Consider the following 105,505-nt stretch of genomic DNA (forward strand, 5'->3'; position numbering starts at 1 on the left):
ATCTTCCGGTTCACCTTCTCTCTAACCACCTTCAAATGAAGACTCCCCTCACCGAGGCCGTCGCTGCCGCTGATTCCCAGGGCCGCTTCCTCTCCAACACCGAGCTCAACGCCGCCTTCGGCCGCTTCGAGCGCGCCAAGAACGCCCTGGAAGCTGCCAAGGCCCTCACCGCCAACGCCGACTCCCTGGTGAACGGCGCCGCCCAGGCCGTCTACAACAAGTTCCCCTACACCACCCAGATGCAGGGGAGCAACTACGCCTCCGACGCCCGCGGCAAGGCCAAGTGTGCCCGTGACATCGGCTACTACCTCCGCATGGTCACCTACTGCCTGGTCGCCGGTGGCACCGGCCCCATGGATGAGTACCTCGTGGCCGGTCTCGACGAGATCAACCGCACCTTCGAGCTCTCCCCCTCCTGGTACGTCGAAGCCCTGACCTACATCAAGGCCAACCACGGCGTCTCCGGCGATGCCGGCGTCATCGCCAACAACTACATCGATTACGCCATCAGCGCTCTCGTCTGAGCTCTCGCGGCCATCGTTGTTCCGGGTCCCCTTCGGGGGACCTTTTTTTCTGGCCGGAGTCCCGCCGGCCCCGGGGATGGCAGCATTCCCCGAGTCCCTCGCACCTGCGCAGAACCATGGCCGGTGACGGCGAACCGATCAGCGAAGCCGAGGCGCTTGAGCAGCTTCGCCAGACCGACGACCAGTCCCGTCAGTACTACGCGGCCTGGTGGCTGGGGCGCATGCGCAGCCGGCACCCGGAGGCCGTGCCCCTGCTGCTGGCTGCCCTCACCCAGCGACAGCCGCGGGATCCGGGTGCCGGCGTCGAGCACAACGCCGTGGCCCGCAACGCGGCCCGGGCCCTGGGCAAGATCGCCGATGCGCGGGCCATCCCTGAGCTGCTGGCCGTGCTCGACGACGCCGACGACGGCCTGCGGGAGGCCGCGGCCCGCTCCCTCGGCGAGCTTCGGGCGACGGCAGCGGTGCCCCTGCTGACCCGCCGGCTGGCCAGCGGCCCCGCCGTCGCCGGGGCCTGCCGCGACGACAGCCCCCGGCTGCAGGAACCCTGCGAAGCGATGCTGGAGGCCCTGGGGGCGATTGGGGAGGCCCGGGAGGAGGTGCTGGCGGTGATCCGCCCCTTCACCGCCCACGAGCGGCCCCTGGTCCGCAGCGCCGCCTGCCGCGCCCTGCTGCAACTCACCGGCGAAACGGTCTGGGCCGACGAGCTGCTCGGCCTGCTGCAGCATCCCCAGCTGCAGGTGCGCCGCGCGGCCCTGATGGATCTGGGGGCGGTGGGATGGCGACCCGCCCTGGAGCCGATCCGACGCACCTTCGCCGAAAACAGCCTCAAGCTGATCGCCCTGCGGGGGCTGGTGGAACAGGGCCGCAGCAGTGCCAGCGGCGGCGAGGCGGACAGCGATGATGAGGCCCTCCTGATGGCGATGGACGCGCTGCTGTGATGACGGCCGGAAGCGGACATTCCCAGCGCGCCGCCGATCGGATCCGGGCTTTCGAGCAGGCCGGCAGCGCCGAGGCGCTGGTGGCGGCCACCCGGCGGCTGACCGACTGCGACGACCCCCTGGCCACCGTGCCCCAGCTGGTGCAGGTGCTGGGGTTCAACAATCCCGGTGCCGCCGTCGCCGCCGTGGACGGCCTGATCGCGATCGGCCCGGCGGCTGTCGGGCCCCTGCTGGCCAATCTGGATGCCCACAACTACGGCGCCAGGGCCTGGGCCGTCCGGGCCCTGGCGGGCATCGGCGACCCTCGCGGCCTCGAGGTGCTCGAGGACGCCCTGGGCACGGACGTCGGCCCCAGCGTGCGCCGGGCCGCCGCCAGGGGCCTGGGGGCCCTGCGGCTGGAGAGCCTCGCCGAGCAGGAGCGGGAAGGGATCCGACTGCGCTGCCTGGAGGCCCTCGAAGCGGGCCGCAGCGACGGCGAATGGGTCGTGCGCTATGCCGTAGCGGTGGGCTTCGAGGGCCTGGCGCTGCCGCTTGCGCCGCCCCATCCCCACCGCCAACGGGCCGTGGCGGGCCTCAGCCAGCTCCTGCAGCCGGAGCAGGAGGAGACTCTGGTGGTGCGCCTGCGGGCCGGTGTGGCTCTGAAGCGACTGGACTGCCGATGACCTCCCCTGATCCGACCGCCATCCTGTTCGTCTGCCTCGGCAACATCTGCCGCTCCCCGGCCGCCGAGGGGGTCTTCCTGCACCTGATCGCCCGCCAGGGGCTGGAGCAGGCCTTCACGGTGGACTCCGCCGGCACCGGTGACTGGCACGTGGGCCGCCCCGCCGACGCCCGCATGCGCAGCGCCGCGGCCCGCCGGGGCATCGTCCTGCCCAGCCGGGCCCGCCAGATCACGGCCGACGACCTGAACCGCTTCGACCACGTGCTGACGATGGACCGGCAGAACCTGGAGGCGGTGCGCGGCCTCGCCGGGTCTGGGGAGGCCGCGGCCCGCATCGGCCCGCTCACCCGCTACTGCCGCCGTTATAGCGTCGAGGAGGTGCCCGACCCCTACTACGGCGGCCAGGAGGGCTTCGACCGGGTGCTGGACCTGCTGGAGGACGCCTGCGGGGGCCTGCTGGAGGCCCTCTTGGCCGACCAGGGCCCCGGCCGGAGCCGCCGCTAGGGGGTCTCGGAATCGTGCAGGGGGGAGGGGCCCCGCCAGGCGTCCTCCGGCACCCGCTCGCGGAACAGGTCGACCAGGCGCTGGATCACGGCGTCGATGGCCAGGCCGTCGGTGACCAGCTCCACGGCATCGTCCGCCTGGCGCAGGGGGGCCTCGGCGCGGCTGGAATCACGGTGATCCCGCTCGGCGATCTGGGCCTCCAGTTCCGCCAGGGCCGGCACGTCGAAGCCGCGCTGGGCCAGATCCGCCGCCCGGCGGCGGGCCCGCTCCGCCACCGTGGCCGTGAGGAACACCTTGCATTCGGCCTCCGGGAAGACGGCGGTGCCGATGTCGCGGCCCTCCGCCACCAGGCCGCCCCGCCGGCCCATGGCCTGCTGCTGGCGGGTGAGGGCCGCCCGCACGCAGGCGTGGGCGGCCACGGTGGAGACCTGGGCGGTGACCTCGGGCCCCCGGATCGCCGCACTGACCTCATGGCCGTTGACCCGCACCCGCTGCTCCCCGGCGGCGTCGGTCTCCAGCCGCAGGTCGAGGTCGTCGAGAAGGGGGGCGATCGCGGTGGGGTCGGCCGGGTCCACGCCCCGGTGCAGCACCCACCAGGTCAGGGCCCGGTACATGGCGCCCGTATCCAGATAAACAAGCCCCAGGCGGCGGGCGAAGGCCCGGGTCACCGTGCTCTTGCCCGCCCCGGCGGGGCCATCGATGGCGACGATCGGCGGACGGTTCATCAGAAAGATGTGGTCGATCAGGCGGGTGCTGCCGCAGCGGGCGGCGGCGGCGAGCAGGGAGATCCCGGTGGCGGCGGGCACCGGAGCCAGGGTAAGGGGATGGACGAGCTGCACATACTCGACACCGAGCCCCGCCGCCTTCAGGGCCCCGCTCACCGCCGCTGTCAGCGCTTCGGCGCTGCCGCTACCGCCGCGCCAGAGCGTCAGCGCCGCCTGCAGGGCGGCCGGCAGGGCCGCCGCCTGGCCACGTTCCGCGGCGCTGAGGTAGCGATGGCGGGAACTGCAGGCGAGTCCATCGGCCTCCCGCACGGTGGCGCACCCCTGGACCGTCACCGGAAGGGCCAGATCGTTGACGACACGGCGCAGGATCGTGAGCTGCTGCCAGTCCTTCTCCCCGAGCAGGAGGCGATCGGGCCGCACCAGGGCCAGCAGGCGGCAGACGACGGTGGCGACCCCCTCGAAATGGCCGGGGCGTCGGGGGCCGCACAGGGAACGGCGCAGGCCGGCCGGGGGGACCACGGCGGTGAGCTCCGCCTCGCCGCCGGGGAACAGTTCCGCCACGGAGGGGGCGAAGAGGGCATCGGCCCCCGCCGCGGCCCCGAGGGCCGCATCGGCGGCCAGATCGCGGGGATAGCGGGCGAAATCCTCGGACGGCCCGAACTGGAGCGGATTGACGAACACGCTGAGCAGCACCGCGGGCCGGCCCGCGGGGACGGCCGCGGACGCCCGCCGCAGCAGCTGCTGATGGCCCTCGTGCAGGCTGCCCATGGTGGGCACGAAGTGGAGCGGCCGCCCGGCCTGGCCGCGGCGCCAGTCGCTCAGGTCGGCCAGGGTCTGCAGCAATCGCACCGGCACAAAGCAAAAGCCCACCCGCCAGATTGGCGGATGGGCCGGACTCAGAGCTGCGGGCTGGCGCCGGCTTGAGGGATCAGGGCAGGACTTCCAGCTTCACGTCAGCGATGCCGCTGGCGGTGAGGCCGAGCTCCTGGGCGGCACCGTGGGCCAGATCGATCACCCGCCGGCCATGGAAGGGGCCGCGATCATTGATGCGCACCACGGCCGAACGGCCGTTCCAGAGGTTGGTGACGCGCACCATGGTGCCGAAGGGGAGGGTGCGGTGGGCGGCGGTGAGGGTGCCGGGGCGAAGCACCTCCCCACTGGCGGTGCGGTTGCCGAAGAAGCCGGGGCCATACCAGCTGGCCTGGCCGGTGGTGACCCGACCGGCGGAAGCGATCAGATTGCTGGCCGTGGGAACGGGGCGGATCTCGTCGACGAAGCGCTCCCAGTCGGAGGGGAAGTCGGCGGGGCGAATGGCAACGGAACTCCCTGGCGCCTGCGTGGCAGTAAGGGAGCCGGCCTGGGCCGGGGCGATGCTGCTGGTGAAGAGGAGGGCGGCGGTGCCCAGGAGTTGAGTGACTCGCATGACAGGCGGAAATCACCGGCGGAGCAGGGAAACGAGGACAGGGACGTCTTCGGAGACTGCATTCGGACGCTGACGACAACCGGAACCAGAAGCGGTGTTGGCTGTGGTGAACGGAACCGAATTGGCCTGGTGAATTCCTTACAGGAAATGACAACCCCGGAAAACTATCCGAAGTCCGCAGGGCCCCAATGGACCCCGGAAGGCCCCCTGGATCGATCAGTTTTCTTCATCTTTGCCACCCTTCCAGGCGTCCACTGGCCTGACTGGCCCATCGGCGCTACCGAAACATCAGCGGATTTGATTGCTCCCATAAGCCCCGGCGATGGGAGCATGGGCCAATCGCGGGATCGTCCACGTCCAGGGCCCCTCCGGCGCCTCCCCAGCCCCCCGCGGCCCCGTGCCGATGCAGGATCGGTGCAGCGCTGACCCTTGCCCCATGGACTATCGCTCTGCCGGCGTGGACGTGGTCGCCGGCCGCGCCTTTGTGGAACGGATCCGGGACAGCGTCGAGACGACCCGACGGCCGGAGGTGCTGGGCGGACTGGGGGGCTTCGGCGGGCTCTGCCGGCTGCCGGCCGGGATGAAGCGTCCGCTGCTGGTGGCGGGAACCGACGGAGTGGGCACCAAGCTCGAACTGGCCCAGGCCCACGGGGCCCACCACGGGGTGGGCATCGATCTGGTGGCGATGTGCGTCAACGACGTGATCACCAGCGGCGCCGAGCCCCTCTTCTTCCTTGATTACATCGCCACCGGCAAGCTCGGCCCCGAAGCCATGGCCGAGGTGGTGGAGGGCATCGCCGATGGCTGCCGCCAGAGCGGCTGTGCCCTGCTGGGGGGCGAGACGGCGGAGATGCCGGGCTTCTACGGCGAAGGCCGCTACGACCTGGCCGGGTTCTGCGTGGCGGTGGTGGAGGAGGAGGACAGGATCGACGGTGCCCGGGTGGGGGCCGGCGACCGGATCGTCGCCGTGGCCAGCAGCGGCGTCCACAGCAATGGCTTCAGCCTGGTGCGGCGCATCCTCGAGGCCGAAGCCGTCGATGCCGGCACGCCGCTGCCGGCCACCGGCCAGGGGCTGATCGACGCCCTGCTCACCCCCACCTTTCTCTATGCCGCCCTGGTGAAGGAGCTGCGTCGCTCCGGGCTGCCTCTGCACGCCATGGCCCACATCACCGGCGGCGGCCTGCCGGAGAACCTGCCCCGCTGCCTGCCGCCGGGGGTCCACGCCGTGGTGGACCCCGGCAGCTGGGAGCGCCCGCCCCTGTTCCGCTGGCTGCAGGAGAAGGGAGAGGTGCCGGAGGCCGACCTCTGGAACACCTTCAATCTCGGGGTCGGCTTCTGTCTGGTGGTGCCACCGGTGGCCCTGCCCGCCGTCCTCGACCTCTGCCGCTCCTCGGGCCACCAGGCCTGGGAGCTGGGTGTCGTCGCCGCGGGCGACCCGGGGGACCCCCCCCTGGCCGGATTGCCGCACTGAGGCGACACCGGCCCGGATGCACCGCTTTCCCTAAGGTCATCAGCGTCTTTGCCGACACGACCAGGCCCCCTTCCGCTCCGACGAGTTCGTTGCCCGATGTTCGATACGTCCAGACGCATCACGCGCCGCCGCAGTTCCGCCGGCCCGATTCCGCCCCAGCGCCCCCAGCAGCCCCGCCCCCGCCTGCGCGATGGCGGGGCGCCGGTGCAGCGGGAAGGCTCGGGCGGCCAGCGCCCCACCTTCCTGACCCTGAGGGACCACGGCAAGGTCTATGTGGCCGACCTGCCGCGCCTGTCCGACGGCCAGCTCACCCATATCCATAAGGAGGCCCAGGACGTCTTCGACAGCCTCAACCGCCGCCTTCAGGAGCTGGAGGACCAGACCTTCCTGAGCGAGTCCGACCAGGACACCCGGATCCGGGCGACCACCAAGCGGGACATCACCCAGCGGTTCCTCAACTCGATCGCCCAGGAACAGGAGCTGCGGCGTTCCAACCCGGCCCTGCGGGCGGCGGCGGGCGAATCCCTGGCCCGCGCCTTCCTTGAGCTGGCCCGCCATCGGCTGCCCGGCTCCACCTTCGACTCCCTGCTGCAGGAGGCCCTCAGCGCCTGCGGTCCCGGTGAGGACGGCGCCCTCAGCGGCGAAACGGCCGATCCCCAGGTGGTGCGGCTCCTTCAGCGGGCCGAGGCCCCCCAGCCGCGGCCGGCGGCCCTGCCGGTGGTGTTGAGTCCCGACCCGGCCGACGCCCTCAGCGCCTGAGGCCTTCAGTCGCTCTGGAAGGGGTTGGCCGGCATGCGCACCTCGCCACGCAGCGCCACCCGGTCCAGATCCTGCCGCTCCTCTTCCGCCAGGCACCAGGCGGCGGCCGCCGCCGCCGCTTCCGCCTGATCGGGGCGGCGCAGCCCCACCAGGGGCAGGGCGCCATGGGCCCGGCACCAGTTGATCGCCACGGCCGCCATCGGGGCGTCGTGGGCGCGGGCGATCCGCTCCATGGTCTGCAGCAGGGGCTGGATGCGGGGCCCCAGCCTTCGGAACAGCAGGCCCCGGGGTCCCGCCGGCCGCGCCGCCCGGGCCTCCCCGGGGGGCTGGGCCAGCAGCCCCAGGGCCAGGGGGCTGTAGGCCAGCAGCTCGATGCCCAGCTCCCGGCAGACGGGCGCCACCCCCTGCGCCCCGAGGGCGTCGGGGGCCAGCAGGGACAGCTGCACCTGCAGGCTGGCCAGACGCAGGCCGCGCCGGGCCAGCTGGTCGTGCACCCGGCGCAGGCGGCGCGGCCCCAGGTTGGAGACCCCCAGGCTGCCCACCCGGCCCCGGGCCACCAGATCCGCCAGTCCCTCCAGCAGCGCGCCCTCCTGCCAGGGGGCATAGCGGGCCGTGCTCCAGTGCAGCTGCACCCGGTCCAGATGGCCCCTCAGCCGCCCCAGGGACGCCTCGAAGGCCGCGTCGAACCCCCGTCGGCCCAGGCGCCAGGGGAACGGGGCCAGCTTGGTGGCCACGGTCAGACGCTGGCGCGGGGCTGGCGGCAGGGCGGCGACGAAGTCGCCCAGAAGCGACTCGCTGCGCCCCCCATAACGGCCGGTGCCATAGGAATCGGCCGTATCGAAGAACGTCAGACCCAGGTCCACCGCACGGCGGAAACAGGCGGCCAGGGTGTCGTCCTGGGAGGGGTCGTAGCCCCAGAGGATCTGGTTGCCCCAGGCCCAGGTGCCGACCCCGACCCCGGGGACGACTGACGGCGGTGGAGCGGGCAGGATGTCGGCCATGGCGATCACGCGCGTCCCGGTCCGTTGCCATGATCGACCCGACTCTCCCACCGGGGACCCGCGATGACCATCCCTCCGGGCGTCGGGCCGGCCTCCGCCCCGATCCAGCCCATCGCCGCGGCGCCTGCCGCCGCGGCTACCCCCCCTGGCCCCGCCGCCGACCCGGTGCTCTGCCACCACTGCGGCCGGACCGCCGGCAACGGGATCAGCTGCCAGGGCATCTGCGTCGCCGATTCGGGCTATTGACGCTCCCGCCGGGCCCGGCGGCCCTGGCGGGGCTGAGCCTGCTGCTGGCCCTGGGCATCCTCTCGGCACCCCTGGGGGCCCAGGGGCTGTCGGGCGACGATTTCGGCCGCTGGGAAAGGCCCCTGCGCCGCTGCAGCGTCATCACCCCCTCCGGCGCGGTCCCGACGCCGACCCCGGCCAGCTGCCGCCTGCTGCGGCTGGACCAGCAGATGGAGGGTCTGCTCAGTGTCCGGTTCCTGGAGCCGGGTGGCGACACCTCCTTTCTCGATCGCCAGCTGGTCTTCGCCGGGGTGCTGGCGGAAGGTTCCGCCGCCATGGCCTGTGAGCGGAGCCGCTGCGAGCCGCGCTGGCCGGTGCGGCTGCGGGTCAGCGCCGTGGGGCAGGCGGGATACGGTGACGGGGAGGCCGCCCTCGGGCTGACCAGGGCCGAGCTGGCCAGCGGCCAGTGCCTGCTCGACGACCGCGCCTTTCGCTGCGAGGCCACCGGCCCGGATGGTCGGCAGTGGCGGGTGGACGCCGCCCCCTGAGCGGGCCGGAGACGGGACGGGATGGCCAGGAGAGAAAGGGGGGAGGCGGAGATGACGATCGGCAACGAAGGCCACAGACAGCACCCCACTCTTCAGATTCTCTTTATGATTGATCCGTTCGGCAGATGGCCATGCCCCCATCCACGTCTCTGCTGGCCCTGGTGGGCGTCGTGGGCTTCGCCATCATCTCGCTGCTCATGGGCGTTCTTCCCTGAGCCGTCACGACGGGACGACCGAACGCCGCCGCTAGGGTGCCGACGATCCGCCCGCCGGCATGTCGACCAAAGACGCCTTCACCCGCATCTACCAACGTGACACCTGGGGCGGTGGCTCGGGACAGGGGTCCAGGCCGGAGTTCAACGGCGAATACATCGCCACCCTGCAGCGCTTTCTGCAGCTCAACGACATCGGCAGCGTCGTTGATTTCGGGTGTGGCGACTGGCAGTTCTCCCGCCTGATCCACTGGGGGGACATCACCTACACGGGGGTCGACATCGTCGATTCGGTGGTGGCCGCCAACCGCGAACGCCACGCCAGCGACACGGTTCACTTCCAGCTGTTCGACGACCTCGCCAGCCTCCCCCCCGCCGATCTGATCCTGGTCAAGGATGTGCTGCAGCACCTTCCCAACCAACTGGTGCGGGATTATCTCGACCATTTCAAGAGCAAGTACCGCTGGCTGATCATCACCAACGACGATCTGCCCCAGTCGAACCTCAATCAGGAAATCGACGCGGGGGCGTGGCGGCCGCTGCGCCTGGATCTTCCGCCCTTCGAGGAACATTGCTCCACCCTGGCCCAGTGGGTGGTGCTCACGGAATCCTCCATGAGTCTGCACAGGAAACGGGCGGAACTGCTGCTCGGGCGGGGACCTCGACGCCCCCCCGGCCGGCCGGACGATCAGACCCGCTGAAGATCCGACGGGTGAATGATCAGTGGTCGGGTCGGAGAACGGTGGGCCGACCACCACGAATCTTTCACCAGTTGCCGACCCGTTTGAGCGCGGTGTAGTACTCGATGATGGCATCCTCCAGAATGGCCCTGGGGGTGGAAGGCAGCTGAATTCTTTCGCGATAGGCCTGGATCTTTTCAATCATCTCCAGACATTCCTCGCTGAGAAGCGCCACGAACGGATCCGGCTCTTCCGGGGAATTGGCTGCCACCGCAGTCCTCATTCGGCATGTCCGGTGCAGTCTGCCACCGATGGGCGGTCACCGTGCCGGAGCCTTCCCTGCGGGGGGAGCGGCCAGGGAACCCCCGGTTGTTGCAGAGGCGGCACCCAGATTCGAACTGGGGATAAAGGATTTGCAATCCTCTGCCTTACCACTTGGCCATGCCGCCTGCCGGGGAGCAAACTCCCCGCAGCGGATCGTATCAGCCATGGCATGTCCTCCCCCCGTCTGCTGGTTCTGAGCAACGGCCATGGGGAGGACCTGATCGCCCTGCGGCTGATCGAGGCCCTCAGGCGGCAGGCCCCCGGGCTGGAGGTCGATGTGCTGCCGCTGGTGGGGGTCGGCCAGGCCTACGCCGGCGCCGAGGCGGCCGGGGAGCTGCGGCGGGTCGGACCGCGGCAGCCGCTGCCCAGCGGCGGCTTCAGCAACCAGAGCCTGCGGGGACTGCTGGGCGATCTGGCCGCCGGGTTGCCGCTGCTGAGCTGGCGCCAGTGGCGGATCGTGCGGCGCTGGGGCCGGCAGGGCCTGCCGATCCTGGGGGTGGGCGACCTGCTGCCCCTGCTGCTGGCCTGGGCCGGCGGCGGCCCCTACGGCTTCCTCGGCACCCCGAAGAGCGACCACACCTGGGCCTCACCGGCTCCGGCCGGCTGGGGCCGCTCCCCCCTGGCCGATGGCTACCACCGGGCCAAGGGCAGCGAATGGGATCCCTGGGAATGGGCCCTGATGGGCCACCGCCGCTGCCGGCTGGTGGCGGTGCGGGATCGCCTCACCGCCCGGGGGCTGCGGCGCCACGGGGTGCCGGCCGTCGCCCCGGGCAATCCGATGATGGATGGCTTCCCCCCCGCCCCGCCGCTGCCCGCCTGGCTGCAGGGGCGGCGCCGGCTGCTGCTGCTGCCCGGCAGTCGCCTGCCCGAGGCCCTCGGCAACCTGCGCGGCCTGCTGGAGGCCCTGCCGCCGGTCGAAGGGTGCCCAGCGATGAGCGTGCTGCTGGCCACCGGCTCCCGTCCCGGCGCCGCCGAGCTGGCCGCCTCCCTGACGGCGGCGGGCTTCATCCCCGGCCCGCCGCCGGAGGGCTCGGGGGCCGCGGCCCTCTGGCGGCGCGGCCCGCTGGAGCTGTTGGTGGGCCCGGGCCGGTTCGGGGCCTGGGCGCCGCTGGCGGAGCTGGGGCTCGCCACCGCCGGCACCGCCACCGAGCAGCTGGTGGGGCTGGGGGTGCCGGCCCTGTCACTGCCGGGGCCAGGGCCCCAGTTCAAGGCCGGCTTCGCCCGCCGCCAGAGCCGGCTCCTGGGGGGAGCGGTGCAGCCCTGCCATGGCCCAGCCGAGCTGCGGGCCCGGCTGCTTGCCCTTCTCGAGGACGACCCGGAGCGGGCCCGGCTGGGCCGCATCGGCCGGCGCCGGATGGGACCGGCCGGCGGCAGCGAGCGGCTGGCGGCGCTGATCCGGGAGCGGCTGCTGCCGGGGTAGGGGGATGATGGGGCCGACTGCCCCCTTGTCTCCCGCACCGATGCCCGGCATCCCCGACCGCAGCTTCAACGCCGCCTGCGGTCATCTGGCCACAACGCTGGGCATCAGCCTGGCGGCGGCCCGCCGGCGGGTGGAGATCCTGGCCGCCAAGGAAGGGCTCCGGGACACGGCCGGCAAGCTGGCCCTGGCGGAGCGGCTGCTGGAGGAAACCAGGGCCAGTGGCCTCGACCGGGGCCAGCTGTTCGACGGCCAGCTGCGCTCGGTGGGGGAGGACGACCTGTTCATGATCGAGGACTGAGCGCCGCGGCAGGCGAGCCCAGCCGGCTCGCCCTGACTCAGTGCTCGAACACCTGGTTGAACCGCTGCCGGTCGAGCGCGGAGAAGACGGGCACGCAGGCGAAGCAGCGGCGGGCCAGCTCCCAGCGCTCCTCGCGACGCAGCATCACCTCCAGCCGGTCCCGGGCGGCCAGCAGCCAGCGCACGTCGCCGGCGGCATAGGCCAGCTGGGTGTCGCTGAGCTCCTCCACCCGGCCCCAGTCGGAACTCTGGGCCTGCTTGTCGAGCTCCACCCCCACCAGCTCGTTGACCACGTCCTTGAGGCCATGGCGCGGGGCGTAGGTGCGGGCCAGGCGGCTGGCCACCTTGGTGCAGAAGACGGGGTCCACGGCGATGCCGAGGTTCTCCGCCAAGGCCGCCACATCGAAGCGGGCGAAGTGGAACACCTTCTCGATGGCCGGGTTCTCGCAGAGGGCCTTCAGCCGCGGCGCCTGCGTCTGGCCCCGAGCGACCCGAATGCAGCAGACGTTGTCGTCGTCGTCGCAGATCTGGACCAGACAGAGGCGGTCACGCCCATGGACCAGCCCCATGGCCTCGGTGTCGATCGCCAGGGCCCGGGCCTGGCCGAACAGCTCGCCCCAGGCGGCGTCGAGGTCGTGGTCAAAGACGGCGAAACGGGCCGGCGGACCGGGGCTGGCACTGCCGCTGGAGGGGGTCTGGGCCATGGGGGAGCAGGGGGGTGGCGGCCATCGTCGCCCACGGCGGCCGCCGACCGGGCCGGTCGGGCCAGAATGCGGGCCCGACCGGCCGCGCCGCCATGCCCACCCTGGGTTCCACCCTCCTGCTCACCCTGCTGATGGCGATCGGCCTGGTGTTCTTTCTGAGGGCCGCCAGCAAGGACCGCACCACGGTGGTGGACGTGCACTCGCCCCAGCCCCCGGTGCAGGTGCTCGAGGGCCTCTCCGACTGGCTCACCGCCCGGGGCTGGCGGACCGAGGCCGGCGATCCCGAGCGCCAGCTGCTGCGCTTCCGCGGCCAGGTGCGCTCCAGCCTGGCCCTGGCCCTGCTGCTCTCGCTGCTGGGCAGCGTCGGGGCCGCCTGCCTGGGCCTGGTTCTGCGCCAGGTGCTGCCCTCCCTCGGCTGGTGGCCCCTGCTGCTGGCCCTGGTGGGGCCGCTGGCCGGGGTGATCTATCGCCGCCGGGCCGCCAGGCCCGAGAGCCTGGAGCTGCGCCTGATCAGCGGCGACAGCGACGGCGGCAGCACCCTGCGCCTGCGCGCCCACCGCGACGAACTGATCGCCATCGAGCGGGAACTGGGCCCCGGGCTCCAGCTGGCCAGCGACGGCTCCCTGCTGTCCTCGCCGATCTGAGCCGATGGGTTCCCTTCTCCCGTCCTGGCTGCTGGGGCCGGCCCTGCTGATCGGCAGCCTCGGCCCCCTGGCGCCCCTGGCCCTCGCCGCCGAAGCGTCCGTGCCGGCCAGCCCGATCCAGGCGCCGGCGCTGGCCGGCTTCGATCCGATCACCGGTCCGCGCAGCCGCCTGGGCCGGGACTGGATCGGCACCCGTCCCGTCGCTCCGGACACCCCGATCCTGGTGCTGGCCGGCCATGCCGATTCCCAGGGGATGAACGGCGCCGGCACCAGCGGCGCCGCGGTGGCCGCCGGGGCGCCGCCGATGTACCCAGGCATCAGCGACGAGCTCTACTGGAACATGGTCGTCGCGGAGGCCGTGGTGACCCTGGGCCAGCAGCGGGGGCTGCGCATCAGCTCCTACCGCCCCCCCTTCCGCACGATCCCGGATGGCAACCACCCCAGCACCAACTGGAGCGTGGGCCGGCAGCACGCCGCCAGCGGCGGCTATGCCCTGGAGATCCACTTCGACGCCTGGGGCCCCGACGGCATCGGATCCGGGTTGATCCCACCCCTGCACCGCCCCTTCAGCTCCCTCGACGAAAGCCTGGCCGCGGCCTTCGGCGGCTTCCCCATGGCCTTCCGCGGCGGCCTCGGGGGACCCAGGCGCGGCATCGCCCTGCTGGAGGTGGGCAAGCTGGAGGGTCCACTGGAGCGCTCGCTGCGCAACCCGGCCACCCGCACCGACACCGTGATGGCCATCGCCGAACGGATCGTGACGGCCCTCGAGGTGGGCCTGGGCCGCAGCCCGACCACCGCCATGCCCCTCAGCCCACCGCCTGGTGGGGTCGGCAGCGCTCCTCCAGGGAAGGGTCTTCAAGCCAGTTCTGCGGACGAGTGAACAGCTCGGTCAGCAGGGCCTCGCGGCTGCCGGCTGCCGCCGTGTAGCCGTACTCCCAGCGCACCAGGGGCGGCAGCGACATCAGGATCGATTCGGTGCGGCCGTTGGTCTGCAGGCCGAAGATGGTGCCCCGGTCGAACACCAGGTTGAACTCCACGTAGCGGCCGCGGCGGTAGAGCTGGAACTGGCGCTCCACCTCGCCCCAGGGGATCTCCTGGCGGCGCTCCACGATCGGCACGTAGCTCGGCAGGAAGGCGTTGCCGCAGGCCGAGGCCAGGGCGAACAGCTGCTCCCAGTTCTGGTGGAGCGGTCCGACGGCCGCGCTGGCCGCCGCCGCCGGCCCCTCGGGGTCGCCCCCCTTGTAGAGCACCCCGCCGGGGTCCTGGTAGTCGTAGAAGATGCCGCCCACGCCCCGGGTCTCGCCCCGGTGCTTCAGAAAGAAGTACTCGTCGCACCAGGGCTTGAACACCGAGTAATAGGCCGGATCCACCCCGTCGCAGGCCCCCTTGAGGGTGCGGTGGAAGTGGCGGGCGTCCTCCAGGAACGGGTAGTAGGGGGTGAGGTCGGCGCCGCCGCCGAACCACCACACCGGCCCCGCCTCGAAATAGCGGTAGTTGAGGTGGACGGTGGGCACGTAGGGGTTACGGGGATGCAGCACCATCGAGGTGCCGGTGGCGAACCAGCGGTGGCCCTCCGCCTCGGGGCGCTGGGAGAGGATCGAGGGGGGCAGCCGCTCGCCCTCCACCTCGGAGAAGTTGACGCCGCCCTGCTCGAAGACGCGGCCGTCCTTCATCACCCGGGAGCGGCCACCGCCGCCCTCCGGCCGCTCCCAGCTCTGCTCCTCGAAGTCGGCCCCGCCATCGAGGCTGGCAAGACCCGCGCAGATCGAATCCTGCAGGCCCATCAGCAGGGCCTTGGCGCGGCTGCGGGAATCGGCAGGTGGCATCTCCATGGAACGGCAGCGCGGCGGACGCGGAACATCCGCACACCTTTTCAGCCCGTCGGGGGGTCCCACAAGGGTTCGAGAGCGTCTGTCACGGGCTGGGGAAGGGGCCGCAGGGCCACCGCAGGAGCCCCCGCCCGGCCCGAAGGGCCGCCCCTAGGATCGCCGTCCACCCCGACTCTGCCGCCGCCGCATGGCCAGCGCCGACAAGCTCCTCGAGGCCCTGCAGCCGCTCCGCGACGCCGGCAGTGGCCGCAGCCTGCTGGAGCTGGGCTGGATCAGCGACCTGCGCCAGCAGGGCAGCCGGGCGGTGTTCCGGCTGGCTCTGCCCGGCTTCGCCAACAGCCAGCGGGAGCGCATCGCCGCCGAGGCCCGCAGTGCCCTGCTGGCGGTGGAGGGGATCAACGACGTTCAGATCGAACTGGCCCAGCCCGCTGCCGCCCCCTCCTCCGGCCCGATCGGTGCCGCCGGCCACGGCCCCGGCGGGCCCCAGCTGCCGGAGCGGCAGGGGATCCCCGGCGTGCGCCAGGTGATCGCCGTCAGCAGCGGCAAGGGGGGCGTGGGCAAGAGCACGGTGGCCGTGAACCTGGCCTGTGCCCTGGCCGCCTCCGGCCTGCGGGTTGGCCTGCTCGACGCCGACATCTACGGACCCAATGCGCCCACCATGCTCGGGGTGGCCGACCGCAGCCCCCAGGTGTCGGGCAGCGGCAACGACCAGGTGCTGGAGCCGATCGAGACCTGCGGCATCGTCATGGTGTCGATGGGTCTGCTGATCCAGGAGAACCAGCCGGTGGTGTGGCGAGGGCCGATGCTCAACGGCATCATCCGCCAGTTCCTCTATCAGGTGAACTGGGGCGAACGGGACGTGCTGGTGGTGGATCTGCCCCCCGGCACCGGTGACGCCCAGCTCACCCTGGCCCAGGCGGTGCCCATGGCGGGCGCGGTGATCGTCACCACCCCCCAGCTGGTGTCGCTGCAGGACGCCCGCCGCGGCCTGGCGATGTTCCTGCAGATGGGCGTGCCGGTGCTCGGGGTGGTGGAGAACATGACCGCCTTCATTCCCCCGGATCTGCCCGATCGCCGCTATCCCCTGTTCGGCAGCGGTGGCGGCCAGCGGCTGGCCGAGGAGGCGGGCGTGCCCCTGCTGGCCCAGCTGCCCATGGAGATGCCCGTGCTGGAGGGCGGGGAGCGGGGCCGGCCGGTGGTGCTCTCAGCACCCGACTCGGCCAGCGGCCGCGCCTTCACCGAGCTGGCCGAGCGGCTGAGCGCCAGCTGCTCGCTCAGCCCGGCGCTCGCCTGAAGCGATGGCGGTTCTCAGCCCCCGGCGCGGTGGGTTCGCCGCCAAGGGGGCCAAGCGGCGCGGCCCCGGCTTCGATCCCCTCCTCTGGGGCATCCCCATCGCCCTGACGCTGCTGGCGGGGATCCTGATCGCCAGCACCCAGCGCCAGCAGGCCACCACCGACTGGTACCAGCACTGGGTCACCGCAGCGGTGGGCCTGGTGGTGGCGCTGCTGCTGGCCCGGGTGCCCCTGGAGCGCATCGCCCGCTTCCAGTGGCCGATCTACATCCTGATGGTGGCGAGCCTGATCGCGGTGCGGGTGATCGGGGTCAGCGCCCTCGGGGCCCAGAGCTGGATCAACATCGGGGGCTTCTATGTGCAGCCCTCGGAGTTCGCCAAGGTGGCGGCGATCCTGCTGCTGGCGGGGGTGCTCTCCAAGTACCCGGTGGAGCGGCCGATCGATCTGCTGCGGCCGGTGGCCATGATCAGCGTGCCGTGGCTGCTGGTCTTCGTGCAGCCGGATCTGGGCACCTCGCTGGTGTTCGGGGCGGTGCTGCTGGTGATGCTGTTCTGGTCGGGCATGCCCGCCACCTGGCTGCTGCTGCTGCTCTCGCCCCTGTTCACGGCGATCATGGCCGGCACCATGCCCTGGCTGCTGCTGGGCTGGATCCCGCTGATGGGCTGGGTGGCGTGGCGGGCCCTGCCCTGGAAAGCGGTGGGGCTTTCCCTGGTGCTGGCCGTCCAGGGGCTGTTCGCCGTGGGAACGCCCTGGCTCTGGGAGCACGGGCTGCGCCCGCACCAGCGGGCCCGGCTCACCCTGTTCCTCGATCCGGCCCAGGATCCCCTCGGGGGCGGCTACCACCTGCTGCAGAGCACCGTCGGCATCGGCTCCGGCCAGCTCTGGGGCACCGGCCTGATGAACGGCTCCCTCACCAAGCTGCGCTTCATCCCTGAGCAGCACACCGATTTCATCTTCAGTGCCCTGGGGGAGGAAACCGGTTTCATCGGCTCGATGCTGGTGGTGGTGGGCTTCGTGGTGCTGATCTGGCGCCTGCTGCAGATCGCCGGCCAGGCGTCCAGCGACTACGAATCCCTCGTGGTTGTGGGAATCGGCGCCATGCTGATGTTTCAGGTGGTGGTGAACATCAACATGACCATCGGCCTGGGACCCATCACCGGCATTCCGCTGCCCTTCCTGAGCTACGGACGCTCGGCCATGCTCGTCAACTGCATCAGCCTCGGGCTCTGCGCCTCCGTGGCCCGGCGCAGCCGCAGCCTGCGGCGATGGTGGTGAGCCTGGGGGACCTGCGCCGCCTGCTGGCGGCCGGTGTCCCGGCCGGGCGGGGGGACGAGGACAGCGTGCGGCGCCAGTGGTGGGCCGCCCTGGCCACGCTGCAGGCGGATCTGCTCGGAGCCGTTCCTCCCCAGCCGGGGGTGTGGCTGGCGGCCCCCCTGCCGGCCCTCTACGAACCCTCCCTGCTGGAGTGGCTCGACGGCTGGGTCTGGACCCCCGCCGAGGTGGGCAACCTCATGCCCCCGGGGCTGCCGCTGCTGCCGGGGATGGCGCCCCTGCCGCCCCCCCACGGCACGCCCCCCCGGGGAACGGCCGGCCGGCCGGGGGGTTTCCAGCGCCTGAGTCTGCGGGAGGAGGACGGCACCGATCCGCTGCTGGTGCTGATCACCCCGGTGCTGCAGGTGGCCCTGGCCCTCGACGGCCCCCCCCAGGAGCGCCGGCTGGTGGCGCGCTTCGACGCCCCGGTCCTGTCGGCGGCCCTGGAGCTGCTCGATCGCCGCCTGGCCCAGGACGATCCGGTCGCGGGCCTGGGGCTGCGCCGCCGCCTGCAGCTGCTGGGCCCGCTCAGCAACGATCCCGATCTGGGCAGCCGCTTCTGGCCCCTGCTGGCCCAGCGCCTGGCCGCCATGGCCCCCAGTGTCACCCTGCAGCCGCTGGTGCATGGGGAAAAACGCAGCGAGGGCAGCGACGCCGGCAGAAGTGACGCCGTGAGCAGCGAACTGGCCCTGCTCGAGGCCCTCACCCATGAGGTGCGCACCCCGCTGGCCACGATCCGCACCCTGATCCGCTCCCTGCTGCGCCGCACCGACCTGCCGGCGGTGGTGCGGCAGCGGCTGGAGCAGATCGACGGGGAATGCAGCGAACAGATCGACCGCTTCGGCCTGATCTTCCTGGCGGCGGAACTGCAGCGCCAGCCCGGCAGCGGCCAGCCCCTGAGCGACAGCGAACTGGCCCGCACCGACCTCAGCCGGCTGCTGGTCCAGCTGGAGGAGCTCTGGCAGCGGCAGCTGGGCCGCCGCGACCTGCGGCTGGTGCTCGAAATTGCTGCCGACCTGCCGCCGGTGATGAGCGATCCCAGCCGGCTCGAGACCATGCTCGGCGGCCTGATGGACCGGTTCAGCCGCAGCCTCCCCAGCGGCAGCGAAGTGCGGCTGCGGCTTCTGCCGGCGGGGTCGCGGCTGAAGCTCCAGCTCAGCAGCGACGACCCCGAAAGCCGCGAGGTTGACGCCCTGGCGGCCGCCGTGCCCACCCCGGTGGGGCCGGTGCTGAGCTGGAACCCGGAGACCGGCAGCCTGCAGCTCAGCCGCCAGGCCACCCAGAGGCTCTTCCACCGCCTGGGGGGGCGGCTCACCGAACGGGGCGGCAGCAACCTGACCGTGTTCTTCCCGACCGCCGAGCGCAGCGGCTGAGGTGGCCGCGGCCGGGTTTGTTGACGGGTGTGAAGAGTCCGCCGGGGGCGCCCGGAAGGCCAAAAACACGGTGCTAGTTTCCGCCTGAAACGGTCTGCGAGCCATGCCTGATACGGCCCTCCACGGTCAACTTCCGAAGTCCATCGGCAGCACCGGTGGCCTGCTGAACTCGGCGGAGACCGAGGAGAAGTACGCCATCACCTGGAGCAGCACCAAGGCCCAGGCGTTCGAGCTCCCCACCGGCGGCGCCGCGGAGATGCACGAAGGCGACAACCTCATGTACTTCGCCCGCAAGGAGCAGTGCCTGGCCCTCGGCACCCAGCTGCGCACCAAGTTCAAGCCCCGGATCGAGGACTACAAGATCTACCGGATCTACCCCGGCGGCGACACCGAATTCCTGCACCCCAAGGACGGCGTCTTCCCCGAGAAGGTCAACGAAGGCCGTCCCATGGTGGGCCACACCCCCCGCAGCATCGGCGCCAACCCCAACCCCGCCAGCCTCAAGTTCAGCGGCAAGGCCACCCACGAAGCCTGAGCCAGGCCGGCCAGCACCTATAACGGCGGGGCCGGGAGCCCCGTTTTTTTTGCCTGCCTGTCGCCGTGATGCCCGGTTCTGATCGCAGCGCCTTCCTCGCCCGCATCGCCGGTGGGGAAGCAGGTGCTGACTTGGCCGTCAATCTCCTGCCCCTCTGGAAGCGCTGGCCCGCCGACCTGGAGACCCCCCTGACCACCTGGCTGAAGGTGGGGGCGGGCGGCAGCCATGGCGTGCTGCTGGAGTCGGTGGAGGGGGGCGAGCAGCTGGGCCGCTGGAGCTTCGTCGTCAGCGACCCGCTCTGGACCCTCACCTGCCGCGGCGACCGGGGCGAGAGGCGCTGGCGCGATGGCCGCTGCGAACAGCTCCAGGGCAACCCCTTCTCCCTGCTGCGGGAGGCGCTCGCCCCCCTGCGCCCCGGACCGGTGGAGGGCCTGCCGACGGTGGCCCAGCTGTTCGGCTTCTGGGGCTACGAACTGATCCGCTGGATCGAGCCCAGCGTGCCGGTCCACGACGCCCCGGACGGGGCCCCGCCGGACGGCTGCTGGATGCTGGCCGACAGCCTGCTGGTGTTCGACCAGGTGAAACGCCAGATCACGGCGGTGGCCTACGTGGATCTCTCGTCGGGGGCCGATCCCGGCGAGGCCTACGACCGGGCGGCGGCCCGCATCGAAGCCCTTGAGGCCCGCATGCACGCCCCGTTGCCGGCGCACGTCAAGCCGCTGGCCTGGCACGAAGCGAGCGGCGCCGAGCTGGCCACCCGCAGCAACCGGGACCAGGCGGAGTTCCAGGGCGCGGTGGCGACTGCGGCCGAGCACATCGCCGCCGGTGACGTGTTCCAGCTGGTGCTGAGCCAGCGGTTCGAAACCAGGGTGACCCACGACCCCTTCGATCTCTACCGCAGCCTGCGGATGGTCAACCCCTCGCCCTACATGGCGTTCTTCAACTTCGGCGACTGGCACCTGATCGGCTCCAGCCCCGAGGTGATGGTGAAGGCGGAGCCCTGTGCCGAAGGGGTGAAGGCCTCCCTGCGGCCCATCGCCGGCACCCGGCCCCGGGGCGCCGATGACGCCCAGGATGCGGCCCTGGCCGAGGAGCTGCTGGCCGATCCGAAGGAGCGGGCGGAGCACGTGATGCTGGTCGACCTGGGCCGCAACGACCTGGGCCGGGTCTGCCGGGCCGGCACGGTGCAGGTCAGCGAGCTGATGGTGATCGAGAAGTACTCCCACGTGATGCACATCGTCAGTGAGGTGGAGGGGCTGCTGACCGAGGATCACGACATCTGGGACCTGCTGATGGCTTCCTTCCCGGCGGGCACCGTGAGCGGCGCCCCCAAGATCCGCGCCATGCAGCTGATCCACGCCCTCGAACCGGAGGCCCGCGGGCCCTACTCGGGCGTCTACGGGGCGGTGGATCTGGCCGGTGCCCTCAACACCGCCATCACGATCCGCACCATGGTGGTGCTGCCCCACCCCGAGGGCGGCTGGCGGGTGCAGGTTCAGGCCGGTGCCGGGATCGTCGCCGACTCCCGGCCGGAGGCGGAGTACCAGGAGACCCGCAACAAGGCGCGCGGCATGCTCAAGGCTCTTGCCTGCCTGGAGCCCGCCACCGCCGACGCGGCCGGCGTGACGCCATGAGCGCCCCCCTGCTGCTGAAGGGCTTCGAAGTGGAGATGTACACCGGCCGGGCCGACGGCACGGTGGTGGGCTGCTCCGCCGAAGCGGCCGCCGCACTGGCGGGGTTCATGACCGAGCCTGACCACCGCAACCTCGAGTACGTCACCCCGCCCGAGGCCTCCTACATCGCCCAGCTGGAGCTGCTGCTGGAACCGCGCCGGCGCCTGCGCCGCTGGCTCCAGCCCCGCCAGCTGACCCTGCTGCCCGGGAGCACCCTGAGCCTGGGGAACAGCCGCCGCTTCGAGCGCTCCGACCCCGAGAACCCCTACCACGGCTACATCGAGGCCACCTATGGCACCTGGGTGGTGACCGCCAGCGTCCACATCAACCTGGGCCTGACGGAGATGGACGCCCTGTTCGCGGGCCTGCGGCTGCTGCGCTGCGAAGCCTCCCTGCTGCTCGCCCTCAGCGCCAGCTCCCCGTTCCTCGACGGGGAGGTCACCGGGGCCCACTCCCAGCGCTGGCTGCAGTTCCCAATCACGCCGCCCCTCGTGCCCCTGTTCCGGGACCACCGCCACTACATCGACTGGATGGAGGAGCAGCTGGCCGCCGGGGCGATGCGCAACGTCCGCCACCTCTGGACGTCGGTGCGGCCCAACGGCGACGACCGCCCCCATGGCCTCAACCGCCTCGAGATCCGCATCTGCGACCTGATCGACGACCCGCTGCTGCTGCTGGCGGTCACCGCCTTCACCGAACTGCGCCTGCAGCAGCTGCTGCAGGATCCCGCGGGCCAGGATCCCCTGGCCGCCGGCCGCTTCGGGGCCGCCGAGCTGGAGGCCATCGCCGATGCCAACGACCGGGCCGCGGCCCGCTCCAGCCTCCAGGCCCGGCTGGTGCACTGGCGCACCGGCGAGACCCTGGAGGCCCGCGCCTGGATCGCCGCCGAACTCGAAGCGATGGCGCCGCTGGCGGCCGAACTGGGGCTGGCCCGGTGGCTGGCGCCCCTCCACGACCTGCTGGCCGGCGGCAACCAGGCGATGCGATGGCTGGCGCGCCATGGGCGCGGCGAAAGCATCGGTGCCATCATCGGCAGCGAAGCCGTGGCTCTCGAACGGCGGGAGAGGGCCCTGGACGCATGGCTGGCGACAGAAGCAGCCCAGGTTCCTGGAGGATCATGAACAGCACCCCCGCGCCCACCGCCCCCATGCGGCTCCACCTGACCGAGCCTTCGGTCGTTCCCGCCGAGGCCTCACCCGGGGTGATCCGACTGCTCACCGAGCGGCTGGAGCTGGTGGAGGACCTCTGGCAAACGGTGCTGCGCAGTGAATGCCCGCCCGAGCAGGTGGAGCGCCTGCTGCGGCTCAAGGAACTGAGCGGTCCGGTGGCGCCGGGCCTGGATCCGGAGGCCCCCTCATCCGTCGACACCGACGGCATCGTGGCCCTGATCAAGGCCATGGACCTGGCCGAGGGCATCGCCGCGGCCCGGGCCTTCTCCCTCTACTTCCAGCTGGTCAACATCCTTGAGCAGCACATCGAGGAGGACAGCTACCTCGAGAGCATCAAGCGGGCCCCCGCCCCCGCCAGCAACGACCCCTTCCTGCCGCCCCTGGCCAGCCAGAGCGATCCGGCCACCTTCCGCCAGCTGTTCGAGCGCCTGCGGGCCCTGAACGTGCCGCCGGGCCAGCTGGAGGGGCTGCTGCGGGAGCTCGACATCCGGCTGGTGTTCACGGCCCACCCCACCGAGATCGTCCGCCACACCGTGCGCCACAAGCAGCGGCGCGTGGCGGCCCTGATCCAGAAGCTGCAGGTGAACGGCCAGGGCAACCCGGACGACAACGACCGGCTGCGCCAGCAGCTCGAGGAGGAGATCCGGCTGTGGTGGCGCACCGACGAGCTGCACCAGTTCAAGCCGTCGGTGATCGATGAGGTCGATTACGCCCTCCACTACTTCCAGCAGGTGCTCTTTGACGCCCTGCCCCAGCTGCGCCAGCGCATCCGCGCCGCCCTGGCCGCCAGCTATCCCGACGTGCAGCCCCCCCGGGACGCCTTCTGCACCTTCGGCTCCTGGGTGGGCTCCGACCGGGACGGCAACCCCTCGGTGACCCCGGACGTGACCTGGCGCACGGCCTGCTTCCAACGCCAGCTGATGCTGGCCCGCTACATCCAGTCGGTGTCGGTCCTGCGCGACCAGCTCAGCATCTCGATGCAGTGGAGCCAGGTGAGCGCGGCCCTGCTGGAATCCCTGGAGATGGACCGGCTGCGCTTCCCGGAGATCTACGAGGAGCGCGCCGCCCGCTACCGGCTCGAGCCCTATCGGCTGAAGCTGAGCTACACCCTGGAGCGGCTGCGCCTCACCCAGCAGCGCAACCAGCAGCTGGCCGAGGCGGGCTGGGAATCCCCCTGCGACGGGTCCTCCGGCTACGAGGCCGGACTCAGCAGCCTGATGGAGCCGGCCCCACCCCAGGAACTGCACTACGCCTCGGTGGAGGAATTCCGCACCGACCTGGAGCTGATCAAGGAGAGCCTCGATGCCACCGGCCTGAGCTGCGAAGCCCTCCAGGACCTGCTCAGCCAGGTGCACATCTTCGCCTTCTCCCTGGCCAGCCTCGACATCCGCCAGGAGAGCACCCGCCACAGCGACGCCATCGACGAGCTCAGCCGCTACCTGCTGCTGCCGGTGCCCTATGGCGAGATGGACGAGGAGCAGCGGGTGGAGTGGCTGCTGAGCGAACTCAAAACCCGCCGGCCCCTGCTGCCGCCGGCGGCCCGCTGGAGCGCCCCCACCGCCGAGACCTTCGCCGTGTTCCGGATGCTGCAGCGGCTGCAGCAGGAGTTCGGCCGGCGCATCTGCCGCACCTATGTGATCTCCATGAGTCACACGGTGTCGGACCTGCTGGAGGTGGTGCTGCTGGCCAAGGAGGCCGGGCTGGTGGATCCGATGGCCCAGAAATCGGCCCTGCTGGTGATCCCCCTGTTCGAAACGGTCGAGGACCTGCAGGGGGCCCCGGCCGTGATGGGGCGGCTGTTCGCCGACCCCTTCTACCGCCAGCTGCTGATCAGCAACAGCGACGGCGAGCAGCCCCTGCAGGAGGTGATGCTGGGCTACTCCGACAGCAACAAGGATTCCGGCTTCCTCTCCAGCAACTGGGAGATCCACCGGGCCCAGATCGCCCTGCAGTCGCTGGCCGATGCCCACGACGTGGCCCTGCGCATCTTCCACGGCCGCGGCGGCTCGGTGGGCCGGGGCGGTGGCCCCGCCTACCAGGCGATCCTGGCCCAGCCCAGCGGCACCCTGAAAGGACGCATCAAGATCACCGAGCAGGGGGAGGTGCTGGCCTCCAAGTACTCCCTGCCGGAGCTGGCCCTCTACAACCTGGAAACGGTCACCACCGCCGTGCTCCAGAACAGCATGGTCAGCACCCCGGTGGACGACACCCCCACCTGGAACGTGCTGATGGAACGGCTCGCGGCCCACTCCCGCGACCACTACCGGGCGCTGGTCCACGACAACCCCGACCTGGTGGCCTTCTTCCAGCAGGTGACCCCGATCGAGGAGATCAGCAAGCTGCAGATCTCCAGCCGACCGGCCCGGCGCAAGAGCGGCGCCAAGGACCTCTCCAGCCTGCGGGCCATCCCCTGGGTGTTCGGCTGGACCCAGAGCCGCTTCCTGCTGCCCAGCTGGTATGGGGTGGGCACGGCCCTGCAGGCCGAGCTCGATGCCGACGGCGAGCAGATGGAGCTGCTGCAGCTGCTCTACCAGCGCTGGCCCTTCTTCCGCATGCTGATCTCCAAGGTGGAGATGACCCTCTCCAAGGTCGACCTGGAGCTGGCGGGCCATTACGTCACCTCCCTGGGACGCCCCCAGAACCGGGAGGTGTTCGCCCAGATCTTCGAGGCGATCGCCCGCGAGTTCGCCCTCACCCACTCCCTGGTGCTGCGCATCAGCAACCACAGCCGGCTCCTTGACGGCGACCCGGCTCTGCAGCTGTCGGTCGACCTGCGCAACCGCACGATCATCCCCCTGGGCTACCTGCAGGTGGCGCTGCTGCGCCGGCTGCGGGAGCAGAAACGGCAGCCGCCCATGAGCGAAGGGCCGGGCGACGGGCCGGGAGGCGGCGGCGACGGCCGCACCTACAGCCGCAGCGAGCTGCTGCGCGGCGCCCTGCTCACCATCAACGGCATCGCCGCCGGCATGCGCAACACGGGCTGATTCCCTGGACTCTCTGTTGATCCCCTTCCGCAGCCAGCCCCCGACTCCACGCCTGCGGGAGGGTTACGCCCTGCTGCTGCAGCACGACCCCGATCCGGCCGGCCTCAACCACCTGCTGGTGGCCTGCGGGGATGGCCCCCGCAGCCCGGAGCGCTGGCAGCGGGTGCTGGAGCGCAGCACCTGGCATCTGGTGGTGCTCAACCCCGCCGGCCGGCTGGTGGGTTTCGTGCGCGCCACCAGTGACCAGGCCCTCAATGCCAACCTCTGGGACCTGATGGCCGATCCGGCCGACCCCTGCCGGGACGAGGTCATCGGCGCCCTGGTGCAGGCCGCCCTGGCCCGTCTGCGGCGGGAGCTGAGCGGCTGCAGCATCTCCCTGTCCGCCCCGCCCGAAGCCGTGACCGCCCTCACCCGGGCCGGGTTCGTGGTCGACCCCGGCGGAATCCGGGCGATGGGCCTCAACCTGAGGAGCAGTGAAGAGGGGTGAGGGTGACTGGGCTGACGAGCATGGAGGGACTCGAACCCCCGACATTCAGAACCGGAATCTGACGCTCTATCCAACTGAGCTACATGCCCTGCCACGGTGGTTCCGGCCCCCTGGGGGACCTTGGCCGCCGATGGGGGTACCTTAGCGGCTGACCGCCCCAGAACCATCCGGCTGCACCGCCTGGACTTCCGGCATTTCCGCAACATCGACGGCCTGCAGCTGACGCTGGAGGCACCCCGGCTGCTCGTCATCGGCAGCAACGGCCAGGGCAAGTCGAACCTGCTGGAGGGGGTGGAGCTGCTCACCAGCCTGCGCTCCCACCGCTGCAGCGTCGACCGGGATCTGATCGGCCACGGGCACCCCTGCAGCCGGCTGGGCGCCCTCACCGATGAGGCCGACAGCCTGCAGCTGGAGCTACGGCGCAGTGGCGGACGCCAGGCGTTCCGCAACGGCAAGCGGCTGGAGCGTCAGCTCGACCTGATCGGTCCCCTGCGCTGCGTCGGCTTCAGCGCCCTCGACCTGGACCTGGTGCGCGGGGAGCCCGCCCTGCGGCGCCAGTGGCTGGACCGGGTGGTGCTGCAGCTGGAGCCGGTCTACGGCGCCCTGCTGAGCCGCTACGGGCGCCTGCTGCGCCAGCGCAGCCAGCTGCTGCGCCGGGGCCTCGGTGCCGAAACGCGCCAGGAGCTGCTGGAGGCCTTCGATCAGCAGATGGCCCTGGTCGGCGCCCGCCTGCACCGCCGCCGCCAGCGGGCCCTGCGACGCCTGGAGCCACTGGCGGTGGCCTGGCAGCAACGCATCGGCGGGGCCGGCGAACCGCTCCAGCTCGACTACGTCAGCGGCACCGAGCTGGCGGAGGCGAGCGACGAGGAGGGCCCCTGGCGCCAGGCCCTGGAGGAGCAGCTGCGCCGGCAACGGCCCCAGGAGGAGCGCCTCGGCCAGTGCCAGGTGGGTCCGCACCGCGACGAGGTGGCCCTGCTGATCGGCGGCCAGGCCGCGCGGCGCTACGGCTCCGCCGGCCAGCAGCGCACCCTGGTGCTGGCCCTGAAGCTGGGGGAACTGGAGCTGGTGGGCCAGGTGGTGGGCCAGCCGCCGCTGCTGCTGCTCGACGACGTGCTGGCCGAACTCGACCCGGGGCGCCAGCAACTGCTGCTGGAGGCGGTGGGGGACGGCCACCAGTGCCTGGTGAGCGCCACCCACCTGGAGGCCTTCAGCACGGGCTGGCGGGCCCGCAGCCAGGTGGTGGAACTGCGCAGCGGAGCGCTGGTGGCCTGAGGGCCGAACTCCCTGCTGCCGCAGGCAGCCTGGCGAACCTCGGTTCCGCGCTCCGGCACGTATGGTGAGGCCTGTTTGACCGGATTCGATGAACCAGACCCTTTCCAGCCTGCATCCCAACCCGGGATGGAAGCCCGCCGCCTCCCCCACCCACCCGATTGCACACCCCGTCTCCGCCCCAGGCGACACCACCGACGCGGTAGGGAAACACTGCATCCTCGAGCTCTACGACTGCGACTGCGCACGGCTCGATGACGAAGCTTTCCTCAGGGACACCATCACGACAGCAGCCAGACGTGCCGGTGCGACCCTGCTCAACCTGATCACCCACCGCTTCGAACCCCAGGGCGTCACGGGGCTCGCCCTGCTGGCGGAATCCCACATCTCCATCCACACCTGGCCCGAATCGGGCTATGCGGCCGTGGACGTGTTCACCTGCGGTGACCACACGATGCCGGAACGGGCCTGCCAGGTGCTGTGGGAGGAGCTGGGGGCCGGCCGCCACAAGCTCACCAGCTTCCGGCGCGAGACGCCCGAAGCCCTGGCCGACAGCCAGAGGGAGCCCCACCTCGCCAGCGCCTGAGCGCCGGTGCATCCACCACCGACTGCCGGGGACACCCTCCCCGGCAGATTTTCTGCGTCCATCACTGGCCAGGTCGCTCCTCAGTCCCGCTCCGGTGTCAGGGCGCGGTTCAGCTTGCCGCTGACCAGCCCCTCGAGGTCGAGGGCCACGGCGCTGAATCCCATCCCCCGGAACGCCGCCACCAGCTCGGGGCGCAGTTCGCCTTCGGCCAGGCGCTCCAGTGCCGCCGGTAATGCGGCTGCGGGGATCTCGATGCGGGCCGTCTCCCCCTGGCTGCGCACCCGCAGTTCGCGAAAGCCGCGCTGGCGCAGCCACTCCTCGGCGGCGGCCACCCGGGTCAGCCGCGTCGCGCTGATCGGTTCGCCGTAGGGGAAGCGGGAGGCGAGGCAGGGCTGGGCCGGCTTGTCCCACCAGGGCAGACCAAGGGCCCGGGAGAGCTGGCGCACCCCCGCCTTGTCGATGCCGGCCTCCGCCAGGGGGGAGCGCACCCCGAACTCCCGGGCGGCACGGATCCCGGGCCGGTGGTCGCCCAGGTCGTCGAGGTTGACGCCATCGAGCACCTGGGCCCCTTCGGCGGCGGCGGCGATGGGGGCCAGCAGGCGGTGCAGCTCCCGTTTGCAGGCGTAGCAGCGATCCTGGGGGTTGCTGGTGTAAGCGGGGTCGGCCAGCTCCGCGGTGGTCAGTTCCCGGTGGCGCAGCCCCAGCCAGCGGGCCTGGTCGCTGGCCTCGCGGCGCAGGTGGGGGGCCAGGGCCGGCGAGACGCCTGTGACCGCCAGGGCCCGCTCCCCCAGCCGGTCGCCGGCCAGGGCGGCCACCAGGGCGCTGTCGACACCGCCGGAGTAGGCCACCACCACCTGGGGAAAGGCGTCGAGCTGGCGGCAGAGCGACTCCAGACCCCTCTCCAGCGGAGCCGGCAGGGCTTCGAGCAGGCTGAGGCGGCGGGTGGCTGGCATGGCCTCGATCCTGGCAAGGCTGGGTAGCATCCGGGTCAGTTCTGCCCGCCGCTGCTCCCCGCCACCCGCCGATGACCCCCGCCGCCCGCAGCACCCAGACCCCGCAGCGCGGCACTGGGCGAGGCATCGGCATCCGCACCGCCGCCGGCAGCGACGAGCGGGCCCACGGCCAGCTGCACGTCTACGACGGGGAGGGCAAGGGCAAGAGCCAGGCGGCCCTGGGGGTGGTGCTGCGCACCATCGGGCTGGGCATCTGCGAGCAGAAGCGCACCCGGGTGCTGCTGCTGCGGTTCCTCAAGGGCCCCGGTCGCGCCTACGACGAGGACAGTGCCATCGAGGCCCTGCAGCAGGGCTTCCCCCACCTGATCGATCAGGTGCGCACCGGCCGCGGCGACCACTTCAGCGCCGAGGAGGCCACCCGCTTCGACCATCAGGAGGCCCAGCGGGGCTGGGACATCGCCAAGGGGGCCATCGCCAGCAACCTCTATTCGGTGGTGGTGCTCGACGAACTCAACCCCGTGCTCGATCTGGGCCTGCTCGACACCGAGGAGGTGGTGCGCACCCTGGCCACCAAGCCGGCGGGGATGGAAATCATCTGTACCGGTCGGGGGGCGCCGCGTCAGCTGGTGCAGCTGGCCGATCTGCACTCGGAGATGCGGGCCCACAGCGGCCCCCAGCAGGGTCTCGAGGGCCTGGAGATCTACACCGGGGAAGGCAAGGGGAAATCCACCAGCGCCCTGGGCAAGGGGCTGCAGGCCATCGGGCGGGGCATCAGCCAGGACAAGAGCCACCGGGTGCTGATTCTGCAGTGGCTCAAGGGCGGGGCGGGCTACACCGAGGACGCGGCCATCGCCGCCCTGCGCGAGAGCTACCCCCACCTGGTGGACCACCTGCGCTCCGGGCGCGACGCCATCGTCTGGCGGGGCCAGCAGCAGCCGATCGACTACGTGGAAGCGGAACGGGCCTGGGAGATCGCCCGAGCCGCCATCGCCAGCGGCCTCTACAAGACCGTGATCCTCGACGAGCTCAATCCCACCGTGGACCTGGAGCTGCTGCCGGTGGAGCCGATCGTCCAGACCCTGCTGCGCAAGCCCACCGAAACGGAGGTGATCATCACGGGCCGCTGCAAGAGCCGGCCGGCCTACTTCGACCTGGCCAGCGTCCACTCGGAGATGGTGTGCCACAAGCACTACGCCGAGCGGGGTGTCGACCTCAAACGCGGCGTCGATTACTGATCCTGGCGGTCAGGGGACTGCCGTTCAGGGGTTCCCGGGTCCATCGGCCCGCTCGAGCTCCAGTTGATCCTCCTCGAGCATCACCACTTCCTCCGAGGCGATGAACCGCCCCAGCAGCAGGCCCACCAGCAGGGCCACGTAGAGGGTGCTGGCGACGCTGAGGAGGATCACGAAGCGCTCCCCCACCGCATTGGACGGCAGCACATCGCCGTAGCCGACGCCGGCGATGGTGACGAAGCTGAAGTAGGTGAGCCGGTCGAGCAGCAGCTGGTGGCTGGCGGCCGCCCCGAGGCTGAAGCTGCCGGGGACGAGCACCTGGGTGGCCGTGGCCAGCACGCCGCCGGTGAGCCCCAGGTGCAGATAGCCCGCCGCGGCCCCGGCCATCACCAGGCCATTGACCCGCGGCACCCGGGCCAACAGGCGCACCAGCCGCAGGGAGGTGGCCAGGAAGAAGAGGCTCAGCAGCACCATCTCCACGGCGCGGAACAGGCCGCCGGGCCAGGTCCCCATGGCCACCGGCACCCAGAGCCCCAGGCCCCCCACCAGCCCGATCCCCCGGAAGATCTCCTGGCGCAGGCGGGCGTAGGTCACCCCGGCGATCACCGGCAGGGTCTGGATTGACTGCAGGATCAGCAGGTTGAAGACCAGGGCCAGGAGCACATTGGCCGGCCAGCCCCGCGTGGCCGTCAGCGGCATCACCAGGATGGGCAGCAGGGCCGTCAGCAGAAGCGGCAGGAAGCGCTTCTCAAGGGCGATCAGGCGGCGGGCTTCCTGGCGGCGGCGCTCCAGCCACCGCTGCCTGGCGGGGGAGGAGGGGTCAGTAGCGCGGAACGTCAGGATCCACCTCCTGGCTCCAGGCGTCGATGCCGCCCTGCACGTTGACCCCCTCGATGCCGTGGCGGGCCAGGGCGATCAGGGCCTTGGCGGACCGTCCCCCCAGCTTGCAGTGGACGTACAGCCGCTTGCCGCTGGCGAGGCGCCGCACCTCCTCGATCGCCTCGCCGCTCTCGATGCGATCGAGGGGCACCAGCACGGCGCCGGGGATCACGGCGATCTCGGCCTCCGGCGGATTGCGCACATCCAGCAGGAGCAGCTCGTCCCGGGGACCGTCGAGCAGGGCCTTGAGTTCGGTGACGGTGATCGTGGCCACGCTGCCCGCCTCCTCCTGGCCGGGGGCCGAGCCACCGACGCCGCAGAACTCCTGGTAATCGATCAGCCTGTCGATCACGGGACGCTCCGGGTTGGGGCGCAGCTTCAGCTCCCGGAAGCTCATCTTGAGGGCATCGAAGAGCAGCAGGCGGCCACTGAGGCTGGTGCCGATGCCGGTGATGAGCTTCACCGCCTCGGTGGCCTGGATCACGCCGATGATCCCGGGAAGCACCCCCACCACACCGCCTTCGGCGCAGGAGGGCACCATGCCCGGCGGCGGCGGCTCGGGGAAGAGGTCGCGGTAGTTGGGCCCACCCTCGAAGTTGAACACCGTGGCCTGGCCCTCGAAGCGGAAGATCGAGCCGTAGACGTTGGGCTTGCCCAGCAGCACGCAGGCGTCGTTGACCAGGTAGCGGGTGGGGAAGTTGTCGGTGCCGTCGCAGACGATGTCGTAGCCGGCGATGATCTCCAGGGCGTTCTCACTGCTGAGGGCCGTTTCGTAGAGATCCACCTGGCAGTGGGGATTGATCTCGTGGATCCGGGCCTTGGCGGATTCGATCTTGGGCTTGCCCACCCAGCTGGTGCCGTGGATCACCTGGCGCTGCAGGTTGCTGTGGTCCACCACGTCAAAATCGACGATGCCCAGGCGGCCGACGCCGGCGGCGGCCAGGTAAAGGAGCAGAGGGGAGCCGAGGCCGCCGGTGCCGACGCACAGCACCGAGGCCGCCTTGAGCCGCTTCTGCCCCTCCATGCCGATCTCCGGCAGGATCAGGTGGCGCGAGAAGCGCACCACCTCATCGGGGCTCAGCTGGACGGCGCTGGTGTCAGGAGGAAGCATGGCAGCGAAGGCCCACGTCGCTCGAATCGTCCATTCTCCACGCCAGCGGCCGGGGAGGGCCGTGCTCCGGCAGCCACCAGCAGGCCAGGGACCACTGGGTGCCCCCGTCGGCCGGCGCCGCGGCAGGGCCATCGGCCTGCCCCAGGATCAGCATCAGCGTGGGGGCAAAGGCGAGCGAGCGGTCCAGGGCCGAGGGCAGCGGCGCCGAGCGCGGGTGGCTGTGGGCCGAGCCCAGGACCGTTAGGCCCCGGGCCCGGGCCCACTTCTGCGCCTGCAGCTGCTCGCGGGGGTCAAGGGCGAAACGGCGACGACGCTCCGGCGGCGGCTCCCAGGCATTGAGACAGGGCCAGACGTGGTCGATCCGCCAGGGGTCGCGGCGACCCAGCAGCAGGGCACAGCCCTCTTCGGGTGCGGCGGCCAGCAGGACGGCCTCCAGCACCGTCAGCGCCTGCCGACCGAGGCACAGCTCCTCTGGCGTCGGTGGGTCCACACCGGTACGTTATGCGTCATTCCGTCAGGAGACCGCTCCTTCCATGATCGACAGCACGACCGAGGTGAAGGAGACCATGCAGGACGACACCACCAGCAGCTCCGCCGCAGAGGCTGATTTCAGCGAGCGCTACAGCGACGTGATCGGCAAGATCAACGAAACCCTCGACAAGGTCGACTGGAGCCAGGTCGGTCGGATCGGCAAGGCCTCCGGCGTACTGCTGGCCGTGATCGTGGCCCAGATCCTGATCAAGGGCGTGCTCGACACCATCAACCTGCTGCCCATCGTCCCCGGGCTGCTGGAGCTGCTCGGCCTGGTGGTGGTCGGCAACTGGAGCTGGAACAACCTCACCACCGGCGAAAAGCGCTCGGCGGTGATGGCGAAGATCCAGACCCTGCGCAAGGAATATCTGAGCTGAGCGCCGCTCCGTCCGCATCAGGGGGGGCGTGAACCCGTCTCACGCCCCGTCCGCCCTCTCGCCGCGCTCCACCAGGGCATCGAGGCAGGCCGCGCTCTGGCCCACATAGCTGCCACCGAACAGGTTGGCATGGTTGAGCAGGTGATAGAGGTTGTAGAGGTCGCGCCGCGCACGGTGCCCTGAAGGCAGGGGCCAGGTGTGCTGGTACCCCTCGAAGAAGGCCTCGGGAAAGCCTCCGAACAGGCGCGCCATGGCCAGGTCCACTTCCCGGTCGGCCCGGTGCACCGCCGGATCGAAGATCACGCCCTGGCCATCGCCGCTGATGGCCGCATTGCCGCTCCAGAGATCCCCGTGCACCAGGCAGGGATCGGGGTGGTGGTCCGCCAGCCACTGTCCGGCGCGCTCCAGCAGCACGGAGGCCTGCCGCAGCGGCTGGCCGCTGCGGGCCAGGTGCTCCAGCTGGGGAGCCAGCCGTCGTTGCACGAAGAAACGGCCCCAGTCCGCCTCCCAGCCGTTGCGCTGCGGGAAGGAGCCGATCACGTTGTCCCGGGGCCAGCCGAAGGCGGCCCCGACCCGATCCTCCGCCACGCAGCGGCGGGTCAGGCTGCGGCGGTGCAGCGCAGCCAGCGCTGCCCCCAGGCGGCGCCACTGCGGCTCATGAGCCGCAGAACGGCCGCGCGCCAGGTCGAGCCAGGGGAGCACCAGGACAGTCGAAGGTCCCGACACCCCGCAGGCCAGGGGGACGGGCACCCGTGGGCCCTCGTCACCCGCCGCCGCCGCGAGGGCCCGCAGGCCATCGGCTTCCGCCTCCAGAAGGGGCAAGGAGGAGGCGCCATTTGTTTTGGCAAACAGCCGGCGGCCATCAGCCAGATCCAGTCGCCAGGCGTTGTGGATGCAGCCACCACCCACCGGTGTCCAGCCGACAGGCTCGACACCGAGCTGCTCGGCCAGCCAGGCGGCGAAGGAATCAGGCAGAGGCATGGGCCAATGCGGTGGTTTACTCCAGCCTGTCCCAGCGGCCCCATCGCGACCGACAGGACGTGCCAAAGAAAGCCCCTGCCTGACGGCAAGGACGGATCGGCGAAGGGTGGGAACGAGCTCAGGCCACCGCGGCTGGCTTCGTGATCCGTGCCCTGAGCTTGCGGCTGAAGCCGAAGGCGGCTGCAGCGCCCACCACGGGGAGAGGTCCAGGGACGGAGTCCGGCGGTACCCACCAAGGGCACCGGCCCCACTGCGGCCCCGCCGGAGAAGGGACCCACGCCCCTGAGCCCCCTCCTGCCAACATCAGCCTGAGGCACAGATGCAGCGTTGAACCCCAGCGGAAGTGGCCAGACGGACGCGGTGGTGGTGGGCGCCGGCATCGCCGGCCTGACGGCGGCGGCCCTGCTGGCGAAGCAGGGCCTGCAGGTGGAGTTGCTCGAGGCCCATCACCAGAGCGGTGGCTGCGCCGGCACCTTCCGGCGTGGTCCCTACGTGTTCGACGTGGGGGCCACCCAGGTGGCGGGGCTGGAGCAGGGGGATGGCACCCCCGCCGGCATCCATGCCCGCCTGTTCCGCCATCTGGGGGTGGCACCACCGGCGGCGGTGCCCCTGGACCCCGGCTGCGTGGTGGATCTGGCCGACGGCCGCGAGCCGGTGTCGATCTGGCGCGACCCGCAGCGCTGGCGGCAGGAGCGGTTGCGACAGTTCCCGGGCAGCGAACGGTTCTGGGACCTCTGCGACGTCCTGCACCGGGCCAACTGGGCCTTCGCCTCGCGGGATCCGGTGCTGCCGCCGCGCTCCTGGTGGGATCTGGGCCAGCTGCTGGGCGCCCTGGGGGCGGGAACTCTGGCCAGCGGCCTGCTCACCACCGCCACCATCGCCGACCTGCTGCGGCTGACCGGCTGCGGCGCCGACCGGCGGCTGCGGCGCTTCCTGGATCTGCAGCTGCGGCTCTATTCCCAGGAACCGGCGGATCGCACCGCCGCCCTTTACGGGGCCACGGTGCTGGCGATGGTGCAGGAACCGCTCGGGCTCTGGCACCTGGAGGGGTCGATGCAGGCGCTCAGCGAAGCCCTGGAGGGCGCCCTCGCCCAGCACGGCGGGCGGCTGCGACGGCGGCACCGGGTGGAGCGGCTGCAGCCGCCGGAGCGGCCCGGGGGCGAGTGGCGGATCGCGGGCCAGCGTGGCGGTGGCCCACCCGGCGCCAGGAACCCAGCGGGGGAGGCGTTCCACCTCAGCGCCCCCGAGGTGGTCGTCAGCCTGCCTCCCCAGACCCTGCCGGCCCTGCTCGGGGATGCGCTCCCCGCCGGCTACCGGCGGCGGCTCGAGGCCCTGAGCGAACCCAGCGGTGCCCTGGTGTTCTACGGAGCCGTCGAGCGGGACCGGCTGCCGCCGGGGTGCCCCAGCCACCTGCAGCTGGAGGCCCCTGACCCCGGCTCCCTGTTCGTGTCGGTCAGCCAGGAGGGGGACGGCCGGGCGCCCGCCGGACGCGCCACGGTGATCGCCAGCGTGTTCACCCCGGCCCGCCCCTGGTTCGGCGGGGACGAGGCCGCCTATCAGGCGCAGAAGCAGCAGGCGATGGCCGCCATCCAGCGGGGCCTGGAGCGGCTGCTGGGGGTGGGGCCCGCCGACTGGCTGCACGGGGAGCTGGCCACCCCCCGGGGCTTTGCCGGCTGGACCGGCAGGCCCTGGGGCTATGTGGGCGGCCTGGGCCAGCACCCCAGCCGCTTCGGGCCCTTCGGCCTGGCCAGCCGCACCCCCCTGACGGGGCTGTGGCTGTGCGGCGATGCCATCCACCCGGGCGAGGGCACGGCCGGGGTGAGCCTCTCGGCCCTGATGGCCTGCCGCCAGCTGCTGGCCGGGCGGGGGGTGGACCTGCGGCCCTGACCCCCCGCCACAGGACCTCAGTTGACGCTGACGCGCACCACCCGGCCGCCGAGACGCTGCACCCGCTGCAGGGCCTCGTTCATGCGGCTGTAGGGCACCCGCATCACATAGGCACCGCTGCGCACCACGGCGTTGTTCACCAGCCCGGTGGCGGTGATGGTGGCCACCCGGCCGCTGGGGGAGCTGGTGCCACGCACCCCGGCCGACACCACCAGGGCCTCCTCGCGGTGGCCGCGGGCGGGATCGGTGCTCTGGCCGCTGCGGGAGATCGGACCATCGACGCTGGCTCCGCCCTGGGCCAGGTTGGCCTGGAAGAAGGATTCACCGCTGAAGCGGGGACGCAGGACCGTCACCGTCACGGCCCGGTCCTGGTGCAGGGCCCGGCCCAGCTTGAAGCGGGTGCCGGCGCTGTCTCCCTTCACCGACGCCGCCGCCCCGCCGGCCAGCTGCATCAGCCAGGAGAACTGCTGCCCCTGGTGGCCGGCGGAGTAGTCCCAGCCGTGCAGATAGGGCACCACGTCGGAGCCGAAGCGCTCCTGGTACTCGGGGCTGTCGATATAGGAATCGATCTCGGCGTCGTATCCCTGCTCCTGCAGGATCGTGAAGTGGTGCAGCATCTCCGCCTTGTTGTGGGGAGCCCGGCCGAGGAGATGCTTGTGGTTGAGTTCGATGAAGCGGTAGGGATTGCAGTTCTCGAAGAAGCGGGAGCGATACAGACCGCTCCTGGCGAGGGTGCGCACGAATTCCTGCACGGTGAGATAACCGTTGCGGAACAGGGATTCGGCACCGGTGAGGCGCTCGCTCTGCATCACATACTGCTGGCCCAGCACCTGCTGATACACCAGGCGGATGATGGCGTCACGATCCTGCTGGGAGGCTTTTGACCAGTTCTCCTTGTTGCGGTCATCGGCGAAACGCTCGATGCCAAGGGACGGGGCTTGGACCAGGGCCATGGGGGAAACAGGGCAAAGGGCAGAGGGAGGAGCATCGCCGGGGGCGGCCCACCTGGCGGATTCAGACAGGAACCGGTGCGGGGGAACAGCGGGACGTGGTTCCCCGGAAGGCCGTGCCCGCCGACGATGTCAAGCTGCGATTCTCAGCGGATTCCCCTGAATTCAGCCAGAATCGTTACAGCGCTCAGTGCCAGGAAAAGGATCCATACATTCCTTCACCACGAAGGATGACGCCTGCACCACGAAAGATTGCGAAAGAAAACGCAGGCGGCAGCGCATGCCCCTCCTCAGGAAGCGATCCGGTCGGCATCGTTGCGGTCGGCATCGTTGCCGCGGCGCTGGACCTGGCGCAGGGGCCGCCGATCCGCGTCACGGCTGAGGCTGGAGCGGGAAAGGACCGGCAGTTGCAGGGACGGGGCGGGGCTCGCCGCGTCCTGGCAGAGGCTGGCCCAGACGGTTTCAAGGGCGGCCAGCTCGTCGGCCGGAGACCAGCCCGTGGCGGACGGGCGTGCTTCCCCCAATGGGCGATTCTGGCGCCTGGGCTGCGGGAGCTCGATGGTCACTTGTCTTCCCACCACCTTTCTGACCCTTGTACAACATCCGGTGGCAGCGTCCAGAGGGGAGGCAACACAAGCTGACGAAAGAAATTCTGAAGACACGACCACGGGGAAAACGCTGAAATCCGCCTGGAACCGCCCCAACCCCCCGGGGCTACTCGTCGCTGGGCAGCAGCACCAGGGTATGGAGCTGGTCGGTGCCGAGACCATGGGTGAGGATCCACACCTGCAGTCCCTGACCGAGATCAAAGACGCTGCGCAGGGATCCCTGCTGCCGGTAGGCGGCGATGGTGTTGTCACGGGCGTCGCGGGCATCCACCACGCCCCAGTCGCCCCGGCGGTGCCGGGACACCAGGCGCTGCAGGGTTTCAGCATCCACCCACTCGCGCACCTCCGGACTCACGTCCACCGGGCCGATGGCGAGGCGGGCAGCCATGACAGTCGCGTCTCTGGTGTTGAACCTAGGCCGGGCCGGGGCGGGGGGTCAGCCCCTCAGCGCAGGTGGTCGAGCTCGCCGCGGCCGTGACGATCGGCCAGGGCGTCGTAGCCGCCGATGGGCTCGCCATCGATGAACACCTGGGGCAAGGAGGCCAGGCCGCTGCGCTTGGCCACCGCCGCCCGCGCCGCCGCATCATCGGCGAGCTGGACCTCATGGGGGATGCCGAGGGTGCGCAGCATGCGCAGGGCCCGTGCCGAGTAGGGGCAGCCGCTGCGGACGGCGATCTCCACCCGGGGATGGGACGGGGCGGCGGGAGCGCTGGGGCGGGCCGCCGCGGCCGCCACGGCCACCGAGGGATCCCGGGGGGCTCCGGCCTCCGGCAGGAACCCCACCAGCAGGTCGGCACCCCTGAGCACCAGGCTGCCGTGCTCGAGGTGGCCGCCCCACACCTGGCAGTCGCCGTCGGAGAGACTCAGGTGCAGATGCACCCCCTGGGGCGCCACGGTGCCCTGCAGGGTGATGATCTCCAGGTGTCCCTGAAGCACGGTGGGTTCCTCCAGGCCCGGACACTGGAAGGCCGCCTGGGAGAGGTCACCCACCACGCCGAGCACGAACCCGGAGGCGTCGGCGTTGATCGCCAGCTGCTCAAGGCTGGCGCGCAGGTCACTGCCCGGGCCGAGATGCAACGGCAGGGGGTGCATGGCGGACCGGGACGGGAGAGGGGGTCAAGGTAAGTCCTGGACGTCCGACGCCAGCGGCACCAGGCGGCAGCGCAGCAGGGCCAGGGCCTCATCCGGCAACCCCAGAAAGCGGTCCAGCCAGCGATCGCCGCTGGGGGCGATGGTGGCCACGCCCACCAGCACCGCCCGACCGTCGCCGTCGAGGGGCTGGCCGCTGGCCCGGTGGCGGCGGCCCTGCACCGGGCCGGTGACGAGCGTGGTGGCGACGATCAGGTCGGGGGCGCGGTAAAGGCTGCCGATGGCGAAGCGGAAGCGGGCGGCGAACTCCAGCGCCATCGCCCCGGTGGCGCCGTCGAGGCGGCCCTCGAGTCGCTCGGGGTGGATCGTGATCGCCAGTCCGGGGGGCAACGGCAGACCCAGGAAGCGGGTGGAGCGCCCGTCGAGCGGCGGGATGCTCAGGCCGGTGGGAGCAAAGCGGAGGGTGCCGGTGCCGGCGGGATCCGGCGCGGCGAGCACCCCCAGCCCGCCGCCGCCGCGGGCGTCGTAGCGGAAGCGGGGATAGGCGCCGATCGCCAGGCCGCAGCCCGCCTGGGTCTGGAGCGTCAGCTCAGGCATCGATCTGGACCTCCGCCTGGGTGGGGTAGGGGATTTCGATCCCCTCGGCGGCGAACAGGGCCAGCAGGGCCCGGTTGAGGCGGGCCACCTCGTCCTTGAACGCCGCGTAGGTCGGCTGGGCAGAGCGGTAGTCGTAGGTGAAGTCGTAGCTGAAGTCGCTGATGGCCATCAGGCGACAGGCCCGGAAGGCCGCCAGGGGCTCGCGCGCGAACAGGGAGGCGATCAGCTCCGGGATGCGCTGGAGCTGTTCGGGGCTGGTGGTGTAGGCCACGCCGATCACCATGCGGGAGCGGATCACCTGATCGAGGATCTGGCGCAGTCGCAGCAGCACCGCCTCCCGCAGGGTGAGGTAGTCGGTCCAGCTGGGGGCGTGGATCTGTCCGCAGCAGCGCAGCAGCAGGTCCCCGTCGTCCGTCGCCTGGTCGAGGAACACCTGGGCGGCGGACAGTCCCGGCAGATCGGTGAGATAGAGACGGCCGAAATGCACCAGGTCGTCCAGCTGATCGGGCGTGAGCTGCGCCGGCAGGGGCAGGTGCAGCTCGAAGACGTGCAGCACCGCATCCTGCGCCTGACCCGAGCGCAGGGAGTAGTTGACGATCGTCTCCTCATCGACGACCGAGTTGGGGATGGTGATGCGGCTCTCGTGGGTCTGCAGTTCCAGGGACCGCAGCCCGATCTTGGTGACATAGCCGAGGTTGCTGCCGATGCGGCAGAACTCCCCCACCCGCAGGGGACGGTCGGTCTGGATCGACAGCCCGGCGAACAGGTTGCCCAGCAGCTTCGAGGCGCCGAGTCCGATGGCCAGGCCGGGCACGGCGGAGAAGGCCAGCACGGTGGAGGCCGGCAGGCCCAGCAGGATCAGCAGCCGGTACATCAGGGAGATGCCGATGACGGCGCCCAGCACCCGGCAGACGGGCATCACCAGGTTGCTGACCCGGCTCAGCTGCAGGGCGTTGCGCCGTCCTCGCAGGATCGTGATCCACTCTGCCAGGCTGCGGCCCAGGGCCTCCATCAGGAAGAAGCTGAACAACCCGGCCCAGGTGAAGTACAGCGTGTAGAGCAGATACATCAGCACCTGCAGCGGCAGGCCGGTGACGTTGACGTCCTGATCGAGCACCAGTTCCACCAGACGGGTGATGGGCAGGGCCACCCCCGCCAGCAGCACCCGGTGCCAGGCGATGTTGTCCAGTCGCCAGATCTCCATGGGGGTGAGGCTCCTCCGGGCGGACCGTTCGGTCATCCGATAGGTGCCCAGCAGGGCCAGCACCAGCCGGAACTGCACCAGGGCGAAAGCCGCCATCACCGCCAGCCCCAGCCCGATCTGGAACACGGTCTGGTCCCAGAGATGGGTCTCCAGCACGTTGCGGCGCAGGCCCTCGGGGAGGCTCAGATACCACTTGGGCGGCAGGATATGGCCGGGTCTGAGGCTGAAGGCGTCGTAGATGGCCGGCGTCAGCAGGCTGGCAGGGCCGTCGGAGGGGGCTCGCTGCGTCCTGATCTCCTCGTAGAGACCGGGGATCTGGGCCACCGTGGACGCCGAAAACCGGTAGCCGCGATCACGGCCCTCTTCCGTCCCCTCGTCCGAGAGGGTGATGGAGGTGCCCGGGATGGTCCAGCTGGCGCCGGGATTCACCCGTTCCCCGTTCAGGGCCTTCATCCCGGCCGCATCAGGGATCTCGAAAGGCTTGCGGCTGTGGGTGAAGACGTAATCGAGGATCACCTTGAGCTTGAGGGCATATTCATCGGCGAAATCCGCCCGGATGCTCTGGGGAATCTCCGACACATCCAGGGCCTTCACCGCCTCCTCGAAGTAGCTGTTGATCAGCGCCAGTTCCCGGCGCACGGCGCTCGACCAGAACAGCCCGGGTGTGGCCGCCGCCCTGGCCTCGATCCGGGCGATGTCGCGGCTCACCTGGGCCATCACCACGTAGAAGTTGAGCAGGGTGGCCCTGGGGCTGTCCCCCACCACCTGGTTGAGGGGGGCATCGGTCCATTGCTGCTTCAGCTCCAGCAGCTGGCCGTGGAACGGCTGGCTGGCCAGGGGCACATAGGTGTTCCGGCCCGCGCCGGCGGCGGGGGCCCCCTGGCCGGCGGAGAGCGCCGCCGGGGACAGGCCCAGCAGCGGCAGCAGGCAGGCGATCAGGAACGCCAGCAGCGGTCGGAGCAGACGGGGCACCCGGAAGCCGCGGCACATGTCCCGCATGATGGCGGCTCAGTCCGCCGGCAGCACCTGGCGGTAACCGTTCGCCTCGCACACCCGCAGGGGGGTGGCGAACAGGGCGCTGAGGGGGGCGTCCTGCAGGAGAGCGTCGCTGGGGCCGTCGCCCACCACCCGGCCCTCCCGCAGCAGCACGCAGCGGCGGATCTCGGGAAGCACCGCCTCGATCTGGTGGGTCACCAGCAGCAGGGTGGTGCCGGCGCGGGCCAGGCCGCGCAGGATCGCCAGCAACTGGTGTTTCGCCTTCAGATCCAGACCATTGGTGGGTTCATCCAGCACCAGCACCTCGGGGCCGTGCACCAGGGCCCGGGCCAGCAGCAGGCGGCGCCGCTGGCCCTCGGAGAGCTGGCCGTAGGGGCGCCCGGCCAGATCGGCCAGCCCCAGCTGCTCCATCAGCTCGGCCACGCGCCGGCGCTGGGCACCGGTGGCCACCTGGCTGCGACCGATGCCCACGGAGCCGAAGAAACCGGAGAGCACCACATCGTCGGCGGGAACCCGGCCGACGTAGGCGGCGTGGAGGTCCTGGGACACCAGGCCGATGCGGCTGCGCAGCTGCCAGAGGTTCACCGTTTCGCTGCCGAAGATCCGCAGGCAGGAGCCGGGCTTCACCACGGGATAGAGCTCGCGGCTGAGCAGCTTCACCAGCGAGCTCTTGCCGGAGCCGTTGGGGCCCAGCACCGCCGTGGACTCGCCGCGGAAGAGGCGCAGGGAGAGATCCGCGAAGACGCGGCGGGGCCCCAGCCAGGCCTCGACGGCCTCCAGCTCCAGGTAGGCCGATGGGGGGGTGCTCATGGGACGGTGCTCATGCGGGGGCCAGGGGCTGGGCCTCTTTGACGCCCTCCGGCCCCGTGGAGCGGCCCCAGCCGAGCTTGCGTTCCAGCTGGCGGATCATCTTGCCGGCCAGATCCAGGCCGGTGGCGGTCTCGATCCCCTCGAGCCCCGGGCTGGAGTTCACCTCCAGCAGCAGGGGACCGCGGTGGGAGCGCAGGATGTCGACACCGGCCACATCCAGCCCCAGGGCCTTGCAGGCCTTGACGGCCATCTGTTTCTCGGGGGCATCGAGCTGCACGGTCCGGGCCGTTCCCCCCTGGTGCAGGTTGGCCCGGAACTCCCCCTCGGCGGCCGTGCGCTCGATGGCGGCCACCACCTTGCCGCCGACCACGAAGCAGCGCAGGTCCGTGCCGCCGGCCTCCTTGATGAACTCCTGGACCAGCAGGTTGGCGTCAAGGCTCTGGAGGGCATTGATGACGCTCTCGGCCGCCTTCTGGGTTTCGGCGAGCACCACGCCCTTGCCCTGGGCCCCCTCCAGCAGCTTCACGATCAGGGGGGCGCCGCCCACCATGCGGATCAGGTCGACGGTGTCGAGGGGGGAATCGGCGAACCCCGTCACGGGGGTGTTGAGTCCGGCGCGCACGAATTCCTGGGAGGCGAACAGCTTGTCGCGGGAGGCCGTGATCGCCTGGGCACTGTTGAGGGACGGCACCCCCATCGACTCGAACTGCCGCGTCACGGCGCAGCCGTAGAAGGTGACGCTGGGGCGGATGCGGGGGATGACCGCATCCACCGTGCCGAGCACGTCGCCGCCGCGGTAGTGGACCTCCGGGTTGCGGGGATCCAGGCGGATGTAGCACTGGCGAATGTTGAGGAACTGCATGTGGTGCCCCCGTTCCTCGCCGGCCTCGATCAAGCGGCGGTTGCTGTAGAGATCGGGGTTGCTGGCCAGCAGCACGATCCGCAGGCCGGCATCGCGCGGGCGGACGTGGGCATAGAGGGCCCGGCTCTCCTCGGCGCTGAGGCTGCGCAGGTGCTGGCTGCCCTCCGGATCCACCAGGATCCGGCCCACCATCGCCTGCCGGCCGAGCAGCATCCGGTAGCCCATGGCATCCCGGTTGGCGAGCGTCAGCTCCACTTCCCAGCTCTGCTCGCCGAGCACCAGCCGCTCCCGGATCACGTAGCGGCTCTCCGGAACGCCGCTGGTGTTGCGCACCTCACGCCGGGCCACCACGGGGGCCTCATGGCGCACCACCACGACCCGATCGCCCTGCAGGGGGTGCACCTCGAAGCTCACCCAGGGCTGGCCGTCCCGCTCGAAGGGAACGATGTTGATGGCGTGGAGGGCGGAGGTGGCCGCACCGGAATCGACCCGGGCCTTGATCGCCGGCAGCCCGGCGTCCGGGAAGCTGCACCACTCCTCGCTGCCCACGATGATCTTGCCGTCGACGCTGTCCATGGCTCCGGGGCGGGGGGCGTGGGACGGGCCCACGAAGACCCATGCTCGCCGGCCGTCCCGGGGTTGTCGACGGTCACCGGGGGCTGGCCGGATCGCTCAGCGTTCGCGGACGGGAGCGGGGGACAGCTGGCGGAGCACCTGATCCAGCTTCTCCCGCCTGTTGAGGGTGGTGCCGTAGTCGCCGAAGAGGATCGACAGCGCCGGCATCGTGCGGGATCCGGTGGCGCAGACATGGCGGTGCTGGAACACGAAGCGCAGCCAGTGCCGGCACACCGGGGCCGTGGCATCCAGCTGGTGCTTCTCCGCCATGTGGGCCACGCTCCTGCGGGCCCAGTCGCTGGACCAGCGCCGCTGGAAGTACGGCAGATCGGAGGGGAGCAGCTGGTCGGGCGATGGCGGGATGTAGCTGACCTGGCTGGCGGGCTCGAAGAACATCGACCCTCCACTGCTGGCAACGGCAATCGAGAAATCCGTCTCCTCGGCCATGCTCAGCAGGGCTTCGTCCAGGGGTCCGTGCCGGGTGAAGAATTCGGTACGCACCAGGACACAGTGGAATTCGTTGAGTCCGGTCGGACCGGCCACCAGGGGCTGGTTCACCTTGGCCAGCGGCAGATGGTTCCAGGGACGCCGTTCGGTCAGCCAGCGGCGCCCGTTGGGCATGGACTTCCAGACCAGCTGCCCGCCGGCGTGGTGGACGACGCTGAAGGCCTCATCTTCGAACGTCAGGGGGCAGACGGCCGTGCAGCCGTGGCGCTCGGCGCAGGCCACCAGAGCCTGCAGCCAGCCGGGCCTGACGATCACGTCGTTGTCGATGAAGACCAGATAGGGCGTCGTGACGTGGGGCAGGGCCAGGTTGCGGGCGGCATTGGGGGAGAGGTGCTGCTCGCTGCGGATCAGGCGGACGTTCCCCTCCGCCGCCCGCCGCTGCAACGCCGCGGCCAGGTCGGGGGGGGAGTTCCCGTCGATGACGATCAGCTCATACGGAGGGTCGGTGTTCCGTTCGATGGAATCCAGCGATCGCAGCGCATAGCTGAACCGTTCACGCGGAACGACCACCACCGTGACGTCGGCATGGCCCAAGGCCCGATCACCATCTGAATCCATTCCTACAGGAGATCCAGCAGGCTGGGGGTTCTGTACGAGCGATGGTCATGGCGGAGGCTCCCTACCTGGTGGCGCTGGCCCTGCTGGAGCAGGAGGGGATCCGGGCCCTGCCCCTGAACGGCAAGTCGCTGGCCGTGGCGGCGGCAGAGGCCCCGGATCCCGGCGACGACGGCCGCACCCTGGTGCTCGAACTGCTGCTGCGCCTCTGGCAGCGCAGCGAGGAGGGACCCCTGCGGCGCGCCGCCGGAGACAGCAGCCTGCTGCTGGTGGAGCTGCCGCTGGAGGCCCTGCAGGAGCAGCTGCCCCGGCTCAAGGCCCGCTGGGTCGGCGGCGGCAGCACCGCCGCGTTCCACACCGAGCTGGGAGCCCTGGCGATCCGGGGCTGGGGGGTGTCGATCGCCCGCTATGAGCCGGTGCGCTTCACCGCCTGGGCCTGAGGCGCGCCGGCCGGAGACGCCGGGGCCGGCGGGACGGCCGGTGGGGGAGCGGCTGAACCGCAGAGCTCGTACACGAGGCGAAAGTAATCGGACGGGTCCCGGCGGGCCATCACCCGGGCCTCGGCCTCCCGCTGCCAGCGCTCCCCTGCGTAGAGCCTGGCCAGATCGCGCTGGTCGCGCCGACTCAGGCCCCGGCGCAGGTCGTCCTCGCCCAGGAACGGGGCGCCCCGCAGACAGCGGGACTGGACCCCGTGCCACCCCTCATGCAGCAGGGTGTCGGCGAGGTTGCCGCGGGGGCAGACCACGATGCGGCGGCTCTCGCGCAGGTAGAGCCCGTACAGGCCCCGCTCGGCGCAGCGGGGATGGCTGCCGAGCACACGGAAGCCGCGCTGCTCGAAGGCCTCGACCAGCCGCTGGTAGGGCCAGCTGTCGGCCCGGGCCGCCGAGGGCACAAGCAGCGCCAGGGCCAGCGGCCAGAGGGTGGCCGGTCCCGGCCTCCGCCGTGTCATCGAAAGGGGAACGGGATGGCGTGGCTCTGGAACGTATCTCGGCGGGCCATCAGGATGGGGTCCGGTGCGACAGTCCGCCACGGCCATGACCTCCCCCCCCGCCCCTGCGGCCGACGAGCGTCTGGCCGCCCTGCAGCAGGAGTTCGAACACGACGCCAGCTTCAGCCAGGTGTTCGTGGTGCTCACCGTGGGCGCCACCCTGATCGCCAGCCTGGGCCTGCTGGCCAACAGCCCCGGGGTGGTAATCGGCGCCATGGTGGTGGCCCCGTGGATCATGCCGCTGCAGGCGATGGCCTTCGAGATCCTGCGGGGGCGCCTGCCGATGTTCCTGCGGGCCCTGCGCACCCTGCTGCTCGGGGTGGTGATGTGCGTGCTGCTGGCGATGGCGGTGGGCCATCTGGTGGCGTTTCCGAGCTTCGGCAGCGAGGTGATGAACCGCACCAGCCCCAACCTGCTGGATCTGGGGGTGGCCCTGGTGGCCGGGGCGGTGGCGATGTACGCCAAGCTGCGCAAGGACGCCATCTCGGCCCTGGCCGGCCTGGCCATCGCCGTGGCCCTGGTGCCCCCCATGTGCGTGGTGGGGATCCTGCTGTCCTCCGCCGACTGGGCGCAGGCCTACGGGGCGCTGCTGCTGTTCGCCACCAACCTGCTCGGGATCATGGTGGGGGCGATGGCGTCCCTCGGAACCCTTGAGAAGGTGTACCGGCGCCGGCTGTTCCACAGCCGCCTGGGCCTCACCAGCGTCGCCCTCACCGCCCTGCTGGTGATCCCCCTGGGCAGCAGCTTCTTCCGGCTGGTGAACCAGACCCGGCAGGAGAACAAGGCCCAGCAGCTGGAGGCCGCCATCGAGCAGCGTCTGCGCAGCAGCACCATCACTCTCGGCGGCGATCCTGCCATCGACATGGTGGGCCTGAACATCGACTGGCAGCGGAACCCTCCGCTGATCCGGGCCCGGGTGCGGGTGACCGATCCGGAGCTGCCCACGCCCAAACAGGTGGCCGCCGTGCAGGAGTTCATCAACCGCACCCAGGCCCCCCTGCGCTTCCGGCTGGTGATGCAGCGCACCGCCGTGGATCTGATCGGCCCCGACACCGCGCCCAACCCACCCGGGCTGGAGGTGCTGCCGCCGCCCCCGCCCCTGCCGCCCCTGCCGCAAGAGGAGGAGGAGCAGGCGACCGACTAGGGATACCCCCGGGCAGCGGAGGTCAGCCTGACGGCCCCGTCGACGCCTGCCGGAAGACGACCGAGCCCCGCCTGGGTGGCGACCATAATGTTTCCATAAAGACATTCCTGAGCGCGTCGCTTAGGAGTGGAGGCTGTCAGGAGGCCTTTCCATGCATCGCCGAATGGTTTCGATCTCCCTGCGCAGCCGGTCTGTGCGCCTTGCCGCACCGGCCTCCATCGCCCTGATTGGCCTGGTGGCCACAGCCTGCGGTGGCGGGGGGGGAGGCGGCAGCAAATCGCTGCCCTCCATCAGTGGGGCGGGAGCCACCTTCCCGGCCGCGGCCTACCAACGCTGGGGCGGCGATTTTGCCTCGGAAACCGGAAACAAGATGAATTATCAGTCGGTGGGTTCCGGCGCCGGTGTGCGCCAGTTCCTGGCCGGGTCTGTTGATTTCGGCGCCACGGATGAGCAGCTCTCCGAGGAGGATTTCAAGAAAGGTGCCGCTGGTGAGCGTGGCGCCGTTCAGATCCCCATGCTCGGCGGCACGGTGACCCCGGCCTACAACAATCCTGACTGTCCCGATCTGAAGCTCACGCAGGCCCAGCTCGCCGACATCTTCCTCGGCAAGATCACCAACTGGAAGCAGCTTGGCTGTCCTGACAGGCCCCTCACGGTGGCCCACCGCTCTGACGGGTCCGGCACCACCTACGTGTTCACCAACTCCCTGTCCTGTTTTTCCAAGGAGTGGGAAGAGAAAGTCGGCAAGGGCAAAGCCGTGCAGTGGCCTGTTGGCGTGGGCGGCAAGGGCAATGAAGGGGTGGCCGGTGTGATCAGCAACACCCCAGGGTCCCTCGGCTACCTGAACCAGGCCTACGTGCAAGGCTTGATCAAACCCGCCAAGCTCCAGAACAAGGCCGGCAACTTTGTGCTCGCCACTGGGGAAAGTGGTGCTGCCGCCCTGAACGGAATCAAGCTTGATGAGCGTCTGGGTGGGGAAGAATGCAATCCCGCCGGTGCCGACAGCTTCCCGATCGCCGCCTTCACCTGGATCCTCGCCTACCAGAGCGGACAGGGGAAAGAAAAGGCGGAGGCCGTGCGCACGTTCCTGACCTGGGCCCTCCAGGAGGGACCCCAGGCCACAGCCGCCGAACTGGGCTATGTGCCGATCAAAGGCGAGGTGCTGGAGCGGGCCAAGGCCGAGATCGCAAAGATCAAGGAATGATCCCCAGCCCCATACCGCAAGGGTGCTGAAGATCAGAAAGGGGGCTGGGCCCCCTTTTTTTCACCCTCGCCAGGGGAACACCGGACGCGGCGGGGCGTGGTTCGTCGCCTCAGGAACCGGCCGCCAGCCGCTTCCAGGCGGCGGGGCACCCGCATCGCCCCCGGATCGCTTGGCGTGGCCCACCGAGGCATGGAGAAAGGCCACCGCCGCCAGGGCGATCAGCAGGGGCATAGGAGGATGGCCCCGATCCCGGGCACCGGGCAGGGACGCTGCGATGAAGTTCAAGGACTACTACGCCAGCCTGGGGGTGGAGCGCGAGGCCAGCGCCGAGGAGATCAAGAAGGCCTACCGAAAACTGGCGCGCCAGTACCACCCCGATGTGGCCAAGGAGGAGGGCGCCGAAGAACGGTTCAAGGAGATCAGCGAGGCCTATCAGACGCTTTCAGATCCGGAGAAACGCCAGGCCTACGACAACCTCGGCCGCCACCGTCCCGGGGAGGACTTCAACCCCTCGCCGGAGTGGGAAACCCGCTTTTCACGCGGCGGCGGCAGCCAGCAGGAGGTGGACCTGGCCGACCTTTTCGAGCGGATGGGCTTCGGTGGTGGCGGCTTCAGTGGTTTCGGCGGTGGCTTCGGTGGCGGCACCGGCGGACCCCGGCGGCCGGGGGCGGACTTCCCGATCCGCGGCCAGGACGTGGAGGTGGCCACCGAGCTGAGCCTGGAGCAGGCCGCCCGGGGGACGGAGGTGTCGTTCTCGCTCAGCGTTCCGGTGCTGGGGGCCGATGGTCGGGTGGAGAAGCAGAGCCGCAGCGGCCGGATCCGGGTGCCCCGGGGCGTGGTGGAGGGGGAGCGGCTGCGGGTGCCGGGCAAGGGGGGCGACGGCATCGCCGGCGGTGCCCCCGGCGATCTCTATCTGGAGGTGCGGCTGGCACCCCATCCCCGCTTCAAGGCCGTGGGCCACGACCTCTACCTGGAGCTGCCGATCGCCCCCTGGGAGGCGGCCCTGGGGGCCGGAATCAACGTGCCCAGCCTGGAGGGCCCGGTGGCGGTGAGCCTCAAGCCGGGGATGCGCAGCGGCCAGAAGTTGCGGCTGGCCGGCAAGGGTCTGCCCCACCGGCGCGACGGGGCGGGCGATCTCTACGGTGTGATTCAGATCGTGCTGCCCGAAAAGATCGGCGAACGGGAGCAGGCGCTGTACCGCGAACTCGCCGAAGCCTCCGCCTTCCACCCCCGCCACCACCTCGAAGGACCCTCCACCGATGGCTGACGATCTGTTGATTCCCGACGACGACGAGGGGTGCACCGTGGCCCTCGAGGAATTGCTGGCCGCCTCGGGCCTGGGCCACGAGGAGGTGATCGAACTGGTGCAGTTCGGGGTGTTCCGCTGCGCCCAGCACGCGCCGGTGTGGACCTTCCACGTCCGCACAGTGCGCCTGGCCCGCCGCGCCGCCCGCCTGCGCGACGACTTCGGCCTCAACGTCTCCGGGATGGCCCTGGCCCTCACCTACCTGGAGCGGATCGAGGCCCTCGAAGGGCGGCTACGGGAGCTGGAATCGCAGTTGCCGCGGTGAGGGTTCAGCTGGCGGAGTCGTCGTCGATCTCGCCACAGCGCTTCAGCACCGTCGTGATCACGGCCGGAGCGATGCGGAAATCACTGTTGTGCAGCGCATCAAACACCGCCCGGGCCGATGGAATCAGGCCCCGCAGACGGGCCATGCAAATCACTGCAGCGGTGCCGGCAACCTTCAGGCCAAGCTCGTGGGCAACGGCCCTGCCGGCCCGTTCATCGATCAACAGCAGCACCGGTCCGGGTCTGGAGAGGGCCAGGCGGATGCTGGCCGCTTCGCCTTCGACGAGGTCGGGCAACGCCGGACCCTGCTGGGGGTCCGGCGTGATCGTCAGCCAACCGGCCTCAACCGCGGCGGTGATCCTGGCTTCCTGATCGGTGAACCTGCCGGTGAGCACCTCATCGGCCACGGTGGCGGGGAGGATCACGGTTCCGAACAGCTCGCGCAACCAGTCGATCCCGTTGACCTGGGCCAGGCCGATCAGGGGGCTGGCGTCGCTGATGACGATTGCTGCCACTGCTCCAGGGTGTCGAGATCTGCGCGGGTTTCGGCTTCCGTCAGACGGATCGCCGCGATGCCGAGGCGCGAGAGATGGGCGATGAAGGTGGCGGTGTCCATGTCGGCCACGCGGGCGGCCCTGGCCAGAGAGAGCTCGCCTTCGCGAAAGAGGGCCGTGGCCAGGGCTGGCCTGACTCCCGGCGCCTGCAGGAGACCTTGCTGGTCGAGGCCCATCAGCAGTGCGTCGGGATGGTCGCGGTTCAGCACCACGACGATGTCCGTCTTGGCCTGGCGCAGGGCCTCAGACGGATTGTTCTTGAGGCCGCTGACGCTCACGGCACGCATGGCCATCGCCGCAGGGAAGAACGGATAGGACGATCCTATGGCCTCTTACCAGGGGCTTGAGTCAGGGGCCGATTGTTGTGCCCAGCTACAACCCCACCTTGCGGCGCCCCCAGGCCATGCCGGCCGCATAGCCGATCGCCGGCAGCAGCAGCCCGAGGTTCAGGGGGATCTGCACCAGCAGAACGATCCCCACCAGCCAGGGGACCAGCAGAAGGCACCCGAAGGCCAGCTGGCTGAAGCGGGAGCGGCGCGCCAGGCGGCCCGAGCCCTGCACCAGCCGGGGGACGCCCTTGCCCAGGCCGTAGCCCAGCAGCCCGGTCAGAACGGTGAGCAGGATCGCGCCCATGGTTGGAAGGCAGGCCCGTGGATTCTGGTGCCTGGGGGGAAAGACTGGACGGCATGACCCTCTGGATCTGACCCTGCGGGATTGGCTGGAGCTGCCGTGAAGAGACAGCCGCGCCACGACCACCCACGGGCGAGCTGTTTACCCTGAAGACGTCGGCTGCCGGCTGGACCCATGGCCACTGGATCGGATCTGGACTGGGCGGATTGTTCAGCCGTGGAACACGATCCACTGCGCGTCAGTGGTGCCTGGGTGTTTCGCGGCTCTCGGATTCCGGTGGCGGCCCTGTTCGAAAATCTGGAAGACGGCGTTTCCCTAGAGGAGTTTGTCGAGCTCTTTCCTGGCGTCAGCGTCGCGCAGGCCCGGCTGGTTCTGGAGCATGTCGCCCGAAGCACCGCGGCGACGGCGGTCTGAATGCGGATCCTGTTCGATCAGGGGACACCGGTTCCCCTGCGCAGGTATCTGGAAGGCCACGTCGTGGCCACGGCCTACGAGCTGGGCTGGTCCACCGTCACCAATGGCGAACTGATCCGGCTGGCGGAGCAGGAGGGTTACGCGCTGCTCATCACGACCGATACCAACCTTCGTTATCAGCAGAACCTCCAGGATCGCAGCATCGCGATCCTTGTCCTGACGAGCACCAGCTGGCCAAGGATTCGCCGGGCCACGGAAGCCATCCGGGCTGCTGTTGCGACCACCATGAGCGGCGATTACAGGGAACTGTTGATTCCCTGAAGCCACCAATCGCCCCTGCCCCGCCGCCAGCAGGTTCGCCCCTATTCGCAGACAGGCACGTAGGGCACCGCAATCGTGGCGATCGCGCTCTTTTCGGCAAACGCACCGAGCACCTGCTGGCCGCCCCGATTCACCGTGACGAATCGCCCGGCGAACGTCTCGTCGTAGACCGAGGTGGCGGACAGGCCGGCGGCGCGGGCGCGCTTGAGCAGATCGTTCACGGTGCCACCGGGAATGGCGACGCCGAACGTCGTCCTCACACCGGCCGAGAAGGCGAAGACCCGCAACGTGCCCCGATCGAACTGGGCCGTGCCGACGATTCCCGCCGGCGCCTTGGGCCCTTTGAGCTTGTAGACGACAGGCAGCGGCGGCCCGCCGAGCTCACAACCGGGGCCCGGATCGGAGAGCCAGCCGGTGGCGACGGCTTCGGCTCGGCCCATGCCGAGACGCAACGGGCCGATCCCGTCGAGGCGGAGCACCGGGCTAGATCCGCGTCCATCGGCCCATGCCGATCCGGCCGCAAGCAGCAGGATGGCCCCCATGGCCCCAGGCCGTGCAGCGCGACGCAGCGTGTGGCCGATCCGGCGTGTCATGGTCTGACTGTATGGGCACCAGTTCCGACCCCCGCCTGATCGACGGCCCCGACGACGCGCCGGCCACCGTGCTGCTGGCCCATGGGGCCGGGGCACCGATGGACAGCCCGTTCATGGCGGCGATCGCCGGCGGACTGGCCGGGGCGGGCTGGCGGGTGGTGCGCTTCGAGTTCGGCTACATGGCCCGGATGCGCGAGACGGGCTGCCGTCAGGGGCCCGAGCGGATGCCGGTGCTGCAGGAGGCGTTCCGCCAACAGGTGCGGCTGGAGACGGGCGAGAGCCCGCAGCGGCCGCTGTTCATCGGCGGCAAGTCGATGGGCGGGCGGGTGGCCAGCCTGCTGGTGGATGACCTGGCCGCCAGCGACGGGGTGCGGGGCTGCCTGTGCCTGGGCTATCCCTTCCATCCGCCCGGCAAGCCGCTGCAGCTGCGCACCGAGCACCTGGCCGCCCTGCACACGCCCACCCTGATCCTGCAGGGGGAGCGGGACACGTTCGGCCGCCGCGAGGAGGTGGAGACCTACAGCCTCTCGCCGGCGGTGCAGCTGGGCTGGATCCCCAGTGGGGACCACAGCTTCAAGCCCACCCGGAGTTCGGGCCTCAGCGAGGCGGAGAACTGGGCGACGGCGGTGGCTTGGAGTGATGGGTTTCTGAGGGGGGTGCTGAAGGGGTGAGCCTTCCGGCCAGGGAGAACGTCCTCGCGTCTCAGTTTGTCCGGCAGATCCTGAGCTGCCGGATCGCTTGCCTTGGTCGTCGTGGTTGAGAACGGGGCTCAGGCTGCGCTGTCATCAGGGCTTGCCTGACAGCAGCGTTTCGATCAAACCAATCAGGCGTTCTTCCAGCTGATCGATACGCCGCAACAGCCGGGCTTCCGTTTGGGCCAGAGCTTCCTCGCTGACGCCGCCACGACCAGCTCCCGCTACCGACAGCGAGCGTGCAGGGGCGGGCCAGGCGCCATTCGCAAACACGGAGCTCAGATGGTCCCAGGTTTTCTTCTTGGTGGGAGCTGGTCCCAGGGCGGCCTCCAGATGGGCATGGGCCGCTGCGGCCGTGCGGAAGCGGGCCTTGAGCGCTGCTGGATGGCATTGGTCCTTCGGCAGCAAGGGCTGGGGGGACTCACTCAAGGCCCCGATGGCCTCTGCCGGTGCCATCTCCTCCACCAGCTGGCGGATCGCGGCGTTCTGTTGGCCCACGGTGCGGAACAGATCGGCATCGCCCTTGGCCATGCGCGCCATCAGCTCGCCGAAGCGATCGCTCAGTTCCCCCATCAGCCCTCTCTTCCTCCGCGCAGCAGGCGGCGCATGCGCTCGATCAGCCGTGTGATGCTGAAGATGCTCCAGTAGCCGGCCTCATCTTTGGCGGCATCTAGCTCTTGCAACAGGCCGTCGAGGGCCTGTTGTTTGTCCTCAAAGGCCTCCAGCTCCCGGTGCATGTCCTGGGCGATGCGGAGGGCCTCCGCCTTTTCCTGGCCCAGGGCCATCAACCGGCCCTCATAGCTGCGAAGGGTCTCCAGAAAACGCTCGCGAGCCACCGTGAGCTCCCTTGAGCGGCGTTGCAACTGGGCCCTCGAGCGGGTGAGGGAGGCGTGGCTGTTGCGCATCGCCTGGTAGTGGTGCTCGATCTGCTCCCGGCTGAGAGCGCTGAGATCGGCGGGGAAATCCTGGGTGGAGCGGATGCCTTTGCACGCCAGTGCGGCCTGAGCGACACCAGGCGCCACCGGTATCGATTCACTTTCCGGCATCAGGAGCCTCAGCTCCCCTTGCTCGCTGTTGGTCATCGGATCAGAGACGCGACCTCCAGCACAGCACCGGAGATAGATAGTTGGGGAGCACAGGCCTTGGGCCGGTCATGAATCGATTCACAGGTCTCCGAGCGCGATGCCGGAATGGACCCGGCGGCCGGCCAGCTCAGCGGCCAGCCGGCGACGGCGGAAGTCCGTGGTCAAGATGATTGGCGTTTATGCCAGGGCCATACTTTCAGCCGAGACATTCATCCCTGTCAGAGCCCCCGGCTGTCGGACCCACGCGCACCTGACCAACGACTGCCCTCCTGGAGGAGCCGCCTGGCGGCCTAGTCCCTGAGCCAGCCCCGGGCGTTCACCAGCCGCAGCGCTTCCTGCACCGCCTCCACACAACGATGGGCCCGGCGCTTCGCGTCGTCCTGGCTTTGCGCACGCATCACGTAGGCCTGCATCGCCTCCGGCGTTTCGATCACGGCCAACAGACCCTGGGTGCGGCCGCCGATGGTGGGATCGGCCAGCAGCCGGGTGATGAGGTTGTGGTCCCAGAGCCGCTGCCCATGGGAACCGGGGGCGAACAGCTGCTCCTGCAGCACCCCCAGGCACCCCTGCCGGAAGGCATCAAGCTGGCCGGGCCGGAAACGGCGGCTGTTGGGCAGGCCCTCCGGCGACGCCGAGGGCACCCCGACGCCGTGCTCCACGCTCCAGCCAAGCCCGGTGCCGGGCAAACCCACGGTGGTGCGTGGGCCACCGGCGCGGGCGACCGGGACGTTGAAAGACGCCCCGCGGCCCCCCAGGGAGATGGAGCTGAGGCCGCTCTTGCCGAAATTGAGCCGCAGGGGGCCAAGGCGGGCGCTGCGGCGGAAGCGGAAGGGCATGGGAGTGGATCAGACCAGAGGGGAAGGAGTAGGGAGATCGTGGCGGCTTTCGATTGACTGTGCTGAGGTGATTCCGCTGTGAAGGCACCCCCACCGCAACCACGGCTCGTTCAAACTGTTCCAAACAGAAAGCCAGGGCCGGTGCATGCCGGCGGCTGCCTTGTCCTTCGCATGAACGGATCTCGATTTCAGGCCATGCTGAAGGCGTATCCCCAGTGGCTGGAGTGGTTGTGAGCACGAACTTCGCTCACCTGCGCGGCTACGACGAGCAACTGTTCCGGCTCGGGGTGCTGGCGGAGCGGTACTTCCCCGAGGACCCGAATACGGCGTTGATCAAGCTGCGGCAGCTGGGGGAGCGGCTGGCCCAGCAGGTGGCCTCGCGTTTTGGGGTGTTCACCAGCATCGAGGAATCGCAGCTGGCCCTGCTCCGGCGCCTGGAGCTGGAAGGCCTGATCGAGCGGGAGGTTGCAGGGCTCTTCCACGACCTTCGCAGGAACGGCAACGCCGCCACCCATGGGCTGCAGGGTGACCACACCAGCGCCCTGAGCACCCTCAAGATCGCCTGGCAGCTGGGGGTGTGGTTCCACCGCAGCTTCGGCGATCAGGAGTTCCGCAGTGGCCCCTTTCGGCCTCCCCAGCCCCCGGTGGATGAAGGGGAAGACCTGAAGCAGGAACTCGTGCGGCTGCAGGCCGCCCTCGATGCCTATCGGGCCAGTGAGGGAGCGATGGCTGAGCAGCTCAGTACCGCTGAGGCCCAGCTGGAGCAGGCCCTTGGCGAGCAGCAGCAATGGGAGCAACTCGCCGAGCAGGTGGAGGCGGATAAGGCTGCTCTGGCGGCCCAGCTCCAGACCCTGCAGAGCACGGCCGCTCAGCAATCCGCGGCGGTGGCCTCTGGCTTACGGCAGGCGGCCCGCACGGCGGCTGGCGCGATCGAGCTGGATGAGGCCGCCACCCGCCAACTGATCGACGCGCAGCTGCGCCAGGCCGGCTGGGAGGCCGACAGCCAAGAGCTCCGCTACAGCAAAGGCGCCCGCCCGCAGAAGAACCGCAGCCTGGCCATCGCCGAGTGGCCCACCAGCAGCGGCCCGGCTGATTACGTGCTGTTCGTGGGTCTCACTCCCCTCGCGGCCGTGGAGGCCAAACGGGCCCACAAGGATGTGGCCGGGGTGCTGCCCCAGGCCCAGCGCTACTGCCGCGATTTCCAGCCCAGCCAGGAATCGGAGTTGAGTAGCGGCGGCTGGGGACCTGACGGCAACTACAGAATTCCCTTCGCCTTCTCGAGCAACGGCCGGCCCTACCTGCGCCAGCTGCGGACCCGAAGCGGCATCTGGTTCCGGGATCTCCGCCGGGCCGAGAATCTCGCCGGCCCACTGGATGGCTGGTATTCACCGGAAGGGCTCCAGGCGCTGGCGCGGCAGAACGTGGCCCAGTCCCACGAGCAACTGCGGCGTGAGGGGTTCAGCTACGGCTTTCCGCTGCGCCCCTACCAGCGGCGGGCGATCGAGGCCACCGAAGCGGCGATCGGCGAGGGGCAGCGGGAGATTCTGCTGGCCATGGCCACCGGTACCGGCAAGACCAAAACCTGCGTAGCCCTGATCTATCGCCTGCTCAAGACAGGACGTTTCCGCCGGGTGCTGTTTCTGGTGGACCGCTCGGAACTGGGCACCCAGGCCGCCGATGCCTTCAAGGAAACGCGGATGGAGAGCCTGCAAAGCTTCGCCGACATCTACGGCATCAAGGAGCTGGGGGAGCGGGAGACCGAATCCGACACCCGGGTGCAGATCGCCACGGTGCAGGCCATGGTGCAGCGCCTGCTGCTCGGAGCAGAGGAAGACAAACCCACGGTCGACACCTACGACCTGATCGTGGTGGATGAATGCCACCGGGGTTATCTACTGGATCGGGAACTGAGCGATCGGGAGCTGGGGTTCCGGGATTTCAACGACTACGTGTCGAAGTACCGGCGGGTGCTGGAGACGTTTGATGCCGTGAAGATCGGCCTCACGGCCACCCCGGCGTTGCACACCGTAGAGATCTTCGGCCAGCCGGTGTTCGTGTACAGCTACCGCGAGGCAGTGGTGGATGGTTATCTGGTGGACCATGAACCACCCGTGCTGATCTCCACCGAACTCTCCAGCGAAGGCATCCGCTGGGGGGCCGGAGAGGAGGTGAAAACCTACGATCCACGCTCGGCCCAGATCGAGCTGTTCACCACCCCCGATGAGCTGCGCTTCGAGGTGGAGTCCTTCAACCGGCAGGTGATCACTGAGCCCTTCAACAGGGTGGTGTGTGAGGTACTGGCGAATGAGCTGGATCCCCTGTCGCCACAGAAAACGCTGATCTTCTGTGCCACCGATGCCCATGCCGATCTGGTGGTGCTGCTGCTGAAGGAAGCCTTCCGGGAGCGCTACGACGGTGTGGAGGATGACGCCGTGGTCAAGGTCACCGGGGCCAGCGACAAACCCAGGGAACTGATTCGCCGATACAAGAATGAGGCCTTTCCCAATGTGGCCGTCACGGTGGATCTGCTCAGCACCGGTGTGGACGTGCCGGCGATCTGCAACATCGTGTTTCTGCGGCGCATGAACAGCCGCATCCTCTACGACCAGATGATCGGCCGTGCCACACGCCTGTGTGAGGCCATCGGCAAGGACAGCTTCCGCATCTTCGATGCGGTGGGCATCTACGACGCCCTGCAGGCGTTCACCCAGATGCAGCCGGTGGTGGTGAACCCCAAGGTGAGCTTCAGCCAGCTGATCAACGAACTGGACACCACCGAGGGGGAAGACAGCGAACTGGTGCGGCAGCAGCTGATTGCCAAACTGCGCCGCAAGCAGCGGCACCTCAGCGAAGGCGCCCAGGCCGAGTTCCGGCGGCTCACTGGTGAAGAACCCGCTGATTTCATCACGCGGCTGCAACAGCTGCCGCTGGCGGAAGCCCGCCGCTGGCTGGGCACGATCTCAGGTCTGGGGGACCTGCTGGATGCGAAGTGGGAAGGTCCAGGCCAGCCCCAGTTCCTCTCGGAGCATGAGGACGCGCTGCGCTCGATCGAGCGGGGCTATGGGGCCGCCACCCGTCCGGAGGACTATCTGGAGGGGTTCACGGCCTTCGTGCGCGATCCCGGCAACGACCTGCCGGCCCTCACCACGGTGCTGCAGCGTCCCTGGGAACTCACCCGGGCGGATCTGCGGGAGCTGAGGCTGGCCCTCAACCAGCGGGGCTACAACGAGGCCAGCCTGGCCACGGCCTGGCGCGAATCCACCAACCAGGACATGGCCGCGTCGATCATGGGCTACATCCGCCAGGCGGCCCTGGGGGATCCGCTGGTGCCCTACGAGCAGCGGGTGGAGAAGGCCCTGCAGCGGATCCTGGCCTCCCGCAGCTGGACCTCCCCCCAACGCCAGTGGCTGCAACGGATCGCCAACCAGACCAAGGCGATCACGATCGTGGACCGCGAAGCACTCGATGACGACGCCCTGCTGTTCCGGCGGGAAGGCGGCGGCTGGCCGCGGTTGAACAAGCTGTTCGGAGGGGAGCTGGAGGAGGTGCTGCACCGATTCCAGGAAGCCGTATGGGAGGCGGCATGAGGCCAGAGGCTCGGTCTAGACTTGGTATCCATCACGCAAGGTCGATGCGCGCCAAGCTGTTCCGCAACGGGCGCAGCCAGGCCGTGCGCCTGCCGGCTGAGTTCCGCTTCGAGGGAACGGAGGTGGAGGTGCATCGCGATCCCGAGAGCGGCGCGGTGGTGCTCACACCGGTGCGGCCATCAGCCAGTGCCTTGCTGGAGCAAAGGGATGCGCTGCTGCAGGAGTCTGGCATCCGGGACGAGCTGGATGCCTTTTTCGAGGGGTTGCACGACAGCCGCCCTGCCGAACCGGTGGACTTCCCCTGATGGCAGCGGCAAAGGGGAGGCTGATGCTCGACACCAACGCCGTGAGCGCCTTTCTGAAGGGACTCTCACCCCGCCTGGATGCCTGGGTGCGTGAGCAACGCTGTTGCCTGTCGGCGATCGTGGTGGCGGAGATCCGCTACGGGCTGGAGAAGCTGCCGCCAACGTCGCGGTTGCAGGCGCTGGCGGAGAACACCATCAAGACCCTGGAGATCCTGCCCTGGTCGGAAGCCTGCGCCACGGTGTTTGGCCGGCTGCGGGCCGATCTCGAACGCAACGGGAAGCCTCTGGCGGCCATGGATCTGCTCATCGCCAGCCATGCCCTGAGCGAAGGCTGCGCCCTGGTGACGGCCGATCGGGCCTTCGCCAACGTGGGCGGGCTCACCCTGGAGGCCTGGTGATGGCAGGAACCACCACCCACGACATCGTTGCCAAGCTCTGGAACCTCTGCAATGTGCTGAAGGACGACGGGGTGACGTACCACCAATACGTGAGTGAACTCACCTATCTGTTGTTCCTGAAGATGGCCAAGGAGACGGGCCGGGAGAAGGGAATCCCCGAGGAATGGCGTTGGGACGAGCTGGAGAAGCTGAAGGGCCTCAAGCAGCTGGAGCACTACAAGCTGCTGCTGCTGGAGCTGGGCAGCAGTGAGAGCGGCAGCTCGGTGCTGGTGCAGGAGATCTTCGCCAATGCCAGCTCGTTCATCCGCAAGCCGGTCACGCTCAACAAGCTGGTGGCGGAGATCGACAAGCTGGATTGGTACAGCGCCCGTCAGGAGGGGCTGGGCGATCTGTATGAGGGGCTGCTGCAGAAGAACGCCGAGGAGAAGAAATCAGGCGCGGGCCAATACTTCACGCCCCGCCCGCTGATCGATGCGATGGTGGCGGTGATGCAGCCGCGGCTGGGGGATGTGATCCAGGATCCGGCGGCGGGCACCGGCGGCTTCCTGATCGCGGCCCAGCGCTGGATCCGCGAGCACCAGGATCCGAGCCTGCTGGATGAGGCGCAGCAGAAACAGTTCTATGAGCGCACGTTCTACGGCATGGAGCACGTGCAGGACACGCACCGGCTGGCGCTGATGAACCTGATGCTGCACGGGCTCGATTCGCTGCCCGGCCAGGGCGGCATCCGCTATGGCGACACCCTCAGCAGCGATGGCGAGGGGTTGCCGAAAGCAAGTCTGATCCTCACCAACCCTCCGTTCGGCACCAAGAAGGGCGGCGGCCTGCCGAGCCGCACCGATTTCACCTTCCCCACCAGCAACAAGCAGTTCTGTTTCCTGCAGCACATCTACCGGGCGCTGACTCCCGGCGGCCGGGCGGCGGTGGTGCTGCCCGACAACGTCCTGTTCGAAGGCAACGTGGGCAAACAGATCCGGGCAGACCTGATGGACAAGTGCAACCTGCACACGATCCTGCGCCTGCCCACCGGCATCTTCTACGCCCAGGGCGTGAAGACCAACGTGCTGTTTTTCAGCCGCGGCAGCAGCGATCGGGGCAACACCAAGGAGGTGTGGGTGTACGACCTGCGGGCCAACATGCCGGCCTTCGGCAAGCGCACGCCGCTCACCCGGGAGCACTTCGCTGAGTTCGAGGCGGCCTATGGGCCGGATCCGCTGGGGCTGGCGCCGCGAACAGCCACAGGGCCGGAAGGGCGTTGGCAGTGCTTCAGCCGTGAGGAGATTGCTGCCCGTGGCGACAGCCTCGATCTGGCCTGGCTGAAGGACGACTCCGCCGAAGATGGCGCCGACCTGCCGGAGCCGGCGGTACTGGCCCAGGAGGCGATGCTGGAGCTGGAGGGGGCGCTGGAGGATCTGCGGGCGATCCTGGCGGAACTGGGGGAAGAGGTGGAGGAGTTGGTGTGATGGAGGGACGGGAGTTGCCGGCGGGGTGGTCTCAAGCCCAAGTTGGTGAAATGTGCCGCCTCATGAATGGGAGAGCATACAACAAGAGTGAGCTTTTGGAGTCAGGCAAGTACCGCGTCTTAAGAGTGGGGAACCTGTTCACCAATCCTCATTGGTACCACTCTGATCTTGAGCTGGACGAGGATAAATATTGTCAAGCTGGTGATCTTCTCTATGCTTGGTCGGCCTCATTTGGGCCGCATGTCTGGGAAGGCGAAAGAGTGATCTATCATTATCATATCTGGAAAGTCGAGCATGACGAAGATCTCATTCATCGTGACTTTCTCAAAGTCTTTTTCCAGTGGGACACGAATCGCATCAAGCAGCAGCAAGGTTCTGGCTCCACGATGCTGCATGTCACCAAGAAGTCGATGGAAGAACGGGCCATCCCGGTTCCCCCGACCCCTGAACAACTCCGCATTGCCGCCAAGCTCGACACCACCCTCGCCGCTGTCGAGGCCTGTTGCCAGCGGCTTGATGGCGTGGCGGCGATCCTCAAGCGTTTTCGCCAGGCCGTGCTGGCAGCGGCGACGTCGGGGGAGTTGACGCGGGAGTGGAGGGAGGAGAGGAGTTGCGAAAAAGCCTGGCAACAGACAACGATCGATCAAATTGCGAGCGTCGGCACAGGATCGACCCCTCTACGATCAAACCCAGCCTTTTATGACAGCACTGGAATTCCCTGGATTACCAGTGCCGCCACGTCTGCGGAGCTGATCACTTCGTCCAGTGAGTTCGTTACAGAGAAAGGACAAGCGGCAAGCCGGTTGCGTATTTATCCAGAGGGAACTCTTCTTGTTGCTATGTATGGCGAGGGAAAGACCCGGGGGCAGGTGAGTGAACTTGGAATCGCGGCGACCATTAATCAAGCCTGCGCAGCGATCCATGATCCGATCGAGCAATATCTAATGCCATTTATCAAGATTGCCCTGAAAGCTAATTACCTTGAAATGCGTGTTCTTGCCGAAGGCGGCAATCAGCCTAATCTCAATCTTTCAAAGATAAAGCAGTTTCCGATTGCCTTGCCGTCGAAGGATGAGGTTGTCGAAATCTGTGACCGCGTCGAAACCTTCTTCACCCTCGCCGACCAACTTGAAGCCAGGCTCACCGCCGCTCGCAAGATCGTCGATCGCCTCACCCCTGCTCTCCTGGCCAAAGCCTTCCGCGGTGAGCTGGTGCCCCAGGATCCCAACGACGAACCGGCGAGCGTGTTGCTGGAACGGATCCGGGCGGCCCGGCAGGCGGAAGCCGCTGCGGGCAAGCCCTCGCGGCGCGGGCGGCGCAAGGCTGCAGCCAGCCCGGAACAGGCCCCTCCAACTGCCGCCCCCGCGCCTGCCGATCTGCTCGCCCAGCTCCTGCAGGAATGCGGTGCGCTCAGTGAGCGGGCGCTGTTGGCGGCGTCCGAGCTGGATCCCGCTGGCTTTCGGGCTCAGTTGGCGTTGGAGCAGGGAATGGGGGCGATCCGGGAAACGGCGCAGGATGGGCAGGTGCTGCTGGAGGCGGTGGGTTGATGGGCTTGGGGCCCCTATTCGATGTAACGCCCTTCCTCCATCAGGACGAAGGGCAGCACTTCGATCGCAAGTCGTTGTTTCATGGGCCGCCGGGCGAGAAGCAACCCCGCGAGCGACGTGCGATGCGCGATGAAGTGGCTCGCTATGTGGCCGGCTTCGCCAATGCCGAAGGCGGGGTGCTCATCCTTGGGATCGAAGACGACCACACCATCACGGGTCACCGGCTCCCACCCAAGACCCTGGAATCCCTTTTGGCGGTTCCCCAGGCACGGCTACAGCCCCCGCAACCCCAGGGGTTTCTGGTGTCCGTTGATGGACAGGAACTGGTCGTATTCGACGTGCCCAGCGCCGACGTCCCCGTGCAGGTGACTGGCGACGGCTTTCCGCTGCGCATCGGCGATCAGACCATCGAGGCCAGTGAAAGCCAGATCCGGGCGCTCAAGTTCCAGGGCCTGGTGGAGAGCTACGAAAGCCGCCCTTCCCCCCTGGCGCTGGCGGATCTCGATCGTGAACTGCTCGCCCGAGCGCGGCAGGGTGCAGGTCTGGAGGCGCTCAGCGATGCGGAGTATCTGCTGAAGCGGAAGCTGGCTGATCGTCGTGGCAGTGGGCTGGTGCTCAGGCAGGCGGCTGAGTTGCTGTTCGCCCATCAGGGCCCGGAGCATCCCAATGCCGGCGTGCGGGTGTTTCGCGTTGTGGGCACCGAACGACGCCTTGGTGCTGAGCACAACGTGGAGGAACGCCCGCGCATCGAAGGCAACCTGCCCGAGGTGTGGCAGGAAGCTCTCAGCGTGGTGGGCAGCCTGATGCGGCAACCCTCACGGCTGGTGGGCAACCGCTTCCGGCCAGTGAGCGAATACCCTCGCTTCTCCTGGCAAGAAGCCCTGCTCAACGCGATCGCCCATCGCGACTACAGCGTTCAGGGCGCCGGGATCGAAGTGTGGCTGTTCGACGACCGCATGGAAGTGACCAGCCCTGGCGGCCTCCTGCCGGAGCTCAGCATCGAGGAACTGCTCAGCCTCAGGCGCGTCCACTGCAGCCGCAACCCCCGCCTGATGCGAACCCTGGTGGATCTTGGCCTCACCCGGGATCAGGGGGAAGGCATCCCGCGCATGTTTGCCGAAATGGCCGATGCGTTCCTGCCTACGCCTCGCATCGATCCCACCCCCAGGAGTGTGAGCGTGGTGCTGCGCAACACCACCACCCTCAGCGAAGACGACCGTGCCTTCGTGTCACGCATCGGTGGAGAGGAGCTCAGCGACGAGGAGTTCCGGGCACTGCTCCAGGCGCACCGCAACACCCAGGTGGACAACGCCAGCCTGCGCAGCCTGATGGGGCTGGATACCCTCGGCGCCAGTCAGATTCTGCGGCGGCTGCGGGATCGGGGCCTGCTGGAACTGCATCCTGCCGGATCTCAGAGCTACTACACCCTGGCGCCACGGCTGCGCCCTGCCGATACCGCCGATCGGGGGGAGCAGGTGCCGGATCGAGGGGAGCTCCGATCGGATCGGGGGGAGCTCGGAGCCGATCGAGGGGAGCTGCTGGACCCTTCGTTGCTGGAGGCCATCGCAGGGCTTGGCGTTCGCCCCCGGAGGGAGCCCCTGCGGCAGGTCATTGCGCAGCTCTGCATAGGCCCCTGGCGGACTCCGGCATGGTTGGCCGCGCAGCTAAACATGGAAGTAGGCAATCTTTCCGATCGCCATCTCACGCCGATGGTGAGGGTCGGCACGCTGGAGCGGCGATTCCCGCAGACACCCACCCATCCGGAGCAGGCCTATCGCACAATCTCGATCCAGAGCAGCCTTGGGCTGCCTGGATCCGAATGATCAACTCAACACACTCCAGAGTGACCGAATCAGAGCTGTGTGCGAAGTCAGGCCAACTGTTCCGGTTTGCATTCTGGGTTGGCCTGGGGCAGGAAGGCGTCGAACATTTACCCGCTGAAGGCCCTCTGTCCGTGGTCAGGGGAATAGGTCATCCCCCTTGGGAACTAGCCGTTGCGCAGATCACCCACTTTCTGCATCCTTGCCCCCAGCTCATCAGAGCTGACGCCAGAGAGATAGTGGCTTACACGATGAGTGCATTGACTTGCCAGAGCACATTGGATGTGTGATAGAGTTCCCTAGTTATGATTGATGCACTTGACTCATTCATGACAAGCTGAACATCTTTACTGTAAAAACCCATTGCCCATCGATGGAAACAACTAGATTTCGGAGAGAAGACGTGAATAGGGCCGAAGTGTTGCTCCTAATTCGCAATGCCGGCTCCATTTCATTCAAATGCATTCAGAATAAGCTAGGAATTCACGAAAGCCCGTCCGATTTCAGGAATCGGATGCTTGATGATGCGATTTCGTCCCTAATTTCTGCAGGCCTGATTAAGGAAGTTGACCCAAGTGAAGAACGTTCTGAATGGAGCGAAGCTAAGCCTGATTCCACCTTTCAAGTGACGCCACTTCTGCGCAAGCTGCAGTATGCGCTCGACTTGAGCCTTACCAAACTTAGGGCGAGCAATACCCCAAAGGCTGAAGCGGAACAGCTAAGCCTGAAAGAAATGGCACGTAAATTGGCGGCTACCATGCCAGATTATGGTTATAAGAATGATCTTATCGCATCCATCCAAGAACTTTCACGATGCTTGAGTTCATCATGCTTTATTGCCGTAATGGCGCTATCGGGGAAAATTCTTGAGATAGCGATAAAGCACTACTTTGTCGTAAACTCTATTCCCTTTCAGAATGATTTAATGCTCGGCCCCCTTCTCCGCAAGCTGGCCGAGCAAGGCGCATACGTTGATCCAGGCCTGAAGAATGTTGCCAATATCATTAACTTGAGCAGAATTCCGGCAGTTCACTCGAAAGAGAATGTTCCCATTCCATCGAAAGAGCAAGCCTCAATGGTTGTCTTTGCCACCTTAGATGTATTGAACCGGTTTCTTATTAATGCATAGTCTTTAAAGCGAGACAACCTGATGTGCGGCGAAATCCTTGAATAAAGCACAAGGTTTCAGTACATTTCTTCGCCTCAATAGAGACATGCTTGTGCCAAGAATGTATTCATGAAAACAATTGTATCCTTTGGAGGATGGGCCTTCGGCATGACTGCGAGTGGGGGCGACAAAGGCTAACAGCTTAGCCTGATCGTTGTCGAGCTATTTCATTGGCTTGCGGCTACATTCACGTGTCGACACGCCACCAGCTATGCGTCGCGCGTCGCGCTATATCGTTCATGCTGAGTACAGCCACATCGAGCGTATTCCTGTCGAGTTCTGCCACACCACTGATCGATTTAAGTTCACCCGCGCAACCCAAGGGGATCAGATCATTCATGCCTCCCGGCCAGGAGTGGCAAGGCCTTGCTAGATGCCCTTGGGGCGGTGACTGCCAGGAAACATGACGCCCCTAGCCCCGCTTCGGTGCTGCAGCCTGAGCAGACCCAAACATTGCTGACAACCCTTGCTGCCCTCAGACTGCCGCCTGCGGCAGTTCCCCCTCCACTAGGAACAACTCCCGTGGGAAGCGATGCACCGTCCCGTCGTCATGGCTCAGGAAGGACGCGTGATCGACGTTAACCTCGCCGGTAATCTCCACCGGATCAAACGGCGTGGAGACCAGTGCCGCCGGCGTAAACACCCCCATCCGGACCAGCGACTCACGGGTGCGGGCGCCCAGGTACTCGAACGCCTCGATTCCCTCCTCCCGCATCCAGCTCCCCAGCCGCTGGGTGGGTCCGTAGTGCCGTGGGTCCCGCAGGGCGGCTTGAGCAGCAACACCGAGAACAGGGTCTGCCGGCGCCGGATCGGTGCCTTGGGAGGTTCGCTGAATCCTTCCCAGAACAGCAGCGCGTCATACGCCCCCTCCACCAAAGAACCGAGGCGCGAGCAGGAGCCATGCCGCAGGGTGGGAGGCCGATTCGAACGCGATTCAGGAGCGCTCTATCTGGGCTCGATCCCAGGGATGCGTGAGTCGATCCTGGAAGGTCTGGCGACGCCGCTGGAGGATCTCAGTGATCAGCCCGGGCTGGTGAGCTGGAGCGTTCACTTCTCCAAGCAGCCCCAGCAGCGATCTGGTCATTCATCCCTGCCCGACCTCTGCCCAGGTGTGTAGTGCCACCAGCTTGTTCAGCTGACGATGGGGTGTGAAGTCGCCACCCACTGGCCCGTCTGCCGCCGATCAGTCGGGAACGCCTGAGTCGTCGGCATCTCGATGAGGGCGTGCTGCTCAAGACCCTTGCGGCGCAAGCCGGGATCACCTGCGCTGCGCCTATGTGGCTAGCCCGGTACCGTTCGATCGCGGCCTCGCGCTCTGGAGTCGACAGTTGAATCAGCAGGACCGTGGACTGGTGGTTGTCTGGCGATCAGATCAGGGTTTGAGGCGCTGATCAATACAGAGTACGAAGGAAGCGCCGCTGGCGTGCTCCAACCTCGTGGCCACGGTGCGGCAGCGCTGGCCGGTGGCCAGGCTGATGTAGGTGTCGGTGATGTGCTGATGGAGACCCGTATCCATCAGGCTGAAGAAATACTCCTTGTTGGCATGGTCGGTGCCCCGCGTGGCGGGCGTGAACAGGCGGTTCCTCGACAGGGGGAGACCCTGGCCCAGGTGCGTGTTGCTGATCTGCAGTCCGTCGCCATCGAGCACGTAGGCCGCTTCGATCATGGTGTTGGTGCCTACCCAGTTGGCCAGGGCGCCGTCGAACATTTGGGCAGGGATGTGACGTAGGCCTTCACACCCTGCGCGGGCCAGATTGATCAGATCGAGGCCCTCCATCTGGCGGGCCTGGATGGCGGCCACGGCTTTGACCCGTTGCCGGCGGGCGGCTTCCATCAGCACTGGGTGCAGGGCCGCCAGGTGCAGGTTGGCCGCTGGCTTGGGGCGCGCCAAGTGATAGCCCTGGAAGAACTCTGCTCCAAAGGCGGCGCATGTGTCCAGTTCTGCCTGGGTTTCCACCCCTTCTGCCAGCACCAGAGTGCCGATGGTCTTTCCAAGTAAGATCAGCGACTTCATCATTTCCTGCTTGACAAAGTCGCGGTCGACGCCGGCGATGAGACTGCGGTCGAGCTTGATGATGTGGGGCCGCAATTCGGCGATGCGTGGCAGGTTGCTGTGGCCGGATCCCAAGTCGTCAATGGCGATCAGGAAACCCAATTCGCGATGGCGCTCCACGAAGCGCTTCAGGGTCATCGTGTCCTGAACCTTGGTTTCGTTGAGCTCGATCACGATGTCGCTGGGTTCTAGACCCGTGGCCTCGGTGGCCTCGAGCAAGGCTCCCGAGCCTTCCACTCCCTCGTCGATCAATGACGTTTCAAAGTTGAGAAACAGAAAGGGGCGTAGGGACCGGGGCAAGTTGAGATCCCGGTAGGCCTCCATGGCCCGGATGCGGCAGCGGCGATCCAGCTCCAGCAGCTTCCCAGCCTTGCGGGCCTTGGCGAACTTCTGTCCGACACCCATGAGCGCCGGGCGCGCGAGGGCCTCCAGGCCCACCACGGAGGTTTGCTTGAGGGAGACGATGGGTTGAAAGTGAATGGTTAGCTGATTCGATGGGAGGATCGAAGAGGCCTCCCTCGTTGGCTCCATAAGTTCAGCGTGAACCATTGAGCGCGAATGACAGCCGAATACATTTCTAGCGAGCCAGCAGCATTGAACCCTGGGGAACATCTGAAAAGCGTACTAAGATCAACCCAGATCCAACACTGAGGCTGGAACGGAAGGCGGTCCCCCTCCAGCTGGGCTTTTCGGACCACGAGCACATTCACGCCAAAATGAGGACGCGTAGCCAGCGCTTCTTGGATGAGATGGAGGCCGCGGTTCCCCGGGAAGCCTTCCTGGCCTTGATCGAGCCCTGCTGCCGGCCTACTTGCAGATCCATAACGGCCGCAGGTGCCCCATGGCCCTGGGTGGACTCACCCCCCAGCCGCGGCTCGCTCAGCTGCTGGCATGAACAACCTGGTGGGAAAGCACACCTAGGCCGTCGGCACCCAGTTCTCCACCTGCAGGCCGCTCACCTGGGCAAACTCCCGGGTGTTGTTGGTGATCAGCGTGGCCTGCAGGCTCAGGGCATGGGCCGCGATCATTGTGCCCAGTGAGCCAATGGGAGTGCGCCGGCACTCCAGGTCCGCACGCAGTTCGCCATAGGCCCAGGCAGCGCGCTCGTCGAAAGGGAGAAACTTGAGAGGGGCCAGGAACATCTCCAGGGCCTGGCGGTTGCGCACCGAACCGCTCCACTACCGCGGCTGGTTTGGCGTTGATGATGGTCATGCAGATGTTGGTATCGAGCAGAATCATGGGCTGATCGCCTCCCGGATCTGCTCCTCCGGCTGCTCACGCGTGATCACAACGCCCGGCTCGAAGCCCGCCAACCCGGCCTCCAGGGTTTGCCAGGGGTCATCGATCGGCACCAACAGCACCCCATTGCGGAACTGCTTCACCACCACCTCGCTACCGCTGAAGCGGTAAGCCTTCGGCAGCCGCACCGCCTGGCTGCGGCCCGACTGGAACAGACGTGCGGTGTCCGTGGCAGGCCCTGACCTGGCAGTGACCCCTGGTTATTCCCACGGATGGTGAGATACCCCGTCATCACCACCCGCCGCTGTCAGGATTCCCAGCAACGCCAGCACACCGTCATGCCCCTGCCCCAGCTGATGCCGCTGCTGGCGGCCGTGGCGCTCACCCCTTGCCCAGCTCCGGTGAAGGCCCAGCTGGATGGCCTATACCGCTGGCAGGTGGCTCGGCAGGACGTGAGCGGTCCGATCGAGCTCAAGAGCCAGAAAAGCCGCTTCACCGATGGGCTGTTCCAGAAGCTGCTGCGCGCCTATGCGCTCAATCCGAACAGCGGCCGCTTTGTCGACTTCGATCTGTTCAGCGGCACCCAGGTGGGGACCTTCGGTGCCAAGGTGCTGGGCTGCACAGCCGCCCCCGGCGGAGGGCTGGAGGCCCGGGTGGCGGTGCGGGCCGGCCTGCGCAACCGCCCCATTGAGGCGCCGCAGCTGTTGCGCTATCTGCTGGTGCGCGGCCCTGCCGGCAGCTGGAAGATCGCCGACATCGTCTATGCCCATCCGGCCGGGTTCCGCCTTTCCAGCTATCTGGCTGAGCTGCTGGGATCCAAGCCCTGACGGCTGCAGGTGCTGGGGGCAAGCGGATTCAGCGGCTCTCCTGCGATGACGCGTGGCCGCTGCTGGCCGGAGACGACGCGTCAGGACGCCCTTGCTCAAGTCGCTCCGCGAGCCAGACCTTGATGATCGACTGGCGAGTCACGCCGAGGCGTGAGGCCTCACGGTCGAGTTGCTCGACCATCCAGAGGGGGAAATCCACGTTGACCCGCTTCTGTTTCACGGGGGCTCGACGGGCGCCGTTGAGATCGAGCGCCTCCAGCACGGATTGACCGGCATCGAACCGGCGATCGAATTCAGAGCTGTTCATAGAGCTGGACCTCCTCCAGGCGGGAGCGGCGGACGGAAATGAGGCGGATTGTCGAGCCGCGGTAGGTGATCACTGCCGACCAATGCTTGCGGTGGATCTTGCCAATCACGAGGAAGCGCGGCTCGCCAGTTGTGCGTGCAGGGACATCAAGCAAGGCTGGATCGCTCCAGAGGGCTTGAGCTTCGACGAAATCGATGCCGTGCTTGGCCAGGTTGGCCTCGCTCTTGACCGGGTCGAACTCCACATCCATTGTGAGCTGATTTTATACCTTTTCCGCTCTCAGCGGCATCTGGATCGCCGTCTCCACCTGATGCCAGGGTCAGACTTCACAACCCCTGCTCCGGAACGATGGCGCAACCGTCTGCCGCGCGGATCGCTCGCCTGGGGCGCCAAGGGGTGGCCCTGTTCTTCGTGTTCATGCTCAGCGCCGAGCTGCCCAGCCAGATCTTCCACCTCGTCCAGCACCTGATCGGGCCGGGGCCGGACGCCATCGAGGAAACCCTCGAGCACCTCGGGGTGCTGCTGGTTTACGTGGTGGGACTGGTCTGCGCCCTGTTCCTGTCCCAGCAGGAGCTCTGCCGGACGCGCCTGCTGGCGTCCTACCCGCCACACGAGCCCGTCCCCCTCGCCATGCATGTGCTCGGCCTGGTTTGGGGTCTGGTGGCGGTGGTCCTGCTGCGCTGAGCGAGCTGTGATCAGGCTGCGCCAGGGCCCAACGTTCGAACCTGACAGCAAGAGCTAGCGTTGCAAGCACTGACAGCATGGCCTGCGCGGACCTCGTGATGGCCAGCCTCACGATCCGCAACCTCGACGACGCCACCAAGGCCCAGCTGCGACTACAGGCCGCCCGCCACGGTCACTCGATGGAGGAGGAAGCCCGCAGGATCCTGCGCGAAGCCGTGCTGCCGCAACCCGCTGGCTCTGACAGCCCAGGTCTGGGGAGTCGCATCCACGCCCACTTCGCCGACCTCGGTGGCGTGGAACTGGATCTGCCCGCGCGGGTTTCTATGGCGGGGGCCGCCGTGTTCACCGAGGAGCCAACGTGATCGTTCTCGACACCCATGTGATCGCCGAGCTGATGCGGCCCCAGCCGGAGCCGGCGGTGCTGGCCTGGGCGGATGGTCTCGTTCCCGCGGAGGTGGGCATCACGGCGATGAACGAAGCGGAGATCCTGCACGGCCTCATCCGGCTGCCGGAGGGTCGCCGCAAACAGGCCCTGCTGGATAGCTGGCAGGCGTTGGTGACGGCCCTGCTTGGCGATCGCGTGCTGGCCTTCCACCGGGAGGCCGCCCACTGGTATGGCGAGCCGATGAGGTGATCGCCGCCACCGCCCTGGCCCAGGGCGCCCAACTGGCCACCCGCAACGTGAGTGACCTCACCGGCCTGGGCCTTGATCTGATCAATCCCTGGACCCATCGTCGCTCTCCCACACGTTGAGGCTGGAGCGCTGCGATTCCCGGCGCAGGTTCTTGCGGCTGCGCTTCGGGTCGCTCTTGAGCAAAGCCAGCTTCTCGCTGAGAAGGTCGAGTTCCCGGCTAAGCCTCGGGGTGGCAGGCATCGCCGAGAGGTCGCCGAACAGCTTGCCCAGGCTGGCGCTGGCGCTGATGACATCCCCTCGATCCAGATCCGCGATCACGTGCCGGCGTTCCCGGTTGGCCCGCAGCAGCGCCAGCTGTTCGGCCACCGCGTCATCGGGCTCCAGCTGCTGGATCTCCTTGCTTTCCATCACCGGCAACTGCAGGTGCTCGATCAGGCTCTGGCGGTCGCCGCTGCCGGGGGCCTCCCAGGCCAGCCGCACGCTGAGGATCTCCTGATTCGGAACCCAGGCGGGCAGCTCCAGCCGCAGGCCCACGTTGAGCTCCTGGCCGGCGCGCAGGTTGGGCAGCTGGTGGTTGCCGGCGGTGGTGGGCGTGAGGTCGTTGAGCAGGTCCACCACCTCAGCGCCGTGCTTGCCGCGCACCCCGAGGCTCACCCGCCGCCCGAAGGTGCTGGTCAGCCCCTGGAGCTCGGAGGCGTAGAGGTCGGCCAGTTGGCTGGGGGTTTCGATGTGGGCCAGGGTGCCGTCGCCCGCGGCGGCCATCGCCCCCATCAGGTCCTCGTCGAAGTCATCCCCCAGGCCGAAGGCACTGGTGCTGATGCCCCGCTGGGTGAGGCCCGCCACCTTGGTGGCGATCTGGTCCTGGTTGGTGAGACCCTCGTTGGCCTGGCCATCGGAGAGCAGCAGCACCCGGTTCATCGCGGCTGGATCGAGGTGCTCGGCCACCTGGGTGGCCCCAGCCCGCCAGCCATCGAAGAGGGCCGTGCAGCCGCCGCTGTGGATCGTGTTGATCGCGGCGATGAAGGGCTGGGGATCGGCCACGGGCCGCGAGGGCACGACGATCTGCACCGCATCGTTGAAGCTGACGATGGCGAGGCGATCACGGCCGGTGAGCTCGCCAGCCAGGAAGCGGGCTGCCTTGCGGGCATAGCTGAGCTTGGTGCCGCCCATCGAGCCGGAGCGGTCGATCACCAGGGCCAGGTTGAGCGGCGGCCGCTCGCGGCGGGTGGCATCGGCGGCCGCCGGCGGTGGGGTGATCGTGAGCAGCAGATCCAGAATCGACGGGCGATCGGAGGCCACAGCCGGCCGCAGGGGCCGGAAGCGCAGGGTGGGGCGGGTCATGGTGGAGGTAGCGGTGGGACGGGGGAAAGAATTCAGCGGTCGGCGTCGTCGAGCAGGGCGTTGAGCCGGTCCAGGAGGTGCTGGAGCCATTGCTGGCGCCGGGGGCCGGCGGGAGGAGGCAGAACGGAGTCGCGGACATGCACCTCGATGCCGGGGGCGAGGGTGAAACGCAGCCAGCGGCTGCCGTTGTCGCTGGAGCGGGATCCGGAGTGGGTGCGGTCGGAACGGGAGCGGGGGGACAGGGGTTTGTTGAGCATCCCAAGGACGGAGCCCATTGAGGCAGCTTTTCGTGCGAAGGATGAAGATCCCTCTGCCGCAGCACCGGTGGCGTCAGCCGTGGACGGCAGATCTCGCAGGTACTGAAGGGCCTGGTTGGCGGCAGGAACGGCGGCCGCCGCCCCCTCACCATCGAGCTGCTCCAGCTGCTGCTCCAGATCGGCGTCGGCCAGAACGCAGAAGGGAGCAATGGCGGAGAGGCTCAGGCCGCGCCGGGCCAGGGCGCGCACCAGCACCAGTTGCAGCAGGTGCCGGTGGCCGTACACCGCGCTGCGCCCCTCCTTGCCGGGGCGATCGATCAGCCCCTGGGTGGCATAGAGACGCACGGTGCGCGGCGAGATCTCCTCACCCAGCAGGTCGCCGGCAGCAACGAGGAGGTCCTCGAGGCCGTAGAGCGCATCAGCGGGAGCGGAGACCTTGAGCATCCCCTAATTATGCACACTTGCAGTGCAGGTGTCAAGCGATTAAGCTTCGTGCCCCATCGACTGCCTCGCCATCGATCACCCCGCTCCCGACCCCGCGCCCCTGCTGGAACATCTGCAGCAGCTGGCCCGCCCCCGCCACGCCCGCTGGGATCCCATGGGCCTGATGGCGGTACGCGCCTACCTGATCGAACAGCTCGGCGCCCTGGGGCCGGTGCAGGAGCACCACTTCCGGGAGGGCATCGATGCGGGCACCAACCTGATCCTGCGGCTCCCCGGCCAGCGCCCGGAGCTTGATCCCCTGCTGGTGGCGGCCCACTACGACGGCCCCCTGCACTCGATCGGCGCCGACGACAACGCCTCCGGCCTGGCGGCCCTGATCGAGCTGGCCCGGCACTGGGCCACCAAGCCGCCCCGGAGACCGGTGTGGATCGTGGCCTTCGACCAGGAGGAATGGGGCATGGTGGGCAGCACGGCCCTGGCCGGTGAGCTCAAGGCCAGAGGCCAGAAGCTGAAACTGATGGTGAGCCTGGAGATGCTCGCCTACACCTGCGAACACCAGAGCTATCCGGTTCCGGCGATGCGGGCCATCTACGGCGACCGGGGCGACTTCATCGCCGTGGTGGGCAATCTGGGCGCCGCCGCGCTGTTGCCGGGCCTGGCCAGCCGCATGGGGAAGCACGTGGTCACCAAGGTGCTGCCGGTGCCCGATGCCGGCCGCTCGCTGCCCGATGTGCGCCTCAGCGACCACAGCCCCTTCTGGGATGCGGGCTACGACGCGTTGATGGTCACCGACACCTCCTTTCTGCGCAACCCGCACTACCACCGGATGAGCGACACGGTCGACACGCTGGATCTGCCCTTTCTGACGGCTGTCACCGAGGGGTTGAAGGCGGGGCTGGGGGTGCTGTGACGGCGACGGCCTGCGATCGCCTCTGGTCCTTCGCAGGGAAACCGGCCTCGATCCGGCCGTGCTGGTGAGGATGGATCCCGCCGCAGACCCACCGATGGAGCCCACGCTCGACAGCCTTCTGACCCACTACGCCGAGCGGATCGGTGGCCCCTTCCCCCTGAGCCTGTTGCCTCCCGATCGGCCGCTGCACTGGCAGGGGCAGACCCTGTTCGGGACGGCCCAGGCGCTGGAGCCGCCCGACCAGTTCCAGTACACGGTCGACGCGTTTCTGAGTGAGGCTCCCCTCGGCACGTTCAGCGTGGGCTTCTGGGGCCACGGCATGCACAGCGGTGCCTTCCACTACCAGCGCCGTGAGCCCTGGGGCAGCCTGTTTTTGCGGCTGCCCTACGGGGGCTTCTTCGAGGACAACGAGCGGGCTGCCCGCCGGATCAAGGCCACCATGGAGTGGTTCGCCCGGTTTCTACCGATCCTCAGCGAGCGGACTCACCACTTCACCGCGGTGGATTCCATGGGGGATGGCCTCTTCCGGATCGTCCTGACAGACGGCCGGGTGATCGAGGGCGATAGCCCCCTGTTCGAGCCCGGGCGCGGGCCGGTGGAAGCTCTACGGCCCCTGCTGGAGACGCCGTAGTGCGGGCTGGCCTCTTCTGGCCGGCCCCGCTTCTCACCAGAACGTCGGACACGGGAAGGCGGACAGCTGCGGATCAGCGGTGAGCAGCACCAGCCGCTCCAGTTCGGCCTGGGCCGCCAGCATCCAGTCCAAGGGGTCGCGGCGGGGCTGGCTGTAGCCGCCGGCCCTGAGGCCATGGGCCAGGGAGATCGGCAGGGGCTGGAAACCATCGGCCTGGAGCAGGCCAGGGAGATCATCCATGGCCTGCTCCAGCTCGGGGAGTTTGGCCTGATGGTGCTTGAGGGTGAGCTCCCAGACCGATGCGGCACTGACCAGAATCCGGCTGGTGGGGCCGACCAGAAGCGCCTGGACAGCACCGGAGAGCCGCTCCGGATCGAACCACCACCAGAGCAGGGCATGGCTGTCGAGCAGGTAGGCGGATGGGCTGCTTACGGCAGGGCTGACGCCGGAATCACGGAGGTTGCTTCCCAGTCGGCGAGCTGATCGGGCGCCATGGGCTCCAGCAGGTCATCGGGCTGACTGAGGGGACCCAGGTGGCGCAGACGACCGGGGAGACGCTGCGGCGCCGGCGCCTCCAGGGGCATCAACCCAGAAACGGCTCCAGGAAGCTCAGGGGCCGGGCCATGGTGGCCGAGAAGCCGAGGATGCCGGGGTCGCGGTGGCTGTAAAGCAGGGTGTCGTCGGCCTCCAGCAGATAGGTGCCGCCGCGCTGGGTGAGGAAGTCGTCGCGGGGGACGTAGGTGCGCCAGTGGCCCAGCACTTCGGCCATGTTGCGCAGCCGCACGGTGGCCAGCTCGAAGGGGCGCTGGAAGCCACGGCCGCCGGCCCGTGCGAAGAACGACCCCTTGATCGGCGGCAAGGGGCCCGCCTGGATCGTCTCGTCGTCGGCGATGCGCTGGGGGGCGCTGCGATCGCCGGTGTAGCCGCGCAGCACCTCGGCCAGGGTGCCGGGGGAGCCGAGGCCGGCGCACATCAGCAGCAGGTTCGGCCAGGGCCCGCCCGCCTGCTTCAGGCCCTCGTAGAGCCCCAGGTCCCGATGCAGATCCGGCTCGGCATCCACCAGCAGCCTCTCGCTCGGGAAGCCGGTGAAGGCGCAGAAGCGTTCGCGGCCCGCCGCGTCGCCGATGGCGATTGCCAGCACGGCGATGCCGGCGGCCTGCAGCTGCGGCAGCACCGGCACCAGGGCCTGGGCGTACTCGAGGCTGTCGAAGTCGCCCAGCTGGCTGAGCAGCAGCACCAGCCGCCGCCGGCCGGGCCCCATGCCCTCCACCGCCGCCAGGCGCTCCAGCAGCAGGGCGGGGGCGGGCGGCCGGGTGGCGGCGTCGGCGGCAGTGGCGGTCACGGACAGGGGTGGGTCAGGGCGGAACCATGCTCGTCGATCCACACTGATCGACGTATCCTTACCAGGTAAGACCCTGCTTCATGAGGCTGTGTCGATGCCAGCCGATGACGCCGCCACCAGCTCGATCACCAGCAAGGGACAGGTCACCATCCCCAAGGCCCTGCGGCAGCAGCTCGGCCTGGCCCGAGGCGGTCGGGTCAGCTTCCAGCTGGTGGGCGATCACATCGAAGTGCGCTCCTGCAAGCCGGAGCAACCGCTGCCGACCAGCGGCTTCGGCCTGCTCAGGAGCGCTCGTCCGCCTGTGCCGGCTGACTTCGACCCGGCCAGCCTGCTGGCGCCGTGATCGGCCTCGACACCAACGTGCTGGCTCGCTACTTCGTCGCCGAGGACGGGGCCGATGCCGCCACTGAACGCCAGCGCCAGGCAGCACGGCAGCTGATCGAATCGGGGCAGCCCCTGTTCCTGCCCAAGACCGTGGCCCTGGAGCTGGAGTGGGTGCTGCGGGGCTACTACGGCTTCGCGGCTGAGCAGGTGCTGCTGGTGTTCGACCACCTGCTGGCCCACCCTGGCCTGACCACGGAAGATCGCCCGGCCCTCGAGCAGGCCGTCGCCGGGCTGCGCGCCGGGCTCGACTTCGCCGATGCCCTGCACCACGCCAGCTGCCGTGGCTGCGACACGCTCGCCTCCTTCGACGACCGGGGCTTCGCCCAGCGCATCCGCCACCTGAACCTGGCGCCCCGCGTCGTCGTTCCCAAGGCCCCTTAGCGGGTGGCCCGCGCCAGGAACCCTTCGGCGGCGGCCTCCAGGCCCTCGCGCCGCCTGGGGTCCAGCTTCTCCAGCATCCGCACCATCATCGAAAGGCGCGGATTGGCCTGGAAGAAGTCCTGGTGGCGGTCGATGAAGCGCCAGTAGAGGCCGTCCCAGATCTCGCACCAGGGGCCCTTTTTGTAGTCGCCCATTTTGAGGATGTAGTTGGAGCCTCCGATGTAGGGCTTGGTGGCAAACAGGCCGCCGTCGCTCATCTGGCCCATGCCGTAGACGTTCGGGCCCATCACCCACTCATAGGAATCCAGGTATCGCTCCATGAACCAGCGGTGCACCTCGCCGGGGTGGATCTCACAAAGCAGCATCAGGTTGCTGATCACCATCAGCCGCTCGATGTGGTGGTTGTAGCCCAGGCGGTTCACCCGCTCGATCGCCGCATCCAGGGGCGGCAGGCCGCTGCTGCCGTCGTCCCAGCAGGGGGCGAGGCGGCGCTGGTGCTTCCAGAAGTTGGCGGCGGCCTGGCGCTCGCCATGCACCCGGTCGATGCCGCGCACGAACTCGCGCCAGCCGATCACCTGGCGCAGGAAACCCTCCAACGAGGCGATCGGCACGGGCTGGCCGCGCTCCTCCCGTGCCGCCGCGTGCTCCAGGGTGGCCGCGACCACCGCCGCGGGGGTGAGCAGGCCGATGTTGAGCAGGGGCGAGAGCAGGGAGTGGTGCAGGGTGGCGTGGTGCCGGCTGAGGGCGTCCTCGAACGGCCCGAAGCCGTCGAGGCGCTCCGCCAGGAAGCGCTGCAGCCATGCCTCGGCGCCGGCCTGATCGAAGGGGATCCACAGGGGCCCCAGCGCGCCGGGGTGGTTGGGGAAATGGCGCTCGATCAGGGCGCGCACCTCCGGCTCGTGGGGGCTGGCCGCCAGCGCCGGCAGGGGGGGCTCCACATAGCCCTTGGGCAGCTTGCGGCGGTTTTCGGTGTCGAAGCTCCAGCGGCCGCCGGTGGGGGAACCATCGGGCTCCAGCAGCAGGCCGAGACGGCGCCGCTGGCGCTCATAGAAGGTCTTCATGAACGGGCGGCGGCGGCCCTCGAACCAGCTCCGGCTTTCGGCCGCCGATTCCAGGAACGCCGGCGAGGGCAGCACGCTGAGCCGCACGCCCTGCTCAGCGCAGAAGCGCTGCAGCCGGGCCTCGAAGCTGCGGTCGGCGACCTCGGCCACCTGAAGTTCGCGGCCCTCCAGTTCGCGGCCCCGGGGCTCGCGGCCGCCGTTCAGCTCAGCCCCCAGTCGCTGCCAGAAGGACACCCCCTCCGACTCCGGCAGCTCCCAGTAGCGAACCGCCACTCCGCACTTCACCAGCGCGTCGCGGAAGCTGCGCATCGCCATAAAGGTGTGCAGCAGCCGCAGGCGGTGGTACCGCCAGGTGGAGGCCACGGCCAGGTCCTCGACCATCAGCACCCGGGAGCCGGGGGCGAGCTGCAGGGGAGAGGGTCGCGTCCAGTCGGGATGGAGCTGGTCGCCCAGGATCAGGGTCAGGGCCACAGGGGGAGGGTCACAAGGGGAGGGGCGCCGGGGCGGCCCAGAGCCGGCGGTGGGTCTGCTCGGGGTCGTAGAGGCGCACCTGGCGTTCCAGAACGAAGCGGCGGGGGCTGCCGCCGAAGCTGCGCGGGTCGGAGCCGACACCGGCCAGGTAGGCCCAGTTGCCCGTGTTCAGGGCCGGGTGGGCGTCAATCAGGGCCCACTCGAAGAAGCGGGCCCCCCAGGTCCAGGGCAGCTGGAGCTCGTTGACGAAATGGGAGGCCACCCACTGGCGGCCGCGGTTGGAGAGGTAGCCGGTGGTGAGCAGTTCGCGCAGCTGGGCATCGATCAGGGGATGGCCGCTGTCCCCGCGGGTCCAGCGGGCGAAGCGCTCCCTGGCCTCCTGCGGACCGGCCGGCGCGGCAGGCGGACGGTTCTGGAGACCGCCAGGGGCGTGGAAGGCGTCGCCGTGGCGCTGCTCCGACCAGAGGAAGAACTCCCGCCACAGCAACTCCTGTTGCATCCATTCGGAACCCTCGTCGGCGCCGTGGAGCTCCTGGTAACGGAGCACCTCCCGCCAGATCCGCCGCACCGACAGTGAGCCCACCCCCAGAAAAGGGGAGAACTTGGCGGAGAACTCCGTCCCCACCAGCCCGTTGCGGGTGAGCTTGTAATCGCGCAGCCCGCTGGAGCCGAACAGGTAGTGCCCCAGCCGGGCCAGGGCCGTGGGTTCATCACCGGGAAAGGGGAAGGCGCTGCGGGGATCGGGGCCAGCGGAGGTCGGTGGGGAAGCGGGCGATTCCAGCCAGGCGCGGGGGAGCTCGTCCCAGGGGTCCCCCAGGCCGGTGAGATCCGGTGGGGGCAGGGGCGGCTCCGGAGCGCGTTCCAGGGCTCGGCGGAACTGGCTGAACACCCGCGGGAAGCGCTCGGCCGCCACCGGCCAGGTGTTGAACAGGCGGCTCTCCTGGGCGTGCAGCACCGCCTCGGGCTGCACCAGGGGGCGGAGCTCGGCGAGGGCGGCCGCCGTGGTGTGCTGCGGGAAGGCCAGCAGGGGGATCCCCGCCGCCGCCAGGCGGGCGTGCAAAGAGGTGAGGGCCTGGGCCTCCAGGCGCCGCTGGTGGGGCCCCCGCAGCCGCTGACCCTGCGGCCGGCAGGCCAGCACCAGCAGGCGCCCGCCGCTCTGGCGCGCCAGCGCAACGGCCCGGTGCAGCACGGGCTGGTCATCGAGGCGCAACTGGCCCTCCAGGGCCAGGGCGATGGTGGGGCCGCGCGCCATGGTGCGTCGCCGGGGCGGTCAGCCTGGCAGGGCCGGGACGGCGACCGCGAGGCCCGGCTCCATGACGGATTGCTGCGGCCCCGGGCGGAGCGATTGCGCGTCTTAAGGATTGCTCTAGATTTTGCCCATGAGGGAGATCCCCGTGCACCGATCCATCGGACTGCTGACCGCCACCGGCCTCACCGGCCTGGCCCTGGTGAGCCTGACCATGACCTTTCTGGGTTGAATCAGGGCGCCGCCGGCAGGTAACCGGTGCGTACCAGGAAAGCCCTCAGCGCGTCGGGATAGCTGGCATAGCGCTTCTCCGGCCGCCGGCAGTCGCCCTTGGCGTTGTAGCCCGCCTCACAGGAGGTCAGCCCCCAGTCGGAGCTCCGGTCGTAGAGGCCCAGCATCCGTTTCCAGCCGCTGTCGAACTCCCCCACCAGCTCCTTGGTGGCCACCCAGGCCGCCAGGAAACCGTTGGCCTCCGGGCGCTGATCGGCGGGCTGCTTGAACCAGCCCTCCATCTCCTCCAGCCGGCGGCGATGCAGCGGCAGCATCTGGCGGCGATGGCTGATGTCGACGAAGCGGGGGCCGTCCAGCTGCCAGATCTGGCTGGGGGCGCTGCTGCCGGCGTAGCTGGCGAACTGGTAGAGGAAGCGGTTGTCCACGTCCACCAGCAGGTAGCGGCCGTTGCCCAGCGGATCGCTGGCGCCGTTGGGGCCACCGTTCACCGGATCGCGGCGCACCTCAAACCAGCGGCGGCCGTCGGGGCTGCTGGTGAGCACCCGGGTGTCGTTGCAGCAGTGGGCGCCGCCCGTGAACGAGGAAAGCAGCACCTCCGGGTAGGGATTGGAGGGATCCATCTCCACCACCTGCAGCACCGAATCGATGCTGCCGGGGCCGATCCGCAGCGCCCCCATCAACTGACCCACCACCTTCCCCTCCACCCGCACGGTGGCCACGGGCTGGACCTCATCCATGCCATCGGGCCTGGGCTGGCGACGGTTCTCCAGCACGGCCACCACAGGGCCGTTGGTGATCACCGGACCGGGTGCCGGTGAGAGGGCCAGCAGCAGGGGCAGCAGCATCGGCGTGGACCTACTGGCAGCCCTGAACCGAGATCCGGTAGCTGAAGCCCAGGGCGCCGGGATCGCTGCTGGCTCCCACCTTGAAGTTCATCTGGCTGGCCTGCTTGCCCGGAATGGCGGGGAAGGGGCCGAACATGCGTCCGGTGCCCATGGGCGGGTTCATGACTTCGTTGATCACCTGCAGATTGCTGCCGTCGCTGAACTTCATAAAGCCACTCACCGGATATTTGGCATTGGCGTCGGAGGAATTGGCCGTGAAGAAGAACTTGAAGCTGCTGTAGGGCTGGTTGACGATGAAGTCCGTGTTCCAGTTCTCCTTGCCGATCAGCTTGGCGGCCCCGACCCGCTTGGAGACGATCGGGGTGGTGCCATCGCCACCAATCGGCTGCAGGAAGGTGCAGCGCTGCTGGGCCTGGGCCGCTGGGCCGACAGCGACGACGAGCGAAGCGCCCAGCAGGGAGAGGGCCAGGACTTTCATGGTGAAGGATGAAGAGACAACGACCCTAGAACGCATCGGGCGCCGGAGGCTATCGGCCGAAGCCGGCCACCGCGGGCGGGGCAGCCTTCAAGGCTCAAAGGCGAACAGGCGCCCCCAATCGTTCTTCATGCTGATCACGATCCAGCCCTGTCGGCGCGCTTCGTCGTACAGCCCCTGGGTGAACGGCCCCACCCGGCTGTCCGGCAGCCCCAGGGCCGGGCCGTAGGCATACTCGCGGCGGGCGTCATCGTGCAGCACCAGCATCGACAGACGCGCGCCATCACCGGCCTTGGTGTACTCCAGCATCTGCCGGTCGCCGGTGGAGTTGCCGAAGGCGGCGATGGGCCGCCGGCCGATCATCAGCTGGATGCCCTCCGGCTTGCCGGCGTCGTTGTCGTTGAGCAGCAGCCGGGGCTCCTTGGTCAGAAAGGGCCGGCCCTGGGCGTCGTAGCCGTAACGGGTGGCGCCGGCGCTGCCGATCACCTGCTCGGGCGGGATGCCATAGACCTCCTCGGCGAAGACGCGCACGAAGTCCTGACCACCGCCGGTGACGATGTAGGTCTTGAAGCCATGGGCGCGCAGGTAGCGGAGCAGCTCCTGCATCGGCTGGTAGGTGAGCTCGGTGTAGGGGCGCTGCCAGCGGGGATGGCGGGCCGTGGCCAGCCACTGGCGTACATCGGCCTTGAAGGTGTCCAAGGGCATGCCGCTGAGGGCGGTGGCGGCCAGCCGCTCCAGTTCCTGGCGGGTGGTCACCGCCCCTGGCACCTTCTCAAGGATGAAGCGGACCTGCGGGTAGACCGGCTGCTCCACCCAGAGGGTGCCGTCCTGGTCGAAGGTGGCGATGCGCTCGGCGGGCGGCACGAAGGCTGGGCTGGCGGGGTCCGTGGTCTGGCGGACGAAGCGGACGATGCCGTCCCGGGCCGCCCCCGGATTCCAGGAGGGCAGCGGATCGGCGGACTGGGCCCCGCCGGCCATGGCGGCAACGGTGGCCAGCAGGATCGTGGCGAGCAGGCTCCCCAGCAGGAGCAGGAACCAGCGGCGGCGGCGGGGCAGGGTCACGGGGCGGCGGCCTCAGAACTTGCGCAGTTCGCGGCGGATCTTGAACGGATCACCCGAGTGCTGCTGGTTCAGCAGCAGCAGCGGCAGTCCCGCCAGCAGCAGGCCGATGGCGACGACCACCCCCAGGGGGACCGGCGGCCCGCCCTGGGGCGGTCGCGGGGTGCGGCTGAACCTGGCCATCGATGCGGGCGGCGGAGACGGCTGGTCCGTCAGTCTGCCGGGGGGTGCCACCGGCGCCCGCGATCCCGGTCCGCTGATCCCGGGCCCGCGGCCTGTGCAGGGATGAAAGGATTTCGGCATCGCCTTTGCCGGTCCGCCATGGACGCTCCCACCCTGCTGCTCGCGACCGGAGGCCACCAGATCGAGGCGGCCGAGACCCTGATCGAGGTGGGCCGCTTCATCGTCATCCTCTTCGCCGCCCGGGCCCTGGCGGAGCTGATGGTGCGCTTCCGCCTGCCGGCCATCCTTGGCGAGCTGGTGGCGGGCGTGCTGGTCGGCGTATCGGGGCTGCACCTGATCCTGGCGCCGGAGCTGGGGGCCCAGCTCAACGCCCTCGCCGAGGGCACGATCGCCGCCCTCGCCCACGTGGGCCCCGACCAGGTGCAGGAGATCTACGACCACGGCTTCAGCAATCTGCAGGCGGTGGCGAAGATCGGCCTGCTGGCCCTGCTGTTCCTCACCGGCCTGGAAAGCGAACTCGACGAGCTCATGGCCGTGGGGGGCCAGGCGATCACGGTGGCCCTCACCGGGGTGGTGCTGCCCTTCGCCCTGGGCACCTTCGGCCTGCAGTTCCTGTTCGGCGTGCCGCTGCTGCCGGCGATCTTCGCCGGTGCCGCCATGACCGCCACCAGCATCGGCATCACCGCCAGCGTGTTGGGGGAGCTGAAGTTCCTGCGCACCCGCGAAGGGCAGACGGTGATCGGCGCCGCCGTGCTCGACGACATCCTCGGCATCGTGATCCTGGCCGTGGTGGTGGCCCTGGCCGGCGGCGAAGGCTTCAGCCTCGGCCCGATCCTGAAGTTGATCGCCGCGGCCGCGGTGTTCGTGGTGGTGGCCCTGTTCCTCAGCCGCACCGCCGCGCCTCCCTTCGACGGGCTGCTCGATCGCCTCAAGGCCCCGGGCGAGGTGGTGGTGGCGGCCTTCCTGGTGATGTCGCTGGCCTGCTTCGCCGCCCAGGCCTTCGGGCTGGAGGCGGCCCTGGGGGCCTTCGCCGGCGGCCTGATCCTCAGCGGCTCGCGGCACCGGCACGCGATCGAGGAGGCGGTGAAGCCCCTGGTGGCCCTGTTCGCCACCGTCTTCTTCGTGCTGATCGGCAGCGGCATGGACCTCTCGGTGCTCAACCCCTTCGATGCGGCCAACCACGAGGGTCTGGTGATGGCGGGCTTCCTGCTGGCGGCCGCCGTGGTCAGCAAGGTGGCGGCCGGCTGGAGCTACCGCAGCAGCGGGCCCACCAACCGGCTGGCGGTGGGACTGGGGATGATGCCCCGCGGCGAGGTGGGCCTGATCTTCCTGGGGCTGGGCACCCAGACCGGGGTGCTGGGGCCGTCGCTGGAGGCGGCGATCCTGCTGATGGTGATGGGTACCACCTTCCTGGCGCCGGTGCTGCTGCGGCTGGTGCTGGCCGACGCCGAAGAAACAGCCGAGGCGACGGCTTGAGACGTCCGGCTGAGGGCAGGATGCGGCCCGGGTCCGGCCGTGGGACAGTGGCCCCAGCTCGCCCCCTGCCCGTGGCCAACGACAGCGATACCCCCCGGTCGGTGATCGCCGGCCTGCTGCTGGTGATCGGCTCCCTGGCCGGCCTGGCCCTGCTGGTCTGGGTCACGGTGGTCATGCTCGACCTCAAGCACCTGAACACCTCCGGTTTCACCCTGCCCTGAGGCTGATCGCCTAGGCAGGGGGCCGCCGGCCGCCGGCATGGGCGTGGGCGGTGACAAGGCTGGCCAGGAGGGCCTCACTGCGGAGCGGCTTGGCGAGAACGTCGTTCATGCCGGCCTGCAGGGCCGCCTCCCGGTCCTCGGCGGTGGTGAAGGCGGTGAGTGCCACGATCCACGGCCGGTCGGACCGTCCGCCGCAGGAACGGATGCGGCGGGTGGCCTCGAGGCCATCGAGCCGGGGCATCTGCACATCCATCAGGATCAGGTCCGGCTCGAGGAGCCGCTGGCGCTCCAGCGCCTCCTGGCCGTCGACGGCGGAATCGGGCTCGTAGCCGAGGCGCCGCAGCATGAGCTCGCAGAGCCGCCGGTTCACGGCACTGTCGTCCACCAGCAGGATGCGCAGGGGATGGCGCGCGGCGAACGGTTCGGCGGACGCCGGCGGCGGCTCCGCCACAGCGGGAGTGGCCACCCGGGGGGCGGCGGGAGCAGGGGCGGCAGGGGCCTCCACCACCTGCACCGGCAGGCGGAAGCGGAACACACTGCCCCGGCCAGGGGTGCTCTCCACCTGGATCGTGCCGCCGAGGGCCACGACGAGCTGCCGGCTGATGGCCAGCCCCAGCCCGGTGCCGGCCTGGGGGGCGTTGGCGGTGGCGCCCAGCTGGGAGAAGGGCTGGAACAGGCGCTCCAGGTGGTCGGCGGCGATGCCCACACCGGTGTCGGCGACGGCGAACGCCAACAGGATCGTCGCGTTCTCCGGCAGGTTCGCCCCGGCGGCCACCGGAGCGCCGGCCTCCACGGAGACCACGACGCTGCCGGCATCGGTGAACTTGATGGCATTGCCGATCAGGTTGAGCAGGATCTGGCGCAGGCGGATGGCATCGGTGAGGATCGCCTCGGGCAGCTCAGGCGGCAGCACCAGGGCCAGGTCGATCGCCTTGACCCTGGCGAGGCTGGAGCAGGCGGCGATGGTCTCCTCCAGCAGGGGACGCAGCCGGCAGGGGGCCAGCTCCAGCTCCAGGTGGCCGGCCTCGATCTTGGTGTAGTCGAGGATGCCGTTGAGCAGGGTGAGCAGGGACTCCCCCGAGCTGTGGACGATGTCGAGGCACTCCCGCTGCTGGGGCGAGAGCTCCGTGGCCAGCACCAGTCCTGTCATGCCGATGACGCCGTTGAGCGGGGTGCGGATCTCGTGGCTGAGGGTGGCGAGAAAGGTGCTCTTGGCCCGTTCGGCGGAGGCCATGGCCTGGAAGGCGCGGGCCCTCGCCTTGAGGGAGCGGCGATGGAAGTTGGCGGCCAGCACCGAGAACCCGGCACTGCCGATCAGGCCCAGCAGGTAGGTGAGCTGCAGGGGCAGCTCCTTGCGTCGCAGCTGGGCCAGCGAGATGTCGATCCCGACGAAACCCACCAGAGCCCCGTCGCGGTCGCGAATGGGGGCGAAGCCGCTCATGAAGGACCCGAAGTGATCGGTGTAGGGCCTGGTGCTGACGGTGACCATGCCGCTCCGGGCGGCGCGCAGGGCATCGCCAGAGGGATTGACGTAGAGGTCGCCGACGCTGACGGGGCTGGCGGGGGCCCCGGGGTTCTGGATGTAGTACGTGCTGTCGAGCGTGAAGCGGAGCCCGTCCGGGGTGGCGATGAAGACGTAGGCGTAATAGATGTCAGGCACCAGCCTGCGGAGCTTCAGCAGGGGCGCAGTGGCGCGGCGATAGTCCGGATCACCCGTCTGCTCCGGCCTGGTGATGGTGGCGACGAGGGTCGGATCCATCTCACGGGCGGCGATGTTCACCAGGTTGTGGAGGTTGTCGCGCACCTGGTTGCGCAGCAGTCGGGTGGCGCTCCAGTAGTTGGCGCTGAGGGCCACCCCCGCGACGGCGAAGATCGTGGCGGCCAGCAGCACGCTCTCGCGGCGAATCCGCTGGCGGCTCCATCCGGCCTCGGGATCGCCGCTGGGGCGTTCAGACCACGGGAAGCCGCCGAACACACGGGAGAGCGGGCCAGCCAGGAGTCCTCAGCACGCGGCACCATCCTTGTCTACCCGGTCGGAACCCCTGTCGGTTGCGGCCAGGTGCGCAGCGTCCGGAGGGGTAAGGAGATGTGAACCCCCCTCAGGCCCCCGAAAGGCCTTGCCTACGTTTGGGCAGGTGAAGGACTCTCCATGCGCGCGAACGTGGCTCCCCGCGAGGCGGCACGGCTGGAGGCCCTGAACGATTACCGCATCCTGGATACGGAAAGCGAGCAGTCGTACGACGACATCACCTTCCTGGCCGCCCAGCTCTGCGACGTGCCGATCGCCCTGGTCAGCCTGGTGGATGCGGATCGTCAGTGGTTCAAGTCCCGGGTGGGTCTGGCGGCCAGCGAAACGAGCCGGGATGTGTCCTTCTGTGCCCACGCGATTCTCGGCGACCGGACCCTCGTGGTGAAGGATGCCCGTGTGGATGAACGCTTCCGGGACAATCCGCTGGTCTGCAGCGAACCCAACATCGTCTTCTATCTGGGGGTGCCCCTGTGCACACCGGGCGGGGCCAAGATCGGCACGCTGTGCGTCATCGATCAACGGCCCCGTGAGCTCAGTGACCTGCAGATCCGCTCCCTCGAAACCCTGGCCCACCAGGTGGTGCTGCAGCTGGAACTGAGACGGATCTCCGACCAGCTGGCCGCCGCCCTGCAGCGCATCGAGGTGATGGAGACCCTGATTCCGATCTGCTCCTACTGCAAGGGCATCCGCAACGACCAGGGCTACTGGGAATCCGTGGAGTCCTTCATCAAGAGCCACGACAACGTCGAGTTCTCCCACGGCGTCTGCAATGCCTGCATGGCCCGGTACTTCCCCGAAGTGGCTCCGCTCCCGGAAGGGGATTCAGGCGAGGGCGCCCAGGGCTGAGGCCCCCCTGGCGATCGCCGCCTCCCCGCGCCGGTGGATCTCACGGGCGTAGTCGGTCCAGGTGCCCTGGCCCCAGTAGCGGAAGCAGCTGGTTTCCAGCAGCAGCAGGTGGAGCAGGGCCTCCTGATAGGGCTGGGTGCGCGTCACGGCGGGATCCTCCGCCACCAGGGGATCGAACACCTGGTGGAAGCGGGCGCTGAGCAGGTTCATGGGCTCCAGCACGTTGGCGTAGCCCTCCACCCAGCTGAGGTCATTGGTCCAGGAGGCGCCGGCCATCGAGAAGGAGGGGTCGCCGGCCTGGAGCCCGGTGATGGCCGTCTCCACGGTCTGGGGGGTGGGGGTGGCGCCGATGTGCTGCCACAGCCGGTGCTGCCCCACCGCCTGGATCACCGGGAAGGCCGCGTCGCCCACCCCGGCCGCTTCGAGCAGTTCGAGATATTCGCTGCCGTTGATCGCCACCGTGCCGCCGCTGCCGCCGCCGTCCTGGGCCGCCAGGCGCCGGTGGGCCTGGAGGAAGGCCGGCGGGAACTCGTTCATCATCACGCCGCCGTTCTCGCCGTCGGCGATCTGGGCCACCAGCGCCGGCACCGCCGTGCCGCCCAGGGGCAGCCGGCCCAGCCCCAGGGCCTCGTAACAGGGCTGCATCTGGCCCACCAGCTTGGTGTCGGAGCCCTGGGTCTTGATCAGCGCCGTGATCGACACCTCCTCGCCGCTGGAGCTGCGGGCCACCAGCCGGTTGGGGAGCAGCGTCTGCTCCCGGGTGAGGCTGCTGCCATCGGGATTCTCGACGCTGTGCTCCTGCACCAGCAGCCAGCGGTAGCCGCAGTCCCGCAGGGCGCTCACGAAGGCGAACAGGGTGTCGGGGTGGTTGGGCAGGTGCATCTCCGGGGGCGAGAAGCCCTTCACCCGCTGCAGGGCCTCGCTGCCGAAGAGGGCTGCGAAGTGGTGCTGCCAGGCCAGGATCTGCAGCTTCAGATCGGGGATCGGCGTGGAGGGCGCCACGGCGTGGCTCCAGAACGTGCCGAGCCACTCCACATGGGGCACGACGGAGGGATCACAGGCCAGGACTGTGAGCGCCTCGAGGATGTCGGCGCGGCCCATCTGCTGGAACCCCCAGAGCAGATTGCCGGAGTAATCGAGCATGATCCGCGGGTTGGCGCCCTCGCCGATCAGCTGGGGGATCAGGTCGGCCAGGCGCCGGTAGCAGTGGGCGAAGGGTTCGGCATTGTGGTTGTCGCCCTCGCCGGGGTGCTCGAGCATGTACTGCAGGTGCGAGATCAGCGCGCCATCGGCACCCGCAGGGATCGTGGGCTGGTGCATGTGCAGTGCACAGGCAAAGGCCGAGGTGATCGCCTCGAGCCGCAGGTTGGTGCGGGGCAGCGCCACGGGCCCGCTCTGCTGCACCAGGGCCAGGATCTCGGCTTCACGGCCGGCGATCGGCGGCAGGGAGGGATGGGGCATCGGCGGCGGCGCGGGCGGGGTGCGATGCGCGGGCCATCGACGTTCCCGCCGATCCTGGCCAGGCGAAGCGAATGGCGCCAGCGACGGCGGACCCGTGCAGATCACGGCGGCCCAACCTCCCTAGGGTTGAGCAACTGCGAGTCCGCCCCGTGCCGAAGCCATCCCTCGCCCTGGCCGCCGGGCTCATGGCCCTGCCGCTGCTGAGCGTTCCTCTGCTCACTCCGGACCCGGCGCTGGCCCAGAAGCGGATTCCCAAGCTGCCGGGCCAGAACGAATGCCCGCTGGGGTATGTGAACGACCTCAAGCAGCACTGCAACTCGCCGATCTACTACGAGGTGCGGCCCACCTACGGCAAGCCCTGCCTCTCGGGCTGGATGAACATCGGGGCGGGTTACTGCAAGAAGAAGACGCTGGGGATCTTCTGAGGGGCCAGGCCGCAACGACAAAAGCGGGCCAAGGTCGTGCTCATCACTACTTCTGATCCTTGCTGGTGGACGTGATCAGTGCCGCGGAGGCCAACTGCTCCTTCTCCCGTCTGCTGCGGGAGGTGGCGGATTCCACGGCCGGGGTGCTGGCCGGGGCCATGGATCTGTGCGTGGACCACCAACTCGGCAGCTGGGACGCCCCCGTGCTGAGTGTGGCCGCCGACGCCGGCGCCCGGCTGTTGCTGCAGCTCACCGAGAACCCTTAGAAGCTGTCTTCCGTCTGGCCGGCGAAGCGGCCGGCGTAGCTCTCGATGCCCTGCAGCTTCTGGAACACGAACTGACAGATCGCCGTGCCGGGATGCACCGCCAGGGGAGCGGGGCCGAAGTTGCTCATCTCCAGCACCTGCTGGCTGTCGATCCCCGGCCCCATGAAGGGGGCGCTGATGTGCACCATCAGGCCCAGCCGCGCGAAACGGCTGCGGCCCTCCAGCCAGCCGCAGAGGCCGGGGCCGAGGCGCAGCCGCTCCTGGGTGATCCCGAGCACCGTCTCGCCCGGCATGATCAGGATGTGCTGGCCCTCCGGCACTTCGATCTTCTCGGTGAGCTGGCGGTAGTCGGTGTTCTCGCCCACCTCGATCACCTGATGCACCTTGCGGAAGACGCGGAAGGTGCGGGCGAGGGTGAGGTCGAGGGAGGCGGGGCCCAGCCGCTCGGGGGCGAAGGGGGTGACCCCGATCGTGCCCGCTTCGATCGCCTGCAGGATCGCCTCTCTGCCGAGAACGCTCATGTCTTTCGCTGGGCACAGGCGATGGAGGATTGTCTCAGGCGGCAGGCCTGCGGGGGCCATGGGGGTGCGGCCATGGGCTGGGCAGGGCTTCCTAGGCTCGGCACGGCCGCCCGGCAACTTCCATGTCCGCACCGATCCAGGCCCTCGCCGCCCCCAGCGCCGGGCAACCGCTTGAGCCCTTCAGCTACACCCCAGGCCCCTTGGGCTGCGAGGAGGTGGAGATCGCCGTCGAGAGCTGCGGCATCTGCCACAGCGATCTCTCCATGCTCGACAACGACTGGGGCATGACCGCCTATCCGTTTGTTCCCGGCCACGAAGTGATCGGGCGGGTGGTCGCCCTCGGGGAGCACACCAAGCGCCTGAGCATCGGTGACCGGGTGGGGCTGGGCTGGTTCTCCGGCAGTTGCGGTGCCTGCGATCAGTGCCTCTCCGGCAACCAGAACCTCTGCCTCAACGCCGAGGCCACCATCGTCGGGCGGCACGGTGGCTTCGCCACGCGCGTGCGGGCCCAGTGGACCTGGGTGGCCCCCCTGCCGGAAGGTCTCGACACCGAGAAGGCCGGCCCGCTGCTCTGCGGCGGCATCACCGTCTTCAACCCGATCGTGGAGCTCGGCATCCAACCCACCGACAGCGTGGCGGTGATCGGGATCGGCGGGCTGGGTCACATGGCCCTGAAGTTTCTGCGGGCCTGGGGATGCGACGTCACCGCCTTCACCACCAGCGACTCGAAACGGGAGGAAGCGCTCCAGCTGGGCGCCCATCGCACCTTGAACTCCCGCAACGCCGAAGAACTGGCCCAGGCGGCAAGCAGCTTCGACTTCATCCTCAACACCACCAACGCCAACCTCGACTGGAACACCTACATTGCCGCCCTCAAACCCAAGGGCCGACTGCACACCGTGGGGGCCGTGCCTGAACCGATCGCCCTGGCCGCTTTCCCGATGATTCTCGGGCAGAAGAGCCTCTCCGGCTCGCCCCTGGGCAGCCCATCCACCACCGACAAGATGCTGCAGTTCAGCTGCCGCCACGGCATCGCCCCCACCACGGAGTTCTTCCCGATGTCGCGGGTCAATGAAGCCCTGGATCACCTGCGCGCCGGCAAAGCCCGCTACCGCATCGTGCTGATCAACGACCTGGGCTGAGGCGCGCCTGCAGCGGCTTGGTCTGCGCCGTGGTGGCACCCACATGGGGCCTCAGGCGGTCGGCCGGGGTCCCCGGTCCAGGTCGTCGATGGTCTGCTCCAGCAGATCGCGGCCGCTGTCGTAGAGGATGCGCGGCGCCGGCCGGCCGGACTCGGTGGCGCCGAGACGGCGGGCGACGGCCCGGCGGCGTTTCAGCTGGGGATCGGCGCTGCGGGCCGCCTTGGCCCAGGCCTGGCGGCGGCGATTGCGGGCGGCGATGGCACGGTTGCGCCCGTACTGCAGCGGCAGGCGGGCCAGGGGCAAGAGCAGCAGCAACAGGGCATAGCCGATGGCGAAGCGCGCCAGCCAGGCCACCGGGGGCAGCCAGGCGGGGGTGATCGCCAGCAGCCATGGCGAGAGCACCAGCAGGGCCCCGACGGCGACGCCATAGGCGACCCTTTGCCCGGCTCCGGCCCGGCTGAAGCGAAAGGCCCGCTCGCGCAGGGGCGGCACCGGCCCATCCCCGCCGGCGGCGCGGGCGGGCAGGAAGGGGAAGCCATAGATCAGGTCCCCGTCCTCACTCACCTCGGGGCGGCCGTCGAAGCGCAGCAGCACCGGCAGCATGGCGGCATCGGCGAGGTCCCGGCGGCGGTCGGGATCGGAGGGGCAGTCGGGCAGATCGAGCAGCGGGGCGAGGTCCTCGGCGATCACCACGCCACCGCGCTTGCGCAGGAAGGCGCCGATGCGGCGCCAGCGCTGCGGCTCGAAGCGGGCATTGGGATCGGCATCGCCGAACAGGATCGAGAACACGGCGCTGAGGAAGCCCAGGGAGGCCGGATCAGCGCCTTCACCGGGCAGGTCCCAGAGCAGGCTCCACAGCTGCTGCGGCGTGACGGAGGCGGAGCCCTGGCGCGCCGGGGCCCGGAGGCCGGAGGCAAGCAGATCCAGGATCGAGAGGGGCACCTGGGCCAGCCCCTGCAGCAACGCCAGGCCGGCATCGTCGGCGTCGTCGCTGGTGAACAGCCGCACGACCAGCAGCACCGACAGGATCAGCACCACCAGGGTGGTGACCAGCAGCAGCACCACCCCGAAGCTGAGCCGGATCAGGCGGGCGGCCAGGCGCAGGGTCGCCTGCAGCCGGGCCTGCAGCCGGCGGCGGCCGCTGAGGGCCAGCAGCCGCATCCGAAGCGCGGGGGGGAAGACGAACAGCAGGGTGCCGTCCTCGGCCACCTGCAGATGGCCGGACACTTCGGCCACCAGGGCCAGCAGCCCCGGCTCGACCTCCTGCAGAGACAGGCCGGTGCCGGCGGCCACCTCGCCGACGCTGCAGCGGCGCCCGCGGTTGCCGATCCAGTCGAGCAGGGCGGCTTCCACCGTCATCGGCCTGGGTCAGACGTGCGGGGGCTCGCGAACACCGCCTCCAGCCAGTCGTAGGCCCGCTGGTGGAACAGGGAGCGCGCCGTCTCCTCGCAATGGCCGCCAGCGCCCTCGGCGGTGGTGAAGCGCACCAGGGTGCGGGGACAGCGCAGCGCGGCATGCAGCTGTTCCGCGAAGCGGGCGATCGGATCGGCCTCCGCCCAGGCCACGAAGGTGGGGCAGCGGATCTTCTCGGCGCGCCCCCGGAGGCTGTAGTCGCCGGCGATGCGGAGGTAGTCGGCGATGGAATCGAGGCCGTGCACCCAGAGGGCCCGCCGAAAGGTCCAGTGCAGGTAGGGATCGGAACGGACCAGGGCCTCGAAGGCCTCGAGATCGGCGGGGGTGATCTGGGGCAGCCGCGCGCGCGCGGCCGGGTCCAGCGGCAGGAACGTGCGCAGCGCCTCGAGCAGGTCCCATTGGCCGGGATCGGCGATGCAGGCCGCCAGGCGGTGTTCGCCGCTGGCCGCGCGGGGCGCCAGATAGCCGCCGAAACTCCAGCCGATCAGCGCGATCCGCTGCGGATCCACCTCCGGGCGGGTGAGGGCATAGTCGACCACCGGGCCCACCACGGCCTCCCAGTCGGGGCGGAACACCAGGCCCTGGTGGATGAGGGGCCGGCCCTGGCCGGGGCCGTCGAAGGTGAGGCAGTGGTAGCCGCGGCGGACGGCGGCCACGGCATGGGCGAAGTGCGCCTCGTGCACGGTGGCGTCGTAGCCGTTGGTGGCGATCAGGGTGGGGCGCGGCAGGCCCGAGTCATCGGCACGGTGGAAGTAGCCGGGGAGGGTGGTGCCCTCGTAGGGGATCTCCACGGCCTCCACGGCCGGCGTTATCAGGGCGGCCGCCCGGGCGAACGCCCCGGCCTCCCGGTCGAAGGCCTCCAGCAGCCGGGGATCCACGGGCGCCCCGAAGAGCGGCAGCCAGGCGGTGCGGTGGTAGTTGCTGGCCCGCAGCCAGGCCTCCCGGGCACTCACCGCGTGGCCGGCCGCCGCACAGGCGTCGGCGATCTCGCTCACCCGATCCGCCGTCGCGCTCCAGGCGCGAAACCAGCTGTCCCCATCCCCGGGGGTGATCTGCGACGCCGTGACGAGGCACTCGCCGAAATCCGCCCCGCCGTAGGGGGCGTGCGACAGGGCGCGGAACGCGAAGCGCTCGAAGAGGGGATCGGCGAAGAAAAGGCCCATGGGGAGAAGCTCAGGAGGCGTGCCGTGCATCGGCCGCCAGCCGCCGCAGGGCGAGCCGGTCGGTCTTGCCCACGGGGGTGAGGGGCAGCTCCTCGAGCACGCGGATCTCCTCCGGCGCCTTGTAGCCGACGCGGGCCCGGGCGAAGGCGATCAGTTCGGCTTCGCTGGGGGCGGGCTGGTCATGGCGGAGGGTCAGGTAGGCCCGCACGTTCTCGCCGTGCACCGGGTCCTGGATGCCGATCACCCCCACCAGATCCACGGCCGGATGTTCAGAGAGCGCCTCCTCCACCTCCTGGGGGCAGATGTTGGAGCTGTCGTGGACGATGATCTGCTTGCGGCGGCCGCAGAACCAGAAGAAGCCGTCGGCGTCGACCCGCATCTCATCGCCAGTGTCGAGCCAGCCCTGCTGGATGGTGTCGGCGGTGGCCTGGGGGTTGTCCCAGTAGCCCACCATCATCGAAGGCGCCTGGATCCAGAGGCGGCCCTGCTCTCCCGGGGCCACCTCGGTCCCGTCTTCGTGGCGCAGGCTGGCGCTGAACCCCGGGCAGAGCCGGCCGACGGAGCCGATCCGGTTCGGGCCGGAGGGGGGCGCCAGGGTGGTGTAGCCGATCTCGCTCATGCCGAAGCATTCGTCGATGCCGAAGCCGGCGGCCCGGCGGAACTCCTCCTGCAGCTGATGGGGCACCTTGTCGCCGCCGCTGATGCAGAGACGCACCGAGCCCAGATCCGTCGGCAGCAGCCGTGCATCCCGCAGCAGCTCGAACAGGGCGGCGGGCAGCATCAGCAGCACCGAGGGCCGATGGCGCCGCAACAGGGTTTCCACGGTGGCCGCATCGATGCGGCTGGCGATCGCGGCGGAGGCGCCGGCGGCCAGGGCCGCCAGCACGAGGGCCGAAGAGGCGATGTGGGCCAGGGAGCTGCCGGCCAGCACCTCCTCCCCGGCCCGCAGTTCGCTGGCCTGGATGAAGGAGGTGAGCACCGCGGCGAAGCTGGCCCGGCTGTGGGTGACACCCTTCGGCCGACCGGTGCTGCCGGAGGTGAAATAAATGAAGGAAGGCTCCTCGCCGGCCAGCCCAGGCCAGGGCGGATCGTCGCCGGCGGTAGGGGCCGCGGCCAGCAGGGGCTCGAAACCGGAGGGATCATCGATGCGGTGGCAGCCGAGGGGCAGTTGGCCCGCCACGGCGCTGGCCTGCACATCGGCCAGCCGTTCGCCGTGGAACACCAGGGCCGCGGCGCCGCTCACCGTCAGCGCATGGTCGATCTCCGGGGGCACATAGCGGTAGTTGAGAGGGGTGAGCACCAGGCCGCTGCGCAGCCCGGCCAGGTAATGGACGACCAGCTCCACCCGGTTGGGGATCAGGGAGGCGAGCCGGTCACCCCGCCGGAGGCCCAGCCGCTGGTAGGCCCGGGCCAGCTGCTCCACCTGGTGATCGAGCTCGGCCCAGCTGAGGCTGTGGTCCAGATCCTGCAGCGCCGCTGCCGCCGGATCGCCCCCCAGGCCGGCCTGCAGGAGGCGGGCCAGGTCGACCAGTGGGGCCAGGGGCGGGCCGTGGTGGGGCATGGAATGCCGCAAGCCCGCCCACTCTGGCAGCGCTTCCTGGTCGGGGGACTGCATGGGGGCAGACCATCGCCGAAGGCAGACGCTTGAGGTTCGTGGTTCAGCGGTGGCTGAGGAATTCCTCCAGGGTCATGCCGGCACCACGATCTGCTGCAGGCCCACGAAGTCGCTTTCCAGAACAGGCTCGCCGTCCTCCAGGAGCATGGCGATCACCTCCTGGAGGTTGGCCTGCAGCTCATCAAGGGTCTCCCCCTGGCTGTGGGCGCCGGGAAAGCCCTGGACATAGCCCACAAGCATTCCTGTGTCCGCGCAGCGCTCGATGGCGGCGGAGAACATATGCACAGCCTCTGCTTCTTTCAGTGGATTCAACTTAGGCAACCTGCCAGGTCTGGCCGAGGGGGGTGATGGAGGGCATGGCATCGCGACAGGGCTTCTCCTCCGCAAGTGCCACCCACTGTCACACCCGCCAGCGCCTGCGCGAGACCACCGCCGAGCAGATGCGCATGAGCCACATCGACCCACCGCTCATGCTGCAGGAACTGCTGGGCCTCTGATTTACCAGGCAACAGCCAGTCCCGCCCCGGCGCACGACGTGGCCCGGCGGATCATGGCAAGCGAGAAGCTGAACGATGTCGAATCTCAGGGATTGGCCGTAGCCAATGAACGCACAGCGATCAGATCCTGATCACCAATTGCTCGGAGGCTGCTGCTTGAAAGCGTCAACAGCGATTGGGTGCGTCCCGATGCAGCGACAAACTCAACCTCGAGATTTGCCGGGTCGTGAATAGCTACGACAGCACCGAGATCGCCCAACTGCAGACCAGCCTCAGGAATGTCGTGGGTGAGAGCAACTGTCTGGTGCAAGACGAACATGACTTACTCCGGAAATGCGGTGACGAGCCTTGGCTGTCTGGAATGATCGAGGATCAGCCAGACCGTTCTGAATGGTCTGGATGCTCCGTTGGGGCCTTTCAACGTAGCACTGATGACTACTTTCATCCCATAGGCACTGATCTCGATCCGCTGAACCGTCCCAGTCTGGCCATGGTGGAGCAGATCATCACGAAGTCGGGTCCAGGATTCAACGGTGTAGCCGAGTGAACTAAAGACGCTTGCCTTGAAGCGACCAACTGGATGCGTGTCTGAGAGCAGATAGTCGCAGATCTTGGCTTCGTCAACGATCGCGTTGTCTGCATGGGGGAGCATTCGTGGGCCAGGGTGATCGCCGGGGCTTCTCCTCCACAAGTGCCACCCCTGTCTCACCCAGCAGTGGTGCGTTCAGGTGCGCTGCTGCCAGCGCCGGGGATCCTGACGGCCGTGCAGGGCAATCACCAGGATTCAGCACCCTGCTCTCGGAAGTACACGGCATAGGGAAACCTCCGCAGCACGAGCCTGCGGGTCTGCCCGTAAATCAGGGGGAAGGATCGGGGATCGCGGCGGATGCGCTCCACCGCAGCAGCGAAGGCTTCAGCGAAGTCCCGAGCCAACGCCAGCTCTAGCCGGCTGTACCAGCGCTGGGTTTCCAGCAGATCCTCCACCGCCTCCGGCAGGAAGCGAATCGCGGGCCTGGTCATCCGATGCCGAGCTGGCTCCGCACCTCATCCCAGGGCACAGCCGCTTCGGGGTTGTCGCGATGGGTCGCCCAGCGCCGGTCGAGTTCGGCGCAGAGGGCGGGGTCCACCGGCAGCGCCCCATCCCGGGACTGGTCATCGAGGCTGTCCCACAGGGCGATCGCCAAGGCCAACCGTTCGCACGGCGGTAGCAGCAGGAGGTCAGACATGGGCGCCATCGCCACCACACCCAGCGAAGGACTCACTGTAGGCACGTTCAAAAGGGGGCAAAGGGAATGGAGAGATGGATGCCATCGCGCATGGGCTGCGTGGTGCCGATTCGTCAGTACTCCAAGCAGATCACATCCAGAGCATCTTCTCCTTCCTCCTGATCCAATACCTCAGGATTGGCAATCAGAGACTGGGATTTGCGCTGGGCACGCTTGAGCGCGCTCAGGAGGCTCAGGAGGACATCCTTCTGGTCCTCCGTCACGCCGTGAGGCCCTCCTGCTCAATCCTCTTTCGGAGGGTTGGGGCCATGCGATCCCGCAAGCGCACCAGGTCGACGGGACACTGCATCAGCTCTTCCAGCTCCTGTTTCAAGTGCACCAGGGCGTAGGGCGTGAGCGGGTCAAGCTGGACCCAGACATCGAGATCGCTGTCTGGGCGGGCATCGCCGCGGGCAACGGGCCGAACAGGCCGAGCCCCACCACATGAAAACGGCGGTGCCAGTCAGGCTGGCGCTGACGGAGGCGGTTGAGCACCTCTTCGGCCGTGAGAGGTGATAACGGTGCTGTCCGGGTCATGGGTCCATTGTGCTGGCCCTTTGGGCAAGGTACCAATGCCACCCCAGCCAGGAAGCCCCCATACCCCCGCCCCCCTCTGGCACCTACGGGCGCCTGCGGCACTCCATCGCCAAGCGCATGCGCATGGGCCCCATCGACCAACCGTTGATAATCCTGGAGCTGCTGGGCCGCCGCAGCCCGGCCCCTGCGCAGGACGTGGCCCGCCGGATCCTGGGACGCAGATGGTGGGCCGGGTTCACCTTCAACGGCATCACCGCCTATGGCGATGGCCACGACAGCCTGATCGGCGGCGACGCGTTGAGCGATGGCGAGCGCGACGCGCTGCTGGAGCTCTGCCGCCAGCGCCTCGACGCCTTCCGCGAGCAGCGCGGCGAAGAGGTGTTTGCCCACCGCAGCCGCCACCGCAGCCCGATCAGTGGCTCGGAAAAACCAGGGCGGCTCCGACGCCATCACCAACGTGCAGGCCCTCTGCTTCCGCTGCAACGCCGGCAAGCGCGACGGCTGTTTGCCGTCGCAAGAGGGCGCACCGACTTCCGCGGCGTGCAGGCCAGCTACGGCCACCGCGAAGCGGGCTGTGTGTTCTGCGCGCTGGAGGGCAGCGGCCAGGTGCTGCTGGAGAACGAGGGGCACAGCCTGGTGATCCCGCGTCGTCATGGGGCCGACGGGCTGGAGCTGCACCAGCCGGAATGGAACGCCGTGGTGGAGCCGCTGAAGCTGCGGCGGGAGCGGCTGAGTGCCGAGGACGCGTCGATCAGCGGCTGGGCTGGTTTGCTCAACGCAAGAGGGGGGCTGAACTCAGGCGAGGCGGCGGGGCAGACGGTGTTTCATGCGCACTGGCATCTGATTCCGAGGCGGGAGGTGGATTGCCAGCAGCCACACAGTACAGATGAAGTGGGTAGGGATACCAATACCAGGCTCACCAGGAGCCCTTAAATCGTCATGGCGGAAAATCGGAATGGGCCTGAACTGACAAAATCGACTTCACAGGCTTATTATATCTTTAATTAGCAAGACAGCGCCTATAGTAGAATATTGCGATCTCGCAGGCCAAGCAAATACTTGCAGCATCAAATGACAGACAAAAAAATCGCTCAAGGGCGAACAGGTCAGCCGATGATCCAATTGGCGATAACTGGCAGCCCGAATAGGCCGCTGAAAACGCGGCTTTCCAGCGAGACATCTTGGCAGGCAAATAGCCAGAAAACGCACATCAAAAGACTTTGTGAAAGGCCATCTTAAGCTCAATAAGCTTCACTCGGAAAGTCAGCATGCATGAATAGCGTTGCTAGCGCATAGTAAGTCAGAGAGACGAGTTTCGACGCCAATAAACAAACCGATAAAGCGAGACATGACCGGCGAGACAGCATCTCCGATAACCTTGGCATGAGAAGCCCTACTAAATCTAGACTTGCCATCATTAAACTGATAGTCAATCGGGAAACCCTGAATCAATGCTGCCTCACAAGAGGTTATAACTCTTGGCTCCCAAGGATGAACATATCGTCCTCTGCCTGGGGAATGGTAGCCTGTTGTTATTGTCCCAGCCGGCAGATTTGGAATCATTCTACCATATACTGACTTATAATTATGCTCCCGCTGGTGGCACTTTGGCCGGAGCTCATTGGGAAGATCATATTTACAATTTTCATGAAGCCATGAAACTCGCAATTGATTTTCGGCACTCAGCTCGCTTGGGACATAAAAGGGATTCTCAACATCAACAACCTTTGGTAGGAGCCCAAAGCACCAAGAAACACTTCTTGAGGGGGGCGGATAAAGAAGCCTATACTCATCATAATAATCGTTAATCGTAAGGGCTTGAGAAAGACTCGCAACCAAGAAGTGGCGCTTTCGAGTCTGTGACATGCCAATACTAGTGCCATCAACTGTAAGATGATCAACATTATACCCAAGCTGCTTAAGCAAATCTTCTGTTTTTGACACTACGTCTTGCTTGTCGTGCAGAACAGGCTGAACATTTTCAATTACAACATGACTTGGATGCAACATAGACGCATAAGCAGCCACCGACATATACAAGTTGTTTCTTGGATCGCTGCGGCGCGAATGATTGTTGAGATTTGAGTGCCCTTGGCAGGGTGGTCCGGCCAAAAGAATATCGCATCCACCCATTAAAGTCTCTATTGCGCGAATATCATTGATTTCATACCTGACATCAGCAAACTCAATACCACCATGATCTGATCTGCGCGTTCGATACTTAATGACAGAGTTAACATCCGCGTTTAATGCTAAGCCAGGTTTGTGGTTAACTTGATAAAGACGGAGCGCCTCCTTGTCAATGTCAATTGCTGCAGTAATTGCAGGCCTGTAACCGAGAGAAGCCAATGCGTGCTTTACTCCTTCGGTAAAACCACCGCACCCACAGAATAAATCAACTATTCTTATCTCTCTGGCATTACTCTGGCCTAAGGCTGTCGGCCGTACACCACTTAAAACTGCCTTATCCCAAACATCTACAGGATCACCTTGCAACCCCAACCGTAAAGTATCGGCTAAGGGAATAATGGACTGAGCCTTAATGCGGCAATGGCTTGATGAAGCATGTATTTCTTGTAAGATGCCTTTTCCTGTTGAAAAGAAATCAATTGAGAAATGGCTCAAGTGACCTTCTGTAAATTTAACTCAGATAGTAGCAAATCGATCAGCGCAACGCAATTTTCATAATCCAGAAGCTCAAACGGCGTTAGCGCGTGCTGGAGTCTAAGCCTTGGACCAAGGAGACGTACTGCCGCGCCAGCTGTAATCACTTTATCGCCATAACGAAATCTGGTTGTTTCTGGCTCATAAAAACAACATGCAAGCGCCCGCACTAGCTGTCGACTCTGTGCGTAAACACGTCGAATGACAAAGGAGCTCCAAAAATCACTGCCGCCAAGCTTTGTAAGCCAATAGCAGTCATCTTGATTGCCTTCATCATAGGAAAGCTCAGCACGCAACCACAATCGAGGCAAGATGCTTTCTCTTAGCATGTTGCCAAAATGATTTAGATTAATAGAGTCTCCTGCTGAATATCCATATCTTCTTTCGACGAATTCACAGCAAAGGCCTGAGAGAAATCGCCAGAATCCCTTGGAAGATGAAACCCTAGGGGGAATAGAAGTCAGGGTAGAGTGCAATAAACAGGCAATTGTTCCATCATACGGGGCCCATCCTGAGTTGTCTGAGTCCCAGTCTCTCGGAACTTCTTGAATAACAGCAGCAATCTCTTTCTTCAATTTAACTAGTGATTCTCTGTTGAATTGTAATGGTTCGTCGAGAAATAGTGAGTCGGAATAGTCGTAGATGTTTGGGCAAGCTCCATTATGAAACGCATCCAGGAATGCCAGAAGTTGGTGCTCAGTTAGATTTAACTTCATCGGCCTTGGAAACTGGCAACAATGAGAGAAGTTTCGAGCTCACTCTGTATCCGTAAAGAAATATACTCAGGATTTCCAAGGCATCGTTCTCGGATTGTTTCATATTGACTTGGCTCACTTACTCCGATTAGGGGGAGGATCTTAGCAGCAGTTGATTCTTCATCATCCCATTCAGGATATGTCTCGCATAAGCGAAGCATGCTCATGGCGGCAGTAGTAATTACATTTGTCGCTAGCATTATATTAAGTACTCTAGCGGTTTGATTGTTCTGATTCGCCATCTTCATTAGTTGCGATGAAGAAGTAGAATTCACATTTAATCGAATCATTTCAGATGCTGGGGTACTGGTAAAATCTGTAACCTCCGAAGCCAAAATCTCGGTATACCATTGGCTCTGAGGCCCTCCACCAAGAGCGATAAAAAACTCTGGCTCCTGATTCACAATAGAAAAGTACCCTGCACCAGATCCAAAGGAGACCGAGATTCGCCGTAGTGCTATATTTACAAGACGATACTGGCTATCATTTCGATAAATGATGATATCAAGATGGACCAAACCGGTTGAGGAGAATCCTCTAAAGCTATGCCTCTCAATGGGGATAGACAGGAATAAGTCATCATGATCGGACTCAACAAGCTCTTCGTTGTAAATAACTACTGCTTTTCTTGTCAGTTGCTCCTTGGCGATTAGGGCAAGATGCGGAGATTTAACCTGGCCAAGTAGTTGACTTAATAATGAACTATGAAGTACTATCTTAACTGATGGTCCGTCTTGAAAGAACTGATCAATATCATTGACGCTATATGTAGCTTCACTAGAATCAAGAATCGATTCACTTGATGGCGAAAAGCAACATTCATCTAGAATCTGCTTGAATGACGCTACCTCGTCTGGTATTACAACGAGGCCGGTTTCTCTACCCTGATAGCCAGCCATTCAAGACACCTCTCGGACAATCGTTTCTACACGTCTATAAAATCGGTTGGACATCGGTGTTGTAAGAAAAACGAATTCAGAAGGTAGCTTTGTTATAGTGAATATGCATTTCTGAGGATTTGGCCTCAGGGCAGAATGCTGAACGATACTGCTAGGGAAAGAATCAACTGGTGCCGCTCCGTTATCGTCTCCCATGACAATTAATTGATGTGTGATCTCAAGATCTTTTGATTCGTCTTTTGCGTTCTCACTTAGGCTAATCATAACCCTGCACTTCAGTTGAGTAAGGCCATCTGCAGTGACAATTGTCTCAACTCCTCCATCTGGTGGATTCTGAATTGACACCATCCGTGGCCCAGGACCAGACGATCCTCCTCCACTCTTCTTACGGCCCTTGCCCAAAAGCTTAGTCAATAGCTGGTCAAGAGTCTTGAAACTTGATGTAGAAACTGGTCTACTAGGCTGCAGCGATTCAGAAAAGCTCTGGAATTTCGTAATTGTCCTAGTACGTATAGATCTGATTTCTTCCTGAGCAGCCTCAAGCGAGATCTGAAGATCTTCAAAAGCCTTAAGTTTGCTTATTCTTGGAGAAGAAGAATTCCAACCCCAGTGGTCGGCTGGTTCAGAAGACCTTAGCAACTTGTCAAGTCGATCATCAGCAATGAACACGCCAGAACGATAAACTCCTGAATCTCTAGATCCATCAGGCTTTAAATACTCAACTACCATGCCTGCAGACCTGATCATGGCAATACTGTTGACAAGGATATCTGAGGTGTCAATATCTGAGTCTTCAGATGGCTTGACCTCAATCAAGACGAGTGAACCAGGAGCATATTCCAGTCGACGAGACTTAACCAATCTCCTGGCATCAAACTTTAAAGACCCATCGTTTGGCCTGTCTTTACGGCCAGATGCAATTTCATATGCTTCTACAAAGGGTAAAAGTAGTGAAATATCAGAAGGATCTGCCACTCCCAAATCATTATCATTGATACGAAAGTCCACACTGAGTTCACTATCCACAATCTTCTTCCACCAAAAAATTGATGTTGCAGACTTAATGGCCTGAATAAAACTTGCAGGCTCTTTTCTAAGGCCAAGAATGGCTATACTCGTTCCTTGGTCGGTATCTCCACGAGGAGTAAATCCAAGCATTGCTGCAAGTTCATCAGCTTGATCATCTAAGATTGGCTGAGACAACTCATAATCAGGACCATTATTCAGGCCATGATAAATATTGCCCATGTATCTCTCGCCTTCAAAGTTATATGCGGGAGTACGAGTAATACCAAAAATCTTTTTTCTTATAATCCCATTTTCAATGGTGCACGTATAGGCTACCATTGTTTGGATGATAGAAGGAGTTGTATACATCGCTTTCCCATATCCGAATGATCCCCCTGTTGCTGTATTCTGATTGTTATCTCCGCTTCCAAAAAAGAATTTTACGAACCTGCTATCAGCCTTGTGTCCTCCACAAGATTCATCATACGTTTCAGTCAATCCCACGGTGGAGTAATCTTCAATATACAATATTGAACCTAGCCCCGAGTACTCTTGCTCTGAAACTCCATCAACTACCGAGCTAATTCTCGGAATGATGTAGGACTTAATTCCCAGACATTCCTCCCATTGCTCTTCCTCTTTTGAGCCAAGCTCCTGAATCCGAAAAGAGACATGAACAGGATCGGATGAATCGTCCCTGGCATCAGTGCTATTCTGTATAGTTTCTCGAGCAAACTTTTGAGCTTCATTGAGATCTGTAAATCCTACAAGCGCCTTCTCCCCTGAATCACCCTGATTGGCCTGTCGCCGCCACTTATGATCCTCGTGTTGAAAACGAATCATTTTTCGAGTGAAAAGGTGCCAGACTCTTTCGCAGTAACAATGAACTTGGAGATTGTATCATTAACTGTGTCTAGCAGGGCTTTTTTGATCTTCTTTATATCATCTTCTGTATATGAATAATTTGATCTATTGCTCAGCTTGCCAATAACTGCCACTGCATCAATTGCCTTTTGGGTTCTTTTCTCGGCCAATCTGATAAATTTTTCTCGGTTTGTGCCGTCGTTTGTCATGATTTTCTGCCCACCATTTAACAAATTGTACACCACGGACCGTGCTTTGTCAAGCAGTTTATCAGTTTTCTGCAGTCTATCTGTCGACATGGACTGCATAAGTGTGGATTTGAAGGTCAGGACTTCACTCTTATTGCTCGTTGTACCCTGCGAGTAGATCCTGCAGCAGAGCCTCGCCACCTTCCGCCAGGTGCTGCGCGATGGATCCTTCGGTGAGCTGCTGGTAGATGGCCAGCGCCCCCGCCAGTGGCGCCATGTGTTCGCCTCAGTGCAGTCGCTCGCTGGGCTGGATCCGGCGGACCTGGCGCCGGACACGTTCGCCGTGGTGATCGTCGATGAGTTCCACCACGCCGCCGCCTCCAGCTACAAGCGCTGGCTGCGCCACCTGACGCCCGTCCTGCTGCTGGGCCTCACCGCCACCCCCGAGCGCATCGGCGGCGAGGACATCCTCCATTGGTTTGACGGCCGCATCGCCGCCGAGCTGCGCCTCGCGCCTCCACGACGGCACCGACCTCTCCCGGATTGAGTGGCGCCGCAACGGCTACACCACAGAAGCCCTCTCCAACCTCTACACCGCCGACGACGCCCGCCTGCGCCTGATCCTTCGCGAACTGGCAGACAAGGTCACCAACCTGGAGGCGATGCGGGCCCTGGGTTTCTGCGTGAGCGTGGAGCACGCCCATTGGATGGCCCGCAAGTTCGTGGCCGCCGGCCTGCGCGCCGCCGCCCTGGATGCCTCCAGCCCCCGCGAGCAGCGCGCCGAGCAGATCCGCCGCCTGCGCTCCGGCGAGCTGCAGATCCTGTTTGCGGTTGACCTGTTCAACGAAGGCCTCGACATCCCCGAGATCGACACGGTGCTGTTCCTGCGGCCCACCGAGAGCCCGATCGTGTTCCTGCAGCAACTTCGACCTGCGCTACCGCGCCCTGCTCGGCGGCACGCGCGAGCAGCTGGAACAGCAGATCAAAGCCGGATTTCCCTTCCTGCCGGCCGGCTGCAGCCTGCAGCTCGATCGGGTGTCCAGCGAGCGGGTGCTTGCCAATCTGCGCGAGTCGCTGCCCACGCGGCGGCCCCAGCTGCTCGCCGAGGCCCGCCGCCTCGGGCGCTGTTCGCTGGCGGGGTTGCTGGAGGGGCTGGGGATGGAGCTGGGGGAGTTTTACAAGGTGGCGGGCTCCTGGGCGTTGTTGCAGCGGGAGCTGGGGTGGGTGGCGGCGGGGGCTGCCCCAGGGGAGCCCAGCGACGATGAAAAGCGGCTGGGGCGGGGGATCGCTGGTGGCCTTCTCCACTTGGACGACCCGGAGCGGTTGCGTTGGCTGGCGGATCAGCTGCAGCGGCCCATCGCGCCCGATCCGGCGAGCTTCAATCCCGCCATCGAACGCAGCTGGCGCATGCTGATGGCCCAGCTCTGGGGCAGCGGCCGGCAGCACCTGCCCCTGGCCGAGGCCCTCGTCCGACTCTGGGCCGCCGCCGGTCTCCGCGCCGAACTGGTGGAGCTGTTCGCGCTGCTGCACGAGCGCGCCGATCCGCCCCCCGTCCCCCTGAAACTCCACGGTCGCTACTCCCGCGCCGAGGTGTTCGCCGCCTTTGGGTTGCTGAACGAGGCCCGCCCTTTTCCCGGCCGCGAGGGAGTGTTCTTTGACGACGCCACCCAGTGCGACGTCCTCTTCATCACCCTCAAGAAGTCCGAGCGCCTGTTCTCCCCCACCACCCGCTACAACGACGTCGCCATCTCCCCGTGGGAGTTCCACTGGGAGAGCCAGAGCCTCACCCGGGAAGCGTCCGCCACCGGGCAGAGATACATCCACCACGTTGAGCGCGGCAGCCGGGTGATGCTGTTCGTGCGGGAGGAGAACAGGCGCGGCGGGGTGACGCTGCCGTTTCTGTGTCTGGGGTTTGCCGATTACGTGAGCCACCACGAGGGCGAGCGGCCGATGGCGATCCGCTGGCGGCTGCAGCGGGCGATTCCGGCGGCGTTCGTGCCGGAGCTGGCGCTGGCGGTTTAGCGTCATGCCAGGCTCCGCTTCAGCGCTCACTGCCGGCCATGGACGTCAGTTCCGAAACGTTGATCAGCCGGTTGCGCCAGCACGCGCCCGTCTGGAGTGAGCGTTTCGGCGTACGCAGCCTGCGGATCTTCGGCTCCTGGGCCCGCGGCACGGCAACACCGAGCAGCGATGTGGATCTGCTGGTGGCCTTTGACGGCCCTGCCACGGCCAGACGCTTCTATGGCCTCCAGCTGTTCCTGGAAGATCTGCTCCAGCAACCTGTCGATCTGGTGACGGAACAAGCACTCCGGCAGGAGCTCAGGCCTGCGGTTGAGGCGGATGCCATCACCCTCTGACGGCAACCCGAAACGCGATTGGCGCCTCTATGCGCAGGACATGGATCGGTTTGCCCGTCGCGCCGTGCGCTACTGCGCCGATCTGAACCGTGCGCAGTTCGAGGCAAATCAGCTGATGCAGGACGCCGTTCTTCGCAACATCGAGCTGATCGGCGAGGCCGCCACTCGCATCCCAGAGGAGGTGAGGATCGCCCATCCTGAGATTGCCTGGCGGGAGATCATCGCGATGCGCAATCAACTGATCCACGCCTACCTGG

At 67.7% G+C, this 105,505-nt stretch carries 124 protein-coding genes, 2 tRNA genes and 2 pseudogenes (1 of these 128 cut by a window edge); 63 read left to right on the plus strand and 65 right to left on the minus strand.

Going from position 1 to position 105,505, the window contains the following annotated elements; genetic code table 11:
- The first annotated feature begins 35 nt into the window (after positions 1-35).
- The 4 genes from cpcA (at position 36) to KBZ08_RS08160 (ending at position 2,627) form a co-directional block, all read left to right on the plus strand.
- Complete coding sequence (gene cpcA / locus KBZ08_RS08145) at positions 36-524, plus strand: phycocyanin subunit alpha (RefSeq protein WP_015109240.1); 489 nt, start codon at positions 36-38, stop codon at positions 522-524.
- Between the two features lie 116 nt (positions 525-640).
- Positions 641-1,462 carry a HEAT repeat domain-containing protein gene (locus tag KBZ08_RS08150; RefSeq protein ID WP_254972368.1) on the plus strand — a complete coding sequence of 274 codons (822 nt, stop codon included), beginning with the start codon at positions 641-643 and terminating at the stop codon, positions 1,460-1,462.
- The gene (locus KBZ08_RS08155; protein WP_106221914.1) at positions 1,462-2,124 is read left to right on the plus strand and encodes a HEAT repeat domain-containing protein; all 663 of its coding nucleotides are present in this window, start codon (positions 1,462-1,464) and stop codon (positions 2,122-2,124) included. Before KBZ08_RS08150 ends, KBZ08_RS08155 begins: the two co-directional genes overlap by 1 nt.
- Complete coding sequence (locus tag KBZ08_RS08160) at positions 2,121-2,627, plus strand: low molecular weight protein-tyrosine-phosphatase (protein WP_254972369.1); 507 nt, start codon at positions 2,121-2,123, stop codon at positions 2,625-2,627. Before KBZ08_RS08155 ends, KBZ08_RS08160 begins: the two co-directional genes overlap by 4 nt.
- Here KBZ08_RS08160 and KBZ08_RS08165 read toward each other — a convergent pair.
- The gene (locus KBZ08_RS08165) at positions 2,624-4,201 is read right to left on the minus strand and encodes a bifunctional pantoate--beta-alanine ligase/(d)CMP kinase (RefSeq protein ID WP_254972370.1); all 1,578 of its coding nucleotides are present in this window, start codon (positions 4,199-4,201) and stop codon (positions 2,624-2,626) included. The two genes, KBZ08_RS08160 and KBZ08_RS08165, sit on opposite strands and share 4 nt — an antisense overlap.
- A gap of 79 nt (positions 4,202-4,280) precedes the next feature.
- A complete protein-coding gene (locus KBZ08_RS08170; RefSeq protein WP_159820169.1) occupies positions 4,281-4,775 on the minus strand; it encodes a septal ring lytic transglycosylase RlpA family protein in 495 nt (164 codons plus the stop codon).
- 436 nt (positions 4,776-5,211) lie between these two features.
- Between KBZ08_RS08170 and purM the strand changes: the two genes are divergently transcribed.
- Together purM and KBZ08_RS08180 are read left to right on the plus strand one after the other, a co-directional pair.
- Positions 5,212-6,246 (plus strand): phosphoribosylformylglycinamidine cyclo-ligase, encoded by a 1,035-nt coding sequence (purM, locus tag KBZ08_RS08175; protein ID WP_254972371.1) that lies wholly within the window; start codon positions 5,212-5,214, stop codon positions 6,244-6,246.
- Positions 6,247-6,342: 96 nt separating this feature from the next.
- Complete coding sequence (locus KBZ08_RS08180; RefSeq protein ID WP_254972372.1) at positions 6,343-7,005, plus strand: hypothetical protein; 663 nt, start codon at positions 6,343-6,345, stop codon at positions 7,003-7,005.
- 5 nt (positions 7,006-7,010) lie between these two features.
- On the opposite strand, the gene KBZ08_RS08185 is transcribed toward KBZ08_RS08180, so the two are convergent.
- Positions 7,011-8,006 carry an aldo/keto reductase gene (locus KBZ08_RS08185; protein ID WP_254972373.1) on the minus strand — a complete coding sequence of 332 codons (996 nt, stop codon included), beginning with the start codon at positions 8,004-8,006 and terminating at the stop codon, positions 7,011-7,013.
- 63 nt (positions 8,007-8,069) lie between these two features.
- Here KBZ08_RS08185 and KBZ08_RS08190 point away from each other — a divergent pair, with 63 nt between their 5' ends.
- The 3 genes from KBZ08_RS08190 to KBZ08_RS08200 all read left to right on the plus strand — a co-directional run bounded on the left by KBZ08_RS08190 (position 8,070) and on the right by KBZ08_RS08200 (position 9,692).
- Complete coding sequence (locus KBZ08_RS08190; RefSeq protein ID WP_254972374.1) at positions 8,070-8,252, plus strand: hypothetical protein; 183 nt, start codon at positions 8,070-8,072, stop codon at positions 8,250-8,252.
- Positions 8,249-8,779, plus strand: a complete 531-nt coding sequence (locus KBZ08_RS08195; protein ID WP_254972375.1) for a hypothetical protein — start codon at positions 8,249-8,251, stop codon at positions 8,777-8,779. The genes KBZ08_RS08190 and KBZ08_RS08195 overlap by 4 nt, the downstream gene beginning before the upstream one ends.
- Positions 8,780-9,053: 274 nt before the next feature.
- Positions 9,054-9,692, plus strand: coding sequence for a trans-aconitate 2-methyltransferase (locus KBZ08_RS08200; RefSeq protein ID WP_254972376.1), 639 nt, complete (start codon positions 9,054-9,056; stop codon positions 9,690-9,692).
- A gap of 64 nt (positions 9,693-9,756) precedes the next feature.
- Here KBZ08_RS08200 and KBZ08_RS08205 read toward each other — a convergent pair whose 3' ends face one another.
- Both KBZ08_RS08205 and KBZ08_RS08210 read right to left on the minus strand, forming a co-directional pair.
- Entirely contained in the window at positions 9,757-9,942 is a 186-nt protein-coding gene (locus KBZ08_RS08205; protein WP_146134626.1) for a hypothetical protein, read from the minus strand.
- Between the two features lie 107 nt (positions 9,943-10,049).
- Positions 10,050-10,120 (minus strand) — tRNA-Cys (locus tag KBZ08_RS08210).
- Positions 10,121-10,164: 44 nt separating this feature from the next.
- Between KBZ08_RS08210 and KBZ08_RS08215 the strand changes: the two genes are divergently transcribed.
- Positions 10,165-11,415 (plus strand): lipid-A-disaccharide synthase-related protein, encoded by a 1,251-nt coding sequence (locus KBZ08_RS08215; RefSeq protein ID WP_254972377.1) that lies wholly within the window; start codon positions 10,165-10,167, stop codon positions 11,413-11,415.
- A gap of 40 nt (positions 11,416-11,455) precedes the next feature.
- The gene (locus KBZ08_RS08220) at positions 11,456-11,713 is read left to right on the plus strand and encodes a hypothetical protein (protein ID WP_106221892.1); all 258 of its coding nucleotides are present in this window, start codon (positions 11,456-11,458) and stop codon (positions 11,711-11,713) included.
- Between the two features lie 37 nt (positions 11,714-11,750).
- Here the strand turns inward: KBZ08_RS08220 and KBZ08_RS08225 are convergent, their stop codons facing one another.
- Positions 11,751-12,416 carry a ribonuclease D gene (locus KBZ08_RS08225; RefSeq protein WP_106221890.1) on the minus strand — a complete coding sequence of 222 codons (666 nt, stop codon included), beginning with the start codon at positions 12,414-12,416 and terminating at the stop codon, positions 11,751-11,753.
- A gap of 92 nt (positions 12,417-12,508) precedes the next feature.
- On the opposite strand from KBZ08_RS08225, the gene KBZ08_RS08230 reads away from it, so the two are divergent.
- Complete coding sequence (locus KBZ08_RS08230) at positions 12,509-13,060, plus strand: cofactor assembly of complex C subunit B (protein WP_106222001.1); 552 nt, start codon at positions 12,509-12,511, stop codon at positions 13,058-13,060.
- Positions 13,061-13,064: 4 nt separating this feature from the next.
- Positions 13,065-13,940: a dehydrogenase gene (locus tag KBZ08_RS08235; RefSeq protein WP_254972378.1), complete on the plus strand. Its 876-nt coding sequence runs from the start codon at positions 13,065-13,067 to the stop codon at positions 13,938-13,940.
- On the opposite strand, the gene hemF is transcribed toward KBZ08_RS08235, so the two are convergent.
- Positions 13,867-14,892 (minus strand): oxygen-dependent coproporphyrinogen oxidase, encoded by a 1,026-nt coding sequence (gene hemF, locus KBZ08_RS08240; RefSeq protein ID WP_106221886.1) that lies wholly within the window; start codon positions 14,890-14,892, stop codon positions 13,867-13,869. The two genes, KBZ08_RS08235 and hemF, sit on opposite strands and share 74 nt — an antisense overlap.
- 184 nt (positions 14,893-15,076) lie before the next feature.
- On the opposite strand from hemF, the gene KBZ08_RS08245 reads away from it, so the two are divergent.
- The 8 genes from KBZ08_RS08245 to KBZ08_RS08280 all read left to right on the plus strand — a co-directional run bounded on the left by KBZ08_RS08245 (position 15,077) and on the right by KBZ08_RS08280 (position 25,713).
- On the plus strand, positions 15,077-16,183 hold the full coding sequence (locus tag KBZ08_RS08245) for an Mrp/NBP35 family ATP-binding protein (protein WP_254972379.1): 1,107 nt from the start codon (positions 15,077-15,079) through the stop codon (positions 16,181-16,183).
- A gap of 4 nt (positions 16,184-16,187) precedes the next feature.
- Entirely contained in the window at positions 16,188-17,456 is a 1,269-nt protein-coding gene (gene rodA, locus KBZ08_RS08250) for a rod shape-determining protein RodA (RefSeq protein ID WP_106221883.1), read from the plus strand.
- Positions 17,447-18,865, plus strand: coding sequence for a sensor histidine kinase KdpD (locus KBZ08_RS08255; protein WP_254972380.1), 1,419 nt, complete (start codon positions 17,447-17,449; stop codon positions 18,863-18,865). Before rodA ends, KBZ08_RS08255 begins: the two co-directional genes overlap by 10 nt.
- A 103-nt stretch (positions 18,866-18,968) precedes the next feature.
- On the plus strand, positions 18,969-19,400 hold the full coding sequence (locus tag KBZ08_RS08260; protein WP_015109263.1) for a photosystem I reaction center subunit II PsaD: 432 nt from the start codon (positions 18,969-18,971) through the stop codon (positions 19,398-19,400).
- A 68-nt stretch (positions 19,401-19,468) separates the two neighbouring features.
- Entirely contained in the window at positions 19,469-21,034 is a 1,566-nt protein-coding gene (locus KBZ08_RS08265) for an anthranilate synthase component I family protein (protein WP_106221879.1), read from the plus strand.
- Positions 21,031-22,194 carry a glutamate--cysteine ligase gene (gshA, locus tag KBZ08_RS08270; RefSeq protein ID WP_254972381.1) on the plus strand — a complete coding sequence of 388 codons (1,164 nt, stop codon included), beginning with the start codon at positions 21,031-21,033 and terminating at the stop codon, positions 22,192-22,194. The genes KBZ08_RS08265 and gshA overlap by 4 nt, the downstream gene beginning before the upstream one ends.
- 26 nt (positions 22,195-22,220) lie before the next feature.
- Positions 22,221-25,226, plus strand: a complete 3,006-nt coding sequence (gene ppc / locus KBZ08_RS08275) for a phosphoenolpyruvate carboxylase (protein ID WP_254972735.1) — start codon at positions 22,221-22,223, stop codon at positions 25,224-25,226.
- Between the two features lie 16 nt (positions 25,227-25,242).
- Complete coding sequence (locus KBZ08_RS08280) at positions 25,243-25,713, plus strand: N-acetyltransferase (RefSeq protein WP_254972382.1); 471 nt, start codon at positions 25,243-25,245, stop codon at positions 25,711-25,713.
- A gap of 15 nt (positions 25,714-25,728) precedes the next feature.
- On the opposite strand, the gene KBZ08_RS08285 is transcribed toward KBZ08_RS08280, so the two are convergent.
- Positions 25,729-25,802: transfer RNA gene (locus tag KBZ08_RS08285), tRNA-Arg, on the minus strand.
- A gap of 91 nt (positions 25,803-25,893) precedes the next feature.
- Here KBZ08_RS08285 and recF point away from each other — a divergent pair.
- Both recF and speD read left to right on the plus strand, forming a co-directional pair.
- Complete coding sequence (recF, locus tag KBZ08_RS08290) at positions 25,894-26,985, plus strand: DNA replication/repair protein RecF (protein WP_181280163.1); 1,092 nt, start codon at positions 25,894-25,896, stop codon at positions 26,983-26,985.
- 88 nt (positions 26,986-27,073) lie between these two features.
- Positions 27,074-27,568 carry an adenosylmethionine decarboxylase gene (speD, locus tag KBZ08_RS08295; protein WP_106221873.1) on the plus strand — a complete coding sequence of 165 codons (495 nt, stop codon included), beginning with the start codon at positions 27,074-27,076 and terminating at the stop codon, positions 27,566-27,568.
- Between the two features lie 80 nt (positions 27,569-27,648).
- On the opposite strand, the gene larE is transcribed toward speD, so the two are convergent.
- Entirely contained in the window at positions 27,649-28,521 is an 873-nt protein-coding gene (gene larE, locus KBZ08_RS08300) for an ATP-dependent sacrificial sulfur transferase LarE (protein WP_106221871.1), read from the minus strand.
- Positions 28,522-28,592: 71 nt separating this feature from the next.
- Between larE and KBZ08_RS08305 the strand changes: the two genes are divergently transcribed.
- On the plus strand, positions 28,593-29,756 hold the full coding sequence (locus tag KBZ08_RS08305) for a cob(I)yrinic acid a,c-diamide adenosyltransferase (RefSeq protein WP_106221869.1): 1,164 nt from the start codon (positions 28,593-28,595) through the stop codon (positions 29,754-29,756).
- A gap of 24 nt (positions 29,757-29,780) precedes the next feature.
- On the opposite strand, the gene KBZ08_RS08310 is transcribed toward KBZ08_RS08305, so the two are convergent.
- The 3 genes from KBZ08_RS08310 to KBZ08_RS08320 form a co-directional block, all read right to left on the minus strand.
- On the minus strand, positions 29,781-30,452 hold the full coding sequence (locus KBZ08_RS08310; protein ID WP_106221867.1) for an ion channel: 672 nt from the start codon (positions 30,450-30,452) through the stop codon (positions 29,781-29,783).
- A 121-nt stretch (positions 30,453-30,573) separates the two neighbouring features.
- Entirely contained in the window at positions 30,574-31,743 is a 1,170-nt protein-coding gene (gene moeB / locus KBZ08_RS08315) for a molybdopterin-synthase adenylyltransferase MoeB (protein ID WP_106221865.1), read from the minus strand.
- Entirely contained in the window at positions 31,730-32,233 is a 504-nt protein-coding gene (locus tag KBZ08_RS08320; protein ID WP_254972383.1) for a M67 family metallopeptidase, read from the minus strand. Before KBZ08_RS08320 ends, moeB begins: the two co-directional genes overlap by 14 nt.
- A 43-nt stretch (positions 32,234-32,276) precedes the next feature.
- Between KBZ08_RS08320 and KBZ08_RS08325 the strand changes: the two genes are divergently transcribed.
- The gene (locus tag KBZ08_RS08325) at positions 32,277-32,651 is read left to right on the plus strand and encodes a CAAD domain-containing protein (protein ID WP_106221863.1); all 375 of its coding nucleotides are present in this window, start codon (positions 32,277-32,279) and stop codon (positions 32,649-32,651) included.
- A gap of 39 nt (positions 32,652-32,690) precedes the next feature.
- On the opposite strand, the gene KBZ08_RS08330 is transcribed toward KBZ08_RS08325, so the two are convergent.
- Positions 32,691-33,632: a fructosamine kinase family protein gene (locus KBZ08_RS08330; RefSeq protein ID WP_254972384.1), complete on the minus strand. Its 942-nt coding sequence runs from the start codon at positions 33,630-33,632 to the stop codon at positions 32,691-32,693.
- Positions 33,633-33,959: 327 nt separating this feature from the next.
- Between KBZ08_RS08330 and crtD the strand changes: the two genes are divergently transcribed.
- The gene (gene crtD / locus KBZ08_RS08335; RefSeq protein WP_254972385.1) at positions 33,960-35,519 is read left to right on the plus strand and encodes a C-3',4' desaturase CrtD; all 1,560 of its coding nucleotides are present in this window, start codon (positions 33,960-33,962) and stop codon (positions 35,517-35,519) included.
- A gap of 17 nt (positions 35,520-35,536) precedes the next feature.
- On the opposite strand, the gene KBZ08_RS08340 is transcribed toward crtD, so the two are convergent.
- The 10 genes and pseudogenes from KBZ08_RS08340 to KBZ08_RS08380 form a co-directional block, all read right to left on the minus strand.
- A complete protein-coding gene (locus KBZ08_RS08340; RefSeq protein ID WP_106221858.1) occupies positions 35,537-36,472 on the minus strand; it encodes a phycobilisome rod-core linker polypeptide in 936 nt (311 codons plus the stop codon).
- A gap of 287 nt (positions 36,473-36,759) precedes the next feature.
- Positions 36,760-36,993 carry a hypothetical protein gene (locus KBZ08_RS08345; RefSeq protein ID WP_106221856.1) on the minus strand — a complete coding sequence of 78 codons (234 nt, stop codon included), beginning with the start codon at positions 36,991-36,993 and terminating at the stop codon, positions 36,760-36,762.
- 190 nt (positions 36,994-37,183) lie between these two features.
- Entirely contained in the window at positions 37,184-37,465 is a 282-nt protein-coding gene (locus KBZ08_RS08350; RefSeq protein ID WP_106221854.1) for a hypothetical protein, read from the minus strand.
- Between the two features lie 56 nt (positions 37,466-37,521).
- A complete protein-coding gene (locus tag KBZ08_RS08355; protein WP_254972386.1) occupies positions 37,522-38,169 on the minus strand; it encodes a PCC domain-containing protein in 648 nt (215 codons plus the stop codon).
- A gap of 24 nt (positions 38,170-38,193) precedes the next feature.
- A complete protein-coding gene (locus tag KBZ08_RS08360) occupies positions 38,194-38,763 on the minus strand; it encodes a hypothetical protein (RefSeq protein WP_254972387.1) in 570 nt (189 codons plus the stop codon).
- Entirely contained in the window at positions 38,756-40,966 is a 2,211-nt protein-coding gene (locus KBZ08_RS08365; RefSeq protein WP_254972388.1) for a mechanosensitive ion channel family protein, read from the minus strand. Before KBZ08_RS08365 ends, KBZ08_RS08360 begins: the two co-directional genes overlap by 8 nt.
- Before the next feature lie 9 nt (positions 40,967-40,975).
- Positions 40,976-41,773, minus strand: coding sequence for an ABC transporter ATP-binding protein (locus KBZ08_RS08370; protein ID WP_254972389.1), 798 nt, complete (start codon positions 41,771-41,773; stop codon positions 40,976-40,978).
- A gap of 10 nt (positions 41,774-41,783) precedes the next feature.
- Positions 41,784-42,719 (minus strand): 30S ribosomal protein S6--L-glutamate ligase, encoded by a 936-nt coding sequence (gene rimK / locus KBZ08_RS08375; RefSeq protein WP_396103655.1) that lies wholly within the window; start codon positions 42,717-42,719, stop codon positions 41,784-41,786.
- A 90-nt stretch (positions 42,720-42,809) separates the two neighbouring features.
- A pseudogene (locus tag KBZ08_RS16615) lies at positions 42,810-43,211 on the minus strand (ATP-dependent zinc protease); the annotation flags it as partial.
- A 96-nt stretch (positions 43,212-43,307) separates the two neighbouring features.
- On the minus strand, positions 43,308-44,291 hold the full coding sequence (locus tag KBZ08_RS08380) for a glycosyltransferase family 2 protein (RefSeq protein WP_254972391.1): 984 nt from the start codon (positions 44,289-44,291) through the stop codon (positions 43,308-43,310).
- A gap of 71 nt (positions 44,292-44,362) precedes the next feature.
- Here KBZ08_RS08380 and KBZ08_RS08385 point away from each other — a divergent pair, with 71 nt between their 5' ends.
- The gene (locus tag KBZ08_RS08385) at positions 44,363-44,752 is read left to right on the plus strand and encodes a hypothetical protein (RefSeq protein WP_254972392.1); all 390 of its coding nucleotides are present in this window, start codon (positions 44,363-44,365) and stop codon (positions 44,750-44,752) included.
- Here KBZ08_RS08385 and KBZ08_RS08390 read toward each other — a convergent pair.
- Positions 44,719-45,261 (minus strand): hypothetical protein, encoded by a 543-nt coding sequence (locus KBZ08_RS08390; protein ID WP_254972393.1) that lies wholly within the window; start codon positions 45,259-45,261, stop codon positions 44,719-44,721. The two genes, KBZ08_RS08385 and KBZ08_RS08390, sit on opposite strands and share 34 nt — an antisense overlap.
- Positions 45,262-45,346: 85 nt before the next feature.
- Here KBZ08_RS08390 and KBZ08_RS08395 point away from each other — a divergent pair, with 85 nt between their 5' ends.
- Both KBZ08_RS08395 and pstS read left to right on the plus strand, forming a co-directional pair.
- Positions 45,347-46,444 carry a DUF389 domain-containing protein gene (locus KBZ08_RS08395; protein ID WP_254972394.1) on the plus strand — a complete coding sequence of 366 codons (1,098 nt, stop codon included), beginning with the start codon at positions 45,347-45,349 and terminating at the stop codon, positions 46,442-46,444.
- 163 nt (positions 46,445-46,607) lie between these two features.
- Positions 46,608-47,648 (plus strand): phosphate ABC transporter substrate-binding protein PstS, encoded by a 1,041-nt coding sequence (pstS, locus tag KBZ08_RS08400; RefSeq protein ID WP_219904309.1) that lies wholly within the window; start codon positions 46,608-46,610, stop codon positions 47,646-47,648.
- A 60-nt stretch (positions 47,649-47,708) separates the two neighbouring features.
- On the opposite strand, the gene KBZ08_RS08405 is transcribed toward pstS, so the two are convergent.
- Positions 47,709-47,879, minus strand: a complete 171-nt coding sequence (locus KBZ08_RS08405; RefSeq protein WP_254972395.1) for a hypothetical protein — start codon at positions 47,877-47,879, stop codon at positions 47,709-47,711.
- A gap of 43 nt (positions 47,880-47,922) precedes the next feature.
- On the opposite strand from KBZ08_RS08405, the gene KBZ08_RS08410 reads away from it, so the two are divergent.
- Together KBZ08_RS08410 and KBZ08_RS08415 are read left to right on the plus strand one after the other, a co-directional pair.
- A complete protein-coding gene (locus KBZ08_RS08410; RefSeq protein WP_254972396.1) occupies positions 47,923-48,915 on the plus strand; it encodes a DnaJ C-terminal domain-containing protein in 993 nt (330 codons plus the stop codon).
- On the plus strand, positions 48,908-49,219 hold the full coding sequence (locus tag KBZ08_RS08415) for a chaperone modulator CbpM (protein WP_216910599.1): 312 nt from the start codon (positions 48,908-48,910) through the stop codon (positions 49,217-49,219). Before KBZ08_RS08410 ends, KBZ08_RS08415 begins: the two co-directional genes overlap by 8 nt.
- Before the next feature lie 4 nt (positions 49,220-49,223).
- On the opposite strand, the gene KBZ08_RS08420 is transcribed toward KBZ08_RS08415, so the two are convergent.
- From KBZ08_RS08420 to KBZ08_RS08430, 3 genes are all read right to left on the minus strand, one after another.
- A complete protein-coding gene (locus KBZ08_RS08420) occupies positions 49,224-49,733 on the minus strand; it encodes a DUF3368 domain-containing protein (protein ID WP_254972397.1) in 510 nt (169 codons plus the stop codon).
- Positions 49,697-50,059, minus strand: coding sequence for a UPF0175 family protein (locus tag KBZ08_RS08425; RefSeq protein ID WP_254972738.1), 363 nt, complete (start codon positions 50,057-50,059; stop codon positions 49,697-49,699). Before KBZ08_RS08425 ends, KBZ08_RS08420 begins: the two co-directional genes overlap by 37 nt.
- Before the next feature lie 85 nt (positions 50,060-50,144).
- Positions 50,145-50,405, minus strand: coding sequence for a hypothetical protein (locus KBZ08_RS08430; RefSeq protein WP_254972398.1), 261 nt, complete (start codon positions 50,403-50,405; stop codon positions 50,145-50,147).
- Between the two features lie 171 nt (positions 50,406-50,576).
- Between KBZ08_RS08430 and KBZ08_RS08435 the strand changes: the two genes are divergently transcribed.
- Both KBZ08_RS08435 and KBZ08_RS08440 read left to right on the plus strand, forming a co-directional pair.
- Entirely contained in the window at positions 50,577-50,816 is a 240-nt protein-coding gene (locus KBZ08_RS08435; protein ID WP_254947782.1) for a DUF433 domain-containing protein, read from the plus strand.
- On the plus strand, positions 50,817-51,137 hold the full coding sequence (locus KBZ08_RS08440) for a DUF5615 family PIN-like protein (RefSeq protein WP_254972399.1): 321 nt from the start codon (positions 50,817-50,819) through the stop codon (positions 51,135-51,137). It begins immediately after the preceding gene.
- A gap of 41 nt (positions 51,138-51,178) precedes the next feature.
- On the opposite strand, the gene KBZ08_RS08445 is transcribed toward KBZ08_RS08440, so the two are convergent.
- Positions 51,179-51,679 carry a hypothetical protein gene (locus KBZ08_RS08445; RefSeq protein WP_254972400.1) on the minus strand — a complete coding sequence of 167 codons (501 nt, stop codon included), beginning with the start codon at positions 51,677-51,679 and terminating at the stop codon, positions 51,179-51,181.
- A 62-nt stretch (positions 51,680-51,741) separates the two neighbouring features.
- On the opposite strand from KBZ08_RS08445, the gene KBZ08_RS08450 reads away from it, so the two are divergent.
- Positions 51,742-52,401, plus strand: coding sequence for an alpha/beta family hydrolase (locus tag KBZ08_RS08450; RefSeq protein ID WP_254972401.1), 660 nt, complete (start codon positions 51,742-51,744; stop codon positions 52,399-52,401).
- Positions 52,402-52,515: 114 nt separating this feature from the next.
- On the opposite strand, the gene KBZ08_RS08455 is transcribed toward KBZ08_RS08450, so the two are convergent.
- The 3 genes from KBZ08_RS08455 to KBZ08_RS08465 all read right to left on the minus strand — a co-directional run bounded on the left by KBZ08_RS08455 (position 52,516) and on the right by KBZ08_RS08465 (position 54,343).
- Positions 52,516-52,995: a hypothetical protein gene (locus tag KBZ08_RS08455; protein ID WP_106221823.1), complete on the minus strand. Its 480-nt coding sequence runs from the start codon at positions 52,993-52,995 to the stop codon at positions 52,516-52,518.
- Positions 52,995-53,504 carry a hypothetical protein gene (locus KBZ08_RS08460; RefSeq protein WP_254972402.1) on the minus strand — a complete coding sequence of 170 codons (510 nt, stop codon included), beginning with the start codon at positions 53,502-53,504 and terminating at the stop codon, positions 52,995-52,997. The genes KBZ08_RS08455 and KBZ08_RS08460 overlap by 1 nt, the downstream gene beginning before the upstream one ends.
- 293 nt (positions 53,505-53,797) lie before the next feature.
- Positions 53,798-54,343, minus strand: coding sequence for a DUF4236 domain-containing protein (locus tag KBZ08_RS08465; RefSeq protein WP_254972403.1), 546 nt, complete (start codon positions 54,341-54,343; stop codon positions 53,798-53,800).
- A gap of 224 nt (positions 54,344-54,567) precedes the next feature.
- Here KBZ08_RS08465 and hsdR point away from each other — a divergent pair, with 224 nt between their 5' ends.
- From hsdR to KBZ08_RS08505, 7 genes are all read left to right on the plus strand, one after another.
- Positions 54,568-57,930 (plus strand): type I restriction-modification system endonuclease, encoded by a 3,363-nt coding sequence (gene hsdR / locus KBZ08_RS08470; protein WP_254972404.1) that lies wholly within the window; start codon positions 54,568-54,570, stop codon positions 57,928-57,930.
- A gap of 44 nt (positions 57,931-57,974) precedes the next feature.
- Entirely contained in the window at positions 57,975-58,235 is a 261-nt protein-coding gene (locus KBZ08_RS08475) for an antitoxin (RefSeq protein WP_254972405.1), read from the plus strand.
- Positions 58,236-58,258: 23 nt separating this feature from the next.
- Entirely contained in the window at positions 58,259-58,633 is a 375-nt protein-coding gene (locus KBZ08_RS08480) for a type II toxin-antitoxin system VapC family toxin (RefSeq protein ID WP_254972406.1), read from the plus strand.
- Positions 58,633-60,096, plus strand: coding sequence for an N-6 DNA methylase (locus KBZ08_RS08485; protein WP_254972407.1), 1,464 nt, complete (start codon positions 58,633-58,635; stop codon positions 60,094-60,096). Before KBZ08_RS08480 ends, KBZ08_RS08485 begins: the two co-directional genes overlap by 1 nt.
- Positions 60,096-61,643, plus strand: coding sequence for a restriction endonuclease subunit S (locus tag KBZ08_RS08490; protein ID WP_254972408.1), 1,548 nt, complete (start codon positions 60,096-60,098; stop codon positions 61,641-61,643). The genes KBZ08_RS08485 and KBZ08_RS08490 overlap by 1 nt, the downstream gene beginning before the upstream one ends.
- Positions 61,643-63,466 (plus strand): ATP-binding protein, encoded by a 1,824-nt coding sequence (locus KBZ08_RS08500; protein ID WP_396122393.1) that lies wholly within the window; start codon positions 61,643-61,645, stop codon positions 63,464-63,466. The genes KBZ08_RS08490 and KBZ08_RS08500 overlap by 1 nt, the downstream gene beginning before the upstream one ends.
- A 511-nt stretch (positions 63,467-63,977) precedes the next feature.
- Positions 63,978-64,592: a hypothetical protein gene (locus KBZ08_RS08505; protein WP_254972410.1), complete on the plus strand. Its 615-nt coding sequence runs from the start codon at positions 63,978-63,980 to the stop codon at positions 64,590-64,592.
- Positions 64,593-65,106: 514 nt separating this feature from the next.
- On the opposite strand, the gene KBZ08_RS08510 is transcribed toward KBZ08_RS08505, so the two are convergent.
- A complete protein-coding gene (locus KBZ08_RS08510; RefSeq protein ID WP_254972411.1) occupies positions 65,107-65,346 on the minus strand; it encodes a hypothetical protein in 240 nt (79 codons plus the stop codon).
- A gap of 252 nt (positions 65,347-65,598) precedes the next feature.
- On the opposite strand from KBZ08_RS08510, the gene KBZ08_RS08515 reads away from it, so the two are divergent.
- On the plus strand, positions 65,599-65,748 hold the full coding sequence (locus KBZ08_RS08515; RefSeq protein ID WP_254972412.1) for a hypothetical protein: 150 nt from the start codon (positions 65,599-65,601) through the stop codon (positions 65,746-65,748).
- A gap of 255 nt (positions 65,749-66,003) precedes the next feature.
- Here the strand turns inward: KBZ08_RS08515 and KBZ08_RS08520 are convergent, their stop codons facing one another.
- The 3 genes from KBZ08_RS08520 to KBZ08_RS08530 form a co-directional block, all read right to left on the minus strand.
- Positions 66,004-67,296 carry an EAL domain-containing protein gene (locus KBZ08_RS08520; RefSeq protein WP_315861248.1) on the minus strand — a complete coding sequence of 431 codons (1,293 nt, stop codon included), beginning with the start codon at positions 67,294-67,296 and terminating at the stop codon, positions 66,004-66,006.
- A 305-nt stretch (positions 67,297-67,601) separates the two neighbouring features.
- Positions 67,602-67,850, minus strand: coding sequence for a PIN domain-containing protein (locus KBZ08_RS08525; RefSeq protein WP_254972414.1), 249 nt, complete (start codon positions 67,848-67,850; stop codon positions 67,602-67,604).
- Between the two features lie 69 nt (positions 67,851-67,919).
- On the minus strand, positions 67,920-68,138 hold the full coding sequence (locus tag KBZ08_RS08530; protein ID WP_254972740.1) for an antitoxin: 219 nt from the start codon (positions 68,136-68,138) through the stop codon (positions 67,920-67,922).
- 57 nt (positions 68,139-68,195) lie between these two features.
- Here KBZ08_RS08530 and KBZ08_RS08535 point away from each other — a divergent pair, with 57 nt between their 5' ends.
- Entirely contained in the window at positions 68,196-68,750 is a 555-nt protein-coding gene (locus KBZ08_RS08535; RefSeq protein WP_254972416.1) for an ABC transporter substrate-binding protein, read from the plus strand.
- 28 nt (positions 68,751-68,778) lie between these two features.
- On the opposite strand, the gene brnA is transcribed toward KBZ08_RS08535, so the two are convergent.
- Together brnA and KBZ08_RS08545 are read right to left on the minus strand one after the other, a co-directional pair.
- Positions 68,779-69,057, minus strand: coding sequence for a type II toxin-antitoxin system BrnA family antitoxin (gene brnA, locus KBZ08_RS08540; protein WP_219904301.1), 279 nt, complete (start codon positions 69,055-69,057; stop codon positions 68,779-68,781).
- Positions 69,044-69,307: a BrnT family toxin gene (locus tag KBZ08_RS08545; protein WP_254972417.1), complete on the minus strand. Its 264-nt coding sequence runs from the start codon at positions 69,305-69,307 to the stop codon at positions 69,044-69,046. Before KBZ08_RS08545 ends, brnA begins: the two co-directional genes overlap by 14 nt.
- Positions 69,308-69,405: 98 nt before the next feature.
- Here KBZ08_RS08545 and KBZ08_RS08550 point away from each other — a divergent pair, with 98 nt between their 5' ends.
- From KBZ08_RS08550 to KBZ08_RS08560, 3 genes are all read left to right on the plus strand, one after another.
- A complete protein-coding gene (locus tag KBZ08_RS08550; RefSeq protein WP_254972418.1) occupies positions 69,406-69,741 on the plus strand; it encodes a hypothetical protein in 336 nt (111 codons plus the stop codon).
- 77 nt (positions 69,742-69,818) lie between these two features.
- Complete coding sequence (locus tag KBZ08_RS08555; protein WP_254972419.1) at positions 69,819-70,103, plus strand: FitA-like ribbon-helix-helix domain-containing protein; 285 nt, start codon at positions 69,819-69,821, stop codon at positions 70,101-70,103.
- Complete coding sequence (locus KBZ08_RS08560; protein WP_254972420.1) at positions 70,100-70,375, plus strand: PIN domain-containing protein; 276 nt, start codon at positions 70,100-70,102, stop codon at positions 70,373-70,375. Before KBZ08_RS08555 ends, KBZ08_RS08560 begins: the two co-directional genes overlap by 4 nt.
- An 81-nt stretch (positions 70,376-70,456) precedes the next feature.
- Here KBZ08_RS08560 and KBZ08_RS08565 read toward each other — a convergent pair whose 3' ends face one another.
- On the minus strand, positions 70,457-71,716 hold the full coding sequence (locus tag KBZ08_RS08565) for a VWA domain-containing protein (protein ID WP_254972421.1): 1,260 nt from the start codon (positions 71,714-71,716) through the stop codon (positions 70,457-70,459).
- Positions 71,717-71,748: 32 nt separating this feature from the next.
- Complete coding sequence (locus tag KBZ08_RS08570) at positions 71,749-72,417, minus strand: MerR family transcriptional regulator (RefSeq protein ID WP_254972422.1); 669 nt, start codon at positions 72,415-72,417, stop codon at positions 71,749-71,751.
- 163 nt (positions 72,418-72,580) lie between these two features.
- Here KBZ08_RS08570 and KBZ08_RS08575 point away from each other — a divergent pair, with 163 nt between their 5' ends.
- Both KBZ08_RS08575 and KBZ08_RS08580 read left to right on the plus strand, forming a co-directional pair.
- Complete coding sequence (locus tag KBZ08_RS08575; RefSeq protein WP_254972423.1) at positions 72,581-73,327, plus strand: M20/M25/M40 family metallo-hydrolase; 747 nt, start codon at positions 72,581-72,583, stop codon at positions 73,325-73,327.
- Positions 73,328-73,421: 94 nt separating this feature from the next.
- Positions 73,422-73,958 carry a hypothetical protein gene (locus KBZ08_RS08580; RefSeq protein WP_254972424.1) on the plus strand — a complete coding sequence of 179 codons (537 nt, stop codon included), beginning with the start codon at positions 73,422-73,424 and terminating at the stop codon, positions 73,956-73,958.
- Between the two features lie 33 nt (positions 73,959-73,991).
- Here the strand turns inward: KBZ08_RS08580 and KBZ08_RS08585 are convergent, their stop codons facing one another.
- Together KBZ08_RS08585 and KBZ08_RS08590 are read right to left on the minus strand one after the other, a co-directional pair.
- Positions 73,992-74,429, minus strand: a complete 438-nt coding sequence (locus KBZ08_RS08585) for a type II toxin-antitoxin system VapC family toxin (protein WP_315861252.1) — start codon at positions 74,427-74,429, stop codon at positions 73,992-73,994.
- 112 nt (positions 74,430-74,541) lie between these two features.
- Positions 74,542-75,219, minus strand: coding sequence for a peroxiredoxin-like family protein (locus KBZ08_RS08590; RefSeq protein ID WP_254972744.1), 678 nt, complete (start codon positions 75,217-75,219; stop codon positions 74,542-74,544).
- Positions 75,220-75,394: 175 nt separating this feature from the next.
- On the opposite strand from KBZ08_RS08590, the gene KBZ08_RS08595 reads away from it, so the two are divergent.
- A complete protein-coding gene (locus KBZ08_RS08595; protein ID WP_254972425.1) occupies positions 75,395-75,643 on the plus strand; it encodes an AbrB/MazE/SpoVT family DNA-binding domain-containing protein in 249 nt (82 codons plus the stop codon).
- Positions 75,640-76,065 carry a type II toxin-antitoxin system VapC family toxin gene (locus KBZ08_RS08600; protein ID WP_254972426.1) on the plus strand — a complete coding sequence of 142 codons (426 nt, stop codon included), beginning with the start codon at positions 75,640-75,642 and terminating at the stop codon, positions 76,063-76,065. Before KBZ08_RS08595 ends, KBZ08_RS08600 begins: the two co-directional genes overlap by 4 nt.
- Here the strand turns inward: KBZ08_RS08600 and KBZ08_RS08605 are convergent.
- The 6 genes from KBZ08_RS08605 to KBZ08_RS08630 all read right to left on the minus strand — a co-directional run bounded on the left by KBZ08_RS08605 (position 76,062) and on the right by KBZ08_RS08630 (position 81,636).
- Positions 76,062-77,597, minus strand: a complete 1,536-nt coding sequence (locus KBZ08_RS08605) for a cryptochrome/photolyase family protein (RefSeq protein ID WP_254972427.1) — start codon at positions 77,595-77,597, stop codon at positions 76,062-76,064. The genes KBZ08_RS08600 and KBZ08_RS08605 overlap by 4 nt on opposite strands.
- 10 nt (positions 77,598-77,607) lie before the next feature.
- Positions 77,608-78,849 (minus strand): FAD-binding domain-containing protein, encoded by a 1,242-nt coding sequence (locus KBZ08_RS16320; protein WP_261359254.1) that lies wholly within the window; start codon positions 78,847-78,849, stop codon positions 77,608-77,610.
- Positions 78,850-79,076: 227 nt separating this feature from the next.
- Complete coding sequence (locus tag KBZ08_RS08615) at positions 79,077-79,919, minus strand: hypothetical protein (RefSeq protein ID WP_254972428.1); 843 nt, start codon at positions 79,917-79,919, stop codon at positions 79,077-79,079.
- Between the two features lie 10 nt (positions 79,920-79,929).
- The gene (locus tag KBZ08_RS08620; protein ID WP_254972429.1) at positions 79,930-80,397 is read right to left on the minus strand and encodes a hypothetical protein; all 468 of its coding nucleotides are present in this window, start codon (positions 80,395-80,397) and stop codon (positions 79,930-79,932) included.
- Between the two features lie 87 nt (positions 80,398-80,484).
- Positions 80,485-81,456, minus strand: a complete 972-nt coding sequence (locus tag KBZ08_RS08625; RefSeq protein ID WP_254972430.1) for an HAD family phosphatase — start codon at positions 81,454-81,456, stop codon at positions 80,485-80,487.
- Between the two features lie 12 nt (positions 81,457-81,468).
- Positions 81,469-81,636 carry a hypothetical protein gene (locus tag KBZ08_RS08630; RefSeq protein WP_181280149.1) on the minus strand — a complete coding sequence of 56 codons (168 nt, stop codon included), beginning with the start codon at positions 81,634-81,636 and terminating at the stop codon, positions 81,469-81,471.
- 138 nt (positions 81,637-81,774) lie between these two features.
- Here KBZ08_RS08630 and KBZ08_RS08635 point away from each other — a divergent pair, with 138 nt between their 5' ends.
- Entirely contained in the window at positions 81,775-83,112 is a 1,338-nt protein-coding gene (locus KBZ08_RS08635; RefSeq protein WP_254972431.1) for a cation:proton antiporter, read from the plus strand.
- A gap of 71 nt (positions 83,113-83,183) precedes the next feature.
- Positions 83,184-83,333, plus strand: a complete 150-nt coding sequence (locus KBZ08_RS08640) for a hypothetical protein (RefSeq protein WP_201295923.1) — start codon at positions 83,184-83,186, stop codon at positions 83,331-83,333.
- 10 nt (positions 83,334-83,343) lie between these two features.
- Here the strand turns inward: KBZ08_RS08640 and KBZ08_RS16500 are convergent, their stop codons facing one another.
- Positions 83,344-85,308 (minus strand): ATP-binding protein, encoded by a 1,965-nt coding sequence (locus KBZ08_RS16500; RefSeq protein WP_254972432.1) that lies wholly within the window; start codon positions 85,306-85,308, stop codon positions 83,344-83,346.
- Between the two features lie 174 nt (positions 85,309-85,482).
- Here KBZ08_RS16500 and KBZ08_RS08650 point away from each other — a divergent pair, with 174 nt between their 5' ends.
- Positions 85,483-86,208 carry a GAF domain-containing protein gene (locus tag KBZ08_RS08650; protein ID WP_254972433.1) on the plus strand — a complete coding sequence of 242 codons (726 nt, stop codon included), beginning with the start codon at positions 85,483-85,485 and terminating at the stop codon, positions 86,206-86,208.
- Here the strand turns inward: KBZ08_RS08650 and KBZ08_RS08655 are convergent.
- Entirely contained in the window at positions 86,185-87,669 is a 1,485-nt protein-coding gene (locus tag KBZ08_RS08655) for a glycosyl hydrolase family 57 (RefSeq protein ID WP_254972434.1), read from the minus strand. The genes KBZ08_RS08650 and KBZ08_RS08655 overlap by 24 nt on opposite strands.
- Positions 87,670-87,854: 185 nt before the next feature.
- On the opposite strand from KBZ08_RS08655, the gene KBZ08_RS08660 reads away from it, so the two are divergent.
- Together KBZ08_RS08660 and KBZ08_RS08665 are read left to right on the plus strand one after the other, a co-directional pair.
- Positions 87,855-88,094, plus strand: a complete 240-nt coding sequence (locus tag KBZ08_RS08660; RefSeq protein WP_106221772.1) for a hypothetical protein — start codon at positions 87,855-87,857, stop codon at positions 88,092-88,094.
- A 65-nt stretch (positions 88,095-88,159) separates the two neighbouring features.
- The gene (locus tag KBZ08_RS08665) at positions 88,160-88,360 is read left to right on the plus strand and encodes a hypothetical protein (RefSeq protein ID WP_254972435.1); all 201 of its coding nucleotides are present in this window, start codon (positions 88,160-88,162) and stop codon (positions 88,358-88,360) included.
- On the opposite strand, the gene dcd is transcribed toward KBZ08_RS08665, so the two are convergent.
- Complete coding sequence (dcd, locus tag KBZ08_RS08670; RefSeq protein ID WP_106221768.1) at positions 88,357-88,881, minus strand: dCTP deaminase; 525 nt, start codon at positions 88,879-88,881, stop codon at positions 88,357-88,359. The genes KBZ08_RS08665 and dcd overlap by 4 nt on opposite strands.
- A gap of 122 nt (positions 88,882-89,003) precedes the next feature.
- Here dcd and KBZ08_RS08675 point away from each other — a divergent pair, with 122 nt between their 5' ends.
- On the plus strand, positions 89,004-90,023 hold the full coding sequence (locus KBZ08_RS08675; RefSeq protein ID WP_254972436.1) for an NAD(P)-dependent alcohol dehydrogenase: 1,020 nt from the start codon (positions 89,004-89,006) through the stop codon (positions 90,021-90,023).
- A 51-nt stretch (positions 90,024-90,074) separates the two neighbouring features.
- Here the strand turns inward: KBZ08_RS08675 and KBZ08_RS08680 are convergent, their stop codons facing one another.
- The 4 genes from KBZ08_RS08680 to KBZ08_RS08695 all read right to left on the minus strand — a co-directional run bounded on the left by KBZ08_RS08680 (position 90,075) and on the right by KBZ08_RS08695 (position 94,493).
- Complete coding sequence (locus KBZ08_RS08680) at positions 90,075-91,382, minus strand: hypothetical protein (protein ID WP_254972437.1); 1,308 nt, start codon at positions 91,380-91,382, stop codon at positions 90,075-90,077.
- Positions 91,379-92,599, minus strand: a complete 1,221-nt coding sequence (locus tag KBZ08_RS08685; RefSeq protein WP_254972438.1) for a S9 family peptidase — start codon at positions 92,597-92,599, stop codon at positions 91,379-91,381. Before KBZ08_RS08685 ends, KBZ08_RS08680 begins: the two co-directional genes overlap by 4 nt.
- 10 nt (positions 92,600-92,609) lie before the next feature.
- A complete protein-coding gene (locus KBZ08_RS08690; protein WP_254972439.1) occupies positions 92,610-94,160 on the minus strand; it encodes a class I adenylate-forming enzyme family protein in 1,551 nt (516 codons plus the stop codon).
- A 126-nt stretch (positions 94,161-94,286) separates the two neighbouring features.
- A complete protein-coding gene (locus tag KBZ08_RS08695) occupies positions 94,287-94,493 on the minus strand; it encodes a type II toxin-antitoxin system HicB family antitoxin (protein ID WP_254972440.1) in 207 nt (68 codons plus the stop codon).
- A 77-nt stretch (positions 94,494-94,570) separates the two neighbouring features.
- On the opposite strand from KBZ08_RS08695, the gene KBZ08_RS08700 reads away from it, so the two are divergent.
- Positions 94,571-94,711, plus strand: coding sequence for a hypothetical protein (locus KBZ08_RS08700; protein ID WP_254972441.1), 141 nt, complete (start codon positions 94,571-94,573; stop codon positions 94,709-94,711).
- A gap of 85 nt (positions 94,712-94,796) precedes the next feature.
- Here the strand turns inward: KBZ08_RS08700 and KBZ08_RS08705 are convergent, their stop codons facing one another.
- The 5 genes from KBZ08_RS08705 to KBZ08_RS16625 form a co-directional block, all read right to left on the minus strand.
- Positions 94,797-95,030 carry a DUF4926 domain-containing protein gene (locus KBZ08_RS08705; protein ID WP_254972442.1) on the minus strand — a complete coding sequence of 78 codons (234 nt, stop codon included), beginning with the start codon at positions 95,028-95,030 and terminating at the stop codon, positions 94,797-94,799.
- A 3-nt stretch (positions 95,031-95,033) separates the two neighbouring features.
- The gene (locus tag KBZ08_RS16620) at positions 95,034-95,363 is read right to left on the minus strand and encodes a DUF6883 domain-containing protein (protein ID WP_396122394.1); all 330 of its coding nucleotides are present in this window, start codon (positions 95,361-95,363) and stop codon (positions 95,034-95,036) included.
- A gap of 122 nt (positions 95,364-95,485) precedes the next feature.
- A complete protein-coding gene (locus KBZ08_RS08710) occupies positions 95,486-95,731 on the minus strand; it encodes a type II toxin-antitoxin system RelE/ParE family toxin (protein WP_254972443.1) in 246 nt (81 codons plus the stop codon).
- A complete protein-coding gene (locus tag KBZ08_RS08715; protein WP_315861249.1) occupies positions 95,728-95,946 on the minus strand; it encodes an addiction module protein in 219 nt (72 codons plus the stop codon). The genes KBZ08_RS08710 and KBZ08_RS08715 overlap by 4 nt, the downstream gene beginning before the upstream one ends.
- Positions 95,947-96,196: 250 nt before the next feature.
- The gene (locus KBZ08_RS16625; RefSeq protein ID WP_396122405.1) at positions 96,197-96,439 is read right to left on the minus strand and encodes a nucleotidyltransferase family protein; all 243 of its coding nucleotides are present in this window, start codon (positions 96,437-96,439) and stop codon (positions 96,197-96,199) included.
- Positions 96,440-96,636: 197 nt separating this feature from the next.
- Between KBZ08_RS16625 and KBZ08_RS08720 the strand changes: the two genes are divergently transcribed.
- Positions 96,637-97,446, plus strand: coding sequence for an HIT family protein (locus tag KBZ08_RS08720; RefSeq protein WP_254972445.1), 810 nt, complete (start codon positions 96,637-96,639; stop codon positions 97,444-97,446).
- Positions 97,447-97,776: 330 nt separating this feature from the next.
- Here KBZ08_RS08720 and KBZ08_RS08725 read toward each other — a convergent pair whose 3' ends face one another.
- Genes KBZ08_RS08725 through KBZ08_RS08745 form a run of 5 tightly spaced genes read right to left on the minus strand, consistent with a single transcriptional unit; the run spans position 97,777 to position 102,948 of the window.
- A complete protein-coding gene (locus tag KBZ08_RS08725; protein ID WP_254972446.1) occupies positions 97,777-99,138 on the minus strand; it encodes a DNA cytosine methyltransferase in 1,362 nt (453 codons plus the stop codon).
- Complete coding sequence (locus KBZ08_RS08730; protein ID WP_254972447.1) at positions 99,135-99,893, minus strand: DUF6339 family protein; 759 nt, start codon at positions 99,891-99,893, stop codon at positions 99,135-99,137. Before KBZ08_RS08730 ends, KBZ08_RS08725 begins: the two co-directional genes overlap by 4 nt.
- The gene (locus KBZ08_RS08735; RefSeq protein ID WP_254972448.1) at positions 99,890-100,831 is read right to left on the minus strand and encodes a hypothetical protein; all 942 of its coding nucleotides are present in this window, start codon (positions 100,829-100,831) and stop codon (positions 99,890-99,892) included. The genes KBZ08_RS08730 and KBZ08_RS08735 overlap by 4 nt, the downstream gene beginning before the upstream one ends.
- The gene (locus tag KBZ08_RS08740; RefSeq protein ID WP_254972449.1) at positions 100,832-102,682 is read right to left on the minus strand and encodes a hypothetical protein; all 1,851 of its coding nucleotides are present in this window, start codon (positions 102,680-102,682) and stop codon (positions 100,832-100,834) included.
- Entirely contained in the window at positions 102,679-102,948 is a 270-nt protein-coding gene (locus tag KBZ08_RS08745; protein ID WP_254972450.1) for a hypothetical protein, read from the minus strand. Before KBZ08_RS08745 ends, KBZ08_RS08740 begins: the two co-directional genes overlap by 4 nt.
- 154 nt (positions 102,949-103,102) lie before the next feature.
- On the opposite strand from KBZ08_RS08745, the gene KBZ08_RS08750 reads away from it, so the two are divergent.
- From KBZ08_RS08750 to KBZ08_RS08770, 5 genes and pseudogenes are all read left to right on the plus strand, one after another.
- Entirely contained in the window at positions 103,103-103,438 is a 336-nt protein-coding gene (locus tag KBZ08_RS08750) for a DEAD/DEAH box helicase family protein (protein WP_254972451.1), read from the plus strand.
- A 160-nt stretch (positions 103,439-103,598) separates the two neighbouring features.
- Positions 103,599-103,754: pseudogene (locus tag KBZ08_RS16505) on the plus strand (helicase-related protein); the annotation flags it as partial.
- Between the two features lie 172 nt (positions 103,755-103,926).
- The gene (locus KBZ08_RS16510; RefSeq protein ID WP_254972452.1) at positions 103,927-104,913 is read left to right on the plus strand and encodes a DUF3427 domain-containing protein; all 987 of its coding nucleotides are present in this window, start codon (positions 103,927-103,929) and stop codon (positions 104,911-104,913) included.
- Between the two features lie 38 nt (positions 104,914-104,951).
- On the plus strand, positions 104,952-105,248 hold the full coding sequence (locus KBZ08_RS08765; protein WP_106221736.1) for a nucleotidyltransferase family protein: 297 nt from the start codon (positions 104,952-104,954) through the stop codon (positions 105,246-105,248).
- Positions 105,249-105,288: 40 nt separating this feature from the next.
- Positions 105,289-105,505, plus strand: partial view of a DUF86 domain-containing protein gene (locus tag KBZ08_RS08770; RefSeq protein WP_254972453.1) — the 5' portion only. Its footprint extends 83 nt past the window's final position; 217 of the gene's 300 nt are visible here — the first part of the coding sequence; its start codon is at positions 105,289-105,291; its stop codon lies beyond the right edge, outside the window.

It is taken from the genome of Cyanobium sp. Candia 9D4 (genome assembly GCF_024346155.1).
Classification (GTDB): domain Bacteria; phylum Cyanobacteriota; class Cyanobacteriia; order PCC-6307; family Cyanobiaceae; genus Cyanobium; species Cyanobium minutissimum.

Coding starts and splice junctions, on each gene's coding strand:
- brnA (WP_219904301.1), bottom strand. CDS start 69,057: ATGAACAGCTCTGAATTCGATCGCCGGTTCGATGCCGGTCAATCCGTG.
- ppc (WP_254972735.1), top strand. CDS start 22,221: ATGCGGCTCCACCTGACCGAGCCTTCGGTCGTTCCCGCCGAGGCCTCA.
- KBZ08_RS08620 (WP_254972429.1), bottom strand. CDS start 80,397: ATGAAAGTCCTGGCCCTCTCCCTGCTGGGCGCTTCGCTCGTCGTCGCT.
- KBZ08_RS08265 (WP_106221879.1), top strand. CDS start 19,469: ATGCCCGGTTCTGATCGCAGCGCCTTCCTCGCCCGCATCGCCGGTGGG.
- KBZ08_RS08710 (WP_254972443.1), bottom strand. CDS start 95,731: ATGACCAGGCCCGCGATTCGCTTCCTGCCGGAGGCGGTGGAGGATCTG.
- KBZ08_RS08505 (WP_254972410.1), top strand. CDS start 63,978: ATGCTTGATGATGCGATTTCGTCCCTAATTTCTGCAGGCCTGATTAAG.
- KBZ08_RS08370 (WP_254972389.1), bottom strand. CDS start 41,773: ATGAGCACCCCCCCATCGGCCTACCTGGAGCTGGAGGCCGTCGAGGCC.
- KBZ08_RS08765 (WP_106221736.1), top strand. CDS start 104,952: ATGGACGTCAGTTCCGAAACGTTGATCAGCCGGTTGCGCCAGCACGCG.
- KBZ08_RS08245 (WP_254972379.1), top strand. CDS start 15,077: ATGGCCAGCGCCGACAAGCTCCTCGAGGCCCTGCAGCCGCTCCGCGAC.
- pstS (WP_219904309.1), top strand. CDS start 46,608: ATGGTTTCGATCTCCCTGCGCAGCCGGTCTGTGCGCCTTGCCGCACCG.
- KBZ08_RS08425 (WP_254972738.1), bottom strand. CDS start 50,059: ATGCGTGCCGTGAGCGTCAGCGGCCTCAAGAACAATCCGTCTGAGGCC.
- KBZ08_RS08615 (WP_254972428.1), bottom strand. CDS start 79,919: ATGCTGCTGCCCCTGCTGCTGGCCCTCTCACCGGCACCCGGTCCGGTG.
- KBZ08_RS08490 (WP_254972408.1), top strand. CDS start 60,096: ATGGAGGGACGGGAGTTGCCGGCGGGGTGGTCTCAAGCCCAAGTTGGT.
- KBZ08_RS08435 (WP_254947782.1), top strand. CDS start 50,577: ATGGCCACTGGATCGGATCTGGACTGGGCGGATTGTTCAGCCGTGGAA.
- gshA (WP_254972381.1), top strand. CDS start 21,031: ATGAGCGCCCCCCTGCTGCTGAAGGGCTTCGAAGTGGAGATGTACACC.
- KBZ08_RS08225 (WP_106221890.1), bottom strand. CDS start 12,416: ATGGCCCAGACCCCCTCCAGCGGCAGTGCCAGCCCCGGTCCGCCGGCC.
- KBZ08_RS08700 (WP_254972441.1), top strand. CDS start 94,571: ATGGCATCGCGACAGGGCTTCTCCTCCGCAAGTGCCACCCACTGTCAC.
- KBZ08_RS08545 (WP_254972417.1), bottom strand. CDS start 69,307: ATGGATGTGGAGTTCGACCCGGTCAAGAGCGAGGCCAACCTGGCCAAG.
- KBZ08_RS08485 (WP_254972407.1), top strand. CDS start 58,633: ATGGCAGGAACCACCACCCACGACATCGTTGCCAAGCTCTGGAACCTC.
- KBZ08_RS08595 (WP_254972425.1), top strand. CDS start 75,395: ATGCCAGCCGATGACGCCGCCACCAGCTCGATCACCAGCAAGGGACAG.
- hemF (WP_106221886.1), bottom strand. CDS start 14,892: ATGGAGATGCCACCTGCCGATTCCCGCAGCCGCGCCAAGGCCCTGCTG.
- larE (WP_106221871.1), bottom strand. CDS start 28,521: ATGCCAGCCACCCGCCGCCTCAGCCTGCTCGAAGCCCTGCCGGCTCCG.
- KBZ08_RS08200 (WP_254972376.1), top strand. CDS start 9,054: ATGTCGACCAAAGACGCCTTCACCCGCATCTACCAACGTGACACCTGG.
- KBZ08_RS08410 (WP_254972396.1), top strand. CDS start 47,923: ATGAAGTTCAAGGACTACTACGCCAGCCTGGGGGTGGAGCGCGAGGCC.
- cpcA (WP_015109240.1), top strand. CDS start 36: ATGAAGACTCCCCTCACCGAGGCCGTCGCTGCCGCTGATTCCCAGGGC.
- KBZ08_RS08260 (WP_015109263.1), top strand. CDS start 18,969: ATGCCTGATACGGCCCTCCACGGTCAACTTCCGAAGTCCATCGGCAGC.
- KBZ08_RS08660 (WP_106221772.1), top strand. CDS start 87,855: ATGGCCCTGCCGCTGCTGAGCGTTCCTCTGCTCACTCCGGACCCGGCG.
- KBZ08_RS08705 (WP_254972442.1), bottom strand. CDS start 95,030: ATGTTCGTCTTGCACCAGACAGTTGCTCTCACCCACGACATTCCTGAG.
- KBZ08_RS08150 (WP_254972368.1), top strand. CDS start 641: ATGGCCGGTGACGGCGAACCGATCAGCGAAGCCGAGGCGCTTGAGCAG.
- KBZ08_RS08255 (WP_254972380.1), top strand. CDS start 17,447: ATGGTGGTGAGCCTGGGGGACCTGCGCCGCCTGCTGGCGGCCGGTGTC.
- KBZ08_RS08365 (WP_254972388.1), bottom strand. CDS start 40,966: ATGCGGGACATGTGCCGCGGCTTCCGGGTGCCCCGTCTGCTCCGACCG.
- KBZ08_RS08305 (WP_106221869.1), top strand. CDS start 28,593: ATGACCCCCGCCGCCCGCAGCACCCAGACCCCGCAGCGCGGCACTGGG.
- KBZ08_RS08465 (WP_254972403.1), bottom strand. CDS start 54,343: ATGCCCTTCCGCTTCCGCCGCAGCGCCCGCCTTGGCCCCCTGCGGCTC.
- dcd (WP_106221768.1), bottom strand. CDS start 88,881: ATGAGCGTTCTCGGCAGAGAGGCGATCCTGCAGGCGATCGAAGCGGGC.
- KBZ08_RS08340 (WP_106221858.1), bottom strand. CDS start 36,472: ATGGCCCTGGTCCAAGCCCCGTCCCTTGGCATCGAGCGTTTCGCCGAT.
- KBZ08_RS08740 (WP_254972449.1), bottom strand. CDS start 102,682: ATGATTCGTTTTCAACACGAGGATCATAAGTGGCGGCGACAGGCCAAT.
- KBZ08_RS08160 (WP_254972369.1), top strand. CDS start 2,121: ATGACCTCCCCTGATCCGACCGCCATCCTGTTCGTCTGCCTCGGCAAC.
- KBZ08_RS08570 (WP_254972422.1), bottom strand. CDS start 72,417: ATGCTCAAGGTCTCCGCTCCCGCTGATGCGCTCTACGGCCTCGAGGAC.
- KBZ08_RS08720 (WP_254972445.1), top strand. CDS start 96,637: ATGGGCCCCATCGACCAACCGTTGATAATCCTGGAGCTGCTGGGCCGC.
- KBZ08_RS08390 (WP_254972393.1), bottom strand. CDS start 45,261: ATGACACGGCGGAGGCCGGGACCGGCCACCCTCTGGCCGCTGGCCCTG.
- KBZ08_RS08550 (WP_254972418.1), top strand. CDS start 69,406: ATGGCGCAACCGTCTGCCGCGCGGATCGCTCGCCTGGGGCGCCAAGGG.
- KBZ08_RS08675 (WP_254972436.1), top strand. CDS start 89,004: ATGTCCGCACCGATCCAGGCCCTCGCCGCCCCCAGCGCCGGGCAACCG.
- KBZ08_RS08450 (WP_254972401.1), top strand. CDS start 51,742: ATGGGCACCAGTTCCGACCCCCGCCTGATCGACGGCCCCGACGACGCG.
- KBZ08_RS08580 (WP_254972424.1), top strand. CDS start 73,422: ATGGAGCCCACGCTCGACAGCCTTCTGACCCACTACGCCGAGCGGATC.
- KBZ08_RS08230 (WP_106222001.1), top strand. CDS start 12,509: ATGCCCACCCTGGGTTCCACCCTCCTGCTCACCCTGCTGATGGCGATC.
- KBZ08_RS08715 (WP_315861249.1), bottom strand. CDS start 95,946: ATGGCGCCCATGTCTGACCTCCTGCTGCTACCGCCGTGCGAACGGTTG.
- KBZ08_RS08535 (WP_254972416.1), top strand. CDS start 68,196: ATGGTGAGATACCCCGTCATCACCACCCGCCGCTGTCAGGATTCCCAG.
- KBZ08_RS08350 (WP_106221854.1), bottom strand. CDS start 37,465: ATGGCTGCCCGCCTCGCCATCGGCCCGGTGGACGTGAGTCCGGAGGTG.
- KBZ08_RS08445 (WP_254972400.1), bottom strand. CDS start 51,679: ATGGGGGCCATCCTGCTGCTTGCGGCCGGATCGGCATGGGCCGATGGA.
- KBZ08_RS08460 (WP_254972402.1), bottom strand. CDS start 53,504: ATGACCAACAGCGAGCAAGGGGAGCTGAGGCTCCTGATGCCGGAAAGT.
- KBZ08_RS08650 (WP_254972433.1), top strand. CDS start 85,483: ATGCGCGCGAACGTGGCTCCCCGCGAGGCGGCACGGCTGGAGGCCCTG.
- KBZ08_RS08695 (WP_254972440.1), bottom strand. CDS start 94,493: ATGTTCTCCGCCGCCATCGAGCGCTGCGCGGACACAGGAATGCTTGTG.
- KBZ08_RS08500 (WP_396122393.1), top strand. CDS start 61,643: ATGGGCTTGGGGCCCCTATTCGATGTAACGCCCTTCCTCCATCAGGAC.
- speD (WP_106221873.1), top strand. CDS start 27,074: ATGAACCAGACCCTTTCCAGCCTGCATCCCAACCCGGGATGGAAGCCC.
- KBZ08_RS16320 (WP_261359254.1), bottom strand. CDS start 78,849: ATGGCGCGCGGCCCCACCATCGCCCTGGCCCTGGAGGGCCAGTTGCGC.
- KBZ08_RS08310 (WP_106221867.1), bottom strand. CDS start 30,452: ATGCCGCTGACGGCCACGCGGGGCTGGCCGGCCAATGTGCTCCTGGCC.
- KBZ08_RS08185 (WP_254972373.1), bottom strand. CDS start 8,006: ATGGCCGACATCCTGCCCGCTCCACCGCCGTCAGTCGTCCCCGGGGTC.
- KBZ08_RS08385 (WP_254972392.1), top strand. CDS start 44,363: ATGGCGGAGGCTCCCTACCTGGTGGCGCTGGCCCTGCTGGAGCAGGAG.
- KBZ08_RS08180 (WP_254972372.1), top strand. CDS start 6,343: ATGTTCGATACGTCCAGACGCATCACGCGCCGCCGCAGTTCCGCCGGC.
- KBZ08_RS08355 (WP_254972386.1), bottom strand. CDS start 38,169: ATGCACCCCCTGCCGTTGCATCTCGGCCCGGGCAGTGACCTGCGCGCC.
- KBZ08_RS08360 (WP_254972387.1), bottom strand. CDS start 38,763: ATGCCTGAGCTGACGCTCCAGACCCAGGCGGGCTGCGGCCTGGCGATC.
- KBZ08_RS08635 (WP_254972431.1), top strand. CDS start 81,775: ATGGACGCTCCCACCCTGCTGCTCGCGACCGGAGGCCACCAGATCGAG.
- KBZ08_RS08630 (WP_181280149.1), bottom strand. CDS start 81,636: ATGGCCAGGTTCAGCCGCACCCCGCGACCGCCCCAGGGCGGGCCGCCG.
- KBZ08_RS08405 (WP_254972395.1), bottom strand. CDS start 47,879: ATGCCCCTGCTGATCGCCCTGGCGGCGGTGGCCTTTCTCCATGCCTCG.
- KBZ08_RS08190 (WP_254972374.1), top strand. CDS start 8,070: ATGACCATCCCTCCGGGCGTCGGGCCGGCCTCCGCCCCGATCCAGCCC.
- KBZ08_RS08480 (WP_254972406.1), top strand. CDS start 58,259: ATGCTCGACACCAACGCCGTGAGCGCCTTTCTGAAGGGACTCTCACCC.
- KBZ08_RS08325 (WP_106221863.1), top strand. CDS start 32,277: ATGATCGACAGCACGACCGAGGTGAAGGAGACCATGCAGGACGACACC.
- KBZ08_RS08440 (WP_254972399.1), top strand. CDS start 50,817: ATGCGGATCCTGTTCGATCAGGGGACACCGGTTCCCCTGCGCAGGTAT.
- KBZ08_RS08235 (WP_254972378.1), top strand. CDS start 13,065: ATGGGTTCCCTTCTCCCGTCCTGGCTGCTGGGGCCGGCCCTGCTGATC.
- KBZ08_RS08475 (WP_254972405.1), top strand. CDS start 57,975: ATGCGCGCCAAGCTGTTCCGCAACGGGCGCAGCCAGGCCGTGCGCCTG.
- KBZ08_RS08330 (WP_254972384.1), bottom strand. CDS start 33,632: ATGCCTCTGCCTGATTCCTTCGCCGCCTGGCTGGCCGAGCAGCTCGGT.
- KBZ08_RS08555 (WP_254972419.1), top strand. CDS start 69,819: ATGGCCTGCGCGGACCTCGTGATGGCCAGCCTCACGATCCGCAACCTC.
- KBZ08_RS08575 (WP_254972423.1), top strand. CDS start 72,581: ATGGCGGTACGCGCCTACCTGATCGAACAGCTCGGCGCCCTGGGGCCG.
- KBZ08_RS08590 (WP_254972744.1), bottom strand. CDS start 75,219: ATGGGGCCCGGCCGGCGGCGGCTGGTGCTGCTGCTCAGCCAGCTGGGC.
- KBZ08_RS08455 (WP_106221823.1), bottom strand. CDS start 52,995: ATGGGGGAACTGAGCGATCGCTTCGGCGAGCTGATGGCGCGCATGGCC.
- KBZ08_RS08170 (WP_159820169.1), bottom strand. CDS start 4,775: ATGCGAGTCACTCAACTCCTGGGCACCGCCGCCCTCCTCTTCACCAGC.
- KBZ08_RS08565 (WP_254972421.1), bottom strand. CDS start 71,716: ATGACCCGCCCCACCCTGCGCTTCCGGCCCCTGCGGCCGGCTGTGGCC.
- rodA (WP_106221883.1), top strand. CDS start 16,188: ATGGCGGTTCTCAGCCCCCGGCGCGGTGGGTTCGCCGCCAAGGGGGCC.
- KBZ08_RS16620 (WP_396122394.1), bottom strand. CDS start 95,363: ATGCTCCCCCATGCAGACAACGCGATCGTTGACGAAGCCAAGATCTGC.
- KBZ08_RS08395 (WP_254972394.1), top strand. CDS start 45,347: ATGACCTCCCCCCCCGCCCCTGCGGCCGACGAGCGTCTGGCCGCCCTG.
- KBZ08_RS08220 (WP_106221892.1), top strand. CDS start 11,456: ATGCCCGGCATCCCCGACCGCAGCTTCAACGCCGCCTGCGGTCATCTG.
- KBZ08_RS08685 (WP_254972438.1), bottom strand. CDS start 92,599: ATGGGCCTTTTCTTCGCCGATCCCCTCTTCGAGCGCTTCGCGTTCCGC.
- moeB (WP_106221865.1), bottom strand. CDS start 31,743: ATGCTTCCTCCTGACACCAGCGCCGTCCAGCTGAGCCCCGATGAGGTG.
- KBZ08_RS08655 (WP_254972434.1), bottom strand. CDS start 87,669: ATGCCCCATCCCTCCCTGCCGCCGATCGCCGGCCGTGAAGCCGAGATC.
- KBZ08_RS08415 (WP_216910599.1), top strand. CDS start 48,908: ATGGCTGACGATCTGTTGATTCCCGACGACGACGAGGGGTGCACCGTG.
- KBZ08_RS08155 (WP_106221914.1), top strand. CDS start 1,462: ATGACGGCCGGAAGCGGACATTCCCAGCGCGCCGCCGATCGGATCCGG.
- KBZ08_RS08520 (WP_315861248.1), bottom strand. CDS start 67,296: ATGTTCCCCAGGGTTCAATGCTGCTGGCTCGCTAGAAATGTATTCGGC.
- KBZ08_RS08735 (WP_254972448.1), bottom strand. CDS start 100,831: ATGGCTGGCTATCAGGGTAGAGAAACCGGCCTCGTTGTAATACCAGAC.
- purM (WP_254972371.1), top strand. CDS start 5,212: ATGGACTATCGCTCTGCCGGCGTGGACGTGGTCGCCGGCCGCGCCTTT.
- KBZ08_RS08680 (WP_254972437.1), bottom strand. CDS start 91,382: ATGACGGTGGAAGCCGCCCTGCTCGACTGGATCGGCAACCGCGGGCGC.
- KBZ08_RS08730 (WP_254972447.1), bottom strand. CDS start 99,893: ATGAAGTTAAATCTAACTGAGCACCAACTTCTGGCATTCCTGGATGCG.
- KBZ08_RS08515 (WP_254972412.1), top strand. CDS start 65,599: ATGCGTGAGTCGATCCTGGAAGGTCTGGCGACGCCGCTGGAGGATCTC.
- KBZ08_RS08690 (WP_254972439.1), bottom strand. CDS start 94,160: ATGCCCCACCACGGCCCGCCCCTGGCCCCACTGGTCGACCTGGCCCGC.
- KBZ08_RS08510 (WP_254972411.1), bottom strand. CDS start 65,346: ATGCGGGAGGAGGGAATCGAGGCGTTCGAGTACCTGGGCGCCCGCACC.
- KBZ08_RS08430 (WP_254972398.1), bottom strand. CDS start 50,405: ATGGGCGCGATCCTGCTCACCGTTCTGACCGGGCTGCTGGGCTACGGC.
- KBZ08_RS08215 (WP_254972377.1), top strand. CDS start 10,165: ATGTCCTCCCCCCGTCTGCTGGTTCTGAGCAACGGCCATGGGGAGGAC.